Source organism: Nocardioides sp. Root151 (assembly GCF_001427925.1).
In the GTDB taxonomy this organism is placed as follows: Bacteria; Actinomycetota; Actinomycetes; order Propionibacteriales; family Nocardioidaceae; genus Nocardioides.
Genome location: NZ_LMGG01000004.1, coordinates 852,946 through 957,084 on the forward strand (window position 1 = coordinate 852,946; position 104,139 = coordinate 957,084).

The window sequence follows — 104,139 nt, forward strand, 5'->3', positions numbered from 1 at the left end:
ACGAGGAGGCTGGTGGCCACAAGGGCGCTGAATACCTGATCGACAACCACGCCGACGAGATAGCCGACTGCACCGAGGCCGTGGGCGAGGTCGGCGGCTTCACCACGACCGTGCGTGGGAAGCGGATCTACCTGATCGAGGCGGCCGAGAAGGGCATGGCCTGGATGAAGCTGACCGCCCGCGGCAGTGCGGGCCACGGCTCGATGATCAACCACGACAACGCGGTGACCGAGTTGGCCGGCGCGGTGGCGCGGATCGGCTCGCACAAGTGGCCGGTGCGGCTGACCCCGGCCATGGAGGTGCTCCTTGCCTCGGTCGCCGACATCGCCGGCACCGAGGCCACCCCGGAGAACGCGGAGGCCCTGGTCTCTGAGTTCGAGAGCTCGGCGCGCATGCTCGGCGCGGTGATCCGCAACACCGCCAACCCGACGATGCTCAACGCCGGCTACAAGGTGAACGTGATCCCGACCGAGGCCTCGGCTCACGTCGACGGCCGCTTCCTGCCGGGCTTCGAGGACGAGTTCTTCGCGACCCTGGCCGAGCTGTGTGGCGAGCACGTCACGTGGGAGTTCGTCTCCAAGCAGCAGCCCTGGGACTCGCCGTACGACGGCCGCATCGTCGATGCGATGACGCAGTCGATCCTGGCCGAGGACCCGGACGGCATCGTCGCGCCGTACCTCATGTCCGGCGGCACCGACGCCAAGCACTTCCGCAAGCTCGGGATGACCTCCTACGGCTTCGCGCCGTTGCGTCTGCCCCAGGAGCTCGACTTCGGCGCCCTCTTCCACGGCGTCGACGAGCGGGTGCCCGTCGACGCGCTCGAGTTCGGCGCTCGGGTCTTCGACAGGTTCCTCGACCTCGCCTGAGGTGGGTCGAGCCGGACGCCAACGCAACTGTTTCTGCGCGTTGTCCGCATGCTGGGATGTGGGGCTGGTTTCGGGGTCTGACTGTCGGTGGTGCCGTGTTGAGTTCTGGATATGCAGACGGCAGCGGCTCTGACGGATCTTGACTCGGGTGACACGCTCACCGGTGTCGAGTCTGCGGTGGTGGCTCGTCGGGTTGCAGAGGTTGCGTTGTTGCATCATGCGGCGCACTGGGCTGACCTGCATGGTGACCATGAGCGGGTAACGCGGGGTCATGGTGCGTGTGATGAGCCGGGGGCCAGACGGGGTCACCCGGTGTTCAAGGTCTTCGGTGGTGAGGGGACCCCGGTAGTGGCGGAGTTCGCGACCGCGGAGCTGGGGGTGAGCTTGGGGGTGCATCCGTTGGCGGCACGGTCGTGGATCGGGGATGCGTTGGATCTGCGGCACCGGTTGCCGGCGTTGTGGGCGGTGACGTTCACCGATGCGGCGTTCGAGGTGTGGGTGCTGCGCAGGATCGCGGTGCTGACCCGGGGCCTGGACCCCGAGGCGGCCGAGCTGATCGGCCTCGAGTTGGCCGGTGTGGTCGGGTCGTTGCCGGCGCCACGGTTGCTGGAGAAGGTCGAGTCGATGGTGCTCCTGGCCGAGGCCCAGGCGGTCGAGGAGGACCGGCAGGACAACCTGGGCAAGCGGTTCGTGGCGTTCAACAAGTCCAACCAGCGTGGCCTCAAGGGCCTGTACGCGAAGCTGTCGGCCGCCGACGCGGTCATCGGCGAGGCACAGGTGCAGCGGTTGGCGGAGTTGCTGTTGGCCCAGGACCTGGCGGCCGGGGTCGACCGTGTGGATCTCGACTCGATGGCGGTGGCCCGCTCGCGAGCGTTGGGGTTGCTGATCGCGAACCCCGACTCCGCGCTGGCCCTGATCGCCGCAGCCCACGCCGCTGCTGTCGATGAGGACGCTGGCCCCGCGGACGATGAGCCCGCGCCCGCGGACGACAACGAGCCCGCGGACGATCAGCCCCAGCCGGTTGACAGGCCTGCGGACCAGTCCAGTGCCCCGGCGTCACAGAGTGGTGGGTCGCGGTGGGCGCCGGTGACGACGGTGCTGCACCTGCACCTGTCCGAGGACGCGTTGCAGGCCCTGGCCCACGCCAAGGCCCACGGCGACCACCCCGCGGGCGTCGGGCGGCTGGAGGGCCACGGCCCCCTCTCCTTGCCGGAGGCCCTCGAGCTGCTGCAGTTGAGCCAGGTGGTGATCCGCCCGGTGCTGGACCCGTGGGCGACCGCGCCGGTGGACTCCTACGCGTTCACCGGCAACCTGCGCGAAGCCGTGCTGGCCCGGGTGCCGGCCGACTGCTACCCCTACGGGGTCAACACCACCCATGCGATGGACATCGACCACACCCGTGCCTACGACCCGGCTCCCACGACACAGGTGGTCCGCCGGGGCAGACCAGTGTCGAGAACGCCGGCCCGATGACCCGACATCATCACCGGATCAAGACCCACGGACCGATGAGCGTGCGACAACCCGTGCCGGACACCTATGTCTGGCGCACCACCCACCACCGGTACCGCCTCGTCGACGCTACCGGCACCCACGACCTGGACCCACGCATCGGGGTCCTGGTCTTCAGCGACCACCGAGACGACCGCGAACACGCAGCCCTGCTGCTGACCACCGGCCTCGACCTCGGCATGGAGGAGACCGAACCAGACGACTGGCAGCTCATCGCCTGACAGTTGCGTAGCTGCGGTGTGTCGGGCCCGGCGGTAATTTCCTCGACCTTGCCTGATCGGAGTGCTTGGCTCGACCCATGTCCTATCCAGACCCGATCTACTTCGGCGACGAGGGTGAGCAGAGCGCCACGTTGCGACGCAACGACGAGGACCACACGCTGAACTACCGAAGCGGGGGCACGGTCGACTACCTCGCCACGGGCGCCAGCACCGGCGGCCTGTTCGGGCTCTACCGGTGGAACTTCGCCGAAGGCGTCAGCGGACCTGACCCGCACTTCCACAAGACCATCTCCGAGTCGTTCTACATCCTCTCCGGGACGGTGAAGATCTACGACGGCAACGCGTGGGTGGACACCCGTGCCGGCGACTTCGTGCACGTGCCGGCCGGGGGAGTGCACGGCTTCCGCAACGAGTCGGGGGAGAAGGCCTCGATGCTGCTGCACTTCTCACCGGGGGCGCCACGTGAGGCCTACTTCGAGACGTTGAAGAAGCTGGGTGAGGGCCTCACCATGACCGACGAGGAGCGCGACGCCTTCTACCTCGCGCACGACAACTACTGGCTCTGAGCCGATCGTCGACTCGGCTACCCGATGCTGGTCACGGAGTGTCCAGGAAGGCGATGAGGACACCGCCGCCGATCACCACGGTGAGCACGCCGACGCCGATCCAACCCAGGATGATGCCGGCGAGTGCCATGCCCTCGCCGTCCTGCCGGCCGCCGGACTCCTTGATCTGGCTGCGCGCGATGTAACCGAAGATCAGGGCCAGGACCGAACCCAGCCAGTAGATCCACAGGATGCCGAGCACCAGTGAGGCGATGGCGAGGCCGTTGGTCGAACGGGGAGGCGGAAACGGCTGGTAGCCGTAGGGAGGCGGATAGCCACCGCCGTACGTCGGCGGGTACGGCGGCGCGCCCTGAGGTCCGGACGGCGTCGTTCCCCAACCCGCCTGGGGATCGGGCGGCGAAGGGGGGTCGGATCCCGGGTCTTGTTCGCTCACGGCCCAGAGCATGCCATGCGGCAGGAGTGAGCGGAGGCGTCGTTCACACGTAGAAGAACTCCGGGCGGGGTTGACGGATGATCTTGCGCCGCAGCAGCACCCGGCGTACGCCGTCGGGGCCGATGCGCACGCTGCGCAACTCCCAGCCACCCTTCTCGGCGCGCTCGACGAGCATGCGGGTGACCACGTTGCGGCTGAACTCGCGCGGCAGGATGAGCCTGTCGTACTCCCATTCCACGTTCTTGCGGAATGCCTTGCGCGCGGTCTCGGCCATGCGATCAGTCTCCTCCGGACACGTCGTCGAGGGCCTCGACGATCTCGGGTGGCAGGGTCAGCTCGTCGATGCCGAGTGCTGCTTGCAGCTGAGCCGCCGTACGGGCACCGACGATGGGGGCGGTGACTCCGGGACGGTCACGGACCCAGACCAGGGCCACCTCGAGGGGCGACCAGTCCAGACCCTCGCCGGCACGGACCACGGCCTCGACGATGCGTTTCGACTGCTCGCCCAGGTAGTTGCCCACGAAGTTCGCGAAGTGCGCCGACGCGGCGCGTGAGTCAGCAGGCGTGCCGTTGCGGTACTTCCCGGTGAGCACCCCTCGGCCCAGCGGGGACCACGGCAGGACGCCGAGACCCAGGGCCCGTGCGGCGTCGAGGACCTCGTGCTCGACGTTGCGGTTCAGCAGGGAGTACTCGACCTGGGTGGAGGCGAGCGTGGCCCGGCCGGGGACGGCACGCTGCCACGTGGCCGCCTGCGCGGTCTGCCAGCCGGAGTAGTTCGAGACCCCGACGTACGACGCCCGACCGCTGGCGACCGCGTAGTCGAGGGCGCCCAGGGTCTCCTCGAGCGGGGTGCCGTCGACCCAGGTGTGCACCTGCCACAGGTCGATGTGGTCGACGCCGAGGCGTCGCAGCGACTGGTCGAGGGTGGAGATCAGGTGGCCGCGCGAGACGTTGGTCTCCCGCTCTCCGCGGCGCCGGGAGATGCCGGCCTTGGTGGCCAGGACCACGTCGTCGCGCGGCACGACATCGCCCAACAGGCTGCCGATGAGCTCCTCGGAGGCCCCGTCGCCGTACCCGGCTGCGGTGTCGAGGAAGGTGCCTCCGGCCTCGCTGAAAGCGATCAGTTGGTCGCGGGCCTCGTGCTCGTCGGTGTCGCGTCCCCAGGTGAGAGTCCCCAGACCAAGCCGCGAAACCTTGAGGCCGGTCGAGCCCAGGGTGCGTTGCTGCATGGGCGCAACGGTAGCCACACCGGGGCAAACCGCCCTCGAGGCACGCCGGTGGCGGACGACGTACGAGCGTGCTGCACCTCGGCACGTAGGCTTCGCGCCGTGCTGGACTTCCTCAAAGCCGTCTTCCTCGGCGTCCTCCAAGGCCTGACCGAGTTCCTGCCGATCTCGAGCAGCGCGCACCTGCGGATCTTCCCCGAGTTCTTCGGCTGGGAGGACCCGGGCGCCGCGTTCACGGCAGTGATCCAGATCGGCACCGAGCTCGCCGTGCTGATCTACTTCCGCAAGGACATCTGGCGGATCGCGTCGATGTGGGTGAAGTCGCTGGCCAAGCCGGAGTATCGCGGGCACATCGACGCGCGCATGGGGTGGTACGTCATCGTCGGCTCCGTGCCGATCGTGATCCTCGGCATCTTCCTCAAGGACATCATCGAGAAGGACTTCCGCAACCTCTGGATCGTCGGCACGACGCTGATCGTCCTCGGTGTGATCCTCGGAATCGCCGACCGGATGAGCTCGGGCGAGCGTGCGATCAAGCAGATGAACCTCAAGCACGCCGGTCTGCTCGGCTTCGCCCAGGCATGCGCGTTGATCCCGGGTGTCTCCCGCTCGGGAGCGACGATCTCGATGGGCCGCTTCCTGGGCTACGACCGTGAGGCCGCCACGCGCTTCGCGTTCCTGCTGGCGATCCCCGCGGTCGTGGGCGCGGGACTCTTCGAGCTCAAGGAGATCCCGCACGGCGAGAACAGCTACGGCTGGGGCCCCACGATCACCGCGACCGTGGTCTCCTTCATCGTCGGGTACGCCGCGATCGCGTGGTTGCTGCGCTACGTCTCGACGAAGTCCTACCTGCCGTTCGTGATCTACAGGATCGGCCTCGGCGCCCTCGTGCTGGCACTGCTGGCCGGCGGCGCAATCGCCGCCTGACCCTCGCAGCCCCTCGTTGGTCGCCCAGCGAGCGCCGCTTTCGTTGGTCGAGTAGTGAGCGCCAGCGAGCGTATCGAGACCCAGCAGCTGTGATCTCGATACACCGCCTCGTTCCTCGGCGGCACTCGATCACCGGAGGGAGCCTCGGTGGTCGAGTAGTGAGCGCCAGCGAGCGTGTCGAGACCCCGCCATCCACAGGCACCGTGAAGGCCGTTGAAGACCGACTCCCAGACTTGGACGCTGGGGGCATGGCTTTCACCTACACGCTGCTCTGTTCCGACAACACCTTCTACGTCGGAAGCACGCGCAATCTCGAAAGGCGTCTCGAGCAGCACGACGTCGGCAAGGGCGCTGCCTACACCAGCCGTCGACTGCCCGTGAAGCTCGTTTGGTACGAGGAGTTCGAGAACGTGGCGCTGGCGTTCGCCCGTGAGAAGCAGATCCAGAACTGGAGCCGCTCGAAACGCCAGGCGCTGGCTGACGGGCGGTGGGGAGACCTGCCCGGTTTGGCTCGCAAGAAGTTCTGAGCTGCTGGGTCTCGATACGCTCGCTGGCGCTCGCTACTCGACCACCGAAGAGTTCCGCGCTCGCTACTCGACCACCGGGGCCAGGTTCGTTGGTCGAGTGCCGGCGAGGAACGAGCCGGTGTATCGAGACCAGTCGACCAGTGATTCCGCTCTCGGTCAGAGCCAGCCGGACTTCTTGAAGAAGATGAAGGCGACAAGGGAGCTCAACGCCATCAGGCACAGCGCGAACGGGTAGCCGAAGGCCCAGTGCAGCTCGGGCATGTGGTCGAAGTTCATCCCGTAGATCGCACCGACCAGGGTGGGTGCCGCGACCAGGCCGACGCCGGCCGAGATCTTGCGCATGTCCTCGTTCTGCTGGACCGAGATGCGGGCCTGCTGCGCCTCGAACGCAGAGGAGAGCAACGAGTCGAGGTTGTCCACGGTCTCCGCGACCCGGGCCAGGTGGTCGCCGACGTCGCGGAAGTACGGTGCCGCCTCGCCCGACATCCCGGGGACCGACGCGGTCGACGCGCGGCGTACCGGGTCTCGCAGGGGGAGTACGGCGCGGCGCACCTCGGCCAGCTCGCGCTTGAGGACGTAGATCCTGGGGGAGTCGTCGGTGCGCTCCGGGGCGAACACGGACGCCTCGACCTCGTCGACGTCCTCCTCGAGGCTCGCCGCGACCCGTTCGTACCCGTCGACGACCCGGTCGCACACGGCGTACACCACGGCCGTGGGCCCGTGCACGAGCAGCTCGGCCTTGCCCTCGAGGTAGGAGCGCGACGAGTGCAGCTCGGAGCCCTCGCCGTGGCGCACCGAGACGATGAAGTCGCTGCCCACGAACAGGTTGATCTCCCCGGTCTCGACGGCGTCCTCCTCGTCGACGTACCAGAGCGTCTTGAGCACCATGAAGAGCGAGTCGTCGTACTTCTCGAGCTTGGGCCGCTGATGAGCCTTGACGGCGTCCTCGACGGCGAGGTTGTGCAGGCCGAACTCCTCGGCCACCTCGACGAGCTCTTCCTCGGTCGGGTCCAGCAGGCCCACCCACACGAAGCTGTCTGGTCCGGAACAGCGGGACCGCACGGACGCGAGGTCGGCGATGTCGAAGTCCAGGGGAACCCTGACTCCGTTGCGGTAGAGCGCGTTGTCGACGATCACGGGTGTGAGGCTACGCCGGGTTGTGCATCTCCCGGCTAGTGTCCGGGGCATGGCAACGGTGATCCTGGTCCGGCACGGCAGAAGCTCGGCGAACACCAGCGGGGTGCTGGCCGGGCGCTCGGGTGGCGTCCGACTGGACAACACCGGCACGGCCCAGGCCGAACGCGCGGCCACCCGACTCGCCGCAGTGCCCCTGGCCGCGGTCATCAGCAGCCCGTTGGAGCGGTGCCGACAGACGGCGCGCCGGATCGCGGCAGCCCAACCCGGGGGGCCGGACGTGCGCACCGAGCGGGGCATCGTCGAGTGCGACTACGGCGACTGGACCGGCCGCCAGATCAAGGACCTGGCCAAGGAGAAACTGTGGTCCACGGTGCAGCAGCAGCCCTCGGCCGCGGTCTTCCCCAACGGCGAGTCGCTCACCTCGATGATGGCACGCTCCGTGGCCGCCGTACGACGCCTCGACGCCGAGATCACCGCCGAGCACGGGGAGAACGCCGTGTGGGTGGCGGTCAGCCACGGGGACATCATCAAGTCGGTGCTGGCCGACGCACTGGGCATGCACCTCGACCTCTTCCAGCGACTGCACGTCGACCCGGCGTCGCTGTCGATCGTGCGCTACACCTCGACCCGCCCGTTCGTGCTGGGCACCAACACGCACGACGGCGACCTCGGCTGGCTGGCACCCGCGAGGAAGAAGCGTTCACGCCGCAGGACCGATGCGGTCGTCGGCGGCGGCGCCGGACCGGAATAGGGTTGGCGCCATGGCTCCCGTGATCCACGAATTCGACCCGCCCGACCGGTTCGTCGCCGGCACCGTCGGTGAGCCGGGTGACCGCACGTTCTTCCTCCAGGCCCGGCGCGGGGCCAAGCTCGTCAGCGTGTCGCTGGAGAAGCAGCAGGTGGCGGTGCTCGCAGACCGCATCGACGACCTGCTCGACGAGCTGATGGCCAACGCCACGACGCAGAACGTCATCCCGGCGGTCGCGCCGCTCGACCTCGACGACTCCGCGCCGCTCGACCAGCCCATCGAGGAGGAGTTCCGGGCCGGCACCATGACGCTGTCGTGGGAGAGCGACGTCGAACGCATCGTGATCGAGGTGTTCCCGTTCAACGAGGCGGCCGTGGTCAGCCCCGAGCAGGTCGACGAGGACTTCACCGAGCCGGAGCCCGAAGAGGTCTTCCTGGTGCGCATCACGGCCGGAGCCGCCCGGGCGTTCGTCAAGCGCGCCGCCCAGGTGATCGAGGCCGGCCGGCCGGACTGCCCGTTCTGCGGTGGCCCGATCGACCCCGACGGCCACCTGTGCGTGAGGGCCAACGGGTTCCGCAGAAGGAATCCGTGAGCGAGCCGGTCCCGCCGGCGGCGATCTCCACCGGCGACCTGGAGCTGTTGGGCCGGGTGATGCCTGCCTCCAACGCCACCTTCATCGGCATCGTCGACGGCACCCAGGTGGTCTACAAGCCGGTCGCCGGCGAACGGCCCCTGTGGGACTTCCCGGACGGCACCTTGGCGCAACGCGAGGTGGCGGCGTACGCCGTCTCGCAGGCCCTCGACTGGAACGTCGTCCCGACGACCGTGCTCCGCGACGGCCCGCACGGACCCGGCATGGTGCAGGCCTGGGCCGAGCCCGACCCCGACCAGGCACCCGTCGACGTGGTGCCCGAGGGAGAGCTGCCGGAGGGGTACCTCCACGTGTTCGACGCCGTCGGTCCCGAGGACGAACCGGTCGCCCTGGTCCATGAGGACTCCCCGGCCCTGCGCCGGATGGCCGTCTTCGACGTGCTGGTCAACAACGGCGACCGCAAGGGCGGTCACGTGCTCGCGATGACCGACGGCCACCGCTACGGCGTCGACCACGGAGTCTCCTTCCACGTCGAGAACAAGCTGCGCAGCGTGCTCTGGGGTTGGCTCGGCACTCCGCTCACCGACGACGAGTCAGACGCCGTACGCCGGGTGGCCGCCGACGACGACCTGCACAAGCGGCTGGGCGACCTGGTCACCCCGCGTGAGCTGGCCGCGTTCGTCGCGCGGTGCCACACACTGCTGGAGACGGGCGTGATGCCGGAGCCGTCGGGGGAGTGGCCGGCCATCCCGTGGCCCGCGTTCTAGAGGTCGTTGGTTAGGCTGCCGCCATGCAGACGTGGTCAGCCCCGCAGGTTCCTTCCCTCCCCGTTCGGGGCCCGCAGGTCTCGATCCATGACACGAGTTCCGGTGGCCCGGTCGCCACCACTCCGGCCGACGTCGCGCGTCTCTACGTCTGCGGCATCACGCCGTACGACGCCACGCACATGGGCCACGCCGCGACGTACGTTGCCTTCGACCTGCTCAACCGGGCGTGGCGGGCGGCCGGCCACGACGTGCACTACGTGCAGAACGTGACCGACGTCGACGACCCGCTGCTCGAGCGGGCCACCAAGGTCGGCGTCGCCTGGGAAGAGCTCGCCCTGCGCGAGACCCAGTTGTTCCGTGACGACATGGAAGCGCTGCGGGTGCTCCCGCCCCGCGACTACATCGGTGCCGTGGAGTCGATCCCGTTGGTGATCGACCTGGTCGAGAAGCTGCGCGCCACCGGCTCGGTCTACACCGTCGACACCGACCTCTACTTCTCCGTGACCGCCGACCCGGCGTTCGGCGACGTCTCGGGTTGGGACCGCGACCAGATGCTGGCGATCTTCGGCGAACGTGGCGGCGACCCCGAGCGCGAAGGCAAGAAGGACCCCCTCGACTGCGTCGTGTGGCGCGGCGAGCGCGACGGCGAACCCGCCTGGGACAGCCCGTTCGGCCCCGGCCGCCCCGGCTGGCACATCGAGTGCGCCGCGATCGCCCTCAAGCACCTCGGCACCGGCTTCGATGTCCAGGGCGGCGGCAGCGACCTGATCTTCCCGCACCACGAGATGTCGGCGGGCGAGGTGCAGGTCGCCGAACGCGGCGACGCGTTTGCCAAGGCCTACGCCCACGCCGGCATGGTGGCCTACGACGGCGAGAAGATGTCGAAGTCCAAGGGCAACCTCGTCTTCGTGTCCGCGTTGCGGATGAGCGAGGTCGACCCGATGGCGATCCGGCTGACCCTGCTCCGCCAGCACTACCGCTCCGACTGGGAGTGGACCGACGAGCAGCTCTGGAGCTCGGTCGACACCCTGGCGTCGTGGCGCGACACGATCACTGCCGGCGCCGGAGCTCCCGCGCAGCCGGTCGTCGAGGCCGTGCTCGCGGCGCTGGCGAACGACCTCGACGCCCCCACGGCCCTGGCCGCGGTCGACACGTGGTTCACAACCACTGCAGCCGGTGACACGACCGACCCGAACGCCGCCGAGACGATCCGCGCCCTCCTCGACGCCTCCCTCGGCCTCGCGCTCTGACGGGACCTAGTCGGTGTTGCGGCGCTTGAGGTAGCGCTCGAACTCGCGGGCGATCGCCTCACCCGAGGCCTCGGGCAGGTCAGCGGTGTCGCGAGTCTCCTCGAGCGCGCGGACGTAGTCGGCGATCTCCTCCTCCTCCTCGGCGAGCTCGTCGACCCCGCGTTCCCAGGCCCGAGCCTCCTCGGGCAGGTCGAGCAACGGGATGCCGGTGCCGAGCAGGTCCTCGATCTGCCCGATCAGGGCAAGGGTCGCCTTCGGGCACGGCGGCTGGGCCACGTAGTGCGGCACCGCCGCCCAGTAGGAGACCGCAGGGATGTCGAGGAGCACGCACGCGTCCTGGAAGACTCCGACGATGCCGGTCGGGCCTTCGTACGTCGACTGCTCGATGTCAAGGCGATCGACGAGGTCGGGCTCGGTCGCCGTACCGGTCACGGGAATCGGGCGGGTGTGCGGCGTGTCGGCCAGCAGGGCGCCGAGCGTCACCACCATCTGGCCGCCGAGCTCGTCGCACGCGGCCAGCAGCTCGGCACAGAACTGGCGCCACCGCATGTTCGGCTCGATGCCGCGGATCAGGATCACGTCGCGGTCGAGGCCAGGGGGAGAGGCGATCGAGACGGTCGTGCTCGGCCAGGTCAGCGACCTGTGCCCGCGGGCATCGGTGCCCACGACCGGGCGGTTCATCTGGAAGTCGTAGAAGTCCTCGGGGTCGACCGACGCGACCACCCGGGCGTCCCACACCTCGATGAGGTGGTCGACGACGGACGAGGCCGCGTCGGCGGCGTCGTTCCAGCCCTCGAAGGCCGCGATGACGACGGGGTCCACCAGCTCGGGCACTTCGTCCATCTCGATCATCAGGCCAGCGTAGATGAGGCACTGTGACGGGTGCGACACACGTGACCCGGCAGGGATTCGTTCGTTGATGGGGATTGGTGTCAGCATGCGGGAAACCCGTCCGGAACGTGGACGGCCTGCCTACCCTGAAGAGGTCCCCAACCTCGGAGAGGAACTTCGTGTCGGAGTCCCCAGCCCTTCGTCCAGACGCGACCGCGGAACTCACGCGGGCCCTTGGCGAGCGCATCCTCGTCATCGACGGGGCCATGGGCACGGCGATCCAACGCGACCGACCCGACGAGGCCGGCTACCGCGGTGAGCGGTTCGCCGACTGGCACATCGACCTCCAGGGCAACAACGACCTCCTCACGCTGACCCAGCCCGACATCATCGCGGCGATCCACCGTGAGTACCTCGAGGCCGGCGCCGACATCCTCGAGACCAACACGTTCAACGCGAACGCCGTCTCCCTGGGCGACTACGGCATGGAAGACCTTGCCTACGAGCTGAACTTCGAGGCCGCACGCCTCGCCCGTCAGATCTGCGACGAGGTGGCCACCCCCGACAAGCCGCGCTACGTCGCCGGGGCCCTCGGCCCGACCACGCGTACGGCGTCCATCTCGCCCGACGTCAACGACCCGGGTGCCCGCAACGTCAGCTACGACCAGCTCGTCGCGGCGTACCGCGATGCGACCCGCGGGCTGCTCGACGGCGGCGCGGACCTGATCTTCATCGAGACGATCTTCGACACCCTCAACGCGAAGGCGGCGATCTTCGCGGTCGAGACCGTGTTCGAGGAGCACGGTCGCCGCTGGCCGATGATCATCTCCGGCACCATCACCGACGCCTCCGGCCGCACGCTGTCCGGTCAGGTGACCGAGGCGTTCTGGAACTCCGTGCGCCACGCGCAGCCCCTGGCCGTCGGCCTCAACTGCGCGCTCGGGGCCAAGGAGATGCGCCCCTACATCGCCGAGATGAGCCGTCTCGCCGACACCTTCGTCTCCTGCTACCCCAACGCCGGGCTCCCCAACGCCTTCGGTGAGTACGACGAGTCGCCCGACGAGACCGCAGCGGTGATCGAGGAGTTCGCCGCGAGCGGACTCGTGAACCTGGTCGGCGGTTGCTGTGGCACCACCCCCGACCACATCGCCGCGATCGCCGGCGCCGTGGCCGACAAGCCGGTCCGCGCGCAGGTCGAGGTGGCCTCCGCCATGCGCCTGTCCGGTCTCGAGCCGCTGACGATCGACGAGAGCTCGCTGTTCGTCAACGTCGGGGAGCGCACCAACATCACCGGGTCGGCCCGCTTCCGCAACCTGATCAAGGACGGCAACTACGACGCCGCCCTCGCGGTCGCTGCGCAGCAGGTCGAGAACGGCGCGCAGGTCATCGACGTCAACATGGACGAGGGCATGATCGACGGCGTCGCCGCGATGGACCGCTTCCTCAAGCTGGTCGCCACCGAGCCCGACATCAGCCGGGTGCCGATCATGATCGACTCCTCCAAGTGGGAGGTCATCGAGGCCGGCCTCAAGTGCGTGCAGGGCAAGCCGATCGTCAACTCGATCTCCATGAAGGAGGGCGAGGAGAAGTTCCGCGCCGAGGCCCGGTTGTGCCGCAAGTACGGCGCCGCCGTGGTCGTGATGGCCTTCGACGAGGACGGCCAGGCCGACAACCTCGAGCGACGCATCGAGATCTGTGCCCGCGCCTACAAGATCCTGGTCGAAGAGGTCGGGTTCCCGGCCGAGGACATCATCTTCGACCCGAACTGCTTCGCGCTCGCGACCGGGATCGAGGAGCACGCCAACTACGGCGTCGACTTCATCGAGGCCACCCGCTGGATCAAGCAGAACCTGCCCGGCGCCCAGATCTCCGGCGGCATCTCGAACGCGTCGTTCTCGTTCCGCGGCAACAACCCGGTACGCGAGGCGATCCACGCGGTCTTCCTGTACCACGCGATCAGGGCCGGCCTGAGCATGGGCATCGTCAATGCTGGCGCCCTGGTGGTCTACGACGAGATCGACGTCGAGCTGCGTGAGCGCATCGAGGATGTCGTGCTCAACCGGCGGCCCGACGCCGCCGAGCGGCTGCTCGAGATCGCGGAGGCCCACAAGGGCAACGGCGAGGCCGCCGAGGCCAAGACCGAGGAGTGGCGCGAGCTGCCCGTCGACGAGCGCATCACCCACGCCCTGGTGAAGGGCCTCGACGCGTTCGTCGAGGAGGACACCGAAGAGCTCCGTGCCCTGATCTCCGAGCGTGGCGGCCGCCCCATCGAGGTCATCGAGGGCCCGTTGATGGCCGGGATGAACGTGGTCGGCGACCTGTTCGGGGCCGGCAAGATGTTCCTGCCCCAGGTGGTCAAGAGCGCCCGCGTGATGAAGAAGGCCGTCGCCTACCTGATCCCGTTCATCGAGGCGGAGAAGCAGCCCGGCGACGTCGACCGCACCAACGGCACCATCGTGATGGCGACCGTGAAGGGCGACGTGCACGACATCGGCAAGAACATCGTCGGTGTGGTTCTCCAGTGCAACAACTACGAGGTCATCGACATGGGCGTGATGGTTCCTGCCCAGAAGATCCTCGACAAGGCCCGTGAGGTCAACGCCGACATCATCGGGCTCTCCGGCCTGATCACGCCCTCGCTCGACGAGATGGTCAACGTGGCCGCGGAGATGAAGCGGCAGGAGTTCACCATCCCGCTGTTGATCGGCGGCGCCACCACCTCCCGCGCGCACACCGCGGTGAAGGTCGACCGGCAGTACGACGGCCCGGTGGTCTGGGTCAAGGACGCCTCACGGTCGGTGCCGACCGCAGCAGCGCTGTTGAGCGACGCCCAGCGCCCCAAGCTGATGGCCGACATCAAGGACGACTACGACGCCCTGCGCACCCGCCACGCGGCCAAGCAGGAGCGACCGACGGTATCTCTCGAGAAGGCGCGCGCGAACCGCACGCCGATCGAGTGGGACGGCTACGTGCCGCCTCTCCCGAACGAGCCCGGCATCCACGTGCTCTCCGAGTACGACCTCGGCGAGCTGCGCGACTACATCGACTGGCAGCCGTTCTTCAACGCCTGGGAGATGAAGGGCAAGTTCCCCGACATCCTCAACAGCCCCAGCACCGGCGAAGAGGCGCGCAAGCTCTACGACGACGCCCAGAAGATGCTCGACCAGGTCATCGAGGAGCGCTGGCTCACCGCCAACGCGGTGTTCGGGCTCTTCCCGGCCAACGCTGTCGGTGACGACATCGAGGTGTACGCCGACGACACCCGCGCCGACGTACAAGCCGTGCTGCGCAACCTGCGCCAGCAGGGCGAACACCGCGCCGGCGTGCCCAACCGGTCGCTCGGCGACTACGTGGCTCCCAAGGAGACCGGACTGGCCGACCACGTCGGCGCGTTCGCGGTCACCGCCGGCCTCGGTTCCACCGAGCGGATCATGAAGTTCAAGGAAGACCTCGACGACTACTCGGCGATCATGCTGGAGGCCCTGGCCGACCGGCTCGCCGAGGCGTTCGCCGAGCGCCTGCACCAGCGCGTGCGCACCGAGTTCTGGGGGCACGACGCGGGGGAGACCCTCTCCAACGAGGACCTCATCGCCGAGAAGTACCACGGCATCCGTCCCGCACCGGGCTACCCGGCCTGCCCCGAGCACACCGAGAAGCAGACGCTGTGGGAGCTCCTCGACGTCACCGCCAACACCGGCATCGAGCTGACCGAGAGCATGGCCATGTGGCCCGGAGCCGCCGTGTCAGGGTGGTACTTCTCGCACCCGCAGGCGCAGTACTTCGTGGTCGGCCGGCTCCAGCGCGACCAGGTCCTCGACTACGCCAGGCGCAAGGGGTGGACCCAGGCCGAGGCCGAGCGCTGGCTCTCCTCGAACCTGGCCTACGAGCCCGAGGACTGAGCAGCCTCGCCGTCCTGATCACCGAGATCGGGAGGGAGCGCAGCCGGAATCGGCGCCTACGTTGGCGCGGTGAACAAGGACCGGGGTGAACGGCGATGAAGGCGTGGCGCCTCTTCGCTGCCCATGTGCCACTGCGGCTCGTCGACGTGCCAGAGCCCGAAGCCGGCCCGAGCGACATCATCGTCGACGTGAGGGCGGCTGGCATCTGTCACACCGATGTCGGGTACCTCGACGGATCCCTGACCCACGCGCTGGGTGCCATGCCGATCACCCTCGGCCACGAGATCGCCGGCGTCATCTCCGAGGTGGGCAGCGACGTCACCGGTTTCCAGGTCGGCCAGAAGGTCGTCATCCCTGCCAGCGTCTCGGGGCCCGGCACCGGCATCGATGGTGGCTTCGCCGAGCAGGTCAGGGCCCGCGACCACCAGGTCATGGCCCTGCCTGACGGCATCCCGTGGGAGCAGGCAGCCCCGGCGACGGACGCGGGTGTGACGTCGTACCACTCCCTCAGGCGCGGGGGTGTCAGGGCCGGCACGAGACTGGGAATCATCGGCGCCGGAGGTCTCGGCAGCCTCGCGCTCCAGTTCGCGCATGCCCTCGGTGCCGAGGTGTACGTCGCCGAGACGAACCGGACCATCTGGGACCGGCTGGCCGGCCTCGGCGCGGTCGGTGTCGCCGAGAGCATCCGCGAGTTCGCCGACCGGGACCTCGAAGTGATCGTCGACTACGCGGGCTTCGGGACCACGACCGACGACGCGCTCGTGACCGTCGGCGACCGCGGCACAGTGGTCCAGGTCGGTGTCGGTGTCCAGCGTGCTGACATCTCGACCACTGCGATCGTCGGCAAGCAGGTCGACCTCCTCGGCTCCCTCGGTGGCACCCACGAGGAACTGGTCGAGGTGCTCGACCTGTTGGCCGCAGGCACCGTGAGCTCAGAGGTCGAGCTCGTCAGCTTCGAGAGCATCGGCGACTCCATCGACCGCTTCCGGCGGGGCGAGGCGAACCAGGGACGCCTGGTCGCGGTCCGCGACTGAGCTTCGTGGTTGGACCCGAGCTCCCTTCGCCCTAGGGTGGGCCGTCGCAACGTTGCACGCAGCGCCTTGGAGGGATCCTGAACACCGCATCGTCGTCCGAACCGGCAGGTCACCCCCTCGATGGCGATGTGTGGCGGCCGGCGGCAGTGCTCTGGGACATGGACGGCACCCTGGTCGACACCGAGCCGTACTGGATCTCGACCGAGTACGAGCTCGCCGCGAAGTACGGCGGCACGTGGAGCGACGAGCACGCCCTGAGCCTGGTCGGCAACGACCTGATCGAGTCCGGGCGCTACATCCGTGAGCACATGGGGATCGACGTCGAGCCCTCACAGATCGTCGAGGAGCTCCTCGACGGCGTGGTGGCCGCGGTCGAGCAGCAGGTGCCGTGGTGCCCGGGTGCCGTGGAGCTGCTCGCCGACCTGAGGGCCGAGGGTGTGCCCTGCGGGCTGGTGACGATGAGCTACCGCCGGTTCGTGGCCCCGATCCTGGCTGCCCTGCCGCCGGACACGTTCGACGTCGTGGTCACCGGCGACACGGTCTCGCGGGGCAAGCCGCACCCGGAGCCCTATCTGAAGGGTGCGGCGCTGCTCGGGGTCGAGCCCGGTGAGGTCCTGGCGATCGAGGATTCCAACACCGGGGTCCGCTCCGCCGTGGCGGCCGGGTGCACCGTGCTCGTCGTACCGAACCACGTGCCGGTGCTCGAGGGGGAGCGGCGCATCTTCCGGAATTCGCTGGCCGGCATGCGTGCCGAGGACCTGCGCCACCTGCGCTGAGCCGCAAGATCTCCGCCCGGATGCGGGCCGTCACGAAATCGTTGCGGGATTGCGACCCTTTCACGCCCGGGCCACGGTGGCGCCGGTCACAACGATCAGAGTAGGTTGCCGGGCATCGACCCCGGTACGTCGCCGGGTGTCCGACCACCAGAGGTGACACTTTGAACCGCAAGACCAAACTGATCTCGCTGGCATCAGCGGCGCTGCTTGCCGCGTCCATGTCGGCCTGCGGGGCCGTCAAGGACGCCGCCGAGAAGTCGATCGAGAACAAGCCTGCAGAGGGTGAACTGCGCCTGGGCACCACCGAGGTGGTCACCGCGATGGACCCGGCCGGCTCCTACGACTTCGGTTCGTGGAACATGCAGTACTCCATCTTCCAGCAGCTGATGTCGATTCCCCCGAACGGCGACCAGCCCGAGGACGACGCAGCCCACTGCGAGGCCAAGGACCCGAAGACCGTCGAGTGCAAGCTCAAGGAGGGCCTGAAGTTCTCCAACGGCAACGAGCTCACCTCGTCCGACGTGCTGTTCTCGATGAAGCGCAACGTCGAGATCGCCGACCCCAACGGCTCCTCGGTCCTGCTCGGTTCGATCTCCAACGGCGATGCCAAGAACCCCGGCCTTGCCGACGGTGCCATTGAGACGCCCGACGACCAGACGGTGGTCTTCCACCTCAACGCTGCGGACTCCACCTTCCTGAAGGTGCTCACCACGGCCACCACGTCGATCGTCGACGAGGAGACCTTCCCGGCCGACGAGAAGCTCGCCGACGACAAGGTGATCGGCTCCGGTCCCTACACCCTCGACACCTACAAGAAGGACGAGCTCACGGTCCTCGCGGCCAACAAGAGCTACGAGGGCACCAAGGCGCCGGCCTCGAAGACCATCTACATCACCAGCTACGGCACCTCCGCGAACCTCAAGACCGCGATCGAGAACGACAAGGTCGACGTCGCCTGGCGCACGCTCAGCCCGCAGGAGCTCACCGACCTCGGCTCCAACGACAAGGTCGACGTGATCACCGGCAGCGGTTCTGAGTTCCGCTACTGGGTCTGGCAGTTCGGCACCAAGGTCGGCAAGGACCAGGCCGTCCGTCAGGCCGCGGCCCAGATCATCGACCGCGACCGCATCTCCGAGCGTGCCTACGACGGCACCGTGGAGCCGGCGTACTCCATCGTGCCGCCCGGCTTCGGTGGCCAGAAGGACTCCTTCGAGGAGAAGTACGGCGACCCGGACCCCGCGGCCGCCAAGACGATCCTCGACGAGGCCGGCGTGAAGACCCCGGTCAAGATCACCGTGGGCTGGAACCCCGACCACTACGGTCCGAACACGGTCGACGAGGCCCAGGAGCTGGAGAAGCAGCTCGAGGCCGACGGCCTGTTCGACGTCACCCTGCAGTCGGACCCGTGGGAGGAGTACCAGACCCTCTACAAGCAGAACGCGTACGACCTGTTCATCCTCGGTTGGTACCCCGACATCCTGGACGCCGACAACTACCTCACGCCGTTCCTGCGTGACGGTGGGTTCTTCGCGAACAACTACCAGAGCGACGAGGTCAACGACCTCCTGTCGCAGGAGCTCGCGGAGACCGACGAGGGTGCGCGTGACGACATCATCGGGCAGCTCCAGGACGTCACGGCTGAAGACGTCCCGCTGATCCCGAGCTGGAACGGCAAGAACGTCGCCGTTGCCAAGAAGGGAGTCACCGGCGTGAAGGAGACGCTCGACCCGACCTACATCTTCCGACTGTGGATGGTGAAGGCACCGGGCGACGAGAGCTCCGAAGCGTCCGAGAGCCCCAGCGCCAGCGAGTAACACGCCTGACGGGGAGGACACCGCAACGCCGGTGTCCTCCCCGTCGGTGCGTCACAGCAAACAGAAAGTAGGTCCATGACCGCCGGCGGTTCCCTGCCCCGATACATAGTTCAACGGCTGCTGTTGATGTTGCCGATGATCTGGTTCCTGACCACGATGGTCTTCTTCCTCCTCCGGGTGGTGCCCGGAGACCCGATCTCCGCGGCCTTCGGTGACAAGATCACCGAGGAGGACAAGGAGGCCCGGCGCGAGAAGCTCGGCCTCAACGAGCCCCTCTGGAAGCAGTATCTCGACTACTTCGGCTCGCTGCTCCGCTTCGACTTCGGGCACACCTTCCGGGGGAACAAGGACGTCCTGGACGTCATCATCGACAAGGGCGGCGCCACCCTGACGCTGTCCATCGGGGCGTTCGCCATCGCGCTCCTCATCGGCATCCCGCTCGGGCTGCTCGCCGGGCGCATGCGTGACTCGGCCTTCGACGTCTTCATCCGCATCTTCGGCATCTTCACCTACGCCGCCCCCGTCTTCTGGATGGGCATGATGCTGATCCTCGTGGTCGCGCCGACCGGTTGGCCGACCAGCCAGATCGCGAACCCCAGCACGCTGCGAGAAGTGCCCACGGTCACCCACGTGCTGCTGTTCGACTCGATCCTCGACGGCAACCTGGTGGCCGTGGTCGACGTCCTCATCCACCACGCCCTGCCCTGCTTCACCCTGGGGCTGCTGCTCTCGGGTGTGTTCATCAGGCTGGTGCGGGTCAACGTGCTGCAGACGCTGAAGGGCGACTACGTCGAGGCCGCCCGGGCCCGCGGCATCGCCGAGAGCAAGGTCGTGCGCCACCACGCGTTCCGCAACGCCCTGGTGCCGGTCATCACGGTGATCGGCCTGCAGGTGGCCCTCACGCTCTCCGGCGCAGTCCTGACCGAGACCACGTTCGGCTGGCCGGGGATCGGCAACGAGCTGATCAAGTTCATGGGCCAGCGTGACTACGGCGCCATCCAGGGCATCGTGACCTTCATCGCGATCATGGTCGTGCTGGTCAGCCTGCTCGTGGACATCATCAACGCCATCATCGACCCGAGAGTGAGGTACTGATGCTCACCCGCCTCACGAGTCCGTTCCGCAACACCACCGGCATGGCCCGCTGGCTGCTCATCGTCGGCCTGATGATGACGGCGATCTTCCTGTTCCTGGCCGTGTTCGCTCCGTTGGTCGCGCCCACCGGGTTCAACGACTCGATGATGAACGGCAAGGAGATCGCCGACAACCAGGCGCCCTCCGGCACCCACTGGTTCGGCACCAACGACGCCTACAACGACATCTTCAGTCGCACCATCTGGGGTGCCCGCACGGCCGTCCAGGTGGTGCTGTTCTCCCTGCTGTTCTCGCTGCTGATCGGTGTCCCGCTCGGACTCGTCTCCGGCTACCTCGGTGGCTGGGTCGACCGCCTGCTGGTCTTCGTCATGGACGCGATGTACTCGTTCCCGTCGCTGCTGCTGGCCCTGATCTTCTCGTTCCTGCTCCAGGACAAGCTGGGCGGCGGCATCATGCCGGCGGCACTGAGCCTGACGGTGATCTACATCCCTCAGTACTTCCGCGTCGTACGCAACACGACGGTCTCGGCACGCGAGGCGACGTACGTCGAAGCGGCGCGCGCGATCGGCGCGAAGGACCGCACGATCATGAGCAAGTACCTCTTCGGCAACGTCATCCAGTCGGTCCCGGTCATCGCCACCCTCAACGCGGCCGACGCGATCGGCACCCTGGCCGGACTCGGCTTCCTCGGCTACGGCATCGAGCCGGGCGAGGCTGCCGAGTGGGGCTACGACCTGCAGCGAGCCATGGACGAGGCCACCTCGGGCATGTGGTGGCAGAGCTTCTTCCCGGGCATCGCCATCGTGCTGCTGATCACCGGCCTCACCCTGCTCGGCGAGGGTCTCAACGAGACCATCAACCCGAGCCTGCGCAAGCGCCGGATCACCAAGGTGGTCATGCCGCCCCACACTCCGAAGGAGATCGCGAAATGAGCGCGGTGACGCGGCCAGCGGCCGCACCGACCACCGACAACGTCCTCGAGGCCCGCAACCTGAGGGTCTGGTACGGCGCGGCCGCGGGCCCGGTGCGTGCGGTCGACGGGGTGAACTTCACGCTCCGCAAGGGCGAGATCCTCGGCCTCGTCGGGGAGTCCGGCTGCGGCAAGTCCACCCTCGGACGCGGGCTCATCGGCCTGCTGCCCGAGGGCGCCAAGATGGACGGCGAGCTGCTGTTCCAGGGCAAGGACATCGTGGGTCTGAAGAAGCGCAAGCTGCACAAGATGCGTGGCAAGGACCTCGGCATGATCTTCCAGGAGCCGCTGACCCGACTGAATCCGTTGATGCGCATCTCGGAGCACTTCGAGGAGACGCTCAAGACGCACGAGAAGCGCATCTCGAAGAAGGAGGTCGAACGGCGCTCGCTCGAGGTGCTGCGGATGATGGGCATTCCCCCGACCCGCTACACGGCCTATCCGCACGAGTTCTCCGGCGGCATGCGGCAGCGTCTGATGATCGCCCTGGCCCTGGTGCTCAAGCCGGCCTTCGTGGTCGCCGACGAGCCGACCACTGCCCTCGACGTCCTCGTCGAGGCGCAGATCATCCGCATCCTCCACGACCTGCGTCGCGAGTTCGACACCTCGCTGCTGCTGATCACCCACAACCTCGGCATCGTCGCCGAGGCCTGCGACCGGGTGGCGGTGATGTACGCCGGCGAGATCGTGGAGATCGGTGATGCCAGCGAGGTCTTCTCGCGTCCCAAGCATCCCTACACGCGCGAGCTGCTGCGTTCGACGATCTCGTTGCGCACCACCGGCCTGGAGTTCATCCCCGGTGCTCCGCCGAACCTGATCGATCCGCCGTCGGGCTGCAAGTTCCACCCCCGCTGCCCCTTGGCGATGGCGGTCTGCGCAGAGCGCGAGCCCCGCGTGCTGACCACGGCCGACGGGACCACCACCCAGTGTTGGGACGCCGAGATCACGGCCGGCACCCACCACGGGCTGACCGACGCCGACCGGGCACCCCTGATCCGCGAGGAGATCTCCGTTGCAGACGAAGCCTGAACCCCTCCAGGTCGGCGACCAGATCATGGACGTCGACGACCTCTCCGTGCACTTCCAGCTGGGCGGTGGTGTGCTCGGTCGCCTGTTCGGGTGGGGCACCAAGACCGTCAAGGCGGTCGACGGCGTCGACTTCACCCTGCACAAGGGCGAGGTCATCGGTCTCGTCGGCGAGTCGGGAAGCGGCAAGACCACCCTGGGTCGGGCCCTGCTCGGCATGGCACCGGCCACCGACGGCGTGATCACCTACCAGGACGTCGCGCGCGGCACCCGACGCGTCTCCCACATGGGCAAGGCCGAGCTCCGTCACCTGCGCACCGACGTGCAGATGGTCTTCCAGGACCCGCACGCGGCGTTGAACCCGACGATGACCATCGAGACCGCTGTCGGGCACCCCCTGGTCATCCACGAGGGTGCGAAGGGGGAGGAGCTGCGCAAGAAGGTGGCCGACACCCTCGAGCGCGTGGGGCTCAGCCCGGCCGAGCAGTTCATGAGCAAGTACCCCTCCGACCTCTCGGGCGGCCAGAAGCAGCGCGCGGTGATCGCCCGTTCGATCATCATGGAACCACAGGTGCTGGTCGCCGACGAGCCGGTGTCGATGCTCGACATGAGCGTGCGCGCCAAGATCCTCCAGCTGATGATCGACCTCAAGGACGACCTCGGGCTGACCTACGTCTACATCACCCACGACCTGGCCAGCGCGAAGTTCTTCTGTGACCGCATCGCGATCATGTACCTCGGCCGCATCGTCGAGATGGGCACGACCGAGGAGATCTTCGCCAACCCGCGTCACCCCTACACCAAGGCGCTGCTCAAGGCGATCCCCGAGCCCGACCCCGAGCTCGCGGTGCCCCGTGACCTGCCCCGTGGTGAGATCCCGGACGCCGCCCAGCCGCCGCTCGGCTGCTCGTTCCACCCGCGCTGTCCGGTGGCCGTCGCCACCTGCGGGTGGGAGTCCCGCGACCTCAAGGTGGCCCTCGAGGAGCACTGGGTGCGCAAGGGCGACGCGACGGCGTACGCCAAGGAGCGCAAGCTGCTCGGGAAGCTGGACGCCCTGGACTCACCCTCGCAACGCGTCACCCTGGGCAAGGGCAACGCCGGCGAGGCGCTCGCCCTGCTGGAGGGGATCAGGAGCGAGAATCCCGACGAGCCCATGTGGAAGGGCGTCGACTCGATGTCCGCGACACCGGACGGCGTCGAGATCGTGTTCCACGAGGCGGAGGACCCGACCCTGCGGCCGGCCGGCGGTGCCGAGGTGGCGTGCGTGCTCTACCCCCGCGAGAGCTGACCTGTCGCCAGTTCTGGTTGACCTGTCGTGAGTTCTGGTTGACCCGTCGTGAGTTCTGGTTGACCTGTCGCCAGTTCAGTCAGCGCCGCACGTGGGAGAGTTGACCCGTCGCCAGTTTTCTCCCCCGCTTCGCTCCTCCGGAAACTGGCGACGGGTCAACTCTGATGCTCTGCAGCTTGCTCCGCAAGCGGCAGAGCAGGGATCTCGCCGCCGAACTCGGGGCACTTGTCCTGGTAGCTGCACCAGCCGCACAGCTTGCTGCGGTGCGGCCGCCAGTCGCCACTGAGCTCGGCGCGCCGGATCGCCTGCCAGATCGACTCCACCTTGCGCTCCGTGGCCCGTAGGTCGGCCTCGTCGGGGGAGTAGCGGAGGATCTCACCGTTGCCGAGATAGATCAGCTGCAGCATCGCCGGGACGACCCCGCGGGTGCGCCAGATGACCAGTGCGTAGAACTTCATCTGGAACAGCGCCTTGGCCTCGAACATCTCGCCAGGAGCTCGGCCAGACTTGTAGTCCACCAGTCGGATCGCGCCGCTGGGGGCGATGTCGATGCGGTCGATGAAGCCCCGGAGCAGCAGCTTGGAGTCGAGCAGTGTCTCGACATAGAGCTCACGCTCGGCGGGCTCGAGGCGGGTCGGGTCCTCGAGCTCGAAGTACTTGTCGAGGACGGTGCGGCAGGTGGTCAGCCAGGCCTGCAGGTCCAGCGCCTCCTCGCCCTCGGGTGCGGTGAACAGCTCGGCGACTGCGGGCTCGGCCTCCAGCAACGCATCCCACGCGGGACCGACCATCTCCTGGGCCCGCGGTGGCGTGCGTTCGGGGGCGGGCAGGTCGAAGAGGTCCTCGAGCACCTTGTGCACCAGTGTCCCGCGGATCGCGTCGGGTGACGGCTCCTCGGGGAACCTGTCGATCGTGCGGTAGCGGTAGAGCAGGGGACAGGTCATGAAATCACCGGCGCGGCTCGGCGACAGGGCCCCGAGCACCTCGACACCGTCGACCGGTGTGGAGTGCCTCTCTGCGGGTGACTGGGTCATCTGGGCCCCTTCCTGAAGGTGCGCGGCAACACTAGGCGACGACACCGACAGCGACACCGACACCGCCGCGTCGGTGTCGGCGAGGGCGCGTCCGATAGCCTCGACATGTGCCTGACCCAGACCCGCGACACGCCGACGTGCCGTCCCGACCGCCTCGGCCTCCCGGCACGCTCCGGGTCGGACAGATCGCCGGGGTCGACGTACTCATCACCACCTCGTGGTTCTTCATCGCCGCCCTGATCGCGGTGCTGATGGCGCCGCGCGTCGACGCGGTCGAGCCCGGTCTGGGTGCCTGGAAGTACGTCGCCGGCTTCGCGTTCGCCGTCGTGCTCTACCTGTCGGTCCTCCTCCACGAGGCCTCGCACGCACTGATGGCACAGCACTACGGCCACCCAGTCTCGTCGATCACCCTCCACTTCCTGGGCGGCGCGACGATGATCGAGGGGGAGGCGCGCAGGCCTCGCGAGGAGTTCTGGATCGCGGTGGTGGGTCCGCTCACCTCGATCGCGGTCGGGCTGCTCGCCATCCCGCTGTGGTTCGTCACCCCCGACGGCCTGCTGCGGATGGCCGTCGAGGGCCTGGCCGGCGCGAACCTCATCGTCGGGGTGATGAACCTGATCCCGGGGCTCCCGCTCGACGGCGGACGCGTGCTGAAGTCCGCGGTCTGGGGAGTCAGTGGCAACATCCACAAGGGCACCATCGCCGCCGGTTGGGGCGGGCGCATCGTCGCCGTCGCGGCCCTTGCGTGGCCCTTGTTCATGCGGTCGGTCCTCGACGTCGAGCCGCGAATCGTCGACTACCTGCTCTCGTTCGTGGTCGCGATCTTCCTGTGGACCGGAGCGACCGCCTCGATGCAGAGCGCCCGGCTGCGCCGGCGGCTGCCGTCGATCGTGGCCCGCCGACTGGCCCGCCGTACCCTTACCGTTCCTGAGGACACGCCCGTCTCCGAGGCCGTACGACGCGCGCAGGAGGCCGGGGCCGGCAGCATCGTGACGGTCTCGACCGCGGGCGCCGCGACCGGCATCGTCAACGAGTCCGCCCTGCTGGCCACGCCTGAGGAACGGCGTCCGTGGATGGCCGTCTCGACCATCTCACGCAGCATCGAGGAGGGTCTGACCCTGCCCGTCTCGATCGTCGGTGAGGACCTCATCAAGGCGATCACCCGCATGCCCGCCCACGAGTACCTCCTCGTCGAGGACGACGGGGCGATCTACGGCGTCCTCGCGACCGCCGACGTCGACAGGGCGTTCAGCGAGCGTCACCAGTAGGGTTCCGCCCATGCCTGACGTGGACCTGCCCGAACCGACCGACCTGCCCGACGTACCCCTCGAGGCGTGGTCCGGCGTGCACCGTGGACCCCTGCGTGCGGGGGAGTGGGTGCGGCTGACCGACCAGAAGGGCCGGCGCCACAACTTCGAGCTCACGCCCGGCAAGCGCTTCTTCAGCAACCGTGGCCACATCGAGCACGACGAGCTGATCGGGCGCGACGAAGGCTTCACCGTGCCGTCGTCGGCGGGCGGCGAGTACCTCGTGTTCCGCCCGTTGCTCTCCGAGTTCGTGGTCTCGATGCCGCGTGGGGCCGCGGTGGTCTACCCCAAGGACGCCGCCCAGATCGTGGCGATGGCCGACATCTTCCCCGGCGCCCGGGTCGTGGAGGCCGGTGTGGGCTCGGGTGCGCTGACCTGCTCGCTGCTCCGCGCCGTCGGACCGTGGGGTCGGGTGACGTCGTTCGAGCGGCGCGAGGAGTTCGCCGACGTGGCTCGGCGCAACGTGAACCAGTTCTTCTCCGCCCCCGACGGCGAGACCCACCCGGCCTGGAGCCTGCGGCTCGGCGACCTCCAGGAAGAGCTGCCGGGCCTCGGTGAGAAGGTCGACCGGATCATCCTCGACATGCTCGCACCGTGGGAGTGCGTGGACGCGGTGGCTGACGCGCTGGCGCCCGGCGGGATCGTCGTCGCGTACGTCGCCACCACCACGCAACTGTCGCGCTACGTCGAGACGGTGCGCGCGCACGGCGGGTTCACCGATCCCCAGCCGTGGGAGTCACTGGTGCGCGACTGGCACGTCGAGGGACTCGCCGTACGCCCCGGGCACAAGATGATCGGGCACACCGCCTTCCTCGTCACGGCACGCCGGATGGCGCCAGGCCAGACCGCGCCACGCAAGAAGCGCCGCCCCGCCCCGGGTGCCTACGGGGTGGACTACAACGGCCCCCGGCCGGCCGACCTGCCTCCGCAGGTGTTCGAGGAGTCCTTCGACGACTGAACGACGCGGAAATGGCGTGAACCGACGCCAGAATGGCCTGTTCACACGCTCGTGACGTCTCACGTAGCAAATCGTTTCCGAACCGCGCGCCGATTTGCTTTGCTTCCTCCTCCTGATGGGTAAGGTCACAAGGAGACGCAGGAGGTGGTGCACATGTCGGCATCGGACAACTCGAGCAGTCGCGAGGAACTCACCAGTCAGGTGAGGTTCCTCGAGGCCGAAGTCACTGACCTGCGCCGGAGGCTGGCCGATGGCCCAGTTCACTCCGGTGCACTGGAGCAGCGACTGATCGACACCCAACGGTCCCTGGCCGCGGTGACGTCGCAGAACGAACGCCTGGCCCAGACCCTGCGCGAGGCCCGCGACCAGATACTCACGCTCAAGGAAGAGGTCGACCGACTGGCCCAGCCGCCGGCCGGGTTCGGAACGTTCCTCGCCCGCAACGACGACGACTCCATCGACGTGTTCACCGGCGGTCGCAAGCTGCGGGTGACGGTGAGCCCCAACGTCGACCTCGACGCGCTGCAGCGTGGCCAGGAGGTCATGCTCAACGAGGCACTCAACGTCGTCGCCGCGCTCGACTTCGAGCAGGTCGGCGAGGTCGTCATGCTCAAGGAGATCCTGGCCGACGGCGACCGTGTCCTGGTGATCGCGAACGCCGACGAGGAGCGCGTGGTCCGCATCGCCGAGCCGCTGCGCAGCCTCAAGCTGCGGGCCGGTGACTCCCTGCTGCTCGACTCCCGAGCCGGCTACGTCTACGAGAAGGTGCCGAAGTCCGAGGTCGAGGAGCTCGTCCTCGAAGAGGTCCCCGACATCGACTACAGCGCGATCGGCGGCCTGATCGCCCAGATCGACCAGATCCGCGACGCCGTCGAGCTGCCCTACCTGCACCCCGAGCTGTTCAAGCAGCACCAGCTCAAGCCGCCGAAGGGCGTGCTGCTCTACGGCCCTCCCGGCTGCGGGAAGACGTTGATCGCCAAGGCGGTCGCCAACTCCCTGGCCAAGAAGGTCGCGGCCAAGACCGGCCAGGAGGGCAAGTCCTACTTCCTGAACATCAAGGGTCCCGAGCTGCTCAACAAGTACGTCGGCGAGACCGAGCGGCACATCCGCCTGGTCTTCCAGCGGGCTCGCGAGAAGGCCAGCGAGGGCACGCCGGTCATCGTGTTCTTCGACGAGATGGACTCCCTGTTCCGCACCCGAGGCTCCGGGGTCTCCTCCGACGTCGAGAACACCATCGTTCCCCAGCTGCTGAGCGAGATCGACGGTGTCGAGCTGCTCGAGAACGTGCTGGTGATCGGTGCCTCCAACCGTGAGGACATGATCGACCCGGCCATCCTGCGCCCCGGCCGGCTCGACGTGAAGATCAAGATCGAGCGCCCGGACGCCGAGTCCGCACGCGACATCTTCAGCAAGTACCTCACCGCCGAGCTGCCCTTGCACACCGACGACCTGGCCGAGTTCGGCAACGACCGCGACGCCTGCGTGGCGGGCATGATCCGGGCCACCGTCGAGCGCATGTACACCGAGACCGAGGAGAACCGCTTCCTCGAGGTGACCTACGCCAACGGCGACAAGGAAGTCCTCTACTTCAAGGACTTCAACTCCGGCGCGATGATCCAGAACATCGTCGACCGGGCGAAGAAGATGGCGATCAAGGACCTCCTCGACCACGACCAGCTCGGTCTCCGGGTCCAGCACATGCTCCAGGCGTGCGTCGACGAGTTCAAGGAGAACGAGGACCTCCCGAACACCACGAACCCCGACGACTGGGCCCGCATCTCCGGCAAGAAGGGCGAGCGGATCGTCTTCATCCGCACCCTCATCACCGGCAAGCAGGGCACCGAGCCCGGGCGTTCGATCGACACGGTCGCCAACACCGGCCAATACCTCTGAGCAACCGGCTACCGCGGCGTCGTCACTCGGCGATGCCGCGGAAGCCGTACGTCCAGGGCCGGCCGATCCTCGGTCCGGGCAGGTAGCGCTGGTCGAGGACGGCAATCCCGAACCCGGCATCGCCCACCAGGGCAGGGATGTCGCGGTCCAGGTGGCAACCTCCGCACACCAGTCCCTGTACGCCGTTGAGCCGGCCCTGCCAGCGCGCCACACCCGCATCGGGCGCGAGGCCGTGCTCGAGGAAGTGCAGTCGACCTCCGGGTCGCACCACCCGGCGTACCTCCCTCAGCGCGCGGAGCGGGTCCGGGATCGTGCACAGGGAGAACGTCACCAGTGCGGCGTCGACCGAGGCGTCGGGCAGGTCGATCGACTGGCCGTCCAGGCCCACCCGCTCGACCGGCACCGAGGACTTCTCCCGGCGGCCTGCCGAGCGGGACCAGCCCAGGTCGCTGGGCTCCACGGCCGCCACGTCGGTGACGTCGCGGGGCAGGTGCGGCAGGTTCATCCCGGACCCGAAACCCACCTCGAGGACCCGGCCGGTCAGGCCCTCACAGGCCTGCGCTCGAAGCTCACCGATCTCCGGGGCGCTGAGCCCGGCATCGGTCAATCGCGGCACGACGTGTTCGACCCACCAACCCATGTGACCGACACTAGGTCGCACGAACGGCCGCGTCCACGGGTCGATGCGTCGGTCGTCCCGAGTAGGCTCGAATCATGAGCGTTCGCAGGGTGATGGGCACCGAGGTCGAGTACGGCATCTCGGTCCAGGGACAGCCGACGGCCAACCCGATGGTGGCGTCCTCGCAGGTGGTCAACGCCTACGCGTCGGCCACGCTGAAGGCGCGACGCGCCCGATGGGACTTCGAGGAGGAGTCACCGCTGCGCGACGCCCGAGGGTTCGACATGTCGCGACAGGTCGCCGACGCCAGCCAGCTGACCGACGAGGACCTCGGCCTGGCCAACGTCATCCTCACCAACGGCGCCCGCCTGTACGTCGACCACGCCCACCCCGAGTACGCCACGCCCGAGTGCACGAACCCGCTCGACATCGTCCGCTGGGACAAGGCGGGGGAGCAGGTGATGCTCGACGCAGCCCGTCTGGCCGCCAACATTCCCGGGGCCGCGCCGATACTGCTCTACAAGAACAACACCGACAACAAGGGCGCCTCCTACGGCGCCCACGAGAACTACCTGATGCGCCGCTCGACGGCGTTCGCCGACATCGTGCGCCACCTGACGCCGTTCTTCGTGTCCCGACAGGTGGTCACCGGCGCCGGCCGGGTGGGCATCGGCCAGGACGGCCGCGACAACGGCTTCCAGATCAGCCAGCGCGCCGACTTCTTCGAGGTCGAGGTGGGCCTCGAGACCACGCTGAAGCGGCCGATCATCAACACCCGCGACGAACCGCACGCCGACCCGGAGAAGTACCGCCGGCTCCACGTGATCATCGGAGACGCCAACCTCGCCGAGGTGTCGACGTACCTCAAGGTCGGCACGACCGCGCTGGTGCTGGCGATGATCGAGGACCGCTTCCTCACCGCGCCGCTCTCGGTCGAGTCACCGGTCGCGTCGCTGCGGGCGATCTCGCACGACCCGACCTGCAAGCACCTCGTGACGTTGGGCGACGGCCGCAAGCTGACCGCCGTACAACTCCAGATGGAATACCTCGACCTCGCCAGGAAGTACGTCGACGAGACCCTGGGCGACGACGCGGACGCCCAGACCCGCGACGTGCTGACCCGCTGGGAGTCGGTGCTGACCCGTCTCGAGCGTGACCCCATGGAGTGCGCCACCGAGCTCGACTGGGTGGCCAAGCTCAAGCTGCTCCAGCAGTACCGCGACCGCGACGGCCTCGAGTGGGACGACGCGAAGCTGCACCTGATCGACCTGCAGTACTCCGACATCCGCCCCGAGAAGGGCCTCTACCACCGGCTCGCGCGCATGGGCCGCATCGAGCGACTGCTCGAGGAGCCGTCCATCGAGAGCGCGATGCACGAGCCACCCACCGACACCCGGGCCTACTTCCGTGGCCGGTGTCTCGAGAAGTACGCCGACTCGGTGGCTGCCGCGTCGTGGGACTCGGTGATCTTCGACCTCCCCGGACGCGAGTCGCTCCAGCGGGTGCCCACCATCGACCCGCTGCGCGGCAGCCGGTCACACGTGGGCGAGCTGCTCGACCGCTGTGACACCGCCGAGCAGCTCTTCGACGCACTGACGCACTGATTCCCGTCCGTTGGTCGAGCAAGTCGGGGCCATTTCTTTCCCGGAGTGGATAGGGTCGGAGACATGGCACAGGAGCAGAAGCAGCCGAAGAAGTCGACTGAGGACACCCCGGTCGAGGAGGAGACCGTCGCGCCCGAGGTCTCCGAGCGCAAGGAGCAGCTCGACGAGGACATCGACGCGATCCTCGACGAGATCGACGACGTCCTCGAGACCAACGCCGAAGACTTCGTGAAGTCCTTCATCCAGAAGGGCGGGGAGTGAGCCGGTGAGTGCCCCCAGCTACGGGTCCCGCCTGCCCGCTTCGTTCCTGACCCCCGGCACGTCGTCGTTCGCCGACTTCATCGGTGAGCACTCACCCGACCTGCTGCCCTCCAAGCGTGCCGTGCCGCAGGGCAACGTCGGAGACCTGGCGCCGCACGGCACCACGATCGTCTCTGCGACGTTTCCCGGCGGCGTGATCATGGCCGGTGACCGGCGCGCCACGATGGGCAACATCATCGCGCAGCGCGACATCCAGAAGGTCTTCCCGGCCGACGAGTTCAGCTGCGTCGGCATCGCCGGTGCCGCCGGGCTGGCGGTCGAGATGGTGCGACTGTTCCAGACCGAGCTCGAGCACTACGAGAAGATCGAGGGCACCACGCTCTCCATGGACGGCAAGGCCAACCGCCTCGCGGCCCTGATCCGGGCGAACCTCGGCCTGGCCATGCAGGGTCTCGCCGTCGTACCCCTCTTCTCGGGCTACGACCTCATCGCCGAGCAGGGGCGCATCTTCTCCTACGACGTCACCGGCGGCCGCTACGAGGAGACCGCGTTCCACTCGGTCGGTTCCGGGTCGATGTTCGCCCGCGGTTCGCTGAAGAAGCTCTACCGCGAGGACCTCACCGAGACCGAGTGCGTGACCGCCGTCGTGCAGGCGCTCTACGACGCCGCCGACGACGACTCCGCCACCGGTGGTCCCGACGTGAGCCGTCGCATCTTCCCCGTCGTGCAGGTGATCACCGCCGACGGAGGCCGCCGACTCGCCGACGACGAGGTCGCCGCGATCGCGGACCAGGTGATCGCGAGTCGACTCCAGCGCCCCGACGGCCCCGCCGCCTCACTGGTCTGACCCGAGCCAAGGATTTCTCACATGAGCATGCCGTACTACGTCTCTCCCGAGCAGTTGATGAAGGACCGTGCGGACTTCGCGCGCAAGGGCATCGCCCGCGGTCGTTCCGTGGTCGTCGTGCAGTTCGCCGACGGCGTCCTCTTCGTCTCCGAGAACCCCTCGCAGGCGCTGCACAAGGTCTCGGAGATCTATGACCGCATCGCGTTCGCCGCGGTCGGCCGCTACAACGAGTTCGAGAACCTCCGCATCGCCGGCGTACGCCTGGCTGACATGCGCGGCTACGCCTACGACCGTCGCGACGTCACCGGCCGCGGGCTGGCGAACGCCTACGCGCAGACCCTCGGCACGATCTTCTCCAGCGGCGGCGAGAAGCCCTACGAGGTCGAGCTGTTCGTGGCCGAGATCGGCGACGAGGCGGCCGACGACCAGATCTACCGGCTGACGTACGACGGCCAGGTGGCTGACGAGCACGGGTACGCCGTGATGGGTGGCGCGGCCGACCAGGTGGCCTCACACCTCAAGGAGCACTACACCGAGGGCGCGACGCTCGACGACGCGATCAAGCTGGCCGTGGCTGCGCTCGGTCACTCCGACACCGACGACCGGGTGATCCCGGCCGACGACCTCGAGGTCGCCGTGCTCGACCGCACCCGCAGCCAGCCCCGCAAGTTCCGTCGCCTGCGGCCGGCCGCGCTGACCGAGATCCTCGGGGACCGTGGCCCCGAGACCGCGGCCCAGCCAGACGCCGAGGACGCCCAGGTGGGGGCCGCCCCGACGGTTCCCACCGGTCCCGACAACCCCGCTGACCCGACCGACACGGTGAGCGGATCCACGCCCCCGCTGGAAGACCCGGTCACCGGTGAGCCCGCTCCCGGAGAACCGGAGTCCGGCGAACCGCCCACCGCTCCTCCCACGGCACCGCCCACGCCCCCGACGCCACCCGTGGACCCACCCACGCCCGGCCACGGCGAGCCCCCGATCGCCCCGCCCCCTGCCTGACCGGCTCCCACCACCGCCGTTGCCGAACAGTCAGCAGGTCTTTGCCAGAGAAATCCTGAGGCCTGTTCAGTCACTGCGACGGGTGGGTGGAAGTCGCATGACAACGGTCAACCTCCCACCGTGATGCCCAAGCTGTGACTACTGTTGGGCCATGGACCGCCGGATCTTCGGAATCGAGAACGAGTACGGCGTCACCTGCACGTTCAAGGGGCAGCGACGCCTGAGCCCGGACGAGGTGGCCCGCTACCTGTTCCGCAAGGTCGTGTCGTGGGGGCGCAGCAGCAACGTCTTCCTGCGCAACGGTGCCCGGCTCTACCTCGACGTCGGCAGCCACCCGGAGTACGCGACGCCGGAGTGCGACGACATCGTCGAGCTGGTCACCCACGACAAGGCAGGGGAGCGGGTCCTCGAAGGGCTTCTGGTCGACGCCGAGCGCCGGCTCCACGACGAGGGCATCGCCGGCGACATCTACCTCTTCAAGAACAACACCGACTCCGCCGGCAACTCCTACGGCTGCCACGAGAACTACCTCGTCGGCCGGGCCGGCGAGTTCAGTCGGCTGGCCGACATCCTGATCCCGTTCCTGGTGACGCGCCAGATCGTGGTCGGCGCCGGCAAGATCATCCAGACCCCGCGCGGGGCGTCGTACTCCATCAGCCAGCGCGCCGAGCACATCTGGGAAGGCGTCTCGAGCGCCACCACCCGCAGCCGCCCGATCATCAACACCCGCGACGAACCGCACGCGGACGCCGAGAAGTACCGCCGGCTCCACGTCATCGTCGGCGACTCCAACATGAGCGAGACCACCACGTTGCTGAAGGTGGCCAGCTGCGACCTCGTGCTCCGGATGATCGAGGAGGGGGTCGTGATGCGCGACCTCACCATGGAGAACCCGATCCGGGCGATCCGCGAGATCTCCCACGACATGACCGGCCGCAAGAAGGTCCGGCTGGCCAACGGCCGCGAGGCCAGTGCGCTCGAGATCCAGCTCGAGTACTTCACCCGGGCCCGCGACTTCGTCGACCGTCGTGAGCTGCGTACGCCGGTCATCGACCAGGCCCTCGACCTCTGGGAGCGGGGCCTCAAGGCGATCGAGTCCGGCGACCTCGACTCCGTCGACCGCGAGATCGACTGGGTCATCAAGTGGAAGCTGATCGAGCGCTACCGCGCCAAGCACGGCATGGCGTTGGGCCACGCGCGCATCGCGCAGCTCGACCTCGCCTACCACGACATCCACCGCAACCGGGGTCTCTACTACCTGCTCGAGAAGCGCGGAGCGGTTGCCCGGGTCACCGACGACCTCAAGATCTTCGAGGCCAAGTCGGTGCCGCCGCAGAACACCCGTGCCCGCCTGCGCGGCGAGTTCATCAAGAAGGCACAGGAGCGGCGACGCGACTTCACCGTCGACTGGGTGCACCTCAAGCTCAACGACCAGGCCCAGCGCACGGTGCTCTGCAAGGACCCCTTCCGCTCGGCCGACGAACGCGTCCAGCGACTCATCGACGGCATGTGAGGGATCGTTGCTCCATCCGGCTAGGCTGTCCCGCGCTCGCCGTACCCCGAATCCGAAGGTGAACCCGTTGCGCCGCGTCCTTGTGCTCCTGAGCGTCCTGCTGCTGATGATGATCGGTCTCACCGCCTGCGGTGACGACGACGGCGGCGGCAAGTCCAACGACGGATCGGTCAAGGTCACCGGCACGTTCGGGTCCGAGCCGAAGGTGGCCTTCAAGGGCGAGTACAAGCGCACCACCACCGAGACCACGGTGCTCAGCGAGGGCGACGGCGACCAGGTCAAGGTGGGCGACAGCGTCTTCGCGAACCTCTACATCGCCAACGGATTCACCGGCAAGCAGGCGGCGAGCACGTGGGACGAAGGTTCCGCGAGCCTGGTCAAGGTGAGCGACGACATGCTGCCCGGCCTCAAGAAGGCCATCGACGGGCAGAAGGTCGGCTCGCGGGTGATGGTCGAGTCGACCCCCAAGGACGCGTTCGGCGAGGCCGGCAACCCCAACCTGTTCATCGACCCGTCAGACTCGGTGGTCTTCGTCGTCGACATCGTCAAGGTGATCCCGACGAGCATCGACACGAGCAAGGCGACCGCCCCCAAGGGTGCGCCGAAGGTGGTCGAGAAGGACGGCGCCGTGACCGGCCTGACCTTCACCGGCAAGCCCGCCAAGATCACCAAGCTCGAGACGATCACCCTGGTCAAGGGCACCGGCCCCAAGGCGAAGAAGGGCTCCACGCTGGCCGTGAAGTACCTCGGCCAGGTCAACGGCAAGAAGCAGGTCTTCGACCAGAACTTCACCAAGGGCGATCCCTACTCCGTGACCATCGGTCAGGGCGGCACGATCCAGGGCTGGCAGGAAGGCCTCACCGGGGTCACCGAGGGCAGCCGGGTCATCCTGCGGATCCCCTCGAAGCTCGGGTACGGCAAGAAGGGCAGCGCGCCCAAGATCAAGCCCGGCGACGACCTGGTCTTCGTGATCGACGTGCTCGCGGTCAACTGACCGCCGGCACCTGACCGCCAGCATCTGACCGACCGGGTCAGGCATCATCGAACAAGTCACGGCACACACGGGAGGAGCAGCAGGTGACGAAGAGTGAACGCCTCCTCAACCTGCTGATCCTGCTGCTCGTGCAACGCCGCCCGCTGTCCAAGCAGCAGGTGCGCGACAGCATGCCGCCGTACCTCGAGGCCGGCGACGAGGCCTTTGACCGCATGTTCGAGCGCGACAAGGACGAGCTGCGTGCCCTCGGTGTGCCGGTCGAGATCGTCACGCTGGACAACTACTTCGACAACGAGATCGGCTACCGGATCAACCCGGACACGTTCGCCCTGCCCGGCATCACCCTGGCCGCGGACGAGGCGGCCGTGATCGGCCTGGCCACCCGGGTCTGGCAGCACGCCGGGCTGGCGGCCGCGACCAGTGACGCCCTTGCCAAGCTCAGCGCCGCAGGCGTCGAGGTCGACCGCAGCCGGCTCGACATCGCAGCGCCGGTGGTCGCGGTCTCCGACCCGAACTTCGACGTGCTCTGGCAGGCCTCCCTCGACCGCACCAGGGTCACCTTCGACTACCAGCGCTCCGGCGCGCCCAAGCCCGCCAAGCGACGCCTCGAGCCGTGGGGAGTCGTCTCGTCCTCCGGCCGCTGGTACGTCGTCGGGCGCGACGTCGACCGCGGCGAACCCCGGTTGTTCCGACTCTCCCGGGTCCATGGTGCGGTCAAGCGCACCGGCAAGTCGGACGCGTTCGTCGTACCGCCGGAGACCAATCTGCGCGAGCTCACCGCGAGTCTCTCCCCGGGGCCGGCCACCGAGGTCGGGACGGCCCTGGTGCGGCAGGGGAGCGGCCACGGACTGCGTCGTACGGCGACAGCTGTCGAGACCGACGTGCCCGGACCTGACGCGGTGACCGCATGGGACCGGGTCACGCTCACGCATTCCTCGGTGCACGGCTTCGTCGACGACGTGCTGGCCTTCGGGACCGACGCCGTCGTCGAGTCGCCCGCCGAGGCGCGCGACCTGGCCGTCCGACGGCTCACCGCCGCTGCAGGAGTCAGTTCATGAGCGCCGGCGCCAAGGAACAGGTCGGCCGGCTGCTCGCGCTGGTCCCGCTGATCCAACGCGAGGGCGACATGCGGCTCGAGGACGCTGCCCGGCGACTCGGCGTGCCACCCGAACAACTGGTCGCCGACCTGCGCGTCCTGATCTACTGCGGCTGGCCGGGGTGGATGCCGGGAGACCTGATCGAGGTCGACCTCGACGCGCTCGACGGCGACAGCGTGATCCGCATCCACAACGCCGACTACCTCGGCACACCCCTGCGGCTCTCCGCCGCCGAGGCGTCCGCGATCACGGTGGCCTTGCGCACGCTGCGCGAGTCGGCCGACGGTGACACGCTCGACAGCCTCGACCGGGCGCTCGCCAAGATCGAGACCGTTGCCGAGGACGGCCAGCAGGCCGCGCATGTCGAGGTCCGCGTGCCGCCCGGGCAACGCGAAGGCGCCGCCCTGCGCACCCGGCTCGCCGCGGCCCTCTCCTCGGGCCGCCAGGTCCGGCTCACCTACTACGTCCCCGCGCGCGACGAGAACACCGAGCGCACCGTCGACCCGATGGCGCTCGTCGACTCCCAGGGCATGGCCTACCTCCAGGCGTGGTGCCACGTCGCCAACGGGCGGCGGTTGTTCCGACTGGACCGGATCGTCGCCGACGAGACCCTCGACAGCGCGGCCGAGCCGCACCCCGACGTCGAGCCGGTCGACCTCGCCGACGGACTGTTCCGACCGGAACCCGACAATCCGCTGGTCACCCTCCGGCTGGCGCCCCAGGCCCGCTGGGTCGCCGAGTACTACCCGGTCGAGGCAGTCCGGGAACGGCGCGGCGGCAAGCTCGAGATCGACCTCAGGGTGGCCGACAGCCGGTGGCTGATGAGGCTGCTGTTGCGCCTGTCGCCGTACGCCGAGGTGCTCCGGCCCGCCGAGTACGCCGAGGCCTTCACAGCAGCCGCACAGGAGACCCTCAGCCTCTACCGTGTACCTGGCGCGTAGGATGGGACCGACCCCACAAGCGACCTTGAGGACGGACATGCTTCAACCACTGATCGCAACTCCCGGAGGCTGGGAGCTGGTCCTGATCGTGCTGGTGATCGTGCTGCTCTTCGGCGCCAAGAAACTGCCGGAGCTGGCCCGCGGCAGCGGCCGTGCCCTGCGCATCTTCAAGTCCGAGACCAAGGGCCTGTTGACCGATGACGAGGACGATGACAAGCCGGCGGCCGACAAGCCTGCCGGTGAGCTGGGTGCTCCCGAGAAGCGCGCCGAGTCCGAGCCGTTGACGTCGGAGCACCGCCCCGACACCACCAACTGACCCGTCCCTGAAGCCACTCCTGTGTCCTTGCTCGGTGTCGTCGCGCTCTTCAGCACGAAACCCATGCACGGCCTGGGAGCCGATGGCCGGATGGCCATCTCCGACCACCTGCGCGAGCTGCGCGCCCGGATCCTGCGGATCACGGTGGTGCTGGTCGTCGCCATCACGGTGTCCTTGTTCTTCTTCGACCAGATCTTCCAGCTGATCCTGGGTCCCTACGAGGACGCGCAGAAGGCTCTCGGCGAGGACGTCACCACCACCGCCACCATCAACGGCGCCGGCGGCCCGCTGATGCTGCACCTCAAGCTCTGCGGGCTGGCCGCTCTCGTGGTGACCAGTCCCTACTGGCTCTACCAGGTCTGGGCGTTCATCCTTCCGGGGCTGCACGCCAACGAGCGCAAGTGGTCACGGGTCTTCGCCGCCGTTGCGGGGCCGCTGTTCCTGATCGGTGCCTACGTCGGCTACCTGACCCTGCCCAAGGGTCTCGAGGTGTTGATCTCGTTCACCCCCGCCGACCTGACCAACCTGATCGAGTTCAGCGACTACCTGACGTTCCTCACCCGCACCCTGCTGGTCTTCGGGATCGCCTTCGAGATCCCGGTCTTCGTGATCCTGCTCAACCTGGCCGGCATCGTGAAGGGCAAGGCGCTGGGGGACCACCGGCCGTGGATCATCATCGGCACCTTCGTCTTCGCGGCGGTCGCGACGCCCTCGACCGACCCCTTCTCGATGCTGTTCCTGGCCATCCCGATGGTCGGGCTTTTCGCCATCTCCGAGGTCATCTGCCGCATCCTCGACCGCCGCAAGAACAACGCCGATCCCCTCCACGGTGTCGGCGACGACGAGTTGTCGCCCCTGTGAGGGGCCTGGCGACGGTCGATGCGTTCGACCTGCCCGAGTGGCTCGGCACCGGCGACGTGACCTGGCACGCCGAGGCGGCCGCAGACCGGTTGGGCGGGCACCTGGTGCACGGCCTCCTGGTCGGTGACCACGTCGAGCTGCCCTGCGACCTGCTGGGTGTCGACCGGGCCTGGCCGGAACCGGTGACCGACGACGCGACCCGGGTCCTGGCGCACCAGGCCTGGCGCAACGGACAGGTGCTCCTGGTCGAGCACGAGGACCGCCTCACGTTGGCCGTGCCGGGCACCGGCTTCACCGCCGACCGGATCCTGACCGCCCTGGCCCGGCTGGCGAAGGCGGTCGGTGCCCCGCCCGAGAACTTCGTCGCCGCGATGCGGCTCGGCGTGGTCGACGACCACGGATAGGGCAGACCTGCCCTATAGGGTCGGGCACGTGTCCACACCACGTCGAGAGATCGCCCTTCTCGTCAACCCGACGGCCGGCCGGGGCAAGGGTGCCCGCTACGCCTCGCTGGCCGCGCCACGGCTGCGTGACGCCGGCTTCGACGTACGACTCCTGCAGGGCACGTCCGCGGAGGAGGCTGAGGCGTTGGCCCGTGGTGCGGTCTCCGACGGATGCCACGCGCTGGTCGCCTGCGGCGGCGACGGGCTGGTGCACCTGGCCGTGCAGGCGCTCGCCGGCACGGACACCCCGCTCGGCATCATTCCGGCCGGCACCGGCAACGACGTGGCCCGCTACCTCAACATCTCGCGCACCGACCCGCTGGCCGCCGCCGACCGGGTGGTCGCCTCGCGACGACGGCGGATGGACCTGGCCCGCTGCGGCGACCGTTGGTTCGTCACCGTGCTCGCCGCGGGCTTCGACGCCATCGTCAACGAACGGGCCAACGACATGACCTGGCCGCGCGGCCAGATGCGCTACAACCTGGCCACGCTCGCCGAGCTGCGCACGTTCCGGCCCCTGCACTACACGCTCGAGCTCGACGGCGAGACGCGCACCCTCGACGCGATGCTGGTCGCCGTGGGCAACGGGCCCTCGTTCGGCGGCGGCCTGCGGATCACCGAGGGGGCCCTGCTCGACGACGGGTTCCTCGATGTCGTCATCATCAAGGCCATGTCCCGCCCCGAGCTGATCCGGACCTACCCGAAGCTGTTCTCGGGCACGCACACCACGCACCCGGCCTACGAGCACCACCGGGTGCGTAGGGTCACCGTGGCCACACCCGGAATCGTCGGCTACGCCGACGGGGAACGCTTCGGCGCACTGCCGTTGACCATCGAGTGCCCCCCGCTGGCGCTGGAGGTGCTGCTGTGAACGACCACCCGTCCCTGCGCGAGTTCTCGACGCTCTACGACTTCCCGCTCGACGACTTCCAGGTGCGGGCCTGTCGCGAGGTCGAGGAGGGCAAGGGCGTCCTCGTCGCCGCACCGACCGGCTCCGGCAAGACGATCGTCGGCGAGTTCGCCGTACACCTTGCGGTGCAGTCCGGCCGCAAGTGCTTCTACACCACCCCGATCAAGGCGCTGAGCAACCAGAAGTACGCCGACCTGGTCAAGCGGTACGGCGCCGACAAGGTCGGCCTGCTGACCGGTGACAACACCATCAACGGCGAGGCGCCGGTCGTGGTGATGACCACCGAGGTGCTGCGCAACATGCTCTACGCCGGCTCGCGCACGCTGACCGGCCTGGGCTTCGTGGTGATGGACGAGGTGCACTACCTTGCCGACCGCTCCCGCGGTGCCGTCTGGGAAGAGGTGATCATCCACCTCCCCGAGAGCGTCTCGGTGATCTCGCTGAGCGCCACCGTCTCGAACGCCGAGGAGTTCGGCGAGTGGCTGGCCACGGTGCGCGGCGAGGTGACCACCATCGTCGAGGAGCACCGGCCCGTCCCGCTCTTCCAGCACGTGATGGTCGGCAAGCAGCTGCACGACCTCTTCGCCGACGAGGAAGAGCTGGCCCAGGCCGGCTTCGCCCAGGAGGGCGCCAAGGTCAACCCGCACCTGCTGCGGGTGGCCCGCGACGACTGGGCGGCGACCCGCTTCAAGGATCGTCGCGACAAGAAGGGCAACCGTGGCCGCGGCTCCAAGCCGCAGGGCCGACGGCACTACCAGCCGACGCGTTTCGACATCGTGTCCCGACTGGACGCCGAGGGCCTGCTGCCGGCCATCGTGTTCATCTTCAGCCGGGTCGGCTGCGACGCGGCCGTCCAGCAGTGCCTCAACGCCAACCTGCGGCTGACCACCCCCGAGGAGCGCGACGAGATCTTCGCGTTCGTCGAGGAGCAGTGCCGCGACCTGCCCGAGGACGACCTCGAGGTGCTCGGCTACCACGAGTTCCTCGACGGGCTGACCCGCGGCGTGGCGGCCCACCACGCCGGAATGCTGCCGCGGTTCAAGCAGTGCGTCGAGGAGCTCTACCTACGGGGGCTGTGCCGGGTCGTGTTCGCCACCGAGACGCTCGCCCTGGGTATCAACATGCCCGCCCGCACCGTCGTGCTCGAGAAGCTCTCGAAGTGGAACGGTGAGGCCCACGTCGACCTGACGCCGGGGGAGTACACCCAGCTGACCGGACGGGCCGGTCGCCGCGGCCTCGACGTCGAGGGGCACGGGGTGGTGCTCTGGCAGCAGGGGATGAACCCCGGGGAGGTCGCCGGTCTGGCGTCCACCCGCACCTATCCGTTGCGCTCGTCGTTCCGGCCGTCGTACAACATGGCGGTCAACCTGGTGCACCAGTTCGGCAGGGAGCGTTCCCGCCAGCTGCTCGAGTCGTCGTTCGCGCAGTTCCAGGCGGACAAGGCGGTGGTCGGGCTGGCCCGCAAGCTGCGCAAGAGCGAGGACGCACTCACCGGCTACGCCGAGGCGGCCCAGTGCGACCGCGGTGACTTCATGGAGTACGCCGCACTGCGCCGCAAGCTCTCCGACGTCGAGAAGGGTGCAGCGAAGGCGCGACGCCGTGACGACCGTGACGACGTGATCAACTCCCTGGCCCGGCTCAAGGTCGGCGACGTGATCCTGGTGCCCAACGGAAAGTTCGCCGGGTATGCCGTGGTCACCGATCCGGGGCTCTCGCACGACGAGCCGCGCCCCTCGGTGGTGACCGCCGGCGGTCAGTCGCGGCGCCTGGCCCTGATCGACTTCACCACCCCGGTCGAGTCGCTCGACACGCTCCGCGTGCCGCGCAACTTCAGCGGCCGCAACCCGCAGATGCGACGTGACCTGACCTCGACCCTGCGCAACCGGACCCACAAGTTCGCCCCGCCACCGCCGTCGCGGCGTTCGTCACGGTCATCGCGCTCCGACGCCACCGCCCTCTCAGGAGTCGAGGCCGAGGTCGCCGCGCTGCGCCAGCGGATGCGCGAGCACCCGTGCCACGAGTGCCCCGAGCGTGAGGACCACGCCCGGTGGGGCGAACGCTGGTTCAAGCTGCAGCAGGAGGCGAACACGCTCAAGCGTCGGGTGGAGTCGCGCACGAACACGATTGCCCGCCAGTTCGACCGCGTCTGCGACGTGCTGACCGCGATGGACTACATCGACGGCGACACCGTCACCGACCGCGGCGTCCACCTCCAGCGCATCTACTCCGACATGGACCTGGTGGCCGCGGAGGCGATCCGCACGGGTCTCTGGAACGACCTCGACGCCTCGGAGCTGGCCGCCGTGCTCTCCGCCCTGGCATTCGAGGCGCGGCGCCCCGACGACGCGCGTTCACCGAAGATGCCCAGCGGCCGGATCCGCGACTCGCTGCGCGACCTGGTCCACCTGTGGAGCGACCTCGACGAGCTCGAGCGCAGCAACAAGCTCGACTTCCTCCGTGAGCCCGACATCGGCTTCGCGTGGGCGGCCTACCGCTGGGCCGAGGGCGATGCCCTCGACGACGTCCTCGGCGGCATCGACCTGGCCGCCGGCGACTTCGTGCGGGTGATGAAGCAGCTGCTCGACCTCGCGGTGCAGGTCGGACACGCCTCGGCCGGTACGCCGCTGCGCGCGGTGGCCCTGGAGGCCGCCGACCGCCTGCGACGCGGGGTGGTGTCCTACTCGTCCGTCGCGGAGTAGCCCGCACCCTGGCGCGCGGCCCGGGCCAGGGCCCATCCGTGGACGGCGCGTGAGCCGATCAGGAGCACCCCGAGCACGATCGTGGCCACGACGATGAACGAGAACGCCGTGCCGTCGCCGGTGACCACGCGGAGCAGCATCCCGATGACGACCGCACTGACCACCACGGTGATGCCGGACCCGATGTCGGTGGCTTCGCGCCTGCCGAGCTGACGGACCAGCAGCCAGCCGACCAGCACGCCGGCCAGGAACGGCCACGCGGTGTCGAGGACCCCGACGACCACGTTGCCCTTGTCGTGCTCGGCACGACCGATCGCAGCGAAGACGATGACCAGCACGAGGTCGAGGGCCAGGACGGTAAGGGCACGGCGCGACATGGCCGCCAACCTACCGGGTCGCGATGCCGGCCGGCTCAGCCCTGGAGGGCCTCGACCAGCCGGACCGCCGAGCTCCCGAGGTCCCACCGCTTGTCGAGCTCTACGACGCGCTCGGGGTCGGCCGGCGTCCGCGGCATGGTGAGGTCGAGGTCGCCCAGGTCCAGGTCGCGACGTACGGCGACCACCGTGGGCGCGACCTCGAGGTAGTCGGCGGCGTCCTTGATCTTGCCGCGCGGGCCGGGTCCCATGTCGGTCTCGGGATCGAACGCAGCCGCCACGATTGTCTTGATGTCGACAAAACGACCGAGCAGGGTGGCCGCGGTCTTCTCGCCGACGCCCTTGACCCCGGGGAGGCCGTCGGAGGCGTCGCCGCGCAGCGTGGCGAAGTCGGCGTACTGGTGGGCGTCGACGCCGTACTTGTCGCGCACCCACGCGTTGTCGACGCGCTCGTGCCTGCCCACACCGCGCGCGGTGTAGAGGACCCGGACCTCGGCCTCGTCGTCGACCAGCTGGAAGAGGTCGCGGTCACCGGTGACGATGTCGACCGGCATGCCCGCGCCGGTGGCCAGGGTGCCGATCACGTCGTCGGCCTCCATCTCGTCGGCACCCACGATCGTGATGCCGAAGGCCTCGAGCACGTCGATGATGATCGGGATCTGCACCTGGAGCGGGTCGGGCACCTCCTCGACGTCGGGGTCGGTTCCGGCCACCTCCTCGACCACGCGGTGCGCCTTGTACGTCGGGATCAGGTCGACCCGCCACTGCGGCCGCCAGTCGTTGTCCCAGCAGCAGACCAGGTGCGTGGGCTGGTACTCGCCGACCAGTCGGCTGATGAAGTCCATCAGTCCGCGGACCGCGTTGACCGGCGTGCCGTCGGGCGCGCGCATCGAGTCGGGGACGCCGAAGAACGCCCGGAAGTAGAGGCTGGCAGTGTCGAGGAGCATCAGTCGCTGGATGGTCACGGCGCACAGTGTGTCACTTCGCTACGCTGCCAGCGTGGAAGAAACCGATCGGCACATCCTGACGCTGCTGGCGACCGACGGCCGCATGTCCTACACCGACCTCGGCAAGGCGACCGGACTGTCGACCTCTGCGGTGCACCAGCGCGTGAAGCGGCTGGAGACGCGCGGCCTGATCAAGGGGTACGGCGCGACGATCGACCACGACCAGACCGGCCTGCCGTTGACCGCGTTCATCTCGATCACGCCGATCGACCCCTCGCAGGACGACGACTACCCCCAGCGGTTGAGCGGCATCACGCAGATCGAGTCATGCTGGTCGGTGGCGGGGGACGAGTCCTACATCCTCAAGGTGCGGGTGGCCACGCCGGCCCACCTCGAGGACCTCCTCGCGAAGATCCGGGGGGTCGCCAACGTGTCCACCCGCACCACGATCGTGCTGTCCACGCCCTACGAGAACCGACCCGTCTCGGGCTGACGCCGTTCGCGTCGCTTCAGGCGGTGCCGTCGTAGGCGGCCTGGAGCTCGGCGAGGTTGAACTTGCCCTGTGTGGACAGCATCTTCTTCATGAACCTGGCCACGGCCTCCGGATCGCCGGTCGTGTAGTCGGTGAAGTTGCTGGGGCCGACCTGCCACGACAAGCCGTACTTGTCCTTGAGCCAGCCGCAGGGCTGCTCGGTGCCGCCCTCGACCAGCGCGTCCCAGACCCGGTCGATCTCCGCCTGGTCCTCACAACGGACCTCCAGGGAGATCGCCTCGCTGAACGTGAACATGGGGCCGCCGTTGATGCCCACGAACCGTTGCCCGAGGAGCTCGAACTCCACGGCCATCGCGGTGCCGTCGTCGCCCATCCCGGTGGCGTCGTACTTCACGACGTTGAGCACCCGGCCGTCGCCCAGGACCGAGATGTAGTGGTCGATGGCTTCCTCGGCGTTGTCGTCGAACCAGAGGTTGGTGACGATCTTCTGCATGGGATGGTCCCTTCGTCGGAGTGTGTGGTCGTGTCGACCCGGTCTCGTCCCCGGATTCATCGCACTGGCCCGAAATGAGCAGCGGGTGCCATCCACCCAGGATGACACCCGCTGAGCCGTCCCCCCGGACGCGTGTGGTTGCTGAGTCAGTGAGCCTGCAGTGCCGCCGTGCGCCGCGACGCCTCGGCGACCTCGGCCGCGCGCAGGGCCGACTCGTCGAGGTTCCCGTGGTCGGCCCACCACTTCTGGCCCTCGAGCGGCAGCGTGTGGATCGGGTCGTAGTAGTGGTACTCCCGCGACAGGGCCTCGGGGTCGGTGGCCTCGATCGAGGTGCGGTAGTTCTTCGTCCAGCCGGAGATGCCGCGCACCTCGTCGTACGACGCCAGCTGGTGCACCCAGCGCTTGCCGACGAACGGCACGTCACACACGATCCGCGGCGTCGCGAAGCCTGGCAGGTAGCCCATGATGTGGTGCTGCAGGCGCTGCGCGTCGGCGACCGAGACCCGCCAGTGCTCGGAGTAGGGAATCATGTCGCACATGTAGAAGTAGTAGGGCATGATCTGCGCCCCGTCGAGCAGTCGGAAGCACAGGTCGAGCAGCGCGTGCGGGTCGGCGTTGACGCCGTTGAGCAGCACGCCCTGGTTGCGCACGTCGCGGATGCCGGTCTCGAGCATCGTGGCCGCCGCCTTCGCCACCAGCGGCGTCACCGAGTTCGCGTGGTTGACGTGGGTGTGCATCGCGATCGACACACCACGCGACCGGGCCAGCGTGGCGACCCGGGTCATGCCGTCGACGACGTCGTCCTGGAGCCAGTGCTGGGGGAGTCCCATGAGCGCCTTGGTGGCCAGGCGTACGTCGCGGATGTTCTCGATCTCGAGCAACCGCATCAGGAAGTCCTCGAGCCGCGCCCACGGCATGTTGGCCACGTCGCCACCGGAGACGACCACGTCGCGCACCGTCGGCGTACGGCGCAGGTAGTCCATCATCGAGTCGAGCCGGTCGACGGGCTTTGCGGTGAACTTCAGCTTCTCGATCACCGGCGTGGAGTTGCCGACGAGGTCCATGCGGGTGCAGTGGCCGCAGTACTGGGGGCAGGTCGGCAGCAGCTCGGCCAGCACCTTGGTGGGGTAGCGGTGGGTCAGGCCCTCGGCCACCCACATGTCGTGCTCGTGCAGGGAGTCACGGGTGGCGTGCGGGTGTGAGGGCCAGTCGGTACGGCGGTCGGAGAAGACCGGCAGCATGTAGTGGCGCACCGGGTCGGCGTAGAACGCGTCGGTGAGTGAGCCCGGGCCCGTGGGTTCGGTGGTGGGCGCCATCGTGTTCATCATCTGCGGCGGCACCAGCATCGACATGGTGGCCCGCTCGGTCTGGTCACGCTCGAGGTCGGCGTAGAACCGGTCGTCGACGAGGTCGCCGAGCAGCTCGCGCAGCTGCTTGAGGTTCTTGATGCAGTGCGAGCGTTGCCACTGCACGGATTCCCACTCCGCGACGGTGACGTCCTTCCATCCGGGGAAGCGGGTCCAGTCGGGTTCGACCAGCTCGGTGCGACGGTAGGGGTACGGCTGACCGGTGAGGGAGGCGATCGAGGTCTCGATGCTCATCGGAGGCTCCTGTCGGACGACGTGGGGACGCATGGCGAGGCGGAGGTGTGACGTGGGCCTCAAAGACCAGAATAGATGGAGATTATCCTGCAGTTCAAATGCAACACCGTAAATTGTCCCGCAAGATGAGTCCTGATGCGGAATTGCCACCGAAGGCGGACCTCGCGTCGGACTTCGTGGGTGAACAGCGGGTGTCCTGGCGCGCTCCGCGGGCCGGTCTGGACCGCGCTTCCGGCGTGTCTCGCGAGACACGCCGGAGCTGCTGGAAAACAATGATGAATTCTTGGCGACCAGGCCCCCTGCCTGACCTGCGACAACGCGAGTTTGTGCAGGTCAAGGCCGTGTTGACAGCGCCCGGACTGGTGGGCAAAAGTGCCCGGGTCCGCCCATGCAGATCGTGATGGCGGACCGACGTCCAGGTGGTCGTCGGAGACGGTGCGAGCACCACGTGCCGGTCCCCGATGACTCGCGGAGGTCGGTCCCGCCGCTCGAGGGCGGATGCGGGAGGGCCTCCAGCTCCGTAGACAACTTCGCACCGACGGCCGCCAGTCGCCGATGAGGAGGTCCGAAGGGTTGCCTGGCCCTCCCGCGCCTGCATGAACCCCGCAGGTAGCCTTGCCGGGTGCTCCGCATCCTGCTCGCCCTGGTCAGCGGGATCGCCGTGGGACTGGCCTTCGAGCCGGTCGCAGCAGTCGTCCTCCTGCCACTCGGCCTGGCCCTCTTCCTGTGGTGCGTGCACCAGCAGTCGACGCGGTACGCCGCGCTGCTCGGCCTGGTCTTCGGGCTCGCCAACATGCTGGTCCTGCTGTTCTGGCTGCGCGTCATCGGCATCGACGCCTGGCTCGCGCTCTCCACGTTCGAGGCGCTCTACTTCGCCCTGGCCGGCGTCGGCCTCGCCGCGGTGTCGCGGCTGCCGGGGTGGCCGGTGTGGTCAGCCGTGGTCTGGGTGGCCGTCGAGACGTTCCGCGGCGCCTGGCCGATGAGCGGGCTGACCTGGGGCCGGGTGTCGTTCGCGGTCATCGACACCCCGTTCGAGCGCTGGTTCCCGTGGGTCGGCGCCAACGGCGTCAGCCTCCTGGTCGTGCTGTGCTCGGCAGTCCTGCTGTGGTGCCTGCAGAACCTCCGCAACCGGCAGGTGCTGGCCGGGGGAGTGCTCAGCGGCACGGTCCTGGCCGTGGTCGTGCCCTGGTTCGTGCCGATCCACGCGACCTCCGACGAGACCGCGACCGTCGCGGTCGTTCAGGGCGACGTGCCCGGCAACGGCGACGACCTGATCGCCCACCACCGCGAGGTCACCGCCAGCCACATGGCACTCACCCAGGAGCTGGCGGAGCAGGTGGAGGACGGCAAGGCCGAGCGCCCCGACTTCGTGGTCTGGCCGGAGAACACGACCGCGGTCGACCCGTTCCTCGACAGCAGCGTCCGCCAGATGCTCTCGCTGACCTCGCAGATGATCGGGGTGCCGATCCTGGTCGGCGCCATCGTCGACGCCGATCGGGAGCACGTGCTCAACCAGGGGATCGTCTACGACCCGGTGACAGGTGCGGGCGACCGCTACACGAAGCGTCACCCCGTGCCGTTCGGCGAGTACATCCCGTATCGGCAACGCTTCGGCACCGCCAACTTCGGCCGTCTGGAGATGGTGCCGCGCGACATGCTCAGCGGCACCGGCGTCGAACCCCTGCGCGTCGACGGCCTCAAGGTGGCCGACGTGATCTGCTTCGACGTCTCCTACGACGACACGGTCACCGACCAGGTACGTCGTGGGGCCGACCTGCTCGTCGTACAGACCTCCAACGCGATGTTCATCCACACCGGCCAGATCGAGCAGCAGTTCGCGATCAGCCGACTGCGCGCCCTCGAGACCGGACGCACCGTCGTGGTGGCGGCGGTGAACGGTCGCAGCGGAGTCATCGGTGCCGACGGCAACGTGATCAAGGCGATCGAACCGCGCACCCGCGACGTCCTCGTGCAGGAGGTGCGCCTGGCGGACGGCACGCCGCCGGCGATGGTGGTCGGGCCGTGGCTCGGGCGACTCACCGTGCCGCTCGCCCTCGGTGCGGCGCTGTTCCCCCTGCTGTCGTATCGTCTGCAACGCAGGAAGCGGGTCCCCCACGAGGCGGATCCCGAGCCGGACGACCAAGGGGACAACGCGTGACGTACGACGGACTGGGCCGCGTCGTGATGGTGATTCCGACGTACAACGAGTCGCTCAACATCGAGTGGATCGTCGCGCGCCTGCGCGAGGCCCAACCCGGCGTCGACGTGATGATCGTCGACGACAACTCTCCCGACGGCACCGGCAAGCTGGCCGACAAGCTCGCCGAGGCCGATCCCCAGATCACCGTCGTGCACCGCACGGAGAAGGCCGGGCTCGGTGCGGCGTACCTGCACGGCTTCCGGGTCGCCCTTGACCTGGGCTACGACGTGATCGGCGAGATGGACGCCGACGGGTCCCACCAGCCCGAGCAGCTGCACAGGCTGCTCGACGCGCTGCGCACCGCCGACCTGGTCATCGGCTCCCGGTGGATCCCGGGCGGTTCGGTGGTCAACTGGCCCAGGTCCCGTGAGTTCCTCTCCCGGGGCGGCAACCTCTACGTCCGCCTGTTGCTCGGCGTGAAGATAAAGGACGCCACCGCCGGGTTCCGGGTCTTCAAGCGGGCCACGCTGGAGGCCATCGACATCGACACGGTCGAGTCCACCGGCTACGTCTTCCAGACCGACATGGCGTGGCGCACACTGCAGACCGGCGGCACCGTCGCCGAGGTGCCGATCGAGTTCATCGAGCGCGAGCGCGGCGACTCCAAGATGAGCGGTTCGGTGGCGACCGAGTCCCTGAAGCGGATCACCCGCTGGGGCCTGCACGAGCGGTGGGCCCGCCTCAAGCGCACCTTCCGGCGCGGGCGCTGACGACCATGCCTCGCCGTCGTCGGCTGCCCGGACTGCTGATCGCGGTCCTGTTCTTCGGGATCCCGCTGCTCGAGATCTACGTGCTGATCCAGGTCGGCCAGGTGATCGGCGTCGGCTGGACGATCCTGCTGCTGATCGCCGACAGCCTCCTCGGCGCCTGGCTGATCAAGCATGAGGGCGCCCGCGCGATGTCCGCGTTCAGCCAGGCGCTCTCCAGCGGCCGGATGCCGGCCAAGGAGATCGCCGACGGCATCCTGGTGCTGTCCGGCGGCATGCTCATGCTCTCGCCCGGTTTCGTGCTCGACATCGTGGGCCTGCTGCTCGTCCTCCCGTTCACCCGACCGTTGGCCCGCCGAGGACTGTCCCGGTTCGTCGCGGCACGGCTGGTCACCGACCTGCCGTTCGGGGGCGGAAATGACAAGCGCCCCCGACCCGGTTCACAGGGAACCGTGGTCGAGGGCGAAGTCGTCGATGACGACCCGTCGAACTAGACGGACGCCTTCTTCTTCTTGCTCTTCGAGGCGCGGTGCAGGTGCGCCGGGCCGATCTCTCCACCGCGGAGCAGCTCGAGCCGCTCGCTGAGGATGTCTTCGAGCTCCTTGATCGAGCGACGCTCGAGCAGCATGTCCCAGTGAGTACGAGCCGGCTTCTCAGCCTTCTCCTCGGGGAGGATGCCGTCGACGTTCAGCGCGACCGCCCCACACTTGGGGCATTCCCAGTTGGCCGGGATGTCCGCCTCGACGGACATCGGGACCTCGAACTTGTGACCCTGCGGGCAGGCATAGCCCACCTGCTGACGTGCTGCGAACTCGATGCCGCGCTCGTCCTCGAAGCTCTGGCCTCCGAGCCGGGCTCCGCGCAATGTGCGCTCCGCCATGAGCTACCTCCGATTGACGTTCTGATTTGTCTCTTCGTGGTTGAGACGGAGTCCCCCCACAACCATGACGGGGCTTTCGTGCGTGCCACGTCACACCTACAAACGTACGACGGGGGCCAAGGATTCCTCAGGAGAGCTGAATGTGGCCGAACGCACGTTCGGGGCTCACTCCGGGAGGATCTAGATGACCGACGGCTCCACGTTACCGGCTTCGCGGATCCCGCGCGCGGTGTCCACCTTCAGGAGCAGCAGGCCACCGAGGACGAAGAACGCGATGAGGGCGAAGATGGCCGGCCGGTAGGAGTCGGTCAGCTGGTAGACCACACCGAAGGTGAGCGTGCCGAACCACGAGGTACCTCGGTCCATCGCGTGGTAGAAGCTGAAGAACTCACCCTCACGCCCGCGGGGGATCAGCAGGGAGAAGTAGGAGCGGGCCAGTGCCTGCGTGCCGCCGAGCACCAGACCGATCGCGAAGCCCATCGCCAGGAACGGCACGATCTGCTCCTTGGGCAGGACCAGGGCCACCGCCACGATGGCCATCCAGATGACCAACCCGACGAGGATGACCTGTTTCGCGCCGTACTTCTCGGCTGCCTTGCCGAAGACCAGGGCGCCCGCGAACGCGACGAACTGGACCATCAGGATCGTCCCGATCAGCACCGACGTGCCGAAGCCGAGCTCCTCGGCGCCATAGATCGAGGACGACGCGATGACGGTCTGGATGCCGTCGTTGAAGAAGAGGTAGGCGCCGAGGAAGGTCAGCGCCATCGGGTAGTTCTTCATGTCCTTGAGCGTGGCCCAGAGCTGGCCGAAGCTCTGCGAGATGATGCCGCCCTCCTCGGCGACCACGTGGACCGGCTCGTGGTTGCGCAGGCGCAGGTAGGGGATGAACGTGAACCCCGCCCACCAGATCGCCGCCGAGAGCATGCTCAGCCGCACCGAGAAGCCCTCGGACATGCCGAACGTGTCGTGGAACAGGAACATGACCAGGTTCACGACCAGCAGCAGTCCGCCGCCGAGGTAGCCCCAGGCCCAGCCCCGCGAGGAGACCCGGTCGCGTTCCTCCTCGGTGGAGATCAACGGCAGGATCGAGTCGTTGAACACGGTGGACGCGCCGAGGCAGAGGTTCGCCCCGATCACCGCGATCGCACCGATCTGCCAGTTCTCGCCCTTGCAGAAGAACAGCAGGGAGGCGAACGCGGCACCGGTCCACGCGAAGCCGGCGAGCAGACCCTTCTTGTTCGCCGTACGGTCGGCCACCGCGCCGAGCAGCGGCAGCAGGATCGCCGACAGGATCGTGGAGAAGGTGACGAGGTACGACGGCAGGGCCCCGGGTGCGATCGAGAGTCCGAGGACGTCGATGCGGTTGTCGACCGCCGCGTTCTTCGCGATCGCGATCAGGTAGGGGCCGAGCATGACCGTCGACACGGTGGTGACGTAGGCCGAGTTGGCCCAGTCGTACCAGTACCAGGCCTTCTGCTCCCGTGCCCGCGCCAGCGGCCTCAGGTCCGCAATGCCGCTGACTCCGTTGTCCGCCATGTGCTCATCCCTCCCAGTGGCCGTGCTCGACGAGCACGGTCTTGAGTATGTCGGTGCGATCGGTCATCAGGCCGTCGACACCACGTTCGAGCAGCTCGACCATTTCGGCCGGCTCGTCGATCGTCCAGACGTGCACATGGGTGCCGACGGCGTGCGCCTTGCGCACCAGCCACCGGCTGGCCACCGGGATCGGCCCCCTGCGGTGGGGTATCTGCAGCGCGGCGACGTGGCCGCGGGTCAGCAGTCGGGCGATCCGTCCGGTGGGGGAGAGCACCCAGACCACCACCTCCAGCGGGTGCGCGCTGGTGGGCACCCGTCCGCCGGTCAGCCTGCGGAACTGGCCGAGGCTGCGACCGTTGAAGGAACCGACCAGGACCCGGTCGTAGGCCTCACGGGCTCCGATGAAGTCGGCCAGCGGGCGTACGGCGGCAGCCGACTTGATGTCGATGTTGAACCGGGCTCCGGGGAACGCGTCGAAGAGCTCGGCCAGGGTCGGCACCCGCTCCTTGCCACCGATCAGCGCGCCCTGCACCTCGGCGTAGGTCAGCGCCGCGATCTCGCCCTTACGGTCGGTGACCCGGTCGAGGACGGTGTCGTGGAAGGCGAGCAGGACGCCGTCGCGGGTGGCGTGCACGTCGGTCTCGAGGTAGCGGTAGCCGAGGTCGAAGGCGTGCTGGAATGCCGCCATGGTGTTCTCCAACCCCTCGATCTCGGGGTGGAAGGCACCGCCCCGATGGGCGAAGGCGAGCGGTCCGGTGGGCTCGTCGAGGAACGGGAATCCTGTGGGGCGTCGGGTCACGACTGCATTCAACACGCACATGGGGCAATCGTGTCCCCGAAACGACGGCGCGGCATGCGCCCGGATACTCAGATTCCTTGCCCACAAAGGAGTAACGTGCGCCCCATGGAGGACTCGCTGAAGTGCCCGAACTGCGGCGCCGAGATGGTCGAACGCGATCTCGGCCGGATGAGTGTCAACCAGTGCCCCGAGGGGCACGGCGTGTTCTTGGCCCGGGCCGACCTGGGCGAGTTCATCGACGCCGAGAACGACTGGCACCGTGAGGGCGGCGGCTTCCACACCGCCCCGCTCCCACGCATCACGGCCGACATGAGCAAGCCCCCGCCGATGGCACCACGGGCTCCCGCGTTCATCGCCACGCTCTTCACCTGAGCCCGGTCGCCCCGCGCGGGGCGACCCGGCCCGCGAGCCTCAGATGTCGCGGAAGGTGACGATGTTGGCACCGAGGGTGTTCAGCCGCTCGGCGAGGTCCTCGTAGCCACGGTGGATCACGTACGTCGAACGCAGTACCGAGGTGCCCTTCGACGCCAGCATGGCCAGCAGGATCACCACTGCGGGACGCAGCGCGGGCGGGCAGACGATCTCGGTGCCCGACCAGCGTGTGGGCCCCTCGACCAGCACCCGGTGCGGGTCGAGCAGCTTCACCTGTGCGCCGAGCTTGGTCAGCTCGGTGAGGTAGATGGCGCGGTTCTCGTAGACCCAGTCGTGCAGCAGCGTCTGGCCCTCGGCGACGGCGGCGATCACCGCGAAGAACGGCAGGTTGTCGATGTTGAGGCCCGGGAACGGCATCGGGTGGATCTTGTCCATCGGCGCCCGCAGCTGCGACTGGCGCGTGGAGACGTCGACAAGACGGGTGTGGCCGTTCTCCGCGAAGTACTCCTCGGAGCGGCTGTAGTTGAAGCCCATCTCCTCGAGGGTGGCCAGCTCGATCTCGAGGAACTCGATCGGCACCCGGCGGATGGTGATCTCGGAGTTGGTCACGATGGCCGCGGCCAGCAGTGACATCGCCTCGATCGGGTCCTCGCTGGGCGCGTAGTCCACGTCGACGTCGATCTGGGTGCGACCGGTGACCGTCAGCGTGGTCGACCCGATGCCCTCCACCGTGACACCGAGACGCTGCAGGTAGAAGCAGAGGTCCTGGACCATGTAGTTGGACGACGCGTTGCGGATCACCGTGGTGCCGGGGTTCAGGGCGGCGGCCATCAGGGCGTTCTCGGTGACGGTGTCGCCGCGCTCTGTGAGCACGATCGGACGCAGCGGCTCGATGGCCCGGTTGACCGTGGCGTGGTAGCTGCCCTCGGTCGCCTTGACGTCGAGGCCGAACGGGCGCAGTGCGGCCATGTGCGGCTGGACCGTGCGGTCGCCGAGGTTGCAGCCGCCGGCGTACGGCAGGTCGAAGACGTCTTCACGGTGCAGGAGCGGGCCGAGGAACATGATGATCGAGCGGGTACGGCGCGCGGCCTCCTCGTCGATGTTGGCCAGGTCGAGCTGGGCCGGCGGCACTATCTCGAGGTCGTTGCTGTCGTTGAGCCACCGGGTCTGGACGCCGATGCTGTCGAGCACCTCGAGCAGGCGGTTGACCTCTTCGATGCGGGCGACCTTGCGCAGCGTCGTACGCCCCTTGTTGAGCAGGGAGGCACAGAGCAGGGCGACACCGGCGTTCTTCGAAGACTTCACGTCGATGGTGCCCGAGAGCGTCGTCGGCCCGGTGACCCGCAGGTGGGTGGGTCCGCCGGCGCCGAGCGCCACGATCTCGGAGTCGAGGGCGGAGCCGATGCGGGCCAGCATCTCGAGGGAGAGGTTCTGGTGACCCTTCTCGATGCGGTTGACCGCAGACTGACTGGTGGCGAGCAGGTCGGCCAACTGCTGCTGGGTGAGTCCGCGGTGCTTGCGGGCATCGCGGATCAGGTTGCCGATGCGTCCGAGGTAGTCCTGAGTCATGCCGACGACGGTATCTCAGATATGAGATACGTCAAAAGTCCCACGCCGCGTGCAAGGATTCTTCACATGCGCGCCACCACCATCCACGGCACTCGGGACATCAGGATCTCCGAGGTGCCCGACCCGACCATCGATGCCCCTACCGACGCCATCGTCAAGGTCGTCGCGGGCTGCGTCTGCGGCTCCGACCTCTGGCCCTACCGGGGAGAGAACCGGATCACGGCGGGGGACACCATCGGCCACGAGGCCGTCGGGGTCATCGAGGAAGTCGGGGCGGCGGTGACCAGCTTCAAGCCGGGCGACTTCGTGGTCATCCCGTTCTGTCACGCTGACAACACCTGCCCGCACTGTGCTGTCGGCATGCACTCGGTGTGTGACAACCTCGGATTCACCCACAGCGGCCAGGCGGAGTACACCAAGGTGTTCCAGGCCGAGGGCTCCTTGGTCAGGACCGACGGCATGCCCGACGAATCGCTGATCCCGTCGCTGCTGGCCCTGGCCGATGTGATGCCCACCGGCTGGCACGCAGCGACCGCGGCTCGGGTGAAGGCCGGCGACACGGTCGTCGTGGTCGGTGACGGCGCGGTCGGACTCTGCGGAGTCCTCGCTGCGGCACAGATGGGCGCCGAGCGCGTGGTCGCGATGTCGCGCCATGAGTCGCGCCAGGAGATCGCCCGGACCTTCGGGGCCACCGACATCGTCGCCGAACGCGGCGACGAGGGCGCGCAGCGGATCGCCGAGATCACCAACGGCATCGGCGCGGACGCCGTGCTCGAGTGCGTCGGCACCGACCAGTCGATCAAGACCGCCTTCAGGATCGCCCGGCCGGGAGCCACCGTCGGCTTCGTCGGCGCTCCACACGGCGTCGAGCTCCCGGTGCGCAAGATGTTCGAGCGCAACGTCGGCCTGGCCGGTGGCATGGCGCCGGTTCGGGCCTACCTGCCCGACCTGCTCGAGCGCGTCGTGGACGGCACGATCAACCCCGGCCTCGTCTTCGACCTGACCCTGCCACTCGACCAGGTGGCCGATGCCTACAAGGCGATGGACGAGCGCACAGCGACGAAGGTCATGGTGCAGCCATGAGCCGCGGCATCCGCATCACCGTCGGCGTCCTTCTGGTCCTCCTCGGGTTCCTCTTCTGGGGCCAGGGCCTCGGCGCCATCGAGGGAAGCGCGATGACCGGCAGCACCTTCTGGGCGTACGCCGGCCCCGTCATCGCCGGACTCGGTGTGGCCCTGTTGTTCGTCACGTTCCAGAAGCGCCGCTGACCAGGTTCTCGTCGGGGGAGCTGAAGTCGAGAACACCTTCCTGGCTGCGGCGAGTGGTTTCGAGACAGGCGCTGGCGCACCTTCCTCAACCATCGTGCGCTTGAGATCAGCTGCGGGCGATCTCCGCGGCTGCTGCACGCAAGGCGGCTGCCGCGTGAGGCCGGGGAACCTGGTCCGCGATCTCATCGAGGGTGCGGGCCAACAGCCACAGCAGCTCTTCACTGTGGTGCGACGTACGCCGGAGCAGGGGCAGCCGTCCGTGACACCAGCCGCGCACCAGCGGAGCGATCGACCGCGCCGGGTCGGCACCCCGTGCGTCAGCGGTGACAGCCACCCGCACCATGCGGTGCGCAGTGCAGACGATGCTGATCTCCTGGCGGGCCAGCGAGACCGGTCGGTCGTGCTTGAGGGCGAAGGTCATGTGCGTGAGGAGTCCGGCGGTGCACTCCAGATACGCAGGGGTCCCGACGCGACGAACCCCGCCCGGTCAGGTGACGGGGCGGGGTTCGTGTCTGAGCGGTTGGCGTCAGCCGCGAGCCTTGCGGATCGCAGCCTGGTCCTTCTTCGACGCGGCCACGTAGGTCTTGAAGCCGGTGCCGGCCTTGAAGGCGGGCACGTTGGTCTTCTTGATCTTGATGGTCTCGCCGGTCTGCGGGTTGCGGGCCTCGCGGGCCGCGCGCTCACGCTTCTCGAAGGAGCCGAAGCCCGGGATCTGCACGCGGTCGCCCTCGGCAACGGCGTCGCTGATGGTGTTCACGACTGCATTGAGGCCCTGTTCGGCCTCCTTGCGGGTCCAGCCGGTCTGCTCGACGATCGCGTCCACCAGTTCACGCTTGTTCAATTTCTCCACCATTTCGGGTCTTGGGGATGTCCGTACACCCCGAAACTAACGACAGGGCCCCAAGAAATCGGCGCAGGACACCCCGAAACCCCCAAGAACTGGGGGTTTCGGGGCCATCGACCGCGGAAAGCCGGGCCTGACCTGGTCGCCGGAGCCGACCGCGCGGGAGTGCCGTCACCGGATGTCCATGCCCTAGGGTGTTCCCGATTCCGGGAGGTTCGATGAAGCGCACGCTGATGCACCCGACGCGCATCGTTCCTCTGGCGTTCCTGATGGCCATCGTGGTCGGCACGCTGCTGCTCTCCCTGCCGGCGGCGACGCCCGGTCCGAACCGCCCTCCCGTGCTGACCGCTGCCTTCACCAGTGTCTCCGCGGTCTGCGTCACCGGGCTCACCACTGTCGACACCGCGACCTACTGGTCGCCGTTCGGGCAGGTCGTGGTGCTGAGCCTGATCCAGGTCGGCGGCTTCGGCATCATGACCCTGGCCACCCTGCTCGGCCTGCTGGTCAGTGGCCGCCTGCGGCTCAGCTCCTCGTTGATCGCGCAGGCGGAGACGCACACGATGAACATCGGGGAGGTGCGCCACGTCGTACGCCGGGTGGCGATCACGATGCTGTCCTTCGAGGCCGTGTTCGCGCTCATCCTGGCCGGCCGTTTCCGGGCCAACTACGACGACACATGGGGCACGGCCCTGTGGCACGGCCTGTTCCACTCGGTCTCCGCGTTCAACAACGCCGGCTTCGCGCTCTACAGCGACAACCTGATCGGCTTCGTCTCCGATGCGTGGATCGCTTTCCCGATCTGCGTCGCGATCATCGTCGGCGGCCTCGGTTTCCCGGTGCTCTTCGAGCTCCGGCGCAAGTGGCGACGACCGCGCATGTGGACGGTGCACACCCGGCTGACCGTCTACGGATCCGTGTTCCTCCTCGTGGTCGGGACCCTGGCCTTCCTCGCCCTCGAGTGGACCAACCAAGGCACCCTGGGCGGGCTGTCACCGTGGGGCAAGGTCGTCGGCGGCGTCACCGGCGGTGTCGTGCCCCGCACGGCCGGCTTCAACAGCGTCGACTACGGGGCCATCACGCCCGAGACGATGGCGGTCAACTACCTGCTGATGTTCATCGGCGGGGGCTCGGCCGGCACGGCGGGTGGCATCAAGGTCACCACGTTCTTCCTCCTCGCGTTCGCGATCTTCGCCGAGATCCGCGGCGAGCGGGACACCACCGTCGCCCACCGCAGCGTCAGTCACTCCACCATCCGCCAGGCCCTCACCGTCGTGCTGCTCGCCATCGCGGCGATCGCCACGGGGACCATGGTGATCCTGATGGCGACGGACTACGCGCTCGACGTCGTGCTCTTCGAGTCGATCTCTGCCTTCGCCACGGTCGGCCTGTCCACCGGCATCACGCCCGACCTCCCGCCCGTCGCGGAGGTGACCCTGATGGTGCTCATGTACGTCGGCCGCGTCGGCACGATCACCGTCGCCTCCGCACTGGCCTTCAGACGCGGACACCGCCACTACCAACTGCCCGAGGAGAGACCCGTCGTTGGCTAAGTTCAAGAAGGAAGAGCCCATGTCGATCATCGTGATCGGCCTGGGACGTTTCGGCACCGCTGTCGCGACCTCGTTGGTCCGGTTGGGTCGCGAGGTGCTCGCCGTCGACGAACGTGACGACCTCGTGCAGCGGTGGTCGGACGAGCTCACCCACGTCGTCCAGGCCGACAGCACCGACGAACAGGCCCTGCGCCAGCTCGGGGTCAGTGAGTTCGACCGCGCGGTGGTCGCCATCGGCACCGACATCGAGGCCAGTGTGCTCACCGTGCTGGCTCTCGCCGAGGCCGGCGTCCCGGACATCTGGGCCAAGGCGATCACCCGCAAGCACGGCAAGATCCTGCAGCGCGTCGGGGCACACCACGTGGTCTATCCCGAGTTCTCGATGGGGGAGCGGGTGGCCCACATGCTCACCGGCGGAATGATGGACTACATCGAGTTCGACGACGACTTCTCCATCGCCCGCGCCCCTGCCCCGCCGGAGACGTGGGACAAGACCCTGGCCGAGTCGTCCCCGCGGACCCGTCACGGCGTGACCATCGTCGGTGTGAAGCGCCTGGGCGAGGACTTCACGTATGCCCGCCCGGAGACGAGGGTGGCCCGACACGACCAGTTGATCGTGTCGGGTCCCACCGCCAAGGTGGAGAAGTTCTGCACGCTGCGCTGAGGGTGCCGGGTCAGTGCACGTACTTCAGCCCGACCACGCAGCCGATCAGGCCGGCGACCAGCAGCACCTTGGCCAGCGACACCGGTTCGGCGCCGGTGGCCATCGCCCACGCCACGGTCAGCGTGGCGCCGATGCCTACCCACACGGCGTACGACGTGCCGACCGGCAGCTCACGCATCGCCCAGGCCAGGCCCCCCATGCTGAGCACGAGCGCCACCACGAACGTGGCCGTGGGCACGGGACGGGTGAAGCCCTCGGACTTGTCGAGCGCGGTCGCCCAGACCGCTTCGAGGACACCGGAGACAATGAGCACGAGCCAGGACATGACGTTCTCCTCAGGCGCCGTCTTGTCGCACACCGGGTACGGCACACCTCGTCCGGGAGCCACGTCGGGCTCTTCGCTGATCGTCTCAAAGGTGCTGCGCGGGGGCAACTCGAGCGGTGCACGAAGGGCGATGCGAGACTGGGCACGTGCCCGCCACCGTCGCCGCCGTCCACCTCAGTGACACGCACGCCTTCAGCAAGGACCCGACCGACCGGATCAGGCTGATCGAAGGCCAGGGCGTGGAGGGTGACGCGCACTGCGGTGTCACCGTGCAGCACCGGTCCCGGGTGGCGGTCGACCCTTCGCAACCCAACCTGCGGCAGGTTCACCTGATCCATGCGGAACTGCTCGACGAGCTGTCGGCGTCCGGCTTCGACGTCGCACCGGGGCAGCTGGGCGAGAACGTCACCACCACCGGACTCGACCTGCTGTCGTTGCCCGTCGGCACCCGGCTCGAGGTGGGCGGCGCGGTGGTCATCGTCACCGGGCTGCGCAACCCGTGCCAGCAGATCAACACCTTCCGCGACGGTCTGCTCAAGCAGGTCGTGCGCACCAGCGAGGACGGCGCGGTCGAACGGCGCGCCGGTGTCATGGGCGTGGTCGCGCGCGGGGGAGACGTCGGCCCGGGTGACCCGATCGAGGTCACGCTGCCTCCGCAACCGCACCTTCCGTTGACCCGGGTCTGATCACCGGTTAGTCCGTGCGGAGCGGCTGCCGCCGGCTCGTCGTACGGGCGCGGTTGCCTCAGGCGGCGGAGTAGGCGCCGACCGTGCCGGGCAGCGGCTGCGGAACACACGCACAGCTGTCTGAGCACGACAGGTAGGTGTGGACTGCGTGGCCGCAGCCGGGGCACGGCAGGTCGTGCGAGAGGTGTGCCGAGTGGTTGTCCACGGTGTCCCACATGATGGTGCTCCTTCCTGCGGTGTCGTAGGTCAAGGTGTGTCCGGTTTGCCTGCTGATACCCACTTTGACCCCGACCACCGACAAGATTCATCGAATTCCCACTGAATGGGCCGTTCGAAGGGGGAGAACTACCCGATCGGGTGACCCCCACATGGCAGGGTTCGACCATGCGAGGAGCAGTCACGGTGCACATGAAGGCAGCACCCGAGAAGGTCTGGGGCCTGGTCAGCGACGTCACGAGGATCGGCGAGTTCAGTCCGGAGACGTTCGAGGCCGAGTGGACCGACGGTGCCACCGGCCCCGAGGCCGGCGCCCACTTCCGTGGCCACGTGAAGCGCAACGGCGTCGGGCCGGTCTACTGGACGAACTGCAAGGTCATCACCTGCGAGCCGGGGAGTGACTTCGGCTTCGCGGTGTACGCCGCCGGGCAGCGGGCCAACACCTGGCGCTACCAGTTGCGGGAACGCGACGGCGGCACCGACGTCACCGAGTCCTACGAGCTCGGGACCCATCCCGCGTTGCGCCTCTACGGACTCGTACTCGGCCCGTTGCGCGGGCGCACCAACCTGCGGGGCATGCGGCAGACGCTCGAACGCATCAAGGCGGTCGTCGAGGTCGGGAGCTGACGCGGTCCGTCGAGCGGGGAGGGCGCGAGCCTCGGCCACCGGGAATTGCAGGGCGAACGGACCATTCAACATGCAGTTCGCTGTTCCGGATGCTGTTTGACGCTCACGGCTCGCCGGTTCGGCATGAACTGCATGTTCGATGGTCCGCCTGTGCTCGATCGTCAGCCGCAGGTTCAGGCGCCGAGTGCGGCCACGCCCTGCTCGCGGCTCAGGATCGAGCGTGCTCGGGAAGGCCGGTCGGGAAGCCGTCGATGCTGAGCAGGTTCTTCTGCTGCTGGTAGACGTCGATGCCGTCGTCGCCCTTCTTGCGGGCCCAGTTGTCCATCAGGTCGCGTTGTCCCTGGAGCTCCATCAGCGGCACGCCGTAGCCGCACGAGGTCTGCACCAGGTCGATGTCGAGGACGAAGATGTTGCGGGCGCCGAGCATCGGCGGGAAGAGCGACTGGAGGTCGTCCCAGTCCGCGTCGTCGGGGTGCACGGCCCTGGCGTCGCCGTACAACCGCAGGATCAGCGGCTCGCGCACGAACGAGCAGAACATGATCGTCATCCGCGGGGTGTCGAGCAGGTGGGCCGCGGTCTCGTTCCCGCTGCCGGTGCCGTTGAGCCACACGACGCGCGTGGGGGAGAGGACCCGCAAGGAGTCGAGGCCCTTCGGCGAGACGTTGACCCGGCCGTCGCGGGCGGCGGTGGCCACGAAGTACATGGACTGCTCGGCGATGAAGTCGCTCAGTCGGTCGGTCAGCTCCGGGAACTGCTTGGCCATTGATCCTCCAGGTCGGCTCGTCCGGCCATCTTCACGCCGACCCTGCGGCTCCGCAAATCCTTTCGGCTGCGCGGGCTCACCATGGCAGGATCCCGTGGATGGACTCGATCAGAACGGCCGTTCCTGCGGACGCACCCGCACTGGCGGAGCTGCACCTCGACGTCTGGGACGACGGGTACGCCGGCCTGGTCCCGCAGTCGGTCCTCGACGCGCGGCGAGCCGAGCCGTCGTCGAAGCGGATCGCGCGTTGGGAGACCAGGCTCGAGAACTCGCCGACGTGGGTGGCCGAGGACGAGCAGGGCCTGGTCGGGTTCGCCAGCTGTGGACCGGGTCGCGACGACAGCGACCTGCTGGAGCTGATGGCGCTCTACGTGCGGGCCCGCGTCTACGGCACCGGTGTGGGGCATCGGCTGCTCGAGGCATCCGTCGGCGAACGGCCGGCGTACCTCTGGGTGCTCGACGGCAACACCCGGGCGATCACGTTCTATGAACGGCAGGGCTTCCGGTTCGACGGGCAGGTCCAGGACTGCGACGAGGGACCCGAACGGCGCATGGTGCGCCGCTGATCCCCATCCGCCAGTGCTGCGTGTGCAGCAGGTCCTCCCGCGGTGGCCGGGACACCGCGCCCTGCAGCTCGCAGGGGAAGCATCCGGGCTGCAGGGCGTCGTGGGTCATCGGAGCAGGCTAGCCGCGTCGCGGAAGAGGACGGGGAACGTCCGCAACCGTCCGTAGCGTGTCGGGCATGCCCATCGCACAGTTCCCGTCCTTCGTCCTCGACTGCCCCGACGCCGCCGTCCTGGCCTCGTTCTACGCCGCGATCCTCGAGTGGGAGGTGAAGGAGCAGGACGGCTGGTTCGACATCCGCGCCGACAACGGCAACTGCATCTCGTTCCAGCAGGTCGACGACTACCGGGCGCCGACGTGGCCGACCCAGGAGGTCCCGCAACAGATGCACCTGGACGTCGTCGTCGCCGACCTCGACGTGGCCGAGGATGCCATGGTCGAGCTAGGCGCCACCCGTCACGAGCACCAACCCGGCACCACGTTCCGGGTCATGCTCGATCCGGCCGGCCACCCGTTCTGTCTCTGCCTGAGTTGAGCAGCGGTGAAACCTACGGTTCGGTAACCTTGGTCTGATCCACCGGGTCTCCCCGCGGTGGCAGGCAAAGGAGAGTGGCGTGGCCGAGAGCATCGCCCATGCGGACGACGTGTCGCCCGAGGACGACACCGTGGCCCCCGGACGACCGCTGCGCCCACGGGACGACCCGTTCCACGACGCGCCGCCGAACCTCGGCACCCTCGCCGACGGCACCGTGATCCGCAGTCGGCGGGTGCGCCTGGGATTCCTCGGGCTGGTGCCGCAACGAGGGCTCACCGCCTGGCAGCTCGCGCACCGCAGCAACGATCTCGACGGGAAGGCCGAGGTCGCCGTGACCACGGTTCTCGTGCCGCGCGGCTACGACCCGACCCGGCCGCAGCGGGTGATCGCCTACCAGTGCGCGATCGACGCCATCTCCGACAAGTGCTTCCCGTCCTATGCCCTGCGCCAGGGCGCACGGTCCTGGGGTGCCCTGCCGCAGTTCGAGCTGCTGTTGATCTCCGGACTGCTCGACCGCGGCTTCGTCGTGTCGCTCTCGGACCACGAGGGCCGCGGCGGGCACTTCGCGGCGCCGCGGGAGCCCGGCCACCGGGTGCTCGACGGCATCCGCGCCGTGCTCCGCTTCGAGCCGCTCGGGCTCGCCCACGACACACCCGTCGGCATCTTCGGCTACTCGGGCGGCGGGATGGCCTCTGCGTGGGCGGCCGAGCTGGCGCCGTCGTACGCACCGGAGCTGCGGGTGGTCGGCGCCGTGCTCGGGTCGCCGGTCGGTGACCCGGGGGAGGCCTTCATCAAGCTCAACACGGGCCTCAACGCAGGGCTGCCTGCGCTGGTCGTCTCGGGGCTGCGCCATGTCTATCCGGGGTTGGCCCGGGTGATTCGGCAGCACGCCAGCGCCGGCGGCCAGAGGCGCCTCGACGCCCTCGGCGAGATGACCACGGTCAGTGCCGTGCTGCGCTACGCGTTCGACGACTTCGACGACTATCTGGATGCTCCGCTGGCCGACGTGCTGGCCCTGCCCGAGGTGCTCGCGCTCTTCGACGACCTGCGCCTCGGCAAGAACGTCCCGGCCTGCCCGCTTCTGGTGGTGCAGGCCGTGCACGACCAGGTCATCGACAAGGCCGAGGTCGACGCCCAGGTGGCCAAGTACGTCGACGGCGGCGCCGACGTTCGCTACCTCAGTGACCGGCTCAGTGAGCACATCAGCCTGATGGTGCTGGCGATGCCGACGATGCTGGGCTGGCTGGAGGATCGCTTCGAGGGCGCCGAGGTGCCCACCGGCAGCGACACCACCTTCTCCGTGGCCCTGTCGCCGCGTGCGTGGATCGGCTACGCGCGCATGCTGGCGTCGGCAGCCAGGGCCACCGTCGGCCGCGCCGGCTGAATCGTGTCGGCTGAATCGTGTCGGCTGGCCGGGTCTCCGTGCCCGTGGCACGATCGTGGGTGTGACCAGCACACCGGCCAACGACGATCGGCTGCGTGACCTCGCCCTGCTGCGCCGGGTCCGCGACCGGATGGACCGTGAGTACGCCCAGCCGCTCGACGTCGAGGCACTCGCCCGTGGGGTGCACATGTCGTCCGGCCACCTGAGCCGCCAGTTCAAGCAGGCGTACGGCGAGTCGCCGTACTCCTACCTGATGACGCGACGCATCGAGCGTGCGATGGCGTTGCTGCGCCGCGGCGACCTGAGCGTCACGGAGGTCTGCTTCGAGGTGGGTTGCTCGTCGCTCGGCACGTTCAGCACCCGTTTCACCGAGCTGGTCGGTGTGCCCCCGAGTGTCTATCGGCAGCGCGCCCCGGAAGCCCATCCGACCACCGGCATCCCTTCCTGTGTGGAGAAACAGGTCACCCGGCCGGTGCGCGAGCGATCAATCAGGAATGAAGAAGCGCCCACGTCCTGAGCGCCGCTAGCGTGAGCGCCATGAACCTCACCATCCACGCCAGCTTCCTTCCGCACACCGACCCGGACGCGTCGATCGCGTTCTACCGCGACGCACTCGGCTTCGAGGTCCGCATGGACGTCGGCGAGGGCACGATGCGCTGGGTGACCATCGGCTCGCCCGACCAGCCCGACACCAACATCGTGCTGACTCCTCTCGGCGTCGACCCTGGCGTCACGGAGGACGAGACGCGCATGATCAACGAGATGATGGCCAAGGGCACCTACGCCACCATCGTCCTGACCACGCCCGACCTCGACGGCGTCTTCGACCGGGTGCAGGCGACCGGCGCCGAGGTGATCCAGGAGCCGATCGACCAGCCGTACGGCGTCCGCGACTGCGCGTTCCGCGACCCGGCCGGCAACCACGTGCGGATCAACGATCAGGGGGAGCTGCCTCGGTAGGGTCGCGAACGTGCAGACGCAGACCCACGACCTCGAGTTCACTCCGACCGAGGTGCGAAAGCGGTTCGTCCGCTGGGACCGCGGTGAGGCAGACCGCGAGTGGGGCTGCCTGAGCGTGCTGGCAGAGCACGCGCCCGGTGTGGCCCCACGTCCGTTGCGTCGCGAGACCGGTTCCGATGGCGCCCCGGTGGTGGTCATGGAGCGGCTTGCGGGGGAGCCGCTGGGGGGCCGACCGCTCACTGCGGAGCAGACCGCGTCACTCGGTCGAGCGCTGCGTCGGATGTACGACGTCCCGAGCTCGGCCGTGGAAGCAGCCGGCATCGGCGAGCGCTTCTACGGTCCGTCTTCCCAGGTAGCCACGATGACCGAATGGCTGGGCGAGACCTACGACCTGGCCAAGTGCCAGGAGCCCGACCTGGTGCAGCTGGCGGTCGATGCTGCGACGGAGTGGTTGGCCGCGGAGTCACTGCCCGCGCCGCACCTCGGCTCTCTCGGCATTGCCGACCTGAACCCGGCCAACGTCATGTGGGACGGCCACACGTGTCGGCTGATCGACTTCGAGGACGGTGGCCTCAGCGACCCGGCGTACGAACTCGCCGACCACGTGGAGCACATCGCCGGCCGACTCGCCGGGGTCTTCGACGCCGACGCGCTGGTCGAGGCGGTCGGGTTGTCGGCGGGGGAGCGGGAGCGGTTCCACGCCTACCGTCCCCTGTGGGCGACGTTCTGGCTGGCCATGCTGCTACCCGGCAACGGCGGGTTCCACCGCAACCCGCCGGGCACCACGGAGGTGCAGGCGTCCCACCTGCTCTCGTTGCTTGCGGATCCGGTCTGACGATGTCGGTCCTGCTGCCAGAACCCACGGCAAGGCTCACGTTCGGGCGCATGGGTCCCGAGGACCTCGACGACCTGGCCGCCCTGATGGCCTCGGCCGAGGTCATGGCGTTCTTCCCCCGGACACGCTCTCGCGCGGAGGCCGCCGAATGGATCGAGTGGAACCAGCAGGGCTACGCCAGGGACGGCTTCGGACTGTGGGTGCTGCACGACGCGAACGGCACCTTCGTCGGGCAGTGCGGCCTGTCCTGGCAGTGGATCGACGGTGCCGAGCACCTCGAGGTCGGCTATCACCTCATGCCCGAGCACCAGGGCCGCGGGCTCGCGACGGAGGCCGCACTGGCCAGCCGCGACTTCGCACGCATCCGGGGGATCACTCGCCTGATCGCAATCATCCACCGGGACAACCTCGCCTCACAGCGAGTTGCCGGGAAGATCGGGCTGGCGCTCGAGAGTCAGGGCCCCAGCGCGCTCGGCGTACCGACGCGGATCTACGCCACCACGCTCTGACACATGCATAGGCTGGGGTGCATGGCCACGCACCCGCTCTGGAACCCCTTCGAGACTCCGTCGATGGAAGAGATCGAAGCCGCACGGGTCTCCATCGGCGCCTGGACACCGCAGTCCGTCGAGGTCGTCGCGCCGGATCCGTCGTGGCCCGCGGCGTACGACGTCGCACGTGGTCAGATCGTTGCCGCGCTGGGGGAGCGGGTGCTCTCGATCGAGCACGTGGGTTCGACCTCCGTGCCCGGTCTGTGGGCCAAGCCGATGATCGACGTCGACCTGACGGTTGCCGACTCCGCCGACGAGGCCGCGTGGTTGCCCGACCTCGAGGCCGCGGGTTTCACGCTGCGTGTGCGAGAGCCCGAGTGGGAGGAGCATCGTTGCCTTCGCGGCGAGGAGCCGGCGGTCACGCTCCACATCTTCTCGCCGGGTGCGCGCGAGCCTCGACGACACAGGCTGTTCCGTGACTGGCTGCGCACCCACGCAGAGGATCGCGACGACTACGCCGCGGTGAAGCGTGAGGTGGCGGCCAGAGGATTCACCGACGTGATGCGCTACAACAACGCGAAGGGGGCGTTCATCTACGACCTCTACGAGAAGGTCTTCGCCGGCGACCCTTCGCACGATCATGATCCGCACCCGCGACCGCCGACCGTGCTGGTGATCGGCCTGGACCCGTATCGCGTCCTCGGGCCGTGGGATTCCGAACCAGTGGCGACCGCCATCGAGGCTGCGACCGTGACCTTCGCCGAGCGTGGCTACGATGCGACGAACTGCCTGGTCGGACTGGACGGCAGTGACGACATCCCCGCAGTGGTGGCCACGGCGCTGCAGTCGCGTCCGTGGGACTGCGTCCTCGTCGGGGGCGGCATCCGCAAGCAAGCGGACTTGCTCGAGGTCTTCGAGGAGATCGTCAATCTCGTACGTCGCCACGCCCCGCACGCCGCCATCGCCTTCAACAGCACGCCCGAGAACATCGTCGAGGCCGTGGACCGCGCAGTTCGTTGAGGGCCACACGGGGGAGCGGCTCGTGGAGTGACCTAGCGTGTCTCTCGAGCGCACATGCCCACAGAAGGAGTTCGCCATGGCCAGGGCCGAGAACGTCATCGTCACCGACAACCGCGAGGCACACCACTACGAGGCCCACGTGGACGGCGTACTCGCCGGATTGCGTCGTTGGCCCGTCGACCCTGATCGGTTGGCCGAACCCGCGCCGGGTGAACCATCCGATGGCGAGCCAGGTGCCCAGCAGCGAGCAGACCATCGCCAGTCCGCCGCTCAGGAGCAGTGCCCGCATGAAGTCCAGCCTCTCGTCCGATGATCGGTCCCTGCGATGGGCGAGGGAGTCGTCGAGCCGCCTATTGTGCGCATGGTGGCGCGAAAAGTCGGTCGAGGCTCACCGACGAGCACCCGATTGGCTCAGCGACGGAAAATGCCGTCTTCTGCGAGGTTGTGCTCTCTCACCCGATCTGACGTTTTCAGGCAGCCCCGACGTGTGGTGAGCCAACTTCAGTTGAGACTGGAGGCAGTCGTGTGCCTCCATGAAGTTGACGCAACCGTCCGGGTCCTTGCGTCGGACGAGCACCGAGAAGGCGTTTCAGACCTGCCGGAAGAGCTCGTGCCTAACCGCCGATAACGTACATTATGTCAATTACTGCAGGTGATTACCTCGGGAGATCGATGCGCTGGACCGCTCGAGCCGCCTGTGCAAGGTCACTCCAGAAACGATGCCTGGTCCGGATGCGCGGGCCACCACACGTCGTCATGATCGGGCGGTTCGCCGCCGACGGGTGCCAGGGCTTCGGCGCGCGCTTCATTGAAGGTCTCGGGAAACGTGATGGGTCGAAGTCCATCAAAGTGATAGACAGACGTGTCATTCACCTCTGAGAGGGTCAGATCACGCGGTTCGATGCCGGAGCCGACCACCACCGCGTCGACCGCGGCGCAGGTGCCCACCAGGAGCCACGGACGCGTGCCGGTCCGTGTCGATGATGACACCTGCTCCCCCGGCTCATCTCGAGTCGAGGACGATGCCCGTCAATTCACTCAGGGAACCGATTCGATGAGTGGCCCGGGAGAAGTCCTGTGACTTGGTGAAGTCGTTGTGAACGATGGCGCAGTCGATACCGGCCGCCACGGCTGAGTTCAGCCCTCGCGACGAATCTTCGACGACCAGCGCTTCTTCCTTTCCGGCTCCGAAGCGCCGCAAGCCGGTGACATACGGCTCTGGATGCGGCTTTGCGAGGTTGTAGTCCTCGCGAACCAGGACGAAGTCCATGAACTGTCGGATGTGACGCTTCTCGTGGATGATCTCGAAGTCCACACGCTTGGCAGTCGTCACGATGCCCATGCGCACGTATTTCGAGAGTTCAGCAAGGGCGTCGACGACGCCCTCTATCTCGATGGCTTCGGTTTGCAGGTGTTCCTGGTAGTAGTGATCGCGAACCTCCCGTTGCCGGTCGAGGGTCTGCTCATCGATTCCTGCCGCCCTGGCCTGGGCCCACGTGCCGATCGCGTTGCCCATCCCCCGCAGGTATTCCTCCTGGTCGAGGGTGAAACCGATGTCCGCAAGGGCACGTTCACCGGCCTTGTAGTACCAGAACTCGGTGTCCACAAGAACGCCGTCATGATCGAAGAGGATGTACTTCTTCACCTTCGTGATCCCTTCCCAGCAGTGAGAGCAACAAGATGTGGCCGCACGATGCTGAGCAACTGCCGGTGGGTCGAATCGTCCGCCGCGACGAGCAGGCCTCTGCCTTCGCCGAGCGAACCACCGGCCAGGTCGGTCACCACGCAGCCGGCTGCCCGGCACAGCTCGATCCCGGCCGCGAAGTGCACGTTGTCCACGAATCCGCCGTCGCTGACGTAACCCGCTCTCCTACCGGCCGCGACCCAGGCGACCGCCAGCGTCGAGGAGACGACCCGCGGTCCGAACGCGGCTCTGAACTCCGGATCGGCAAGCAGCTGAGGCCCCACGAAGGAGCGGTCGAGCGGGCCATCGCAGTTGACGTCGACGAGCCTGGAGGCCACCGACGGCAGCGCCCTCTCGTCGACGCCGTCCTTGCGGACCCACGCGGCCACACTGTCGCTCCAGAAGGTCTCCCCCGCGATCGGATCAGTCGAGGCAGCTGCCAGAGTGCCCCTCTCGCCGATCAACGCGACGTTCACGGCCACGAGTGGTGTCTGCGCCGCGAAGTTCAAGGTGCCGCAGAGTGGGTCCACCAGCCAGCGGCGGCTGGCTGCGCCTTGTGATTCACCGGTCTCCTCCCCCAGGAAGCCGTCGCCGGGTCGCCGTACGGCGAGAACCTCGCGGATCACGCGCTCGGCAGCAAGATCGGTGTCCGTGGCGAAGTCGTTGCCCGACTTGGCATGACGGATCACCACCCCGCCGTACGCCTCTCGAACCTTGGCCGCACCGGCCTCGGCAGCTGAGATCGCGACCTCCACATCCGACAGCTCGGCGCCCGTTGCCTGTGTCATGGGTCCCGCAGCGGGAACTGCTCGACGTAGCTGTTCACACGCGCCAAACTACACAGACCCCGTCGCAACCGGCCTAGCATCGTGCGAGATGACGCGATTCGAACCGGGGACGACCCTTCAACGGCGCGTGGTCCTCCACGGACAGCTCTGGTTCGCGCAGCCTGCCGTCGTCGTACACGACGACGGCGACGTCCTGGCGATTCGGGTGGACCCCGGCTCCGCATTCCACTTCCCGGACCATCCACACGGGCCGCATCCCTGGTCTGGGCGCACGGATTGGGGCGAGACGATCGTCTTGCAGCTCTACCGCGCCGGCGACCTCTACAGCGCCTGGAAGGTCTTCGCCCACGACGGCACATTCCGGCACTGGTACGTCAACTTCGAGGCTCCGGTCATCAGGAGCTCGACGGGCATCGACACCGACGACCACGGACTCGACCTGATCATCCGGGCGGACGGAACCCGGGAGTGGAAGGACGTCACCGACCTCCATCACCAACGCACCGAAGGTCGCATCACGGAGCAGACGGTGATCGACGTCTTGTGTGCCGCGGCTGGAGTCGAGGACGCCCTGCGCGACGGTGACCACTGGTGGCGGGACTGGGACGACTGGACCCCTTGAAGGTGAGCCCTCAGGTCGTGCGGGTCGCGTCGCCCGATCCGCCGTTGTCGATGACCCAGGTTGCTCGCTGCCGTGGTCGGCAGGAGTCGAGATAGAGACGCTGACCCTCGACGTAGCGTCGCGTCAGTGGATCGGCCGAGTCAAGCTCCAGGCCATCGCGTTTCCCCTTGCGGGCAAGGGAAATCTCTGTCTCGACGTCGAGAAAGATGGAGTGGTCCCACCGGCCGAAGAGTTCATCCCGAAGGAGGAACAGTCCCTCGACGAGGACGATGGTCCCGTGGCCGGCGTACTGCCGCGGGTGAGGCACAACGACGTCTCGAGCACGGTCGACCACGCCGGCGCGGAACCAGCCGTCTCCGCCCGGGCCGAGGGGCTCGAGCACGTGCCGGGTCAGGGACCCGTAGTCGTAGCTGTCGTGGAAGTAGCCCTCGGGTGAGTTCCGGCCCTGCCTGTGACGCACGGAGCTCGTGTGGAGGAAGTCATCGACATGGATCACCAGGACGCTTCGTGCGAGCACCCGCAGCTGGTCTGCCAGCGACTGGGCGAAGGTGGTCTTCCCACTCCCGTCGACACCGTCGATCGCCACGAGCACCCGCCGTTCGGGTCGAGAGTCGGCGAGCGCTTCGGCGACAACGGCGACATTGAGGGGCATTGCCGGATCCTCGCATGTTCGGCCGAGGCGTTCCTTGCCGCCGCGAGCTCCTAGTAGTCGTAGCCGTTTCCCGTGTCAGGACTGGACGAGGTGTCCGACGGGGCCGCTCCCCCGGCGTCCACGACGTGCCAGGTGAAGCTCACGCCGTCGAACTCGTCGGTCACGTCGTTGCCGGTGACCTCGCCGGATCCTTCCATCGTGAAGGTGTAGACCGGGGCGCCCTCGAAGGTGACCTGCTTCTCGTCAGTGTCGGGCCGGGTCAGGGTGCCGAAGTCACCGGTCGTGGCCGAGCCGGACGCGATCACCGGCTTCCAGACGTCGAGGCAGGAGCCGGTGCACAGCACCTTGCCCGACTTCTCCTCCTCGGCGACGTAGACCGCGCGGCCATCTGCGTCGACGTACACGTCGCCGGCACTGCCGATGCTGCGGACCGAGAGCGGTCCGGTGTCCGTGTCGGAGCCGGCGGTGTCGTCGTCGGAACCTCCATCGTTGCCACAGGCCACAAGGGTCGTGGCCAGGCCGGGTACGACGAGCACGACCAGGATCAGCTTGTTGATTTTCATGGGATCTCCAGTGGGTCAGGGCGACAGGGTGAGCACGGCCTTGTCCGTGCGGTTGCGCACCTCGACCGTGGCGATCTCGTCGAGGTCCAGGGAGGTCGACCCGTCAACGGTCGTCGTCTCCCCCGGTACGACCGCCCAGGTCGCCAGCTGCTGGACGGTGCCGTCGTTGTCGGTGACGACCAGTCGGTAGGTGCCCGGACGATAGCTGGACGTGTCGTCGTACCAGCAGTGCAGGCGAATATGAGTGCCCCAGGCCTTGGCGTCAAGGACGGCCTCGGCCTGAACCGGGCTTCCGGCCGCGACAGCAGTCATCTCGATCGCGCTCGGGTCGGCGGCCGGCGGGGGCGGCCGGAGGCCGATGAAGGCGCCAGCCGCGATGGCGATGACCACAGCTGCTGCTGCCGCCGCGACAAGCACGACGCGTCGCCTGCGCGCGCGACGGCGGGCCACCTCGGCAAGCAGTGCGGGCAGCAGGCTCTCGGGCACCGGACCCGGGGCGTCGACCAGGTCGGGCTGCGGCGCCTTGGCCAGGAGCCCCGGCAACCCGCTGAGACGAGTGACACTCGCGGAGCAGTCGGCGCAGCCACGCAGGTGCGTTTCGAAGTCGCGGCGCTCCTCGGGGCTCAATGCGCCGAGGAGGTACGCCGCGTCGTACGTCGAGTAGTCGTCAGTCATCCTCGACTCCCATCTCCTGGAGCACCAGGCGCAGCGAGGTCAGCGCATAGTGGAGACGCGACTTCACGGTCCCGTCGGGCACCCCGAGACGACGCGCTGCCTCGGCCGTCGTGTGGCCGCGGTAGTAGCACTCCACGATCACGTCGCGATGGGCACTCGACAACCGCTGGAGCCCGTCGGCGACGAGCCAGGCCTGGAGGGCGGCGTCGGTCTCGTCGTGCGACGGCGGCTCCGGAGGTGAGTCGGTGACCACCTCGGGGTGCCGCACGCTGCTGCGCCACTCATCGATCGTGATGCGCCGCGCCACCGTCAACAGCCACCCTCGCGCGGAGCCGCTGGAGCGCGCCAGGACCTCTGGGTGACGCCAGGCGCGCAGCAACGTCTCCTGCACGACGTCCTCGGCCCGGCCGCGGTCGCCGTTGGTCAAGGCCAGGGCGTAGGCCCACAGCGCGGGAGCGTGCTCGTCGTGCAGGGCCCGCATCAGGTCTGCCTCTTGCGTCACCACCGTGCCTCCGCGACCGTCCGGTCAACTCCAGCATGTCCCACACCCGAGAACACGACGACGGTTCGCGAAAGGTTCAGTCGAACGGCGCTGACTCCGACGGCTCACTCCGGCAGCGCTGGTCCCGACCCGGGCCAGGACCAGCGCCGCGGATCCGTCAGCGGCCGAGCTCTGCGGCGATCAACTGGCGGTGGGTGCGCTGGATCTTCGTGAACGACGCGGGCGCCGACTTCTCGCTCGTGACGCTGCGCTGGGAGCCGGCGAACCCTGCCGGGAAGCCGTTCTCCGGTGTCATCTCCGGCTTGGTGGGCTGGTAGAGCCAGGCGTCGAAGAACGACGCCAGGTCCTCACCGGAGTGCGTCTCGGCGAGAGTGATGAACTCCGAGATCTCGGCGTTCCCGTAGCGGTGATCGGCGGCCCAGTCACGCATGGTGGCGAAGAAGGCGGCGTCGCCGATCCGCACCCGCAGGGCTTGCAGGGTCATCGCACCGCGGTCATAGACGGCACCCGCGAACTCGTGCCCGGCACCGGGGTCACCGATGACCCTGGTCCAGAACGCGTCGTTGCCCTGGTAGTAGTCCCAGTACTCGTCGAAGAGCTCGGCACCCGTGCCCTCGCCGTGGTCCTCGGACCACAGCCACTCCGTGAAGGACGCAAAGCCCTCGTTGAGCCAGATGTCGCGCCAGTTGTGCACCGACACCGAGTCGCCGTACGACTGGTGGGCGAGCTCGTGCACGACCACGTAGATGTTGGGCCCGCCACGCCAGAAGCCCCGGGTGTAGACCGGACGCGTCTGGTTCTCCAGCGCGAAGCCGAAGTCGGCTGCGGGTGCCACGCCACCCATGGCGTCGAAGGGGTAGGCGCCCCACTGGAGCGACGCCCATTCGACGACCTCGGGGGTGCGCGCAAGATCAGCTGCGGCGTACTCCCCCTCCGCGCCGCCATCGGAGGCGACCGCGGTGACCACGGGCAGTCCTGCCGGGGAGGTGCTCTGGGTGATGTCGTACTGGCCGGACGCGAAGAAGGCCAGGTAGGTCGCCATCGGCTTGGACTCACGCCAGTGCCAGGCACGGGTGTCGCCGTGGAGCTCGTTGGAGACCAGGACGCCGTTGCTCAGCGCTTCCTGGTCGGCGGGCGTGGTCACCGTGACGTCGAAGGTGGCCTTGTCGCGGGGATGGTCGTTCGACGGGTACCACCAGGCCGCGATCTCGGGCTCGCCGACGGCTGCGGCTCCGGTGCTGGTCTGGATCCACGGCGAGGCGCCGTACTCGGGGATCTCGATGCTCGAAGGCTGCCCCGCGTAGACCACTCGAACCTTCATCGTCTGGCCCGGCCGCAGCGGACTGCGCGGGGTGACGACGAGCTCGTGCGGCTTCGCGGTGAAACCGGCCGCCTTGCCGTTGACCTGGACGGATGAGACGGGCAGCACGAAGTCGAGGTCGAAGCTGCGGAGCCGGTCGGTGGCAGTGGCGGTGACGGTCGTGGTGCCGGCCAGCGTGTCGGTGGCCTTGTCGTAGGAGACCGCGATGTCGTAGTGGGCGACGTCGTAGCCGCCGTTGCCGTAGAGGGGGTAGTACGGGTCCCCGATGCCGGGGTCGCCGGCTCCGGGCGGTGCTGCGGCGGCAATCCCGATGGGTAGTGCGAGTGCTCCCGCGGACACCAGTGCGATCCGGCGCATCAGGCCGATGGACATGTTTCCTCCCGAGTTGGACCGCTGTAGCGGCCTCTAGGTTGCGTGACCCACCCACACAACCAGACCCGGTCTGCGCCGTCGAGCGCAAAAGTCGAGCGAGCTCACCGTCACAGGATCGTGAGGGTCACCGTGGTCCCGGCGTCCATGGTGAGCGTGGTCAGCTCGAGCGAGGTTCCGTCGTCGACGTCGAACTCCTTCTCGTCGGAGTTCAGGTTGATACCGCCGCCGTCCTGCTTCGTCGACATGGCCTGGTCGGTCTCGACCGTGATGCCGTCATCGCGGATGTCGGTGACCTCGAACGTCATGGGGCCACCCACCACGGCGACCTCGAACGTCTCTCCTTCGGCGACGTCCACCGTGGTGGTCTTGGGATCGGCCTGCCCCTTGCTCCACCCGCTCCAGTCCTCAGAGACCACTTTGAGCTCGACCGAGCCGGGACCGGACGCCTGCTGGTCGGAGCCCTCGTCCCCACAGGCGGCAAGCAGCCAACCGCACAGGGCGAGCAGGACCAGGGGAAGGAGTCGGCGAGGGGGAACCCGTGTGATCGTCATGACAGTCGGACGTGCCCGTCGACGAACCGGTTCCCGCCTCGTTCTACGCTGGCCCGCCCGGCCTTCTCATCAAGGGACCCACACATGACCCGCACCATGCGCGCGCTCGCCAGCGCCGCCGCCGTCACCGCGCTCGCGTTCACCGGCGCCTGCTCCGACGACGACACCACGTCCGACTCCACGTCCGACTCTTCGACCTCTCCCACCGAGTCGGAAAGCTCGGGTGGCGGCCACGCGTTGCCCGAGGGCTGGCCGATCCACTCGCTGCCGATTCCGCCGGGCGGCACCGTCGAGGACGAGAACGTCACCGCCGACATGGTGTTCTTCCACGTCGGCGGGGTCGAGGCCGACGAGGGCATGGCCTTCTACGACACGGCGCTCCCAGAACTGGGCCTGACGCGGAGCAAGTCCGCGGTCGTCGATCCCGTGGCCTACGAGAGCAGTGAGCTGAAGGTCATCGTCCAGTCGGGCGACTTCGGCGACGTGACCCTCACCGTCACTCGTCCCTGACTCGTCACGCCACAGGAGGCGACCATGGCTTACTTCGAGCGGCTCGGAGCGACCCGCTTCCGGGCCACCGAACACGTCAGCGGTGCCTGGGACGTCACGACCCAGCACATCGCCCCGGCGCTAGGGCTGCTGGCGCACGCCGTCGAGGCCGACCACGCCGAACGTCGTACGGACCGACTGGTGGTCAGCCGGCTCTCCTACGACATCCTCGGCACGCTGCCGGTCGACGTCATGGACGTCGAGGTCGAGGTGATCCGCCCCGGGCGCACGATCGAGCTCGTGCAGGCCACCGCGTCGTACGCCGGGCGGGCCGGCGTGATCCTGCGCGCCTGGCTGCTCGAACCCCGCGACACCAGCGGGATCGAAGGCACCCCGCTCCCCCGGATCCCCGGACCCGACGACATGCCTGCATGGAACCCGTCGAGCCTGTGGCCGGGCGGCTTCATTGCATCCGCCGAGCTGCGTCGTGTCCAGGAGGCGCCGGGGCGTGGCACGTTCTGGGCGCGCACTCCCCTGCCTCTCATCGCGAACGAGAAGACCAGCGAACTGGCTCGGTTCACCGGCCTGCTCGACATCGCCAACGGGATGACCGTGCGAGAGGACCCGACGCATGTGGCCTTCCCCAACGTCGACCTGACCGCGCACTTCTTCACCGAGCCGCGAGGCGAGTGGGTCGGCTTCGACACCAGCGTCTCGTTCGGAGCGGGTGGGCTCGGCCTCACCAGCAGCGTGATCCACGACGTCCACGGCCCCGTCGGCACGGTGTCCCAGTCACTGACGGTGCGGCCGAACTGAGTCGTTCGTCAGCGCGAGGAGAGCGCTGCCCTGAGCCGAGCGATGACACCGGGACGCTTGGGTTTCTCGGCCGGTGTCTTCCCGAAGACCTCGAGGGGCGGGTCACCGAACACGATGCCGTCCTTGCCGTTCGCCTTCACCGGAAAGACGACGCCGTCCTTGCCGTTGGCACGAACCTTCTGCATGTTCCTGTAGAGGTCGCTGCCGAATCCCTTGCTCATCGCCATCCCCGCTTCCGGGTCGCTCGAGGGAGCGCCCACGTGCTACCGACACTACTCGCGCGACGCCGGCCAGGAGTCGAAAACCCGGTCGCGTTCGAGAGGCCCCACCAGACACACTGGTCGCGATGAGTTCCGGTCATGCATCGGACCCGACCAGCCGACCCGTCACGGAGCCCACCATGCAGAGCCTCACCACGCCCGTCACCGCCGACCTGATCCGCGGAGCCCTCGACATCGAGACGACCGAACGCGGCGTACTCCCCCACCGGCTGCCGCCGAAGGCACGTGCTCAGGTCAACGACGAGCAGCTGAGGATGGCCGAGGCTCAGCCCTCGGGCTGCCGCATCGCGTTCCGCACCTCAGCCTCCTGGATCGAGCTGGACTCCGTGCCGACCAAGCGCGTGTACGTCGGAGCGCCGCCGCGTCCCGACGGCGTCTACGAGCTGGCGGTCGACGGTGACGTGATCGGTCGAGGAAGCGTCACGGGCGGCAACACGATCACCATCGACATGACCGCCGGCACCTTCTCCCACGACGTCGGGGACCCCGGCACCGTGCGCTTCGACGGTCTGCCGGACGGCGACAAGGACGTCGAGATCTGGCTGCCTCACAACGAGACCGCCGAGCTGGTCGCCCTGCGCAGTGATGCGCCACTCGAGGTTGCCGCGCCCTCGGACCGTCCGGTCTGGCTGCACCACGGCAGCTCGATCAGCCACGGCACCGACTCACCCAACCCGACCGGCACCTGGCCGGCCATCGCCGCACGCCGGGCCGGGGTCGAGCTGGTCAACCTCGGGTTCGGCGGCGGCGCCGTGCTGGACCCGTTCACGGCGCGGGCGATGCGCGACACCGCGGCCGACCTGGTGACGGTGAAGATCGGGATCAACGTGATCAACCTCGACGCGATGCGCCTGCGCACCTTCGCCCCGGCGGTGCATGGCTTCCTGGACACGATCCGCGAGGGCCACCCGACGACTCCGCTGGTCGTGATCTCGTCGGTGCTCTGCCCGATCCACGAGGAGACGCCCGGCCCGAGCGGTCCGGACATGGAGGCGCTGGGCCGGGGTGAGATGCGCTTCGTGGCCACCGGCAACCCGTCCGAGGTGCCGGCGGGCAAGCTGACGCTGCGCGTCATCCGCGACGAGCTGGCCCGCATCGTCGCCGACCGGACGGCCCACGACCCACACCTCCACCACCTCGACGGCACCGAGCTCTACGGCGTGGCCGACGCCGCCGACCTGCCCCTGCCGGACGGGCTGCACCCCGACGCCGCCACTCACCGGTTGATCGGTGAGCGGTTCGTCGAGCTGGTGCTGGGTCCGCGTCTGGGCTGACCTGCGGCCTATCGCCTGCGCGCCACGAGGTGTGCGTGCGGGGTCTTCTCGTCCTCGAGCCGGGCCCGCACCAGCGACGCCACCACGTCGAATCCCCTGTCCTGCAACAGGATTGCGAACCTCTCGGGGTCGATGCGGTGGAAGTCCAGCTCGATCGCGTGACCGCCCAGCTCGTCGATCCGGCGTACGCCATCACCCATCTGGAAGGCCACGGCGAGGTGCCCACCCGGGCGGAGCACGCGGTGGAACTCGTCGAGGGCGTCGGGCAACCGTTCCGGCGGGAGATGGATCAGCGAATACCAGGTCACCACGCCGGCCAGCGTCCCGTCGGCGTACGGCAGCTCGAGCATCGAGCCCTCGGAGAACGACAGGTGGGGCTGGTCCGCGCGCGCGATCCCCACCATCTCCGGCGACAGGTCGAGACCCGAGATCGAGAGCCCCCGGTCGTGCAGGAAGGCCGTGGTCTCGCCCGGTCCGCTGCCGACCTCCAGCACCTCTCCCCCACCGTCGGCCAGCACCAGCTCGGCGTAGGCGGTCAGCATCGCGCGGAAGAACGGTAGTTCTTCGATCTCGCCGGCGAAGGTGGCCGTGTAGTCGGCCGCGATCGTGTCGTAGCCGTGGCGGGTACGTCGGAGAAAGTCTGGCTCAGTCATCGGCGACAGGCTAACCGGGTGAGGAGCCGACACACGGGGGCCACGCGGGGCCGTAGGGTTGCGGCGTGCAATGTGGCTACTTCGACGCGGGTGTGTGCCGCTCGTGCACGCACATGGGCGTCGACCACGCCGAGCAAGTCGCACGCAAACAGGCAACCGTGGCCGACGCCCTCGGCCCGCGCCTCTCGTGGACCGAACCGGTGACCGGCGCCGAGTCGGCCTTCCGCAACAAGGCGAAGCTGGTCGTCGGCGGACGCCGTGGCGAGCCGACGCTCGGCATCCTCGACGGTGGTCAGCGCGGCGTCGACCTGACCGGCTGCGGGCTCTATGAACCGGGTCTGGCCGACGTCGTGCACCGACTCCCGGCAGTCGTCGCCGACCTCGGCCTCACGCCGTACGACGTGCCGGGGCGCACCGGTGAGCTCAAGCACCTGCTGGTCACCCACTCCCCCGATGGCGAGGTGATGCTGCGGTTCGTGCTCCGCTCCCCCGGCCAGCTCCGGCGGATCCGCGAGGGACTGGACGTCATTCGCGAGCGGGTGCCGGAGACCCGCGTCGTGAGCGTCAACCTGCAGCCGGAGCACAAGGCCGTGCTCGAGGGCCCGGACGAGGAGGTCCTGACCGACCTCGACACCCTGCCGATGCGGGTCAACGACGTCACCCTGCACCTGCGACCACGCAGCTTCTTCCAGACCAACACGTTCATCGCCGAGGCTCTCTACGCCCGGGCCCGTGCGTGGATCAGCGAGCTGCGACCGAGCACGGTTCTCGACCTCTACTGCGGTGTCGGCGGGTTCGGCCTGCACGCACTGGGACACGGCGCCCACCACGTGATCGGAGTCGAGTCGTCGGCCGACGCCATCCTGAGCGCGCGGCGCAGCGCAACCGAGCTCCCCGAGGGGCTGACCAGCGAATGGCACGCCGGCGACGCCACGCAACACCTCGTGGACGCCACCCCCGACCTCGTCGTCGTCAACCCGCCCCGACGCGGCATCGGGCCCGAGCTCCGTGGGCGGCTGGAGACCGGCGGACCGGCCCACCTCATCTACTCCAGCTGCAACGTCACCACACTGGCCCGCGACCTGGCCGCCCTGCCGTCGTACGACGTCCGCACCGCGGGCCTGTTCGACATGTTCCCCCAGACCGGGCACCACGAGGTCATGGTGCTGCTGGCCCGCCGGTAGCGTCATCGGCATGACCATCGTTGAGGACCTCGCCCCGACCGGCACCCTGCGTGCCTCGATCAACCTGGGCAATCCCGTGCTGGCGCAGGGCACCGCCGAGGAGCCGCGCGGCGTGACCGTCGACATCGCCCGCGAGATCGCGCGACGCCTCGAGGTCCCGGTCGAGTTCCTCTGCTTCGACGCAGCCCGCAAGTCGTTCGAGGCAATGGCCACGGGTGCCGCCGACCTGTGCTTCCTGGCCATCGACCCGGCCCGGGCCACGGAGGTCGCGTTCACGGAGCCCTATGTCGTGATCGAGGGCGTCTTCGCCGTGCCGCGCGACTCCCCGCTGCACGCCCTGGACGAGATCGATCAACCCGGCGTGCGGGTGGGCGTCAAGCACGGCTCGGCGTACGACCTGCACCTGAGCCGCTCGCTGCAGCGAGCGGAGATCGTGCGCGGGGCCGAGGGCGTCGACGTCTTCCGCAGCGAAAGCCTCGAGGTCGCCGCGGGCATCCGCCAGCCCCTCACGGCGTACGTCGAGGAGCACGACGACCTGCGGCTCATCGACGAGCCGTTCATGCAGATCCGCCAGGCGGTCGGCACCACGGTGAGCCGGCAGCCGGCCACCGTCGCCTTCCTGCGCGAGGTCGTCGACGAGCTCGTCGAGTCCGGCTTCATCGCCGCGTCGCTGGAGACCTCCGCCTGACGGGTCCCGAGGCGACCAGCACGCCGACCTTGTCGATGCGGTGCTCGGGGTTGTGGAACTCGTCGGACCAGTAGTTGCCGGCCGTGTGGTCCTCCTGCGTCGCGCAGGTCGAGAGCGTGACCATCGCCCTCGTCGGGGCGGCTCCGGGCCGGCCGGGAACAGCGGCCTCCTGGCGCGCCCGTGAACGGTCGGAGCGGAACGAGGTCGACCGGGTCAGCCGGATCTCGTAGACGTAGCGCACCCCTGCCGCCTCCACCACGACCCGGTCACCTCGTCGCAGCTCCGGAATCCGGGCGAAAGCCCGCGTGCTCGACGTGCGGTGAGCGGTGACCAGGTAGTTGCCGACCCCGCCCGGACCCGTGCCGCCGCGTGGCCCGTGAGGACTGGCGCCGAGGCCGCGGTCCTGGAGGCGGGTGCCCGGTGCGTCGTCCGGGCGTCCCCGGTAGGGCTCCACGACCAGTCCGGCCAGCCCGATTCTCGGGATCCGCACCGTCGCGCGTCGCGGCATGCCGTCCGACGGCTGCGGACCACGATGCTCCAGGACCACCCGGGGACCCGTCGAGCGAGGGCTGTCGGCACGCGTCGACGGGGCGCTGGCCGGCGACGACCCGTCGCACGCGCTCGCCACGAGCAACAGGCCCACGACCGCCATCGGCCACGTCGACGCCACGCCGTCGAGCCTAGGCCGTGACACGGCCTACGTCCGGGTGTGGTGGCACCCAGCCCGAACTGAGTACCCGCACGGATGTCCCGAAGCGGTCCGGGCACGAGAGTTGAAGGCATGAACCCGATGACTGCCTCGACCTTCGTGACCTTCGGTCCCAGCCACCTGCTGATGCTCGCGCTGTTCGCCGCCGGCATCTGGCCGGTGGTCCTGCTCGGCCGCGCCCAGCGGGCTGGCGCAGACCCGCGCCGGGTCAGCCGCTGGTTCGCCTTCGCGATCATGGGCTTCACGATCCCGATGCAGCTGGTCGACTTCATGCCGTCGCAGTTCTCGTTCAACACAACTCTCCCCCTGCAGCTGTGCGACTTCGCCTGGATCGCCGCGGTGCTCGCCCTGCTGACCCACCACAGGTTCTTCGTCGCCCTGACCTACTTCTGGGGGCTGGTGCTGACCACCCAGGGGCTGCTGACGCCGTGGCTCACCGCCGACTTCCCCAACCCGAAGTACATCGGCTTCTGGGGCATGCACATGCTCATCGTGTGGGCCGCGATCTACCTGGTGTGGGGCCTTGGTCTCAGACCCGCCTGGCACGACTACGCCACCACCGTGGCCACCACGCTGACCTGGGCGGTCTCGGTGTTCACCTTCAACGCGATCACCGGCACCAACTACGGGTTCCTGAACCACAAGCCCAGCAGCGGCTCGGTCCTGGACTACCTCGGCCCGTGGCCGTCGTACGTCGTGATCGAGGTCGTGATCGTGGCCACGGTGTGGGCGCTGATGACGTGGCCGTGGGTGGTCGCGCACCGCCGGCAGAACCTGCCGGGGCACACGACCACCTCACCGGTGACCGGCGCGACTAGCGGCGCAGAGTGATCGGCACGACTCGGGTCGGCCGCGCACCGCCGTTGCCACGCAGGACCAGGTTCACCTGCTTGACTCCCTTCGGTACCGCGGCCCAGTTGATGCGCACCGGGATGCTCACCGTCTTGTTCACGCCCACGGCACCCGTGTCCGTCGGCACCGAGACCCACCGGGGCTGCCGGGTGATCGGGTCGCTCGTCCTCACGGTCACGATCGTCCCGCTGGCGAAGAACATCGTGACCAGGTCGCCGTGCTCGTCGAGGTCGAGGGACGTGCTCGGCATCCCGGGCATCGAGTACGACGGCACGTTCACCGTCGCCTGCTCCGCGCAGGTGGCCGGGTCGACCTGACGGAACTTCGACATGTTGCGTTTCAGCGGAATACCCGTGATGTCCTGGGTGTGGGTCCAGAGTGCCTGAGAGTCAGGGTTCCAACCCAGGCCCTGCCCCTGACGGGCATAGGTGCACCTGCCCAGCACGTCACCAGTGTTGGGGTGCTCCAGCCCGGCGATCGTGCGCACCTGGTGCTGCCAGCCGCCCGAACGTGCCCCGGCGATCACGAAGAACCGGTCCCGCTCCGCGTCGTACGCCAGGCCCTGGACGGAAAGTGCACTTCGGAGGCCGGTCTCGACCACGGCGATGTCATGAGCGCTGACCCGGTCAGGATCCACACAGGCGATGTCGTTGGTGAAGTTGTAGAAGGTCATGCACAACATGCCGCGGGACGGCACCCAGGCGAGGTCCGCGGGAGTCAGGGTCAGGTCGTCGGTCACACCCAGCGCCTCGGCGACCGGGGCCAGCGGGATCGTCCTCCCGGTGGGACTGCCGGTCGAGGTGACCTCGACGGCCCTGTGCGCCAGCACGTCACCGACCCAGTACTGCCCGTCGACCTCCTCGACGGCGATCGCTGCCTTGCCGTAGTCCGTCCTGCCCACCTCGGTGCCCGGCTTGGGTCCCGACGTCGCCGGGAGGGCCAGAGAGGCCCGCCAGCGCAGGGCTGCACTGCCGGTGTTCTTCAGGCTCACCCTGACGGCCCTGCCTCGCTTCGCGGTCACCGACGTCGGGAGCGTCATCCTCCCCCCGGACAACGGCGTCCGGAGCATGATCGTCTGTCGGTCCCTGGTCACCCTCACCGAGGCCCTCTGCGCTGCATAGCCGGGGCGCTTGAGGACCGAGACGGTGTAGTTCCGGCCGGCCATCAGCTGGAACCGGTAGCGACCGGCCGCGTTGGTGAAGGCGCGCTGGGTGAGCCACCCGTTGGCGTCGACGAGGTCGACGCTTGCATTCGCGACCGCGGCGCCGGTGCGCTTGTCGGTCACCAGGCCGCTGACGAAGCCGTTCGCGGGCAGGCTGAACCTGATCTGTCGGTCACTGCCGAGGATCGGCTCGTTCACCGAGTAGAGGAACTGGGTCCTCAGGCCGGCGCGGCCGTCGGGACTGTGGTCCTGCATCGAGACCTCGGTCTGCTGGCCCCGCTCGAGCAGGTTCGCCGGGTCGATGCCGTCGTAGGCGAAGACGATGTCGCCGTCCTCGTGCAACGTGACCTCGTAGCTCATCCGGGTGTCGGGGCTGTTGAGCACCGTGAAGTCGCGGAACTCGATCGTGAACGCGCGGTTCGGCGCCGTGCCCGTGGTGCGGGTCAGCAGCTTGGCGGAGCCGTCGTCGGAGGCGATCGGTCCCAAGCTCGGCACGATCCCGCGGATGAGGGTGTCGATGCCGTACTCGGCGTACGGATACGTGGCGCTGTTGTAAGGAGAGGTCCAGAACCCGACTTGGGCGAGGCTGGTGGGACTGGCGTAGATGGTGGAGTAGTCCTTGCCGAAGTAGGAGAACCTGAACGGCAGACGGACCGCCGTCGTGTCATAGACGTCAGGCTTCTCGATCTCCGTGGTGCCCTTGATCCACTTCGTGGGCTCCAACAGGCAGGAGTAGCCGTACGGTCCCCCGTTCCAGCCGGCCGGGCTCGCCGGCTCGTCGGTCCGGCGACGCAGCTCGACCGGTGCGATCGCCGCGTCGCCGGTGATCTCGAGGCTGCGGTAGACCGGCGTGGCACAGGCTCCGCCGTCGTCGATGCGGACGGTGTAGTTCCGAGGTCCCGGCACTCCCTTGATCGCGAAGTGCCCCGAGGCGTCGGCGGTGGCCGAGTAGCGCGATCCGATCACGCTCGCCGTGCCGGCGATCGGCTTCCCGGTCGTCCTGTCAGTGATGACACCGCTGACCGTAAAGCCCTCGGCGGCAGCCAGGGAGACGTTCGTGGTCGTGCTCTGGCCGGAGGTCACCTCGATGGTGACCTTCCCCGGTGCGAACCCGAAAGCCGTGACGGTCGCCTGGTAGGTGCCGATCGGGAGCTCGGCGACTGCGTAGGCGCCGTCGCCGCCTGTGCGGGTGGAACGTTGGCCCGCATCGCCGGTCAGGGTGACCGCGGCGCCCTCGACGGGCTCGCCGCCGTCGACGGTGACCTTCCCGTCGATGGCGCCCGAATCGCCCGAGTCGACCGCCTCCACGAGGGCGAGCGCGTCGAGCCGGCCCTCGCCGTAGACGTTGTTGTCGGCATCGGTGCCGCCGCACTGGTCGTCGGCGGTGTCGATCGCGGTTTCGTCGAGGAGCTGCCGGATCTGCGCAACGTCGCCGATCAGCTCGGGGTGCGCGGAGAGGAGCAGCGCCACAGATCCGGAGACGTGCGGTGCCGCCATCGACGTACCGCTCATCGAGGCGTAGCGGCCGCCCGGGTAGCTCGAGCGCACACCTTCCCCGGGAGCCGCGATGTTCGGCTTGATCTCGCCGTCCTGTCCCGTGCCGCGACTGGAGAAGCTGGCGATGGTCCCGGCTTCGGTGGTGGCACCGACCGCGTAGTTGAGGGTGCGACTGCCGGGTGAGCTGGCCGTGTTGCAGGCCGGGCCGAGGTTGCCGTTGGACCAGACCCCGAAGATCCCGGAGTCGGCCCACGCCTGCTGGATGTCTTCGAGGAACGGGTCCGTGGCCGGGTTCTCGGAACCCCAGGAGTTGTTCACCACGTGCGGCCGTTTCGCGGGGTCGGGCGCGGTGCCGTCCGTCTTGGTGGGGGCCAGCATCCACTGGGAGGCAGCCAGCAGTGTCTCGTCCGAGGCACAGCAGCCGTTCGCCTCGATCCACTTGGCCCCGGGTGCTACGCCGACCTGGTTGGCGGCACCGTCGTCGCCGACCATCGTGCCCATGGTGTGCGTGCCGTGCCCGTGTGCGTCCGTGGGGAAGTCGGAGGCACCCGTGGTGTCGAGCCAGTTGTAGTCGTTGGTGAACGTGCCGTCCCCGTTGCTGCCCCGGTAGTGCTCCACCAGTGCCGGGTGGTCCAGCTCGGTGCCGGTGTCGATGCTGGCCACGACGATGCCGTCACCGCGGGCGCCGTACTTCTGCCACACCTGATCGGCCTTGATGTCGCGGACACCCCACTCGGGTGCGGCGTCGTGGGTGCTCATCCGTCCGGTGAGCTCCTGCTTCACCGGCTCCGGCTCCGTGTAGCTGACCGGTGCGAAGATGCGCTCCACGTCGGTGGACCCCGCAAGGCTCAGGGCCAACGTGTAGTCGCCGCCGTGGACCCGGATGGCATTGGTGATCCAGTACGCCGTGTAGTCCGCACCGGCTGCGTCGAGTGCGGCGATCGTGTCGGCCTGGGCGGTCTTGGCGGTGCTCCTGAGCCGGTCGACGACCTGTTGACCGCGCCTGGCCCAGTCGCCCGTGGCCGAGGCTGCGCTGGTGTCGGCGTCGGCGTCGAAGCTGATCCAGAAGTCGCGCGGCTCGGTCGCGTCCGTGTCGAACTTGCGCTGGAGGGCTGGAGCGATCTTGGCTCCCGGGTCGACCGCGCCGGTGGGCAACGCTGACGGCTGGGCGTTCGTGGGTTGCTGTCCGAGGGTTGTCACTGCCAGGGCGAGCGACAGCGCGACCAGAATGAGGCCGCGGACCAGGCGATGGCGGTCGCGGGGACGGGAGTGGTGAGGCATGACGACTTCCTGTCGATGAGGATGAAGGTGAGCTCAGACCGGTTCGTAGTCGTCGTCCGCGGGTTCGGGGTCGGGCTGACCCGGACGGGGGCGGTTGGCGAGCGGATCGGTCATGGTCGACAGTCAAACGCTCGGCGCGACACCGTGGTGACCCTCGACGTACCAATGTCGAGCCTCGGCGCACCAAAGTGAACCCGTGGTCGGCTCAGTCAGGCACGACCAGATCGTGTCGCGACGAGACGCCGAGCTTGCGCATCGCTGAGCTCAACTGGGTCGAGACCGTGTGGGGAGAGCGGAACAGTGCCTCGGCCACCTCCCGGTTGGTCCTCCCCTGCGCCACCAACCGCACCACCTCGCGCTCGCGCGGCGAGAGGTTGACTCCGTAACCGGTGCGTCCGCCCCACCACGGCCGACTTCGCTCCACGCCGTGTTCGGCCAAGGTCTCGAGCACCCGCGTCGCATCGGCCCGTGCACCGAGGTCGGCAAGGCCGTCGAACACCGCGGACAGTCGAGCGATCCCCGGCTCGGTGGCACCGACGGCGAGCTCGTGCCGAGCCCAGCGCTCGCGAACCAGGAGGGCCGGATGTGGGCGAGGCATCCGGCTCCAGGCGTCCACTGCGCGTTGGTAGGCCGCTCCGGCGAGTGCCACGTCGCCGTCGCGCTCGGCGAGCATCGCCTTGCAGGTTGCCAGGCCCGCCTCTGCGGCTGGGATCCCGCGTCCCCGGATGCCCCGCTCGCACTCCACGGGTGCCAACTCCGATGCCCACAGCCACAGTTGCTTGAGACGGACCATCGCCAGGGCGTCGGAGGAGACCCGGAGGGCGTCGTCGAGGCGCCCGGCAATGAGGTGGCGCAGGGCGAGCAGGCTCCCGGCCTCGATCGTGATCGGCTCCAACGGGAACTGTCGAGCCAGCTCCCAGGCGTGCTCCAGGCGAGGCCGGGCCGTCCCCTCCGGTGCCGAGGCGAACTGCAGGCCGCTCGCGACCACGAGCGGCTCGAGACGCGTGTGTGGCGGGATGTCCTCGTTGTCCGCAAGGTGTTCGACTCGCGCGGCGAGGCCGTCCCACGTGCCGGTGAGCCAGTCGAACCGCGCACGGTTGAGCATGAGCAGGTCGTCGACCCGCGGGTAGCCGCCGCCGCGAGCCAGGTGCTCCGCACGCGCCAGTGACCGCCCGGCGACGTCGAACCGACCCCACAACATCGCGACGTCGCTCAGGTTCACGTGCCCGCGCACCAGGTGGTCCCGCTCCTGGGCGTCGGCGGTGTCGTCCGGGAGGTGCGCGGCCTCGTCCCACCCGGACGGTTGCCCGAGGCCCAGCAGGGCCGTGACACGGTCGACCAACACCCGTGTGCGGTCACTTCGCCTCACCGGCGGCTCGACCCGTTGCGCCCGGTCGAGCCACTCCAGGTGGCGTGACCCCGACCAGTCCGTGCCGAACGGTGACCCGAGCATCAGCATCGCCCGGAGCGCGGTCTCCGCGTCGGCGAGGTCTGGGATTGCGAGCTCGAGCTCGTTCCTTGACTGCACGTAGTCCCCCGCATTGCTGAGCGCCCTGCCGAGCTGGAACCTCAGCAAACCGCGCACCTGCGGTGCGGCGTCACCAGCATCGACAGCGCGACGCAGGGTCGCCACCAGTCCGTGGAGGCGCTCGACGCCGACTGCTGCGCTGTAGGTGATCTTGTCGGCCAACCTGGCGAGCTCGGCGGGCGACAGCTCCGCGTGCAACACGACCTCGAGGAGCAGTGAGACAGCGGTCGTCTCGTCCCCGCTGGACGAGGCGAGCTCGGCCGCCTGCTCGGCGTACCGGCACCACCGGGGCACGTCCCCCGCCCTGCGGAAGTGCGCGGCGAGCCGGGCAAGCGGCGGCCGCTCCCTCTGCTCCAGGACCTCGCCGGCAATCCGGTGGCCACGCCGTGCCTCCGAGGGCGAGATCGCGTCGTACACGGCCTGCCCGACCAGGACATGGCGGAACCGGAACTGCGAGCCACGGACCTCGAGCATCAACACGGTCAGCGCTTCGTCGAGGCCCTTGCTGACCTCGTCCGGAGACAGTCCCGACATGGCAACCAACGTCGCCTCGTCGACGGCATCCCCGAACGTCGCGGCTGCCCGGAGGACGCCTCGTGCCTCCGCGCCGAGCCGCCGGTACCGCTCGAGTACTCCGTCACGCACCGTAGGCGGCACCTCGATCCGGTCGAGGTGGCGACGCACCCACTCGCCGTCCCTGCGGGTCAGGTCAGCCCGGTCGTGCAGCAGACGGACAGTCTCCTCGAGGGCGAGCGGCACACCCTCCGTGCGGGCATGGAGGAACTCGGCGAACGCTCCGGTGACCGGTCGCTCCTGCAGCATCGACGACACCATCTGGCGGGTGTCGTCGACACCGAGACTGGCGAGGCCGATCCGTAGCATGCTCGTCCCCGTCGGCGCCTTGCCGGTGAGACGGTGCAAGTTGGAGGTTGCCTCCAGCTCCGAGGGCCGGTAGGTCAGCACAATTCGGTGGGCGGCCGTCGGGCGGGACGCCAGGAAGAGGAGCAGGTCGAGGGTGGCCGGGTCGGCCCAGTGCGCGTCGTCGACCACGAGAAGGCCGGGTGCCAGGGCGTCGACCAGCTCGGCAAGGGCACGGAAGATCCGGTGCTGGGAGGCGGCAGGATCGGAGAGGGCCTCCGGGCTCGGCGGTAGATGAGGGCCCCACTCGGGGAACAACGGCCTCAGTGCACCGGCGAGCGGGGTGAGCGAGAGCCGGCGTACGTCACCGACCGTGTCCCGGAGCGCGTCGATGACCGGCGCGAGGGTGAACGAACGGCTGTAGGCAGGGCACGCGACCACGAGCACGTCGACGTGCGTGCGCAACAGCTCTTGGACAAGGCGAGTCTTGCCGATGCCTGTCTCGCCCTCGATGAGGACGAGCGCGCGATCGGCGCGCACCAGCACCTCGTTGATCCGCGACAGCTCTTCTGCCCGGCCCACGAAGGCCGGGGTGGAGAGCGAGGAGGGAATTCCGCGCTGCATCGTGGATTCGCTCACTCGCGCGCGATCCCCCTGCCGAGACAGCCGGACGGGAAACCGTCCGAGGCAACCTGCGTGGCAGCCTAATGCCTCGCTGGCTACCATCGCCGCATGTTCAAGCGAAGCCTGGCCGCGATGGCCGCACTGACCCTCTTCTCCCTCGCGGCCTGTTCGGACGACGGCGGTGACAAGGACGACGACACCGTCGCGGGCGACCCTTCCGCCAGTGCCACGACGGACCCGAGCGAGACCGCCGACCCGTCGACGCCCGCGGAGACCACGCCCGCCGCGGGAGCGTGCGCCTACGACGCGGACGGCACGCAGCCGGCCAAGGAGGTCGACCCCCCACCCGGCGACCCGAAGAAGAAGGGCCTGGTCCACGTCACCATCGAGACCAGCGCCGGTGACATCAAGGCCACACTGAACGCCAAGAAGACTCCCTGCACGGTCAACTCGTTCCTCTCGCTGGCCGACCAGGACTACTTCGACGACACCAGCTGCCACCGGGTGACCACCCAGGGCATCTACGTCCTCCAGTGCGGTGACCCGACCGGCACCGGCATGGGCGGCCCCGGCTACCAGTTCGACGACGAGCTGGCCGGCACGGAGAAGTACCCGGCCGGCACCCTCGCGATGGCCAACGCCGGCCCGGGCACCAACGGATCGCAGTTCTTCATGGTCTACAAGGACTCGTCCGCAGCGCTGTCGCCGGCGTACACCGTCTTCGGCACGTTCGACACCGCGAGCATCAAGCTGCTCCAGAAGGTGGCCGCCAAGGGCACCGACAACGGCACCGCCGACGGCGCCCCGAAGGTGCCGGTCACCATCGACGAGGTCGACGACTGACCACACCGATGGTCACAGCGGGAACGTGACTCCCGTGAGCGACTCGGACTTCCGCCACAACGCACTGGCGAGGTCCGGGTCGTTCGCCATTTCGGAGCGACCGACAAGGGTCGGGTGGCCGAGCAGCTCACCGGGGCCGTGCGGACCGACGTAGCTGTTGCCGGGCAGGTCCCCGGTGGCGGCGTACAGGAGCGGCTGCGCGCCCTGCGACGGCTTCATGCCGATCAGCGCGTTGCCCAGGCTGCCCAACCGGGTGAAGGCCTTGTTCCCCGTGCCGCCATGGATTCCGGTCGCCGTGTAGCCCGGGTGTGCTCCGACCGCGCGCACGTCGGAGTCGGTCGCCGCGAGGCGCCGATCGAGCTCGGCGAGGAACAGCAGGTTCGCCAGCTTCGACTGTGCGTACGCCGCATAGGGGACGTAGCCGCGTCGGGCGAAGTCGAGGTCGTCGACCTCGATCGTGCCGCTGCGGTGGGACGCCGACGAGACCACCACGACCCGGTCGTGGAGCCGTGGCAGCAGCAGGTTCGTCAGGGCGAAGTGGCCCAGGTGGTTCGTGCCGATCTGCGACTCGAACCCGTCGACCGTGCGCGACTCGGGAACGGCCATGATGCCGGCGTTGTTGACCAGCACGTCGAGGCGATCGAGGTTGCTGGCGAACGCGTGCACCGAGCCCAGGTCGGCGACATCGAGCCAGCGCACCTCGATCCGGCCGGGTGCGCCGGTCCGGCGCACCCGCTCAGCCCCGGCCTCGCCCTTCGCGGTGTCGCGGACCGCCATCACCACCTCGGCACCGGCCGTGGCCAGCGCGCGGGTCAGCTCGAGTCCAAGGCCTCCGGTGGCACCGGTGACGACGAAGCGTCGTCCGTCCTGGGCGGGCATCTGCGCCGTGGTCCACGGCGTGCGTCGATGTCGGGCCATGGGCGGCACCCTATGCGGGACAGGTCACGCGTCGGGCGTGAACTCGACGGGCACGCCGATCTGCACGGTGCGGCTCACCGTGCACAGCCGGTCACGTGACATGGCGACCGCGCGGGGCAGGAACTCCCGGGCCGCGTCGCCGCCCTCCCCCTCGGGGAAGACCACGTCGAAGGTCACCTTCAGGTTGGTCAGGTGGTTGCCCTGCTCGTCACGGATCTTGTCGCCCTCCGCGTGTACGTCGAACGCGACGGGGGCTGCACGCTTGCCGGTGATCGCGTCGACGTCGATCGCGCTGCAGCCCGCCAGCGCGGCGAGCAACAGCTCCACCGGGGTGAAGTCGGGGTCGTCGCCCGAGCCGATGGGGAGCACTCCCCCGCGACGGTTGACCGCCTTGTAGCGGCCGTCGCCGATGCGGGTCAGGTCGATGCTGCGCAGGGTGTCGGAATCAGTCATGCACCGAGCCTGCCAGACCCGCCGCGTTTGCGTGAGCCGCCCGACCGCGCAATGGTGGAGGGGTCATGCCCGCAATCAGCGAAGGAGAGCACATGCTCACCCTCACCGAGAACGCCAGCACGATCGTCAAGGACATCGCCGCCCAAGCAGGCGACGAGGCCGCAGGACTCCGCATCACCAGTGACGACACCCCCGAGCCGGCTTTCGCGGTCAACGCCGCGCCCGCCCCTGAGCCCGGTGACCAGACCGTCGAGCAGGACGGTGCGACCATCTTCCTCGACGAGGATGCTGCCCAGCAGCTCGACGACAAGGTGCTCGACGCCGCAGTCGACCAGGCCGGTGGCGTGCAGTTCTCGCTCACCGTCCAGGCCTGAGCAGAACCACGAAGAAGGCAGGGCCCGGGGTCTCCCGGGCCCTGCGCTCATTTCCTAGAGCCAGCCGTTCTGCTCGGCCGTTCGCACGGCCTCGCTGCGGTTGTCGGCGCCGGTCTTGCCGATCGCGGCCGAGAGGTGGTTGCGCACCGTGCCCTCGCTGAGGTGCAGCCGCTTGGCCACCACGGCCACACGCGAGCCGTCGCGGGCTTTCAGTGATGAGGTCATGGCTCAAGCCTCGTGGCGCGAAGGCCTCTCCACCTCGGTCAGCACTCACGATCCCGCCATGACAAATGTCAGGACCCGACCCCGAAATGGCCGCAGGGCCCGAGATCGCTCCCGGGCCCTGCGGCGCTCATGACTCCTGACGGATCAGAGGCCGCGCAGCCGACGTCGTTCGCGACGCGCCTCGGCGCGGGCTGCCTCCAGCGCCCGGACCGCGATGGTGTCCTGGGTCTGGTGGATCCGCCCGGCGATGATTCCCTGGGCGACGTACAACTGGGCCTTCATGATCCTTCTCGTCCTCTCGCGTCATCGTTGACGCAGGTGATTGGTGTAATAAGTACTTCAGGCAAGGTGCCTCTTACATTCTACGGGAGCCAGCACCGCCGATCGGCCAGTTCAGGGGTGATCTCAGCCACCACGCGGCGGGTGTGGACGCGCCTCGTAGGGTGATGCCGTGTCTTCCGCCGAAACTCCCTTCCGCAGCCTGCAGCAGACCGAGGCAGTCGCCAGGTTCGACCTGCTCGACGTCACGTCGTACGACGTCCGTCTGGACCTCGCGACCGGTGACGAGACGTTCGCCTCGACCACCACGATCAGGTTCACCAGCCGCGGCGGCGCGACGTTCGCCGACCTGAAAGCAACCGCCGTGAACCGCATCGTGTTCAACGGGTCGACGCTGAGCCCCGACCTGGTCGAGCGAGGCCGGCTCCCCCTCGCCACGCAGGCCGGCGAGAACGAGCTCGTCGTCGATGCGGTCATGCCGTTCCGCAACGACGGGGAGGGCCTGCACGCCCACGTCGACCCGGCCGACGGACGGCGCTACGTCTACGGGATGTCGTTCATGGATGCCGCGCCGACGATCTTCGCGTGCTTCGACCAGCCCGATCTCAAGGCGCCGTACACCTTCCACGTCCGTGCGCCCCTGGACTGGACCGTGATCGGCAACGCCCCCGGCAAGCAGGTGGAGCCCGGCACCTGGGAGTTCGACGAGACCCCGCCACTGTCGACGTACTTCGTGACCCTGGTCGCCGGGCCCTACCACGTGATCCACGAGAACCACGACGGCATTCCGCTCTCGCTCAGCTCGCGGCAGTCGATCGCCCAGGCCCTCGACGACGACGCCGACGAGCTGTTCACGATGACCAAGCAGTGCTTCGACGAGTTCCACCGACTGTTCGGCATCCGCTACCCGTTCGGCAACTACCACCAGGCGTTCGTGCCGGAGTTCAACGCCGGCGCGATGGAGAACCCGGGATGCGTGACCTACCGGGACCCGCTGCTCTTCACCAGCAAGGTCACCCGCGGAGAGCGCATCCAGCGAGCCACCACCGTCGCCCACGAGATGGCGCACCAGTGGTTCGGCAACATCACCACGCCCAAGTGGTGGGACGACCTGTGGCTCAACGAGTCGTTCGCCGAATACATGGGCAACCGGGTCACCGCCGACGTCACGCAGTACGACGACGCCTGGATCCACAACGGCTACGCCCGCCGCCAGTGGGGACTCGTCGCGGACCAGCGGCCCAGCACGCACCCGGTGGCCGGCAACGGCGCGTTCGACGCGACCGCCGCCCTGCAGGACTTCGACGGCATCTCCTATGCCAAGGGCTCCACGATCCTCAAGCAGCTGAACGCGACCCTCGGCGACGACGTCTTCTTCGCCGGGGTGATCGACCACTTCACCCGCAACCGCTACGGCAACGCGACCATGCACGACCTGTTCGCCTCGTGGGAACGCGCCGGCGCCGGCGACCTCGGGCCGTTCAGCGAGCGCTGGCTGCGCACGGCCGGACCCGACACCCTCGAGCTCGACCGCGCTGCCGGCGTCGTACGCCGCACTCCCCCGGCCGGTCAGACCGAAGCACGTGACCACACCATCCACGTGACCACCGCGGACGCCGACGGCCGATGGACCACCACTCCGCTGCACGTCGATGCCGACGAGATCACGGTCGACGTGCCTGACGACGCGGCGTTCCTGGTCGACCCGGGCATGGAGACCTGGGCGTCCACGCTGGCCGACGACGTCTCCCTCGAGGCCTTCCCGCGCCTCATCGCTGCGACCTCCGACCTGACGATCCGCTCGGGCATCTGGAACTCCGTCCGCTCCGGCTTCCACCACGCGCGCGTCTCCCCCGAGTCCGTCGTACGCCTGGCCGAGGCATCGCTCCCGACCGAGACCAACGACGACGCGCTGCGCACCCTGCCGTTCCTGATCGGCACGGTGGCCGGGCTCAGCCACGACCCGGCCTCTGCCCTGGCACGGCTCCACGCGGCGTGCCGTTCACTGCTGGACGTCGCCACACCGGGAGGCACCGTGCAGCTGGGCGCCTTCCGGGGAGCGGTCGACTCCGCCGCCGACGTGACCACCCTGCGCACCTGGCTGGACTCGGCCGATCTTCCTGACGGTGTGGTTGTCGACGCCGACCTGCGCTGGCGGATCATGATCAGGCTGGCCTCGCTCGACGCGATCAGCCGGCCGGGCCTCGACGGCGAACTGGCCGCCGAGCCCACCACCAAGGCCCGCGTCGACCATGCCCGCGCGGTCTCGGGTCGGCCCGACGCGGAGAGCAAGGCGTGGGCCTGGGACCGGTTCACCGGGTCCGCGCCGGCCACGAACTACGAGCTGATCGCCTGCGGCACCGGTCTCTGGCAGCCGGGGCAGGAGTCGTTCACCGAGCCCTACGTCGACCGCTACCTGAGCGAGCTGCCGGGGGCGGCGAAGGTGCACTCGGGGTGGGTGCTCGGCGACGTGACCGAGCACTTCTTCCCGATCACCTCGGTGCGGCAGTCGACCGTCGACCGGGCTGACGAGCTGATCGCTCGGGACGGACTCGACCTGACGATCCGCCGCAACCTGGTCGACATGACCGACGAGCTGCGCCGACGCCTCGCCATCCGCACCGCCTTCGATACTCCCTGACGTTTCGGCCCTCCAGCCGGGATACTCCCTGACGTTTCGGTCCTCCAGCCGGGATACTCCCTGACGTTTCGGCCCTCGCAGGGGCGCGATCGTCAGGGAGTATCGAGAACGTCGCCGAGCCGGACGACGCCCGGAGTGACCACGACGGCGTCGACCGCGAGGTAGGGCTCGCCGGCATCGTTGGCCGGGCGGTAGCCCGCGAGCGCCTTCAGGACCGGGGCGTCGGCGAGCGCGGTCACCGGATGCCGGTTCGGCACGCCGCAGCGCCCGATGCGCCCGGTCACGTGCACGACGGTCTCGCCCACGCGCACGTCGTGCCCGACCCAGGAGTCCTCGACCCACGGCTCGTCGGTCTCGACGAGCATCGTGCTGCGGAACCGTTCCGACTGGTCGACGAGGTCGGGGCGCCCCATCCGCGTGGCAAGGTCACGCACCGACGCGGTGCCGAGCAGGCTCACCGGCGCTCCGAAGACCACGTCTCCGCGCCCGGCACGGGCCAGTCGCACCGGGCGCCCGACCTGCTCGGCCAGCAGCCCGGCCGGCTCCCCGTCGTACGGCGTGACCAAGATCCGGCGGCCCCAGTAGTCCACGGCCACCGGCTCATCGGCGATCACGAGCCGCCCCGACGCGCTGCGGCCGTCGCCGAGCGTCACCCCCACGTGGTCGCCCTCGGCCTCGACCGTGGTCGCCAACAAGGGCTCGTTGATCGTGCGCAGCACCCGGGCGGCCCCGGGCTCGACCAGGCACCACTCGCGGTCCCCGACTGGGCCGGCGGCGTCCAGCGTGATCGCGTCGTACGCCGTGTGCCGGGTGCCCTTGAGCGGGGTGAATCCGAGCTTCGTGACGGTGGTCTCCATGGGTCGAAGGCTACTTCCGGGCGTGGGATGCCGGGGACTGTCGGTGGTGCCTTCTAGGTTCTAGGTGTGCGCATCCTCCACACCTCCGACTGGCATCTCGGGCGTTCCTTCCACCGCGAAGGCATGCTCGGGTTCCAGGCTGCGTACGTCGACCACCTGCTCGAGGTGATCGAGCGCGAGCGGGTCGACCTGGTCGTGGTCGCGGGCGACATCTATGACCGCGCGCTGCCGCCGGTCGACGCCGTCCGCCTGGCCAACGAGACCTTCACCCGCATCGCGAGTTCGCGCGCGAAGCTGGTGGTGACCAGCGGCAACCACGACTCGGCCCACCGGCTCGGCTTCGGCGCCGAGCTGATGGACGCTGCCGGGGTCTTCGTCCGCACCAGCGCGTTGTCCGTGGGCGCCCCGGTGCTGCTCGACGACGAGCACGGTCCGGTCGCGGTCTACGGCCTTCCCTACCTCGAGCCCGATCTCGTGCGGGAGCCCTGGGCGTTGGCCGGGCGCAGCCACGAGGCGGCGCTGGCCGAGGCGATGCGGCGCGTGCGAGCCGACCTCGCCGGGCAGCCACGGGGCACCCGTTCGGTGGTGATGGCCCACGCCTTCGTGGCCGGCACCAGGCCGGTGGAGCCCAGTGACTCCGAGCGCGACATCAGCGTAGGCGGGGTCAGCATCGTCCCCACCGACGTGTTCGACGGCATCGACTACGTCGCGCTCGGCCACCTGCACGGCCAACACACGCTCACCGAGGCGATTCGCTACAGCGGCTCACCACTGGCCTACTCGTTCTCCGAGACGGGCCACCGCAAGGGCACCTGGCTGGTCGACCTCGACGCCTCCGGGCTCGCCCACGCCGAGTTCGTCGAGGCACCGGTCCCCCGCGCCCTGGCCCGCATCAGCGGCGACATCGAGCACCTGCTCTCCGACCGCACGTTCGACGTTCACGAGCAGTCATGGGTGCACGCCACCCTGACCGACGACGCCCGCCCTGCCCGGGCGATGGAGCGGCTCCAGAAGCGCTTTCCTCACACGCTCGTGCTGTCCTTCGAGCCGGCCGGTGGCCATGCTGCCAGGCTTCCGTCGGCCCGTCCGGCCGCCGGCAAGCCCGACCACGCGATCGCGGTCGACTTCCTCCGCGAGATGCGGGGTCGACCCGCCAGCGCCGAGGAGTCGGCCCTGCTGCGCGACGCCTGCGACTCCTGCAGCCCCGACCGCGACCTCGACACGGCGGTGGGCTGATGCGCCTCCACCAGCTCGACGCCACCGCGTTCGGCCCGTTCGCCGAGACCGTGTCGGTCGACTTCGACGACCTCTCCTCGGCAGGGCTGTTCCTGCTCACCGGCCCCACCGGGTCCGGCAAGACCTCGATCCTCGACGCCGTCTGCTTCGCGATGTACGGCGACGTCCCGGGCGACCGCAACCACGCCAAGCGGTTCCGTTGCGACACCGCCGACCCGCGGTTGGCGCCGCGGGTGCGGCTCGAGGCCACGTTGTCGGGCCGCCGGTTCCGGATCACCAGGTCCCCGGCCTGGGTCCGCCCGAAGAAGCGGGGCACCGGGCTGACCACTGAGCAGGCCTCGGTGCGGGTCGAGGAGCGCATCAGCGGTGAGTGGGTCATGCAGTCGACCCGGCTCGACGAGGCGGGTCATCTGCTGACCGGGCTGGTCGGCATGACCATGACCCAGTTCTGCCAGGTCGCGATGCTGCCGCAGGGCGAGTTCCAGAAGTTTCTCCGGGCCAGCTCGAACGAACGCCACGCCCTGCTGCAACAGCTGTTCAGCACGCAGCGCTTCGAAGACATCGAACGCTGGATCCGCGACCACACCCGCGCCCTCCACCGGCAGGGACAGGAGCTCCAGCGCTCGGTCTCCCGCGTGGTCAGCCGCATCCTCGAGGCCACCGGCGAAACGCTGCCCGACGACTGGTCCGGCGACGACCTGGCCCCGGTGATGGCCGACGGCATCCTCATCGACTGGGTCGACGCACTCCGGGCGCAGACCCGAGCGGCCGACGACGAGGCCACCGCGGCACTCGCCGCCTCCGTCGAGGCCGAGCGTGCTGCCGGCGAACGACGCGAGGAGGCCCATCGGGTGGCCGGCCTCCAGCAGCGCGCCACTGCCGCCCGCACCGAACTGGCCGAGCTGGCGGCCTCCGCCGACCGGCACGAGTCGCGACGCGGGCGCCTGGCCCTGGCGCGTCGGGCCGCTCCCGTCGTCCCGCTCCACAGGCTCGCGCTGGCAGCCGAACAGCAGCGCGACCGGGCAGTCGAGGCAGCCGCCACCGCACTCTCCCGCGTCGCGGGGCCCGACGAGGTCGTCGACCTCGACACGCTCGTACGCCGGGCGCGGGCGTCACGCGACACGATCTCCGTCGCCACCGCCGCCGTTCCCCGTGAGGGCGAGCTGCGCGTCCTGCGTGAGCGCATCGCCGGCGATCGGTCCCGTCTCGAACACCTGCAGGCCGAGGAAGTGTCGACGGCGAACTCCGTCGACGCGCTGCCCGAGCAGATCTCCTCTCTCCGCCAGCGACTGGGCCTGGCGCGCGAGGCGGACGTCGAGTCACAGCGCCTCGCCGCAGAGCGCGGCGTCCTCGATGCTCGCCTCGAGGCCCACACGCGTGCGGCCGAACTGCGTGACCAGCTGACCCTTGCCGTCGACGAGCGCCGGGCCAGCATCGACGAGTGCCAGCTCCTCAAGGAGCAATGGCTTCAGCTGTGCGAGGCGCGCATCCGCGGGATGGCCGCCGAGATCGCCACCGATCTGGCCGTCGGTGCCAGCTGTCCGGTCTGTGGCTCTGCCGACCACCCGCACAAGGCCGAGGCGGCACCCGGTGCGCCTACGGCCGCAGCGGAGAAGGAGGCTCGTCGTCTCCTCGACGACGCCGAGGTCGACCGGGTGGCCCGTGACGCGCGGGTGCACGAGCTCAGCGCCACCCTCGCCGTGGTCGAGCAGCAGCTCGGCGACGACTCCAGAGAGACAACCCGGGCCGAACGCGTGCGCATAGAAGCAGCGCGTTCCGCGGCTGCTCACGCGGCCCGGGCCACGGGCGAGCTCGAGCCGGCGCTCATCCTGGCCGAACGCAGCCTCCAGTCCGCCGCCAACGCACTCTCGACCTGCCGGGTCGAGATCGCGAGCAGGCGGGCGCGCCTCGAGTCAGACAGTGCGTCCGAAGAGCGGATCGCCGGCGAGATCAACGACCTGCTCGCCGGCACCGGGCACGACGACCTGGCCGCACTCGCCGCCCATCACGAGCGCATCGCCACCGCCTGCGACGAGGTATTGCGACTTGAGCGGGCCCGCGAGACCGCTGTCGAACAGGCCGACAAGGCAGTGCAGGCTCTCGACACCTGGCTGCACGAGCACGACTTCGCCGACGCCGCGCAGGCACTCGACGCGGTCCTGTCCGACCGTGAGGCACACGAGCTCGAGTCGGCGATCTCCGCCCATGACTCCCGATCGGCCGCCGCCAGCGCCGTGCTGGGCGACCCCGTCGTGGCGCAGGCCCTCGAGCTTCCCGCACCCGACGTCGACGCGGTCGACACAGACCATGCCCGGGCACTCGACGAGCTCGGCAGCGCCCGCACCCTGGCCCAGACCCGACGCACCCGTTCGACCCGGCTCGGTGATCTCCACGAGCAGCTCGGCCTCGCGCACAGTGCGTGGCTGCCCGTGCACTGGGCGTACGCCGTCGCCGCGGAGCTGGCCTCGTTCGTGGAGGGCAAGTCTGCCGACAACGAGCTGCGGATGCGCCTCTCGGCCTATGTGCTGGCCTGGCGGCTCACCCAGGTGGTGGCCGCAGCCAACGAGCGACTGCTGCGCATGAGCGACCAGCGCTACTCCCTCGAACACACCGGCCACCGCGGTGCCGGCGAGTCGCGCGGTGGGCTGAGTCTGCTGGTGCTCGACGAGTGGTCCGGCGAGCGGCGCGATCCGGCGACCTTGAGCGGCGGCGAGACGTTCGTGGTCTCTCTGGCCCTCGCCCTCGGCCTGGCCGACGTGGTGACCCAGGAGGCTGGCGGGGCCGAGCTCGACACGCTCTTCGTCGACGAGGGGTTCGGCTCCCTCGACTCCGACACCCTCGACGACGTCATGGACACCCTCGACACCCTGCGCGACGGCGGGCGCGTGGTCGGGGTGGTCAGCCATGTGGCCGAGATGCGCAGCCGCATCCCGACCCAGCTGCGCGTGGCCAAGGACCGCACCGGGTCGTCGGTGACGATCTCGCGCGTCGACGGCTGACCTTCCCCGCCCGACCGGCTACGTTTGTGCGCATGTCAGCGCCAGGCCTCGACCCGACGTTCATCGCACTCCCCTATCGCAAACTCGCCGACGCGGCACTCAGCCGCGCCCGCGACTTCGGCGTGACGCACGCCGACTTCCGGTTCGAGCGGGTGCGCTACCAGGACCTCGAGGTCCGCGACGGGGTGCTCCAGGATGCCAGCGAACACGTCGACCTCGGCTTCGCCGTGCGCGTCATCCACAACGGGGCCTGGGGATTCGCCTCCGGCATCCGGCTGACCACCGACGACGCGATCCGCATCGCCGAGGAGGCCGTCCAGGTGGCGCAGGTCGCGGCCGGAATGACGCGGCGCGAGATCGTGCTGGCCCCCGAGCCGGCGTACGACGACGCCACCTGGGTCTCCGCCTACGAGGTGAACCCCTTCGACGTGCCGACCGCGGAGAAGTCGGCCCTGCTGATCGGCTGGACCAACCGTTTGCGCGAGCACGACGCCGTCGAGCACGCCAGCGCCTCGCTCCAGCAGGTGCAGGAGAACAAGTTCTATGCAGATCTCACCGGGACCGCGACCACGCAGCAGCGCATCCGCCTGCAGCCGCACTTCGAGGCGATGGGATCACACCCCACCAGCGGAGTCTTCGACTCGATGGCCAGCATCGCGCCGCCGGTGGGCCGCGGTTGGGAGTTCCTCACCGGAGACCTCTACGACTGGGACGCCGAGCTCGCCGAGGTGCCGGCGCTGCTCGAGGAGAAGCTGGCCGCCCCGAGTGTCGAGTCCGGCACCTACGACCTGGTCATCCACCCGTCGAACCTGTGGCTGACCATCCACGAGTCGGTGGGCCACGCCACCGAGCTCGACCGGGCGATGGGCTACGAGGCCAACTACGCCGGAACCTCCTTCGCCACGCCCGACAAGCTCGGCTCCCTGCAATACGGGTCCCCCGCGATGAACGTGACCGGTGACCGCACTGTCGAGCACGGGCTGGCCACCATCGGGTACGACGACGAGGGCGTCGCGACCCAGCAGTGGGACATCGTGCGCGACGGCGTACTCGTGGGCTACCAGCTCGACCGGCCGATCGCCGGCCGGAGCCCCGAGCTCGCCGGACCCGACGGTCGCTCCAACGGCTGTGCGTACGCCGACTCCCCCGGCCACATCCCGATCCAGCGGATGGCCAACGTGTCGCTCCAGCCCGCGGACGACGGACCATCGACGGAGGAGCTGATCGGCCGCGTCGAGCGAGGGCTGTACGTCGTCGGCGACAAGTCGTGGTCGATCGACATGCAGCGGTTCAACTTCCAGTTCACCGGCCAGCGCTTCTTCCGGATCGAGGACGGCAAGCTCGCCGGGCAGGTCCGGGACGCCGCCTACCAGGCGACCACGACCGACTTCTGGAACTCCCTCGAGGCCGTGGGCGGGCCGCAGACGTGGCAGCTGAACGGCGCGTTCAATTGCGGCAAGGCCCAACCCGGGCAGGTCGCGTCCGTCAGTCACGGGGCCCCGACCTCGTTGTTCCGCGGAGTGCGGATCCTCAACACGACCGAGGAGTCAGGCCAGTGATGACCACACCCCAGGACCTCGTCGAGCACGCCCTGGCCGCGAGCCGCAGCACCAACTCCATCGTCATCGCGCGGGTCTCCACGTCCGCGAACCTGCGCTGGGCCAACAACACCCTGACCACCAACGGGGTCATGCACGGTGGCACCTTCACGGTGATCGCGTTCCACGAGCGCCGCGACGGCATCGCCACCGGGTCGGTCACGGGCAGCGCCACCACCAAGGACCAGGTCAGCGCCCTCGTGGAGTCGGCGGACAGTGCGGCCCAGATCGCGACCCCGGCCGAGGACGCCCAGCCGCTGACCGAGGGAGCCGCCGCCTCCGGGTGGGCGGAGCGCCCGGCCGAGACCTCCATCGGCGTCTTCGCCGACTTCGCGCCCCAGCTCGGCGAGGTCTTCCAGCGCGCCGAGGCCGCCGACCGCGTCCACTACGGTTTCGTCGCGCACGACGTGGTCACGACGTACGTCGGCTCGACCACGGGCCTGCGCCTGCGCCATTCACAACCGACTGGACACTTCGGCGCCACCGGCAAGACAGCCGACCTGGCCAGCAGTGCCTGGGTCGGCGGGGCGACCCGCGACTTCAGCGATGTCTCCGCCCATGACCTCGACGATGTCCTCGCCCAGCGGCTGGGCTGGGCACGGCGCCGCGTCGACCTCCCGGCCGGCCGCTACGACACGATCCTCCCGCCGACGGCGGTCGCTGACCTGGCCATCTACGCCTACTGGGAAGCCGGTGCCCGTGTCGCCCACGAAGGCCAGTCGGTCTTCTCCCGTCGAGGTGGCGGCACCCGCATCGGAGACCGGATAGCGGATCCCCGCGTGCACCTCTTCAGTGACCCGTCGTACGCCGGCCTGGAGTGCGAGCCCCACGTAGTGGCCGCGTCGTCGAGCAACACCTCGAGCGTGTTCGACAACGGCATCCCCCTGGACCGTACCGACTGGATCCGTGGCGGTGAGCTCGCCGCCCTGCACCAGACCCGACACTCCGCAGCGATGACCGGCCAACCGGTGACCCCCGCCATCGACAACCTCGTGCTGTCGGTCGACGGTGGCGAGGGCGACGTCAACGACCTGGTGGCCGGCACCGAGCGGGGGCTGCTGCTGACCTGTCTCTGGTACATCCGCGAGGTCGACCCGCAGAACCTCCTGCTGACCGGCCTCACCCGCGACGGGGTCTACCTGATCGAGAACGGCGAGGTAACCGGGGCGGTGAACAACTACCGCTTCAACGAGAGCCCGGTCGAGCTGCTCAACAGGTTCAGCCACGCCTCCGCCACCGCGCCCGCGCTCAGCAGGGAGTGGGGCGAGGACTACTTCTCCCGCACCGCCATGCCTGCGCTGCGCGTCCCCGACTTCAACATGTCGAGCGTGTCCCAGGCCCAGTAACTGCTGCCTCACCCCGATGGCCTCGGCCCTCTGCGGCTGAGGAGGTCGCCGGTGCCCTCGGTGGTTGAGGAGGCCCGCGTCCTCTCGGTGGTTGAGGAGGCCCGCGTCCTCTCGGTGGTNTCGCTCTGGCGACCGTCTCGAGACCACGCTTGACCAGGCCAGTGCAGTTGGTGTGGGCGGGTGTGGGCGTGGCGGTAGCCCCGTTCACCGTGTTCTGGTGGCGGGGCTTGCGCTCGCGGTGCTGTTGGGCCGGTGCTGTTTCTCGTGTTCTTCGTGTTCCCGAGCCTGCTCGTTGTCTGGTGCAGTGTCGGGGTTCAGTTGGTGGGGAGCTCTATGGTCCCGTGGGTGGTGACCAGCCAGGTCCGGCGGTACTGGTTGGTCCAGGTATAGGTGCCGTCCTTGTTCCTGACATACGACCACCGGCCATGCGTTTTGGCGAGGTGATGTCGTCGACACAACGGGGCGAGCCTGTCGGAACTGGTCTGGCCCGGTGGTCCGGTGTCGTCGTAGGCGGTGATGTGGTCGAGGTCGCAACGCCTCGAGTCGACGGTGCAGTGTGGGAAGACGCAATGCCGGTCGCGGGTGAGGACTTGTTCGCGCATCGCTTCGGGTGGGTCGTGCTGGTCGACAGCCCAGTCGTGATTCAGGTCGATGACCGGGGTGAGGGTGGCGTCGGGGCCGAGGTCGCGGATCCAGTCGAGGATCTTCTTGACGGTGACGGCGCCGAACAGGTTCGTCTCCGCCATCCCCGGTGCCGGCTCGTGGCCGCCGGAGCAGTCGGTTCCAGCGGTGCCAGTGGCTGAGGCGGTGGTTCCAGAGGACGTGGTGGTTCCAGTGGTTGTGGTGCCGTTGGTGGCGAGGTCGGCGAGGTTCACGTGGATGTAGAGCCGGGTCTTGAGGTAGGACTTGCGCGNTCTTGCCCGCACCTTCACCGGCACCGTCACCGTCGCCATCGTGGGCGCTGTCGCGATTGCCGTTGCCTGCGTCTTCACTGACTCCTGCGCCGTCGCTGTTGCCTGCGTCGTCGTCCTCACTGTGGCCGGTGTTGTCGCCGTCGCGGCCGTCGTTGTCGCTGTGAGGGTCGGGGATGAGGCCGAGGAGGTCGGCGCTGGCCTGCCGATCCGCGATCACGCCGAGGGCTTTGGCCCTGCGTTGGCCGAGGGTGTCGGTGTCACCGAGCTTGCCGAGGGTGGTGGCCTCATCACTGATGAGGTCGTGGAACTTCGCCAGGTCCACCGAG

Annotated in this window: 106 protein-coding genes, 1 pseudogene and 1 riboswitch (1 of these 108 only partly in view); of the genes and pseudogenes, 68 read left to right on the forward strand and 39 right to left on the reverse strand. The window is 68.7% G+C overall.

Annotated elements, in window-relative coordinates:
* The 4 genes from ASD66_RS12670 to ASD66_RS12685 all read left to right on the forward strand — a co-directional run.
* A protein-coding gene (locus ASD66_RS12670; RefSeq protein WP_056891116.1) for a M20/M25/M40 family metallo-hydrolase crosses the window boundary here: on the forward strand, positions 1-866 show its 3' portion. The gene continues 463 nt to the left of window position 1, outside the view; 866 of the gene's 1,329 nt are visible here — the last part of the coding sequence; its start codon lies beyond the left edge, outside the window; its stop codon occupies positions 864-866.
* 429 nt (positions 867-1,295) lie between these two features.
* Entirely contained in the window at positions 1,296-2,339 is a 1,044-nt protein-coding gene (locus ASD66_RS12675; protein ID WP_156388652.1) for a hypothetical protein, read from the forward strand.
* A gap of 35 nt (positions 2,340-2,374) precedes the next feature.
* Entirely contained in the window at positions 2,375-2,599 is a 225-nt protein-coding gene (locus ASD66_RS12680) for a hypothetical protein (RefSeq protein ID WP_156388653.1), read from the forward strand.
* A gap of 77 nt (positions 2,600-2,676) precedes the next feature.
* Positions 2,677-3,165 carry a cupin domain-containing protein gene (locus ASD66_RS12685; protein WP_056891119.1) on the forward strand — a complete coding sequence of 163 codons (489 nt, stop codon included), beginning with the start codon at positions 2,677-2,679 and terminating at the stop codon, positions 3,163-3,165.
* A 31-nt stretch (positions 3,166-3,196) separates the two neighbouring features.
* On the opposite strand, the gene ASD66_RS24180 is transcribed toward ASD66_RS12685, so the two are convergent.
* Genes ASD66_RS24180 through ASD66_RS12700 form a run of 3 tightly spaced genes read right to left on the reverse strand, consistent with a single transcriptional unit; the run spans position 3,197 to position 4,827 of the window.
* The gene (locus ASD66_RS24180) at positions 3,197-3,598 is read right to left on the reverse strand and encodes a DUF4190 domain-containing protein (RefSeq protein WP_162254271.1); all 402 of its coding nucleotides are present in this window, start codon (positions 3,596-3,598) and stop codon (positions 3,197-3,199) included.
* 43 nt (positions 3,599-3,641) lie between these two features.
* The gene (locus tag ASD66_RS12695) at positions 3,642-3,872 is read right to left on the reverse strand and encodes a DUF5703 family protein (RefSeq protein ID WP_056678157.1); all 231 of its coding nucleotides are present in this window, start codon (positions 3,870-3,872) and stop codon (positions 3,642-3,644) included.
* A gap of 4 nt (positions 3,873-3,876) precedes the next feature.
* Positions 3,877-4,827, reverse strand: coding sequence for an aldo/keto reductase (locus ASD66_RS12700; protein WP_056678160.1), 951 nt, complete (start codon positions 4,825-4,827; stop codon positions 3,877-3,879).
* A gap of 99 nt (positions 4,828-4,926) precedes the next feature.
* Here ASD66_RS12700 and ASD66_RS12705 point away from each other — a divergent pair, with 99 nt between their 5' ends.
* Entirely contained in the window at positions 4,927-5,751 is an 825-nt protein-coding gene (locus ASD66_RS12705) for an undecaprenyl-diphosphate phosphatase (protein WP_235530073.1), read from the forward strand.
* Between the two features lie 248 nt (positions 5,752-5,999).
* Positions 6,000-6,278, forward strand: coding sequence for a GIY-YIG nuclease family protein (locus ASD66_RS12710; protein ID WP_056891121.1), 279 nt, complete (start codon positions 6,000-6,002; stop codon positions 6,276-6,278).
* A gap of 156 nt (positions 6,279-6,434) precedes the next feature.
* Here ASD66_RS12710 and corA read toward each other — a convergent pair whose 3' ends face one another.
* The gene (gene corA, locus ASD66_RS12715; protein WP_056891122.1) at positions 6,435-7,415 is read right to left on the reverse strand and encodes a magnesium/cobalt transporter CorA; all 981 of its coding nucleotides are present in this window, start codon (positions 7,413-7,415) and stop codon (positions 6,435-6,437) included.
* A gap of 49 nt (positions 7,416-7,464) precedes the next feature.
* Between corA and ASD66_RS12720 the strand changes: the two genes are divergently transcribed.
* From ASD66_RS12720 to mshC, 4 genes are read left to right on the forward strand one after another with little or no spacing between them, the layout of a single operon-like run.
* Positions 7,465-8,166, forward strand: coding sequence for a histidine phosphatase family protein (locus ASD66_RS12720; RefSeq protein WP_056891123.1), 702 nt, complete (start codon positions 7,465-7,467; stop codon positions 8,164-8,166).
* Positions 8,167-8,176: 10 nt separating this feature from the next.
* Positions 8,177-8,755 carry a DUF3090 domain-containing protein gene (locus tag ASD66_RS12725; RefSeq protein WP_056678166.1) on the forward strand — a complete coding sequence of 193 codons (579 nt, stop codon included), beginning with the start codon at positions 8,177-8,179 and terminating at the stop codon, positions 8,753-8,755.
* Positions 8,752-9,522 (forward strand): SCO1664 family protein, encoded by a 771-nt coding sequence (locus tag ASD66_RS12730; protein ID WP_235530074.1) that lies wholly within the window; start codon positions 8,752-8,754, stop codon positions 9,520-9,522. The genes ASD66_RS12725 and ASD66_RS12730 overlap by 4 nt, the downstream gene beginning before the upstream one ends.
* A gap of 23 nt (positions 9,523-9,545) precedes the next feature.
* Positions 9,546-10,772, forward strand: coding sequence for a cysteine--1-D-myo-inosityl 2-amino-2-deoxy-alpha-D-glucopyranoside ligase (gene mshC / locus ASD66_RS12735; RefSeq protein ID WP_056678168.1), 1,227 nt, complete (start codon positions 9,546-9,548; stop codon positions 10,770-10,772).
* Positions 10,773-10,778: 6 nt separating this feature from the next.
* Here mshC and ASD66_RS12740 read toward each other — a convergent pair whose 3' ends face one another.
* A complete protein-coding gene (locus ASD66_RS12740; protein WP_056679393.1) occupies positions 10,779-11,624 on the reverse strand; it encodes a PAC2 family protein in 846 nt (281 codons plus the stop codon).
* A 245-nt stretch (positions 11,625-11,869) separates the two neighbouring features.
* Here ASD66_RS12740 and metH point away from each other — a divergent pair, with 245 nt between their 5' ends.
* The 8 genes from metH (at position 11,870) to ASD66_RS12780 (ending at position 23,505) form a co-directional block, all read left to right on the forward strand.
* Positions 11,870-15,502: a methionine synthase gene (gene metH, locus ASD66_RS12745; RefSeq protein ID WP_414858578.1), complete on the forward strand. Its 3,633-nt coding sequence runs from the start codon at positions 11,870-11,872 to the stop codon at positions 15,500-15,502.
* Between the two features lie 95 nt (positions 15,503-15,597).
* Positions 15,598-16,536, forward strand: a complete 939-nt coding sequence (locus ASD66_RS12750) for an alcohol dehydrogenase catalytic domain-containing protein (protein ID WP_056891124.1) — start codon at positions 15,598-15,600, stop codon at positions 16,534-16,536.
* 146 nt (positions 16,537-16,682) lie between these two features.
* Positions 16,683-17,312, forward strand: a complete 630-nt coding sequence (locus tag ASD66_RS12755; RefSeq protein WP_268788523.1) for an HAD family hydrolase — start codon at positions 16,683-16,685, stop codon at positions 17,310-17,312.
* A 161-nt stretch (positions 17,313-17,473) separates the two neighbouring features.
* Positions 17,474-19,126, forward strand: coding sequence for an ABC transporter substrate-binding protein (locus ASD66_RS12760; RefSeq protein WP_056891126.1), 1,653 nt, complete (start codon positions 17,474-17,476; stop codon positions 19,124-19,126).
* Between the two features lie 75 nt (positions 19,127-19,201).
* The gene (locus ASD66_RS12765) at positions 19,202-20,221 is read left to right on the forward strand and encodes an ABC transporter permease (RefSeq protein WP_056678178.1); all 1,020 of its coding nucleotides are present in this window, start codon (positions 19,202-19,204) and stop codon (positions 20,219-20,221) included.
* Entirely contained in the window at positions 20,221-21,153 is a 933-nt protein-coding gene (locus ASD66_RS12770; RefSeq protein ID WP_056678182.1) for an ABC transporter permease, read from the forward strand. The genes ASD66_RS12765 and ASD66_RS12770 overlap by 1 nt, the downstream gene beginning before the upstream one ends.
* Positions 21,150-22,220 (forward strand): ABC transporter ATP-binding protein, encoded by a 1,071-nt coding sequence (locus ASD66_RS12775; protein WP_056891127.1) that lies wholly within the window; start codon positions 21,150-21,152, stop codon positions 22,218-22,220. Before ASD66_RS12770 ends, ASD66_RS12775 begins: the two co-directional genes overlap by 4 nt.
* Positions 22,204-23,505 (forward strand): ABC transporter ATP-binding protein, encoded by a 1,302-nt coding sequence (locus tag ASD66_RS12780; protein ID WP_056891128.1) that lies wholly within the window; start codon positions 22,204-22,206, stop codon positions 23,503-23,505. Before ASD66_RS12775 ends, ASD66_RS12780 begins: the two co-directional genes overlap by 17 nt.
* Positions 23,506-23,660: 155 nt before the next feature.
* Here the strand turns inward: ASD66_RS12780 and ASD66_RS12785 are convergent, their stop codons facing one another.
* Positions 23,661-24,536, reverse strand: coding sequence for a RecB family exonuclease (locus ASD66_RS12785; RefSeq protein ID WP_056678189.1), 876 nt, complete (start codon positions 24,534-24,536; stop codon positions 23,661-23,663).
* 107 nt (positions 24,537-24,643) lie between these two features.
* On the opposite strand from ASD66_RS12785, the gene ASD66_RS12790 reads away from it, so the two are divergent.
* The 3 genes from ASD66_RS12790 to arc all read left to right on the forward strand — a co-directional run bounded on the left by ASD66_RS12790 (position 24,644) and on the right by arc (position 28,694).
* Positions 24,644-25,804 carry a site-2 protease family protein gene (locus ASD66_RS12790; protein ID WP_235530075.1) on the forward strand — a complete coding sequence of 387 codons (1,161 nt, stop codon included), beginning with the start codon at positions 24,644-24,646 and terminating at the stop codon, positions 25,802-25,804.
* Between the two features lie 10 nt (positions 25,805-25,814).
* Positions 25,815-26,801 carry a tRNA (adenine-N1)-methyltransferase gene (locus ASD66_RS12795; RefSeq protein WP_156388654.1) on the forward strand — a complete coding sequence of 329 codons (987 nt, stop codon included), beginning with the start codon at positions 25,815-25,817 and terminating at the stop codon, positions 26,799-26,801.
* Positions 26,802-26,954: 153 nt separating this feature from the next.
* Positions 26,955-28,694: a proteasome ATPase gene (gene arc / locus ASD66_RS12800; protein WP_056679405.1), complete on the forward strand. Its 1,740-nt coding sequence runs from the start codon at positions 26,955-26,957 to the stop codon at positions 28,692-28,694.
* 22 nt (positions 28,695-28,716) lie between these two features.
* On the opposite strand, the gene ASD66_RS12805 is transcribed toward arc, so the two are convergent.
* Positions 28,717-29,334 carry a class I SAM-dependent methyltransferase gene (locus tag ASD66_RS12805; protein WP_056891129.1) on the reverse strand — a complete coding sequence of 206 codons (618 nt, stop codon included), beginning with the start codon at positions 29,332-29,334 and terminating at the stop codon, positions 28,717-28,719.
* A 74-nt stretch (positions 29,335-29,408) separates the two neighbouring features.
* On the opposite strand from ASD66_RS12805, the gene dop reads away from it, so the two are divergent.
* The 13 genes from dop (at position 29,409) to ASD66_RS12870 (ending at position 42,798) form a co-directional block, all read left to right on the forward strand.
* Complete coding sequence (gene dop, locus ASD66_RS12810; protein WP_056891130.1) at positions 29,409-30,917, forward strand: depupylase/deamidase Dop; 1,509 nt, start codon at positions 29,409-29,411, stop codon at positions 30,915-30,917.
* 63 nt (positions 30,918-30,980) lie between these two features.
* On the forward strand, positions 30,981-31,178 hold the full coding sequence (locus ASD66_RS12815; protein ID WP_056891131.1) for a ubiquitin-like protein Pup: 198 nt from the start codon (positions 30,981-30,983) through the stop codon (positions 31,176-31,178).
* A gap of 4 nt (positions 31,179-31,182) precedes the next feature.
* Positions 31,183-32,025 (forward strand): proteasome subunit beta, encoded by an 843-nt coding sequence (prcB, locus tag ASD66_RS12820; protein WP_056678198.1) that lies wholly within the window; start codon positions 31,183-31,185, stop codon positions 32,023-32,025.
* Between the two features lie 21 nt (positions 32,026-32,046).
* A complete protein-coding gene (gene prcA / locus ASD66_RS12825) occupies positions 32,047-33,024 on the forward strand; it encodes a proteasome subunit alpha (protein ID WP_082599473.1) in 978 nt (325 codons plus the stop codon).
* 151 nt (positions 33,025-33,175) lie between these two features.
* Positions 33,176-34,537 carry a Pup--protein ligase gene (gene pafA / locus ASD66_RS12830; RefSeq protein ID WP_056678203.1) on the forward strand — a complete coding sequence of 454 codons (1,362 nt, stop codon included), beginning with the start codon at positions 33,176-33,178 and terminating at the stop codon, positions 34,535-34,537.
* Positions 34,538-34,604: 67 nt separating this feature from the next.
* Positions 34,605-35,531 carry an FKBP-type peptidyl-prolyl cis-trans isomerase gene (locus tag ASD66_RS12835; protein WP_156388655.1) on the forward strand — a complete coding sequence of 309 codons (927 nt, stop codon included), beginning with the start codon at positions 34,605-34,607 and terminating at the stop codon, positions 35,529-35,531.
* Positions 35,532-35,614: 83 nt separating this feature from the next.
* Positions 35,615-36,589, forward strand: coding sequence for a helix-turn-helix transcriptional regulator (locus ASD66_RS12840; RefSeq protein ID WP_056891133.1), 975 nt, complete (start codon positions 35,615-35,617; stop codon positions 36,587-36,589).
* Positions 36,586-37,569 carry a helix-turn-helix transcriptional regulator gene (locus tag ASD66_RS12845; protein ID WP_056891134.1) on the forward strand — a complete coding sequence of 328 codons (984 nt, stop codon included), beginning with the start codon at positions 36,586-36,588 and terminating at the stop codon, positions 37,567-37,569. Before ASD66_RS12840 ends, ASD66_RS12845 begins: the two co-directional genes overlap by 4 nt.
* A gap of 37 nt (positions 37,570-37,606) precedes the next feature.
* Positions 37,607-37,885, forward strand: coding sequence for a Sec-independent protein translocase subunit TatA (tatA, locus tag ASD66_RS12850; protein WP_056678210.1), 279 nt, complete (start codon positions 37,607-37,609; stop codon positions 37,883-37,885).
* 90 nt (positions 37,886-37,975) lie between these two features.
* On the forward strand, positions 37,976-38,746 hold the full coding sequence (gene tatC / locus ASD66_RS12855) for a twin-arginine translocase subunit TatC (protein ID WP_235530076.1): 771 nt from the start codon (positions 37,976-37,978) through the stop codon (positions 38,744-38,746).
* On the forward strand, positions 38,743-39,150 hold the full coding sequence (locus ASD66_RS12860) for a hypothetical protein (RefSeq protein ID WP_056678213.1): 408 nt from the start codon (positions 38,743-38,745) through the stop codon (positions 39,148-39,150). The genes tatC and ASD66_RS12860 overlap by 4 nt, the downstream gene beginning before the upstream one ends.
* 28 nt (positions 39,151-39,178) lie before the next feature.
* Positions 39,179-40,060, forward strand: a complete 882-nt coding sequence (locus tag ASD66_RS12865) for a diacylglycerol/lipid kinase family protein (protein WP_056891135.1) — start codon at positions 39,179-39,181, stop codon at positions 40,058-40,060.
* Complete coding sequence (locus ASD66_RS12870) at positions 40,057-42,798, forward strand: DEAD/DEAH box helicase (protein ID WP_235530077.1); 2,742 nt, start codon at positions 40,057-40,059, stop codon at positions 42,796-42,798. Before ASD66_RS12865 ends, ASD66_RS12870 begins: the two co-directional genes overlap by 4 nt.
* On the opposite strand, the gene ASD66_RS12875 is transcribed toward ASD66_RS12870, so the two are convergent.
* Together ASD66_RS12875 and ASD66_RS12880 are read right to left on the reverse strand one after the other, a co-directional pair.
* Positions 42,777-43,175 (reverse strand): DUF3054 domain-containing protein, encoded by a 399-nt coding sequence (locus tag ASD66_RS12875; RefSeq protein ID WP_056678220.1) that lies wholly within the window; start codon positions 43,173-43,175, stop codon positions 42,777-42,779. The genes ASD66_RS12870 and ASD66_RS12875 overlap by 22 nt on opposite strands.
* Before the next feature lie 35 nt (positions 43,176-43,210).
* The gene (locus ASD66_RS12880; RefSeq protein WP_056679408.1) at positions 43,211-44,119 is read right to left on the reverse strand and encodes a 5'-3' exonuclease; all 909 of its coding nucleotides are present in this window, start codon (positions 44,117-44,119) and stop codon (positions 43,211-43,213) included.
* Between the two features lie 52 nt (positions 44,120-44,171).
* Between ASD66_RS12880 and ASD66_RS12885 the strand changes: the two genes are divergently transcribed.
* On the forward strand, positions 44,172-44,612 hold the full coding sequence (locus tag ASD66_RS12885; RefSeq protein WP_200950020.1) for an Lrp/AsnC family transcriptional regulator: 441 nt from the start codon (positions 44,172-44,174) through the stop codon (positions 44,610-44,612).
* Positions 44,613-44,628: 16 nt separating this feature from the next.
* Here the strand turns inward: ASD66_RS12885 and ASD66_RS12890 are convergent, their stop codons facing one another.
* Both ASD66_RS12890 and ASD66_RS12895 read right to left on the reverse strand, forming a co-directional pair.
* Positions 44,629-45,105, reverse strand: coding sequence for a VOC family protein (locus ASD66_RS12890; protein ID WP_056678225.1), 477 nt, complete (start codon positions 45,103-45,105; stop codon positions 44,629-44,631).
* Between the two features lie 146 nt (positions 45,106-45,251).
* A complete protein-coding gene (locus ASD66_RS12895) occupies positions 45,252-46,706 on the reverse strand; it encodes a KamA family radical SAM protein (RefSeq protein ID WP_056891137.1) in 1,455 nt (484 codons plus the stop codon).
* A gap of 622 nt (positions 46,707-47,328) precedes the next feature.
* Here ASD66_RS12895 and lnt point away from each other — a divergent pair.
* Genes lnt through ASD66_RS12910 form a run of 3 tightly spaced genes read left to right on the forward strand, consistent with a single transcriptional unit; the run spans position 47,329 to position 50,107 of the window.
* Positions 47,329-48,864 carry an apolipoprotein N-acyltransferase gene (gene lnt / locus ASD66_RS12900; RefSeq protein ID WP_056891138.1) on the forward strand — a complete coding sequence of 512 codons (1,536 nt, stop codon included), beginning with the start codon at positions 47,329-47,331 and terminating at the stop codon, positions 48,862-48,864.
* 26 nt (positions 48,865-48,890) lie between these two features.
* Positions 48,891-49,616 (forward strand): polyprenol monophosphomannose synthase, encoded by a 726-nt coding sequence (locus ASD66_RS12905; protein WP_056679411.1) that lies wholly within the window; start codon positions 48,891-48,893, stop codon positions 49,614-49,616.
* A gap of 5 nt (positions 49,617-49,621) precedes the next feature.
* Positions 49,622-50,107 carry an FxsA family protein gene (locus tag ASD66_RS12910; protein WP_056679413.1) on the forward strand — a complete coding sequence of 162 codons (486 nt, stop codon included), beginning with the start codon at positions 49,622-49,624 and terminating at the stop codon, positions 50,105-50,107.
* Here ASD66_RS12910 and ASD66_RS12915 read toward each other — a convergent pair.
* From ASD66_RS12915 to ASD66_RS12925, 3 genes are all read right to left on the reverse strand, one after another.
* Complete coding sequence (locus ASD66_RS12915) at positions 50,104-50,493, reverse strand: RNA polymerase-binding protein RbpA (protein ID WP_056891139.1); 390 nt, start codon at positions 50,491-50,493, stop codon at positions 50,104-50,106. The genes ASD66_RS12910 and ASD66_RS12915 overlap by 4 nt on opposite strands.
* A 180-nt stretch (positions 50,494-50,673) precedes the next feature.
* On the reverse strand, positions 50,674-52,032 hold the full coding sequence (locus ASD66_RS12920; RefSeq protein ID WP_056678233.1) for an MFS transporter: 1,359 nt from the start codon (positions 52,030-52,032) through the stop codon (positions 50,674-50,676).
* Positions 52,033-52,036: 4 nt separating this feature from the next.
* On the reverse strand, positions 52,037-52,831 hold the full coding sequence (locus tag ASD66_RS12925; protein ID WP_235530078.1) for a glycerophosphodiester phosphodiesterase: 795 nt from the start codon (positions 52,829-52,831) through the stop codon (positions 52,037-52,039).
* 105 nt (positions 52,832-52,936) lie between these two features.
* On the opposite strand from ASD66_RS12925, the gene ASD66_RS24745 reads away from it, so the two are divergent.
* Positions 52,937-53,203: a zf-TFIIB domain-containing protein gene (locus tag ASD66_RS24745; protein ID WP_056678236.1), complete on the forward strand. Its 267-nt coding sequence runs from the start codon at positions 52,937-52,939 to the stop codon at positions 53,201-53,203.
* A 39-nt stretch (positions 53,204-53,242) separates the two neighbouring features.
* On the opposite strand, the gene ASD66_RS12935 is transcribed toward ASD66_RS24745, so the two are convergent.
* A complete protein-coding gene (locus ASD66_RS12935; RefSeq protein ID WP_056678238.1) occupies positions 53,243-54,772 on the reverse strand; it encodes a UDP-N-acetylglucosamine 1-carboxyvinyltransferase in 1,530 nt (509 codons plus the stop codon).
* A 66-nt stretch (positions 54,773-54,838) separates the two neighbouring features.
* Here ASD66_RS12935 and ASD66_RS12940 point away from each other — a divergent pair, with 66 nt between their 5' ends.
* Together ASD66_RS12940 and ASD66_RS12945 are read left to right on the forward strand one after the other, a co-directional pair.
* Positions 54,839-55,855 carry a zinc-dependent alcohol dehydrogenase family protein gene (locus ASD66_RS12940; RefSeq protein ID WP_056891141.1) on the forward strand — a complete coding sequence of 339 codons (1,017 nt, stop codon included), beginning with the start codon at positions 54,839-54,841 and terminating at the stop codon, positions 55,853-55,855.
* Positions 55,852-56,040: a hypothetical protein gene (locus tag ASD66_RS12945; RefSeq protein WP_056678242.1), complete on the forward strand. Its 189-nt coding sequence runs from the start codon at positions 55,852-55,854 to the stop codon at positions 56,038-56,040. The genes ASD66_RS12940 and ASD66_RS12945 overlap by 4 nt, the downstream gene beginning before the upstream one ends.
* 106 nt (positions 56,041-56,146) lie before the next feature.
* Here ASD66_RS12945 and ASD66_RS12950 read toward each other — a convergent pair whose 3' ends face one another.
* Together ASD66_RS12950 and ASD66_RS12955 are read right to left on the reverse strand one after the other, a co-directional pair.
* Complete coding sequence (locus tag ASD66_RS12950) at positions 56,147-56,461, reverse strand: hypothetical protein (RefSeq protein WP_056678243.1); 315 nt, start codon at positions 56,459-56,461, stop codon at positions 56,147-56,149.
* Positions 56,462-56,566: 105 nt separating this feature from the next.
* Entirely contained in the window at positions 56,567-56,893 is a 327-nt protein-coding gene (locus ASD66_RS12955) for an HU family DNA-binding protein (RefSeq protein WP_162250919.1), read from the reverse strand.
* A 209-nt stretch (positions 56,894-57,102) separates the two neighbouring features.
* Between ASD66_RS12955 and ASD66_RS12960 the strand changes: the two genes are divergently transcribed.
* Together ASD66_RS12960 and ASD66_RS12965 are read left to right on the forward strand one after the other, a co-directional pair.
* Positions 57,103-58,434 (forward strand): TrkH family potassium uptake protein, encoded by a 1,332-nt coding sequence (locus ASD66_RS12960; protein ID WP_056678247.1) that lies wholly within the window; start codon positions 57,103-57,105, stop codon positions 58,432-58,434.
* Between the two features lie 19 nt (positions 58,435-58,453).
* Positions 58,454-59,098 carry a potassium channel family protein gene (locus tag ASD66_RS12965; protein WP_056891142.1) on the forward strand — a complete coding sequence of 215 codons (645 nt, stop codon included), beginning with the start codon at positions 58,454-58,456 and terminating at the stop codon, positions 59,096-59,098.
* Between the two features lie 10 nt (positions 59,099-59,108).
* Here ASD66_RS12965 and ASD66_RS12970 read toward each other — a convergent pair whose 3' ends face one another.
* Entirely contained in the window at positions 59,109-59,423 is a 315-nt protein-coding gene (locus ASD66_RS12970; protein WP_056679416.1) for a DMT family transporter, read from the reverse strand.
* An 11-nt stretch (positions 59,424-59,434) separates the two neighbouring features.
* A riboswitch (guanidine-III (ykkC-III) riboswitch) is annotated at positions 59,435-59,498 on the reverse strand.
* A 71-nt stretch (positions 59,499-59,569) separates the two neighbouring features.
* On the opposite strand from ASD66_RS12970, the gene ASD66_RS12975 reads away from it, so the two are divergent.
* Positions 59,570-60,109, forward strand: a complete 540-nt coding sequence (locus tag ASD66_RS12975) for an MOSC domain-containing protein (protein ID WP_056891143.1) — start codon at positions 59,570-59,572, stop codon at positions 60,107-60,109.
* 58 nt (positions 60,110-60,167) lie between these two features.
* Here the strand turns inward: ASD66_RS12975 and ASD66_RS24945 are convergent, their stop codons facing one another.
* Positions 60,168-60,326, reverse strand: coding sequence for a hypothetical protein (locus ASD66_RS24945; protein ID WP_200950022.1), 159 nt, complete (start codon positions 60,324-60,326; stop codon positions 60,168-60,170).
* Positions 60,327-60,493: 167 nt separating this feature from the next.
* Between ASD66_RS24945 and ASD66_RS12980 the strand changes: the two genes are divergently transcribed.
* Positions 60,494-60,952 carry an SRPBCC family protein gene (locus ASD66_RS12980; RefSeq protein ID WP_056891144.1) on the forward strand — a complete coding sequence of 153 codons (459 nt, stop codon included), beginning with the start codon at positions 60,494-60,496 and terminating at the stop codon, positions 60,950-60,952.
* Positions 60,953-61,160: 208 nt separating this feature from the next.
* Here ASD66_RS12980 and ASD66_RS12985 read toward each other — a convergent pair whose 3' ends face one another.
* Positions 61,161-61,715 carry a pyridoxamine 5'-phosphate oxidase family protein gene (locus ASD66_RS12985; RefSeq protein WP_056891145.1) on the reverse strand — a complete coding sequence of 185 codons (555 nt, stop codon included), beginning with the start codon at positions 61,713-61,715 and terminating at the stop codon, positions 61,161-61,163.
* A 98-nt stretch (positions 61,716-61,813) separates the two neighbouring features.
* Between ASD66_RS12985 and ASD66_RS12990 the strand changes: the two genes are divergently transcribed.
* The 9 genes from ASD66_RS12990 (at position 61,814) to ASD66_RS24950 (ending at position 67,817) form a co-directional block, all read left to right on the forward strand.
* On the forward strand, positions 61,814-62,281 hold the full coding sequence (locus ASD66_RS12990) for a GNAT family N-acetyltransferase (protein WP_056891146.1): 468 nt from the start codon (positions 61,814-61,816) through the stop codon (positions 62,279-62,281).
* 176 nt (positions 62,282-62,457) lie between these two features.
* Complete coding sequence (locus ASD66_RS12995) at positions 62,458-62,814, forward strand: VOC family protein (RefSeq protein ID WP_056891147.1); 357 nt, start codon at positions 62,458-62,460, stop codon at positions 62,812-62,814.
* A gap of 79 nt (positions 62,815-62,893) precedes the next feature.
* A complete protein-coding gene (locus ASD66_RS13000) occupies positions 62,894-64,198 on the forward strand; it encodes a lipase family protein (RefSeq protein WP_082599474.1) in 1,305 nt (434 codons plus the stop codon).
* Positions 64,199-64,328: 130 nt separating this feature from the next.
* Positions 64,329-64,715, forward strand: a complete 387-nt coding sequence (locus ASD66_RS13005) for a helix-turn-helix transcriptional regulator (protein WP_235530119.1) — start codon at positions 64,329-64,331, stop codon at positions 64,713-64,715.
* A 20-nt stretch (positions 64,716-64,735) separates the two neighbouring features.
* Positions 64,736-65,158: a VOC family protein gene (locus ASD66_RS13010; protein ID WP_056678276.1), complete on the forward strand. Its 423-nt coding sequence runs from the start codon at positions 64,736-64,738 to the stop codon at positions 65,156-65,158.
* Positions 65,159-65,168: 10 nt separating this feature from the next.
* Positions 65,169-65,993 carry a phosphotransferase family protein gene (locus ASD66_RS13015; protein ID WP_056678278.1) on the forward strand — a complete coding sequence of 275 codons (825 nt, stop codon included), beginning with the start codon at positions 65,169-65,171 and terminating at the stop codon, positions 65,991-65,993.
* Positions 65,994-65,995: 2 nt separating this feature from the next.
* Positions 65,996-66,502: a GNAT family N-acetyltransferase gene (locus tag ASD66_RS13020; protein WP_056891148.1), complete on the forward strand. Its 507-nt coding sequence runs from the start codon at positions 65,996-65,998 to the stop codon at positions 66,500-66,502.
* 21 nt (positions 66,503-66,523) lie between these two features.
* The gene (locus tag ASD66_RS13025; RefSeq protein WP_056891149.1) at positions 66,524-67,504 is read left to right on the forward strand and encodes a GrpB family protein; all 981 of its coding nucleotides are present in this window, start codon (positions 66,524-66,526) and stop codon (positions 67,502-67,504) included.
* A gap of 76 nt (positions 67,505-67,580) precedes the next feature.
* A complete protein-coding gene (locus ASD66_RS24950) occupies positions 67,581-67,817 on the forward strand; it encodes a hypothetical protein (RefSeq protein ID WP_200950023.1) in 237 nt (78 codons plus the stop codon).
* A 392-nt stretch (positions 67,818-68,209) separates the two neighbouring features.
* Here the strand turns inward: ASD66_RS24950 and ASD66_RS13030 are convergent, their stop codons facing one another.
* Genes ASD66_RS13030 through ASD66_RS13040 form a run of 3 tightly spaced genes read right to left on the reverse strand, consistent with a single transcriptional unit; the run spans position 68,210 to position 69,976 of the window.
* A complete protein-coding gene (locus tag ASD66_RS13030) occupies positions 68,210-68,452 on the reverse strand; it encodes a hypothetical protein (RefSeq protein WP_056891150.1) in 243 nt (80 codons plus the stop codon).
* Between the two features lie 55 nt (positions 68,453-68,507).
* Entirely contained in the window at positions 68,508-69,149 is a 642-nt protein-coding gene (locus ASD66_RS13035; RefSeq protein ID WP_056891151.1) for an HAD family hydrolase, read from the reverse strand.
* Positions 69,146-69,976 carry an inositol monophosphatase family protein gene (locus ASD66_RS13040; protein WP_056891152.1) on the reverse strand — a complete coding sequence of 277 codons (831 nt, stop codon included), beginning with the start codon at positions 69,974-69,976 and terminating at the stop codon, positions 69,146-69,148. The genes ASD66_RS13035 and ASD66_RS13040 overlap by 4 nt, the downstream gene beginning before the upstream one ends.
* Positions 69,977-70,064: 88 nt before the next feature.
* Here ASD66_RS13040 and ASD66_RS13045 point away from each other — a divergent pair, with 88 nt between their 5' ends.
* Entirely contained in the window at positions 70,065-70,598 is a 534-nt protein-coding gene (locus ASD66_RS13045) for a DUF402 domain-containing protein (RefSeq protein ID WP_162254272.1), read from the forward strand.
* 10 nt (positions 70,599-70,608) lie between these two features.
* On the opposite strand, the gene ASD66_RS13050 is transcribed toward ASD66_RS13045, so the two are convergent.
* The 6 genes from ASD66_RS13050 to ASD66_RS13075 all read right to left on the reverse strand — a co-directional run bounded on the left by ASD66_RS13050 (position 70,609) and on the right by ASD66_RS13075 (position 75,234).
* Positions 70,609-71,250, reverse strand: coding sequence for a hypothetical protein (locus ASD66_RS13050; RefSeq protein WP_056891154.1), 642 nt, complete (start codon positions 71,248-71,250; stop codon positions 70,609-70,611).
* Positions 71,251-71,300: 50 nt separating this feature from the next.
* Positions 71,301-71,813, reverse strand: a complete 513-nt coding sequence (locus ASD66_RS13055) for a hypothetical protein (RefSeq protein WP_056891155.1) — start codon at positions 71,811-71,813, stop codon at positions 71,301-71,303.
* Between the two features lie 15 nt (positions 71,814-71,828).
* Positions 71,829-72,488: an anti-sigma factor family protein gene (locus ASD66_RS13060; RefSeq protein ID WP_056891156.1), complete on the reverse strand. Its 660-nt coding sequence runs from the start codon at positions 72,486-72,488 to the stop codon at positions 71,829-71,831.
* On the reverse strand, positions 72,481-72,993 hold the full coding sequence (locus tag ASD66_RS13065; RefSeq protein ID WP_414858575.1) for a sigma-70 family RNA polymerase sigma factor: 513 nt from the start codon (positions 72,991-72,993) through the stop codon (positions 72,481-72,483). The genes ASD66_RS13060 and ASD66_RS13065 overlap by 8 nt, the downstream gene beginning before the upstream one ends.
* Positions 72,994-73,147: 154 nt before the next feature.
* Positions 73,148-74,683, reverse strand: a complete 1,536-nt coding sequence (locus ASD66_RS13070; protein ID WP_056891157.1) for a M1 family metallopeptidase — start codon at positions 74,681-74,683, stop codon at positions 73,148-73,150.
* Positions 74,684-74,790: 107 nt separating this feature from the next.
* The gene (locus ASD66_RS13075) at positions 74,791-75,234 is read right to left on the reverse strand and encodes a hypothetical protein (protein WP_056891158.1); all 444 of its coding nucleotides are present in this window, start codon (positions 75,232-75,234) and stop codon (positions 74,791-74,793) included.
* Positions 75,235-75,318: 84 nt separating this feature from the next.
* Between ASD66_RS13075 and ASD66_RS13080 the strand changes: the two genes are divergently transcribed.
* Complete coding sequence (locus tag ASD66_RS13080; RefSeq protein ID WP_056891159.1) at positions 75,319-75,744, forward strand: hypothetical protein; 426 nt, start codon at positions 75,319-75,321, stop codon at positions 75,742-75,744.
* Positions 75,745-75,768: 24 nt separating this feature from the next.
* Positions 75,769-76,539 carry a thioesterase family protein gene (locus ASD66_RS13085; protein ID WP_056891160.1) on the forward strand — a complete coding sequence of 257 codons (771 nt, stop codon included), beginning with the start codon at positions 75,769-75,771 and terminating at the stop codon, positions 76,537-76,539.
* Between the two features lie 8 nt (positions 76,540-76,547).
* Here ASD66_RS13085 and ASD66_RS13090 read toward each other — a convergent pair whose 3' ends face one another.
* The gene (locus tag ASD66_RS13090; protein ID WP_156388657.1) at positions 76,548-76,760 is read right to left on the reverse strand and encodes a hypothetical protein; all 213 of its coding nucleotides are present in this window, start codon (positions 76,758-76,760) and stop codon (positions 76,548-76,550) included.
* A gap of 179 nt (positions 76,761-76,939) precedes the next feature.
* Between ASD66_RS13090 and ASD66_RS13095 the strand changes: the two genes are divergently transcribed.
* A complete protein-coding gene (locus tag ASD66_RS13095) occupies positions 76,940-78,094 on the forward strand; it encodes a GDSL-type esterase/lipase family protein (RefSeq protein ID WP_056891161.1) in 1,155 nt (384 codons plus the stop codon).
* Positions 78,095-78,102: 8 nt separating this feature from the next.
* On the opposite strand, the gene ASD66_RS13100 is transcribed toward ASD66_RS13095, so the two are convergent.
* Positions 78,103-78,747 (reverse strand): class I SAM-dependent methyltransferase, encoded by a 645-nt coding sequence (locus ASD66_RS13100; RefSeq protein ID WP_056891162.1) that lies wholly within the window; start codon positions 78,745-78,747, stop codon positions 78,103-78,105.
* 65 nt (positions 78,748-78,812) lie between these two features.
* Here ASD66_RS13100 and ASD66_RS13105 point away from each other — a divergent pair, with 65 nt between their 5' ends.
* Both ASD66_RS13105 and ASD66_RS13110 read left to right on the forward strand, forming a co-directional pair.
* On the forward strand, positions 78,813-79,931 hold the full coding sequence (locus tag ASD66_RS13105) for a methyltransferase domain-containing protein (protein WP_056891163.1): 1,119 nt from the start codon (positions 78,813-78,815) through the stop codon (positions 79,929-79,931).
* Positions 79,932-79,941: 10 nt separating this feature from the next.
* A complete protein-coding gene (locus tag ASD66_RS13110) occupies positions 79,942-80,619 on the forward strand; it encodes a transporter substrate-binding domain-containing protein (RefSeq protein ID WP_056891164.1) in 678 nt (225 codons plus the stop codon).
* Here the strand turns inward: ASD66_RS13110 and ASD66_RS13115 are convergent.
* Positions 80,588-81,289: a sortase domain-bontaining protein gene (locus tag ASD66_RS13115; RefSeq protein WP_235530080.1), complete on the reverse strand. Its 702-nt coding sequence runs from the start codon at positions 81,287-81,289 to the stop codon at positions 80,588-80,590. The genes ASD66_RS13110 and ASD66_RS13115 overlap by 32 nt on opposite strands.
* Before the next feature lie 111 nt (positions 81,290-81,400).
* Here ASD66_RS13115 and ASD66_RS13120 point away from each other — a divergent pair, with 111 nt between their 5' ends.
* A complete protein-coding gene (locus ASD66_RS13120; protein WP_056891166.1) occupies positions 81,401-82,159 on the forward strand; it encodes a TIGR02206 family membrane protein in 759 nt (252 codons plus the stop codon).
* On the opposite strand, the gene ASD66_RS13125 is transcribed toward ASD66_RS13120, so the two are convergent.
* Both ASD66_RS13125 and ASD66_RS13130 read right to left on the reverse strand, forming a co-directional pair.
* Positions 82,143-86,120, reverse strand: a complete 3,978-nt coding sequence (locus ASD66_RS13125; RefSeq protein ID WP_056891167.1) for a S8 family serine peptidase — start codon at positions 86,118-86,120, stop codon at positions 82,143-82,145. The two genes, ASD66_RS13120 and ASD66_RS13125, sit on opposite strands and share 17 nt — an antisense overlap.
* Positions 86,121-86,325: 205 nt before the next feature.
* Positions 86,326-89,145, reverse strand: a complete 2,820-nt coding sequence (locus tag ASD66_RS13130) for an ATP-binding protein (RefSeq protein WP_162254273.1) — start codon at positions 89,143-89,145, stop codon at positions 86,326-86,328.
* Positions 89,146-89,238: 93 nt separating this feature from the next.
* Here ASD66_RS13130 and ASD66_RS13135 point away from each other — a divergent pair, with 93 nt between their 5' ends.
* On the forward strand, positions 89,239-89,973 hold the full coding sequence (locus tag ASD66_RS13135; RefSeq protein WP_056678361.1) for a peptidylprolyl isomerase: 735 nt from the start codon (positions 89,239-89,241) through the stop codon (positions 89,971-89,973).
* A gap of 12 nt (positions 89,974-89,985) precedes the next feature.
* Here the strand turns inward: ASD66_RS13135 and ASD66_RS13140 are convergent, their stop codons facing one another.
* Together ASD66_RS13140 and ASD66_RS13145 are read right to left on the reverse strand one after the other, a co-directional pair.
* Positions 89,986-90,891, reverse strand: coding sequence for an oxidoreductase (locus ASD66_RS13140; RefSeq protein ID WP_056891169.1), 906 nt, complete (start codon positions 90,889-90,891; stop codon positions 89,986-89,988).
* A gap of 24 nt (positions 90,892-90,915) precedes the next feature.
* Positions 90,916-91,344, reverse strand: coding sequence for an OsmC family protein (locus ASD66_RS13145; RefSeq protein ID WP_056678368.1), 429 nt, complete (start codon positions 91,342-91,344; stop codon positions 90,916-90,918).
* A 65-nt stretch (positions 91,345-91,409) separates the two neighbouring features.
* On the opposite strand from ASD66_RS13145, the gene ASD66_RS13150 reads away from it, so the two are divergent.
* Positions 91,410-91,718, forward strand: a complete 309-nt coding sequence (locus ASD66_RS13150) for a Fe-S cluster assembly protein HesB (protein WP_235530081.1) — start codon at positions 91,410-91,412, stop codon at positions 91,716-91,718.
* 54 nt (positions 91,719-91,772) lie between these two features.
* On the opposite strand, the pseudogene ASD66_RS24195 reads toward ASD66_RS13150, so the two are convergent.
* Together ASD66_RS24195 and ASD66_RS24440 are read right to left on the reverse strand one after the other, a co-directional pair.
* Positions 91,773-91,925 (reverse strand): annotated as a pseudogene (locus tag ASD66_RS24195) (response regulator transcription factor); the annotation flags it as partial.
* Between the two features lie 162 nt (positions 91,926-92,087).
* The gene (locus ASD66_RS24440) at positions 92,088-92,225 is read right to left on the reverse strand and encodes a hypothetical protein (RefSeq protein ID WP_156388658.1); all 138 of its coding nucleotides are present in this window, start codon (positions 92,223-92,225) and stop codon (positions 92,088-92,090) included.
* 169 nt (positions 92,226-92,394) lie between these two features.
* On the opposite strand from ASD66_RS24440, the gene pepN reads away from it, so the two are divergent.
* On the forward strand, positions 92,395-94,863 hold the full coding sequence (pepN, locus tag ASD66_RS13155; protein WP_056891170.1) for an aminopeptidase N: 2,469 nt from the start codon (positions 92,395-92,397) through the stop codon (positions 94,861-94,863).
* A 92-nt stretch (positions 94,864-94,955) separates the two neighbouring features.
* On the opposite strand, the gene ASD66_RS13160 is transcribed toward pepN, so the two are convergent.
* Positions 94,956-95,720 (reverse strand): MOSC domain-containing protein, encoded by a 765-nt coding sequence (locus tag ASD66_RS13160; RefSeq protein ID WP_056891171.1) that lies wholly within the window; start codon positions 95,718-95,720, stop codon positions 94,956-94,958.
* Positions 95,721-95,786: 66 nt separating this feature from the next.
* Between ASD66_RS13160 and ASD66_RS13165 the strand changes: the two genes are divergently transcribed.
* Genes ASD66_RS13165 through ASD66_RS13180 form a run of 4 tightly spaced genes read left to right on the forward strand, consistent with a single transcriptional unit; the run spans position 95,787 to position 102,899 of the window.
* Positions 95,787-96,956 carry an exonuclease SbcCD subunit D gene (locus tag ASD66_RS13165; RefSeq protein ID WP_056891172.1) on the forward strand — a complete coding sequence of 390 codons (1,170 nt, stop codon included), beginning with the start codon at positions 95,787-95,789 and terminating at the stop codon, positions 96,954-96,956.
* A complete protein-coding gene (locus ASD66_RS13170; protein ID WP_056891173.1) occupies positions 96,956-99,955 on the forward strand; it encodes an AAA family ATPase in 3,000 nt (999 codons plus the stop codon). The genes ASD66_RS13165 and ASD66_RS13170 overlap by 1 nt, the downstream gene beginning before the upstream one ends.
* 32 nt (positions 99,956-99,987) lie before the next feature.
* Positions 99,988-101,514, forward strand: a complete 1,527-nt coding sequence (locus ASD66_RS13175; RefSeq protein ID WP_056891174.1) for a TldD/PmbA family protein — start codon at positions 99,988-99,990, stop codon at positions 101,512-101,514.
* On the forward strand, positions 101,514-102,899 hold the full coding sequence (locus ASD66_RS13180; RefSeq protein WP_056891175.1) for a metallopeptidase TldD-related protein: 1,386 nt from the start codon (positions 101,514-101,516) through the stop codon (positions 102,897-102,899). Before ASD66_RS13175 ends, ASD66_RS13180 begins: the two co-directional genes overlap by 1 nt.
* The last annotated feature ends 1,240 nt before the right edge of the window (positions 102,900-104,139 follow it).

What these genes read in the sequence shown, in the direction of transcription:
- ASD66_RS12680 (WP_156388653.1), top strand. Translation starts at nt 2,375, where the DNA reads ATGAGCGTGCGACAACCCGTGCCGGACACCTATGTCTGGCGCACCACC.
- ASD66_RS12685 (WP_056891119.1), top strand. Translation starts at nt 2,677, where the DNA reads ATGTCCTATCCAGACCCGATCTACTTCGGCGACGAGGGTGAGCAGAGC.
- ASD66_RS12695 (WP_056678157.1), bottom strand. Translation starts at nt 3,872, where the DNA reads ATGGCCGAGACCGCGCGCAAGGCATTCCGCAAGAACGTGGAATGGGAG.
- ASD66_RS12700 (WP_056678160.1), bottom strand. Translation starts at nt 4,827, where the DNA reads ATGCAGCAACGCACCCTGGGCTCGACCGGCCTCAAGGTTTCGCGGCTT.
- ASD66_RS12710 (WP_056891121.1), top strand. Translation starts at nt 6,000, where the DNA reads ATGGCTTTCACCTACACGCTGCTCTGTTCCGACAACACCTTCTACGTC.
- ASD66_RS12720 (WP_056891123.1), top strand. Translation starts at nt 7,465, where the DNA reads ATGGCAACGGTGATCCTGGTCCGGCACGGCAGAAGCTCGGCGAACACC.
- ASD66_RS12725 (WP_056678166.1), top strand. Translation starts at nt 8,177, where the DNA reads ATGGCTCCCGTGATCCACGAATTCGACCCGCCCGACCGGTTCGTCGCC.
- mshC (WP_056678168.1), top strand. Translation starts at nt 9,546, where the DNA reads ATGCAGACGTGGTCAGCCCCGCAGGTTCCTTCCCTCCCCGTTCGGGGC.
- ASD66_RS12740 (WP_056679393.1), bottom strand. Translation starts at nt 11,624, where the DNA reads ATGATCGAGATGGACGAAGTGCCCGAGCTGGTGGACCCCGTCGTCATC.
- metH (WP_414858578.1), top strand. Translation starts at nt 11,870, where the DNA reads ATGGGCACGGCGATCCAACGCGACCGACCCGACGAGGCCGGCTACCGC.
- ASD66_RS12750 (WP_056891124.1), top strand. Translation starts at nt 15,598, where the DNA reads ATGAAGGCGTGGCGCCTCTTCGCTGCCCATGTGCCACTGCGGCTCGTC.
- ASD66_RS12765 (WP_056678178.1), top strand. Translation starts at nt 19,202, where the DNA reads ATGACCGCCGGCGGTTCCCTGCCCCGATACATAGTTCAACGGCTGCTG.
- ASD66_RS12770 (WP_056678182.1), top strand. Translation starts at nt 20,221, where the DNA reads ATGCTCACCCGCCTCACGAGTCCGTTCCGCAACACCACCGGCATGGCC.
- ASD66_RS12775 (WP_056891127.1), top strand. Translation starts at nt 21,150, where the DNA reads ATGAGCGCGGTGACGCGGCCAGCGGCCGCACCGACCACCGACAACGTC.
- ASD66_RS12785 (WP_056678189.1), bottom strand. Translation starts at nt 24,536, where the DNA reads ATGACCCAGTCACCCGCAGAGAGGCACTCCACACCGGTCGACGGTGTC.
- ASD66_RS12795 (WP_156388654.1), top strand. Translation starts at nt 25,815, where the DNA reads ATGCCTGACGTGGACCTGCCCGAACCGACCGACCTGCCCGACGTACCC.
- arc (WP_056679405.1), top strand. Translation starts at nt 26,955, where the DNA reads ATGTCGGCATCGGACAACTCGAGCAGTCGCGAGGAACTCACCAGTCAG.
- ASD66_RS12805 (WP_056891129.1), bottom strand. Translation starts at nt 29,334, where the DNA reads ATGGGTTGGTGGGTCGAACACGTCGTGCCGCGATTGACCGATGCCGGG.
- dop (WP_056891130.1), top strand. Translation starts at nt 29,409, where the DNA reads ATGAGCGTTCGCAGGGTGATGGGCACCGAGGTCGAGTACGGCATCTCG.
- ASD66_RS12815 (WP_056891131.1), top strand. Translation starts at nt 30,981, where the DNA reads ATGGCACAGGAGCAGAAGCAGCCGAAGAAGTCGACTGAGGACACCCCG.
- prcA (WP_082599473.1), top strand. Translation starts at nt 32,047, where the DNA reads ATGAGCATGCCGTACTACGTCTCTCCCGAGCAGTTGATGAAGGACCGT.
- pafA (WP_056678203.1), top strand. Translation starts at nt 33,176, where the DNA reads ATGGACCGCCGGATCTTCGGAATCGAGAACGAGTACGGCGTCACCTGC.
- ASD66_RS12845 (WP_056891134.1), top strand. Translation starts at nt 36,586, where the DNA reads ATGAGCGCCGGCGCCAAGGAACAGGTCGGCCGGCTGCTCGCGCTGGTC.
- tatA (WP_056678210.1), top strand. Translation starts at nt 37,607, where the DNA reads ATGCTTCAACCACTGATCGCAACTCCCGGAGGCTGGGAGCTGGTCCTG.
- tatC (WP_235530076.1), top strand. Translation starts at nt 37,976, where the DNA reads ATGGCCATCTCCGACCACCTGCGCGAGCTGCGCGCCCGGATCCTGCGG.
- ASD66_RS12875 (WP_056678220.1), bottom strand. Translation starts at nt 43,175, where the DNA reads ATGTCGCGCCGTGCCCTTACCGTCCTGGCCCTCGACCTCGTGCTGGTC.
- ASD66_RS12880 (WP_056679408.1), bottom strand. Translation starts at nt 44,119, where the DNA reads ATGCTCCTCGACACTGCCAGCCTCTACTTCCGGGCGTTCTTCGGCGTC.
- ASD66_RS12890 (WP_056678225.1), bottom strand. Translation starts at nt 45,105, where the DNA reads ATGCAGAAGATCGTCACCAACCTCTGGTTCGACGACAACGCCGAGGAA.
- ASD66_RS12895 (WP_056891137.1), bottom strand. Translation starts at nt 46,706, where the DNA reads ATGAGCATCGAGACCTCGATCGCCTCCCTCACCGGTCAGCCGTACCCC.
- ASD66_RS12905 (WP_056679411.1), top strand. Translation starts at nt 48,891, where the DNA reads ATGGTGATTCCGACGTACAACGAGTCGCTCAACATCGAGTGGATCGTC.
- ASD66_RS12910 (WP_056679413.1), top strand. Translation starts at nt 49,622, where the DNA reads ATGCCTCGCCGTCGTCGGCTGCCCGGACTGCTGATCGCGGTCCTGTTC.
- ASD66_RS12915 (WP_056891139.1), bottom strand. Translation starts at nt 50,493, where the DNA reads ATGGCGGAGCGCACATTGCGCGGAGCCCGGCTCGGAGGCCAGAGCTTC.
- ASD66_RS12920 (WP_056678233.1), bottom strand. Translation starts at nt 52,032, where the DNA reads ATGGCGGACAACGGAGTCAGCGGCATTGCGGACCTGAGGCCGCTGGCG.
- ASD66_RS24745 (WP_056678236.1), top strand. Translation starts at nt 52,937, where the DNA reads ATGGAGGACTCGCTGAAGTGCCCGAACTGCGGCGCCGAGATGGTCGAA.
- ASD66_RS12935 (WP_056678238.1), bottom strand. Translation starts at nt 54,772, where the DNA reads ATGACTCAGGACTACCTCGGACGCATCGGCAACCTGATCCGCGATGCC.
- ASD66_RS12940 (WP_056891141.1), top strand. Translation starts at nt 54,839, where the DNA reads ATGCGCGCCACCACCATCCACGGCACTCGGGACATCAGGATCTCCGAG.
- ASD66_RS12945 (WP_056678242.1), top strand. Translation starts at nt 55,852, where the DNA reads ATGAGCCGCGGCATCCGCATCACCGTCGGCGTCCTTCTGGTCCTCCTC.
- ASD66_RS12950 (WP_056678243.1), bottom strand. Translation starts at nt 56,461, where the DNA reads ATGACCTTCGCCCTCAAGCACGACCGACCGGTCTCGCTGGCCCGCCAG.
- ASD66_RS12955 (WP_162250919.1), bottom strand. Translation starts at nt 56,893, where the DNA reads ATGGTGGAGAAATTGAACAAGCGTGAACTGGTGGACGCGATCGTCGAG.
- ASD66_RS12960 (WP_056678247.1), top strand. Translation starts at nt 57,103, where the DNA reads ATGAAGCGCACGCTGATGCACCCGACGCGCATCGTTCCTCTGGCGTTC.
- ASD66_RS12965 (WP_056891142.1), top strand. Translation starts at nt 58,454, where the DNA reads ATGTCGATCATCGTGATCGGCCTGGGACGTTTCGGCACCGCTGTCGCG.
- ASD66_RS12970 (WP_056679416.1), bottom strand. Translation starts at nt 59,423, where the DNA reads ATGTCCTGGCTCGTGCTCATTGTCTCCGGTGTCCTCGAAGCGGTCTGG.
- ASD66_RS24945 (WP_200950022.1), bottom strand. Translation starts at nt 60,326, where the DNA reads ATGTGGGACACCGTGGACAACCACTCGGCACACCTCTCGCACGACCTG.
- ASD66_RS12980 (WP_056891144.1), top strand. Translation starts at nt 60,494, where the DNA reads ATGCGAGGAGCAGTCACGGTGCACATGAAGGCAGCACCCGAGAAGGTC.
- ASD66_RS12985 (WP_056891145.1), bottom strand. Translation starts at nt 61,715, where the DNA reads ATGGCCAAGCAGTTCCCGGAGCTGACCGACCGACTGAGCGACTTCATC.
- ASD66_RS12990 (WP_056891146.1), top strand. Translation starts at nt 61,814, where the DNA reads ATGGACTCGATCAGAACGGCCGTTCCTGCGGACGCACCCGCACTGGCG.
- ASD66_RS12995 (WP_056891147.1), top strand. Translation starts at nt 62,458, where the DNA reads ATGCCCATCGCACAGTTCCCGTCCTTCGTCCTCGACTGCCCCGACGCC.
- ASD66_RS13005 (WP_235530119.1), top strand. Translation starts at nt 64,329, where the DNA reads ATGGACCGTGAGTACGCCCAGCCGCTCGACGTCGAGGCACTCGCCCGT.
- ASD66_RS13010 (WP_056678276.1), top strand. Translation starts at nt 64,736, where the DNA reads ATGAACCTCACCATCCACGCCAGCTTCCTTCCGCACACCGACCCGGAC.
- ASD66_RS13020 (WP_056891148.1), top strand. Translation starts at nt 65,996, where the DNA reads ATGTCGGTCCTGCTGCCAGAACCCACGGCAAGGCTCACGTTCGGGCGC.
- ASD66_RS13025 (WP_056891149.1), top strand. Translation starts at nt 66,524, where the DNA reads ATGGCCACGCACCCGCTCTGGAACCCCTTCGAGACTCCGTCGATGGAA.
- ASD66_RS24950 (WP_200950023.1), top strand. Translation starts at nt 67,581, where the DNA reads ATGGCCAGGGCCGAGAACGTCATCGTCACCGACAACCGCGAGGCACAC.
- ASD66_RS13040 (WP_056891152.1), bottom strand. Translation starts at nt 69,976, where the DNA reads ATGACACAGGCAACGGGCGCCGAGCTGTCGGATGTGGAGGTCGCGATC.
- ASD66_RS13045 (WP_162254272.1), top strand. Translation starts at nt 70,065, where the DNA reads ATGACGCGATTCGAACCGGGGACGACCCTTCAACGGCGCGTGGTCCTC.
- ASD66_RS13050 (WP_056891154.1), bottom strand. Translation starts at nt 71,250, where the DNA reads ATGCCCCTCAATGTCGCCGTTGTCGCCGAAGCGCTCGCCGACTCTCGA.
- ASD66_RS13055 (WP_056891155.1), bottom strand. Translation starts at nt 71,813, where the DNA reads ATGAAAATCAACAAGCTGATCCTGGTCGTGCTCGTCGTACCCGGCCTG.
- ASD66_RS13060 (WP_056891156.1), bottom strand. Translation starts at nt 72,488, where the DNA reads ATGACTGACGACTACTCGACGTACGACGCGGCGTACCTCCTCGGCGCA.
- ASD66_RS13070 (WP_056891157.1), bottom strand. Translation starts at nt 74,683, where the DNA reads ATGTCCATCGGCCTGATGCGCCGGATCGCACTGGTGTCCGCGGGAGCA.
- ASD66_RS13075 (WP_056891158.1), bottom strand. Translation starts at nt 75,234, where the DNA reads ATGACGATCACACGGGTTCCCCCTCGCCGACTCCTTCCCCTGGTCCTG.
- ASD66_RS13080 (WP_056891159.1), top strand. Translation starts at nt 75,319, where the DNA reads ATGACCCGCACCATGCGCGCGCTCGCCAGCGCCGCCGCCGTCACCGCG.
- ASD66_RS13085 (WP_056891160.1), top strand. Translation starts at nt 75,769, where the DNA reads ATGGCTTACTTCGAGCGGCTCGGAGCGACCCGCTTCCGGGCCACCGAA.
- ASD66_RS13090 (WP_156388657.1), bottom strand. Translation starts at nt 76,760, where the DNA reads ATGAGCAAGGGATTCGGCAGCGACCTCTACAGGAACATGCAGAAGGTT.
- ASD66_RS13095 (WP_056891161.1), top strand. Translation starts at nt 76,940, where the DNA reads ATGCAGAGCCTCACCACGCCCGTCACCGCCGACCTGATCCGCGGAGCC.
- ASD66_RS13100 (WP_056891162.1), bottom strand. Translation starts at nt 78,747, where the DNA reads ATGACTGAGCCAGACTTTCTCCGACGTACCCGCCACGGCTACGACACG.
- ASD66_RS13110 (WP_056891164.1), top strand. Translation starts at nt 79,942, where the DNA reads ATGACCATCGTTGAGGACCTCGCCCCGACCGGCACCCTGCGTGCCTCG.
- ASD66_RS13120 (WP_056891166.1), top strand. Translation starts at nt 81,401, where the DNA reads ATGAACCCGATGACTGCCTCGACCTTCGTGACCTTCGGTCCCAGCCAC.
- ASD66_RS13125 (WP_056891167.1), bottom strand. Translation starts at nt 86,120, where the DNA reads ATGCCTCACCACTCCCGTCCCCGCGACCGCCATCGCCTGGTCCGCGGC.
- ASD66_RS13135 (WP_056678361.1), top strand. Translation starts at nt 89,239, where the DNA reads ATGTTCAAGCGAAGCCTGGCCGCGATGGCCGCACTGACCCTCTTCTCC.
- ASD66_RS13140 (WP_056891169.1), bottom strand. Translation starts at nt 90,891, where the DNA reads ATGGCCCGACATCGACGCACGCCGTGGACCACGGCGCAGATGCCCGCC.
- ASD66_RS13145 (WP_056678368.1), bottom strand. Translation starts at nt 91,344, where the DNA reads ATGACTGATTCCGACACCCTGCGCAGCATCGACCTGACCCGCATCGGC.
- ASD66_RS13150 (WP_235530081.1), top strand. Translation starts at nt 91,410, where the DNA reads ATGCCCGCAATCAGCGAAGGAGAGCACATGCTCACCCTCACCGAGAAC.
- ASD66_RS24440 (WP_156388658.1), bottom strand. Translation starts at nt 92,225, where the DNA reads ATGAAGGCCCAGTTGTACGTCGCCCAGGGAATCATCGCCGGGCGGATC.
- ASD66_RS13160 (WP_056891171.1), bottom strand. Translation starts at nt 95,720, where the DNA reads ATGGAGACCACCGTCACGAAGCTCGGATTCACCCCGCTCAAGGGCACC.
- ASD66_RS13170 (WP_056891173.1), top strand. Translation starts at nt 96,956, where the DNA reads ATGCGCCTCCACCAGCTCGACGCCACCGCGTTCGGCCCGTTCGCCGAG.
- ASD66_RS13175 (WP_056891174.1), top strand. Translation starts at nt 99,988, where the DNA reads ATGTCAGCGCCAGGCCTCGACCCGACGTTCATCGCACTCCCCTATCGC.
- ASD66_RS13180 (WP_056891175.1), top strand. Translation starts at nt 101,514, where the DNA reads ATGACCACACCCCAGGACCTCGTCGAGCACGCCCTGGCCGCGAGCCGC.